Consider the following 110754-nt stretch of genomic DNA (forward strand, 5'->3'; position numbering starts at 1 on the left):
CCGGTCTACCGCGCCCAGCCGGAAGGCCAGACCAAGCTGCCGGTGATACTGGTGGTATCGGAAATCTTCGGCGTGCACGAGCACATCGCCGACGTCGCCCGCCGCTTCGCCAAGCTGGGCTACCTGGCGCTGGCGCCGGACCTGTTCGTGCGCCAGGGCGATCCGCAAAAGGCCGCCTCGATCGCCGAACTGCAACGCGACATCATCGCCAAGACGCCGGACGCGCAAGTGATGGCCGACCTCGACGCCACCGTGGCCTGGGCCAAGGCCAACGGCGGCAACGGCGACAAGATCGGCATCACCGGCTTCTGCTGGGGCGGCCGCATCACCTGGATGTACGCCGCGCACAATCCGAGCATCAAGGCCGGCGTGGCCTGGTACGGCCGCCTGATGGGCGACAGCACTCCGGTGACTCCCAGGCACCCAGTTGATATCGCTGGATCTCTGACGGTGCCGGTGCTGGGCCTGTACGGTCTGAAGGATACCGGCATCACCCAGGACGCGGTCGCGGCGATGAAGGCGGCACTGGCCAAGGGGCCGAACAAGGCGGTCTTGGTTGTCTATCCGAACTCCGGCCACGCCTTCCATGCCGACTACCGCGCCAGCTACGTCGAGGCCGACGCCAAGGACGGCTGGGCCCGTTTGCAGGCGTGGTTCAAGCAACACGGCGTGGTTTAAGAGCTGTTTTACCGGGTTTTTAGCCAAAGATGAGCATAAAACCGGGCCGGGCGGTAAAATGACGCCCCCGGCCCGCGCGCAGCGGTCCGGTCCCTGCTACAAGAGGCTATAACATCGATCCCGTACTCATCTCCATCCTACTGGCCACCACGGTTGCCGGCGTCGTCAGCATCACCGCTGCCGCGGTGTTCTCGTTTACGCTGCTGTCGAAGGTGGTGGAGCGCATGGTCAGCCTGTCGGTGGGCATCATGCTGTCGACCTCCTTGCTGCACGCCTTGCCGGAAGCGTTCGAATCGCAGGCCAGCGCGCGCAGCCTGTTCGCGACCTTGCTGGCTGGCTTGCTGGCCTTCTTCCTGCTGGAAAAGCTGGCCATCCTGCGCCATTCGCACCACCACGAGGGCGACGGCCACCACCACCATCACGGCCACGACAAGCGCGAGGCGGGCAAGGCCGGCTGGATGATCCTGGTCGGCGACGGCCTGCACAACTTCACCGACGGCATCCTGATCGCGGCGGCCTTCCTGGCCAATCCCGAGCTGGGCCTGGTGACCGGGCTGGCCATCATCGCCCACGAGATTCCGCAGGAGATCGGCGATTTCATCGTGCTGCTCAACGCCGGCTTCTCGCGCACGCGGGCCTATGTCTACAATTTGCTGTGCAGCCTGCTGGCCATCGCCGGCGGCTTGCTGGGCTACTACACGCTGGACCGCGCCAGCAGCATGATCCCGTATGTGCTGGTGTTCGCGTCGTCGGGCTTCATCTACATCGCCGTCAGCGACCTGATGCCGCAAATGCAGCGCCGCGCCACGCTGCGCGAAACCATCCCGCAAGTGCTGCTGATTGCGCTCGGCGTCGTCATCGTGCTGGTGCTGACCCACGGCCACTGAGGCTTGTGACCGCTCAATCCGGCGCGCTTGCACCAGGCGGCGCCGGGAGTATCATAGTGGGATGAACTCCAGACAAAAAAAGCAGGCTGAAGCGTTAGCGGCATTGTCCGCCGCCGACCGTGCACGCTTGGAACGGTTGGCGAACCTTGCAGACGTGACTCCGGAACATCTCTGGCCTGATGTCTGGCTCTACGGATTCGAGGATGTTGAGGACGGTGTACAGGCCGATCTAGAAGCTGAAGCAGATATTGCCGCTGGCCGGACCATTCCAAATGAAGAAGTCATGGCGGAAGCAAGACGCATAGTGGAGAGTTATGCCAAGCGGAAGCGGAACGCCGGCTAAGCTACCGGTGCGCTGGAATTCGCGCGCGCGAACATCGTTGAACAACTCGCTGCATCGCATCGGGGCGCAAGATCCAGGCACCAGCACTCTGATTCAGCAGCGATTATCGGCCGCGTTGGATGCTATCGCAATACAGCCGGGCATAGGCACGCCGACACGGCGTCGCAATACCCGGCGATTTCCAATTCCAAAAACCGGACATACTATTGAATACACCGTTGTTGGCGGTGAAATCACGGTTACGCGTTGGGTGCGGCAGGCACGCGTGCGAAAAATCTAGAGAGTGCCAGTCTCTACCGGCCGTGCCGGGTCGGCGCACCATTCGCTCCAGGAGCCGGGGTAGAGCGCGGCGCCGGTCAGGCCTGCCACTTCCAGTGCCAGCAGGTTGTGGCAGGCTGTCACGCCCGAGCCGCACTGCATGATCGCCTGCGGCGCGCTGGCGAATAGCGGCGCGAATTCCTCTTTCAATTGCGCCGCATCCTTGAAGCGGCCGTCGGCGTTCAGGTTGTCCTTGAAGAAGCGGTTCCTGGCGCCGGGAATATGGCCGCCGACCGGATCGATGGTCTCGTTCTCGCCGCGATAACGGTCGGCCGCGCGGGCGTCGACCACGGTGCGCGCCTGCGTCGCCAGGTTGGCCACCACATCCTCCACCGACACCGCCGGCGCCAGCGACGGCTGCTCATGGATCGTGCCGCGCGCGCGCGGCGCTTCCGGCGTCACCATCGGCAAGCCTTGCGACTGCCACGCGGCCAGGCCGCCGTCCAGCACCGCCACCGCCGGATGTCCCACCCAGCGCAGCAACCACCACAGGCGCGCCGCGAACATGCCGCCGTGCGCGTCATAGGCCACCACCTGCGTGTCGTCGTTGATGCCCCAGCTGCGCAAGGTCTCGATCAGCGCGGTGCGCTCCGGCAGCGGATGGCGGCCGCGGAACTTGCCGTCCACACCCTGCTTGGCGCCCGACAGATCGGTATCGATGTTGGCAAACTGCGCGTTCTGGATATGGCCGATGGCAAAGCCGTCGCGGCCCGCGTTCGGATTCATCAGGTCGTGGCGGCAATCGAGTATCACCCAATTGTCGTCGGTCAGGTGCTGGGACAGTTCGGCGGCGCCGATCAGAGTGGTGTGCATTCCGGGGTTCCTTAAACTTCGCTGGCTATCGGATCGGTAATGGCGATGGCCTTACCGCGCTCGGTGTTACGCGTATTGTAAAACGTTGTGGCCACACCGGACACCAGTATCACGACTATGCCCACCCAGCTATGCCAGCTGAACACATCGCCGAACACCAACACGCCCCACACGCTGGAAAACACGATGCCGGTGTATTGCAGATTGGCCACCACCAGCGTCTGGCCCAGGCGATAGGCGCGCGTCATGGCGATCTGCGCGCTGGTGGCGCAGACGCCGATGCCCAGCAACAGCAAGCCGCCGTGCACGCTGGTGACCGGATGCCACACCGCGCCCTGGTCGCCGGCAAACGCGAAATTGCCGGCGATGCCGGCCAGCAGGTTCATGATCGAGAAGTAGAACACCACGCGGTTCTCGGGCTCGCCCGCCAGCCCCAGCTTGCGCACCTGCATGTAAGCCATGGCCGACAGCACGCTGGAACTGAGCGCGATCAGCGCCGGCGTCAGTTGATTCGAATGGAAGGCCGGCTGCAGCAGCAAGGTGACGCCGACAAAGCTCATGCCGACCGCCGCCAGCAGCGGCCACTTGACCTGGTTCTTGGCATGCCACCAGCCCAGCGCGAACAGCCACACGGCGATCCAGATCGGCGCCATGTAGTTGAGCGTCATGGCGGTGGCCAGCGGCAGCTTGGCGATGGCGTAGAACCACAGCCACAGCGACACCACGCCGACCAGCCCGCGCCACAAGTGGGCGCCCGGCATGGTGGTGGTGAATTTGCCGCCTTGAAGTTTGATGATGGTGAACAGCACGGTCACGCCGACCACGCCACGGTACATCACGATTTCGGATGTGGAGAACTGCTCCGAGGCCAGCTTCACGCACACCCCCATGGCGGCGAACATGAAACTGGCAAACAACATCCAAAGTGACTGCATCGGTTTCCTATAGATCGATATTGGCCCGGTACCATTCGTGGAAGTGCTGCATGCCGTCTTCCATCGGCGACTGGTAAGGACCGGCGTCGCTGGTGCCGCGTTGCATCAGCACCTTGCGGCCGGCATCCATGCGCAGACCGATCTCGTCGTCCTCGGCGCAGGTTTCAAAGTAGGCCGCGCGTTCCGCTTCGATGAACTCGCGCTCGAACAGCACGATTTCCTCGGGGTAGTAGAACTCCACCACGTTCCTGGTGCGCTGCGGGCCGTCCGGCCACAGCGTCGAGACGATCAGCACATGCGGATACCACTCGACCATGATGTTCGGATACAACGTCAGCCAGATCGCGCCATATGGAGGCGGTTCGCCGCCGCGGAACTTGAGCACCTGCTCCTGCCAGCGCTTGTAGATCTCGGAGCCTGATTTCTGCAAGCCCTGGTTGACGCCGACCGTCTGCACGCTGTAGTCGCGGCCGAATTCCCAGCGCAGGTCTTCGCAGCTGACGAAGCCGCCAAGGCCCGGATGGAAAGGCTCGACGTGATAGTCTTCCAGGTAGACTTCAATGAAAGTCTTCCAGTTGTAGTTGCAGGTCTGTACCTCGACGTGGTCGAACATATAGCCGGAGAAATCCAGGTCCTTGGCGACCGAGAGTTCGGACAGCTTTTCCATGACGTTGTAGCCGTTCTGCTCGAACAGCAGGCCGTTCCAGCTTTGCAGCTGGGCCTTCGGCAGGTTCAGGCACGGCGTCTCCGGGAAGTGCGGCGCGCCGATCAGTTCCCCCTTGAGGTCGTAGGTCCAGCGGTGCAGCGGGCAGACGATGTTGTTGGCGTTGCCGCGGCCATTGAACATCAGCGCCTGGCGATGGCGGCAGACGTTGGACAGCAGCTCCAGCCCGTTTGCGTTGCGCACCAGCATACGCCCTTCGTTTTCGGAAACGAGGGTCGCGAAGTCGCCGACGTTCGGCACCATCAGCTCGTGCCCGATGTAGCGCGGGCCGGCCTGAAATAATTGCTGCATTTCCCGCTGCAGTAGCGCTTCGTCAAAGTAGACGTCAACCGGAAGTTGCGCGTGTGGACGCGCCAGCTTGGCGTGGGTACCCAGATCGGACATCCCAACCCCCCTTAATATGTGCACCAAAGAGAGACAGAATCCGTAAAGACCTGAATTCAAAGTTGTTGAAAATGGTATTTCGGACAGAACCGGAGATTATACCGCGTTTCTCCTTGATTCAGCGGACTGCCGTGCTCGTTTTGGTGCGTATCATTGTAATAAACGCATGCTTGTGCGGGATATCGGGACGATTGCGATAAAATCCATAGTTTACCCCCTCGGCTCGGCCGCTATAGTTCCACCGGATAAGGTGGTTTGTTCTAAAATAACGGGCTACACTGCGCTGGCACGTGTTTTTGCCTTGAAACCTGAGTGATTATGTCTAAGAAATTAACTGCCGACGCGACCACCGCCGCCCCCGTCTCGTTTGAAGAAGCGATGGCGGAACTGGCGCAGCTGGTTGCACAAATGGAGGCAGGCCAACTGCCGCTGGAAGCCTCGGTGGCCGCCTATGCGCGCGGCTCGGAGCTGGTGAAGTTCTGCGCCGCCCAGCTGGAAAAAGTGGAATCCCAGGTCAAGGTGCTGGAAGGCGACATGCTCAAGCCTTACGCGGAAGCCGGCGAGGCCGAACAATGAACGGTGCCTTCGACGATTGGATGAAGACCGTGCAGGCGGCGTCGGAAAACGATTTATCCGGTTTCCTCCCGGCCGTCACGGTGGTGCCGACCAAGCTGCACGCGGCGATGCGCTATGCGCTGCTGGGCGGCGGCAAGCGCGTGCGTCCGTTGCTGGTGTACGCGGCCGGCGCGCTGTTCGGCGCCGACGCGGCCATCCTGAGCCGCGCCGCCGCCGCAGTGGAAATGATCCACGCCTATTCGCTGGTGCACGACGACATGCCGTGCATGGACGACGATGCACTGCGCCGCGGCAAGCCGACGGTGCACGTGGCCTACGACGAAGCGACCGCGCTGCTGGTCGGCGACGCGCTGCAATCGCAGGCCTTCCTGGTGCTGTCCGAGGCGGACAGCATTCCAGCCGCGCGCCAGCTGGCGATGCTGCGGCTGCTGGCGCACGCCTCCGGCTCGGCCGGCATGTGCGGCGGCCAGGCAATCGATCTCGACAGCGTGGGCCTGAGCCTGACGCTGGAACAGCTGGAGCAGATGCACCAGCTCAAAACCGGCGCGCTGCTGCGCGCCGCCGTGGTACTGGGCGCGCTGGCCGGCAAGGATCTCGATCCGGCCGAGCTGAGCGCGCTGGACGACTATGCGCGCGCCATCGGCTTGGCATTCCAGGTGGTGGACGACGTGCTCGACGCCACGGCCGATTCGGCCACGCTGGGCAAGACCGCCGGCAAGGACGCCGCCGACAACAAACCGACCTATGTCTCGATCCTGGGTCTGGAACCGTCGCGCGCGCTGGCGCAAAAATTGCGGCTCGATGCGCACGCAGCGCTCGCGCCGTTTGGGGAAAAAGCTCTGCGGTTACGCGAACTCGCGGATTTGATCGTGCAGCGGAAGGCATAAATGAAATTGCTCGAAAACATAGACTCACCAGCGGACGTGCGCAAACTGGCGCGCACCCAGCTGACGCCGCTTGCGCATGAACTGCGCAGCTACCTGCTGGATTCGGTATCGAAGACCGGCGGCCACCTGTCGTCCAACCTGGGCACGGTCGAGCTGACCGTGGCGCTGCACTACGTGTTCAACACGCCGCACGACCGCATCGTGTGGGACGTCGGCCACCAGACCTATTCGCACAAAATCCTCACCGGCCGCCGCGAGCGCATGCACACGCTGCGCCAGCTGAACGGCATCTCCGGCTTCCCCAAACGCGACGAAAGCGAGTACGACACCTTCGGCACCGCGCACTCGTCGACCTCGATCTCGGCGGCGCTGGGCATGGCGCAGGCGGCCAAGATCAAGGGCGAGCAGCGCCACGCGATCGCCGTGATCGGCGACGGCTCGATGACCGCCGGCATGGCCTTCGAAGCGCTGAACAACGCCGGCGTGCAGGAAGACCTGAACCTGCTGGTGATCCTGAACGACAACGACATGTCGATCTCGCCGCCGGTGGGCGCGCTGAACCGCTACCTGGCGCGCCTGATGTCGGGGCAGTTCTACGCCGCCGCCAAGAACGTCGGCAAATCCGTGCTGCCCGGCCCCGTGCTGGAGCTGGCCAAGCGCCTGGAAGAGCACGCCAAGGGCATGGTGGTTCCGGCCACGATGTTCGAGGAGTTCGGCTTCAACTACATCGGCCCGATCGACGGCCACGACCTGGAATCGCTGGTGCCGACGCTGCAGAACATCAAGCAGCTCAAGGGCCCGCAGTTCCTGCACGTGGTCACCAAGAAGGGCCAGGGCTACAAGCTGGCCGAGGCGGAGCCGGTGCTGTACCACGGCACGCCGAAGTTCAACCCGGCCGAAGGCATCAAGCCGGCCGCCGCGCCGGGCAAGATGAGCTACACCGACGTGTTCGGCAACTGGCTGTGCGACATGGCGGCCGCCGACAAGAAGCTGGTCGCCATCACGCCGGCCATGCGTGAAGGTTCGGGCATGGTGCGCTTCGAGCAGGAATATCCGCAGCGCTACTTCGACGTCGGCATCGCCGAGCAGCACGCCGTGACCTTCGGCGCCGGCCTGGCCTGCGAAGGCCTGAAGCCGGTGGTGGCGATTTACTCCACCTTCCTGCAACGCGGCTACGACCAACTGATCCACGACGTCGCGCTGCAGAATCTGGACGTGACGTTCGCGCTGGACCGCGCGGGCCTGGTGGGCGCCGACGGCGCCACCCACGCCGGCAACTACGACATGGCGTATTTGCGCTGCATTCCGAACATGGTGGTCATGGCCGCCTCGGACGAAAACGAATGCCGCCAGATGCTGACCACCGGTTACCAGTACAAGGGACCGGCGGCGATCCGCTATCCGCGCGGCGCCGGCGCCGGCGCCGCGATCAAGCCGGAGCTGACCACGCTAGAAATCGGCAAGGGCGAAATCAAGCGCAAGGGCCAGAAGATTGCCATCCTGGCCTTCGGCTCGATGGTCGCGCCGGCGACGGCCGCCGGTGTGGCGCTGGACGCCACGGTCGCCAACATGCGGTTCGTCAAACCGCTGGACGTGGAACTGGTGAAGCAGCTGGCCGCCGAACACGACTACCTGGTGACGGTGGAAGAGGGTTCCATCATGGGTGGCGCCGGCTCCGCCGTAGCCGAAGCGATGGCCGCCGAAGGCATCGTCAAGCCGCTGCAGATGCTGGGCCTGCCGGACAAGTTCATCGACCACGGCGATCCGGCCAAGCTGCTGGCCAGCGTAGGCCTGGACGCCGCCGGCATCACCGCCTCGATCAAGCAACGCCACGCCGCCGCCGAGCCGCGCCTGGTGGTCAACAACGGCTAAACCCACCGGGGGTCAAGTCTGACATTCGGACACGGGCTGTTCCGTAGCATGCACTACGGAACAGCCCGTGTCCGAATGTCAGACTTGACCCCCGGGTTTTTCTTGCCTATCCCCAAAGTGCATCCTATATTGGTATAAACAGTTTATTCGGTTTATATCGCCATGAATGCCGCCGCCTCCCTGTTTGCCGGTTTGCTGTTCGCTTGCGGAATGGCGGGCGCGCAGGTGCCCGAGTCGGGCAGGGCGCAGGAATTGAGTTTCAGCGCCGAGGAAGTGGCTAGCACGGTGGAAGACCGTTATATCGACCGCGTGGTCGGACTGGCGGCGGCCGGGCGTCTGGATGATGACCGCGTCCTGCTGGCGCGGCTGCAATCCATCGGTGCGGGCCTGATACGCGCCGCCGTGGCACTGAAGCCGGAGGTGGCCGGGTGGGAGTGGGAGTTTCATACCACCAGCGACGCCGAAGTCGACGCCATCTGCATGGCCGGCGGAAAAATCCTGGTGGGCAGCGCCTTCGTGCGCCAGCTGGCCCTCAGCGACGGCGAACTGGCGGCCCTGCTGGGCCACGAAGTCGCGCACGCGGTGGCCGAGCATCACCGTGAAACCTTGTCGGAAGCGCTATTCCTGAACCGCTATCCGGCGGTGCCGCTGGAGGTCGTGATGGAGCGGCTGGAGAGCGACCTGTCGGTGCAGATCCGCCTGTCCAAACTATCCAGCATGCAGGAATCGGAGGCGGACCAACTGGGCATGGTGCTGACGCACCGCGCCGGCTGGCCGGCGGCCGACATGGTCAGCTTCTACCGCAAGCTGTCGACCGGCGACCAGGCGGCGCTGGTGTCCAGCGCCTATCCGGCCAGCGCCTCGCGCCTCAGCATGGCCAAGGGCATGGCGCTGCTGTTTCAGTCCAACCGTTAAACGTCTTAGCCGCGTTTGCGCTCGTGTTGCCACAGCACGTCGCTGCCGCCGCCGAAGCGGTTCAACACCCGCGACAGCACAAACATCAAGTCCGATAAACGGTTCACATACTGGCGCGGATGCTCGTGGATGGTCTCGGTCTTGCCCAGCGTGACGATGGCGCGTTCGGCGCGGCGGCACACGGTGCGGCACACGTGCGCCTGCGAGGCCGCGCGCGAGCCGGCCGGCAGGATGAATTCCGTCAGCGCCGGCAGGGTGGCGTTGTACTTGGCCAGCAGCGTGTCCAGGCGCTCGACGTGCGCTTCGGTGATCATCTGGTAGCCGGGGATGCACAACTCGCCGCCCAGGTCGAACAGGTCGTGCTGGATGGTGACCAGCTCTTCGCGCAGGTCGGCCGGCATGTCTTCGCACAGCAACAGGCCGATGTGGGAGTTCAGCTCGTCGACTTCGCCGATCGAGTGAATGCGCACGCTGTCCTTGTCGGTGCGGCTGCCGTCGCCAAGGCCGGTGGTGCCGCCGTCGCCCGTGCGGGTGGCGATTTTGGAAAGTCGATTGCCCATGCTGCTCCCTGAGTCGTGAAAAGTGTGAGGATGCGATTGTAGACTACGCGGCGGCCTTGTGCTCCACAAGCTGCTGCCCCCAGTCGTACAGCGTTTGCAGCACGGGCCACAGGCTGGCGCCGAGCCCGGTCAGCGAATATTCGATGTGCAGCGGCTTTTCCGCGATTACTGCGCGGTGGACGATGCCATCGGCCTCCAGTTCGCGCAGCTGCTGCGTCAGCATCTTTTGGCTGACCGGCGGAATGCCGCGCTGAAGTTCGCCAAAACGCATGGCGCGCGTTCCCAGCATGTGCAGGATGATCGGCTTCCATTTGCCGCCGACGATATTGATCGCCGCCACCAGCGGGCAGTCGACCGGGTTTTCGATATGCCATTGCCGCATGCTCATGGCGCTCCTTTGCAGATCCGTTTCAAAACACCGACAGGCACCAAAAAGTGCGTACTTGTGGCGGCCGCGTTCAGCCTTGAGAATGTGATCATAGACTGTTTTCATGGAGCTGTATCGATGGCTGCACCGCATATCGTCCGCATCGTCCGCATCGCCATTCTGCCTTTCGGCATGGTCAACTGCCACCTGATCATCGGCACCGGCGGTTGCGTGCTGGTCGACGCTGGCTTGCCCGGCTCGGAGGGCAAGATCGCCCGCGTGCTCAAGCGCCACGGCCTGGGCTTTGCCGACATCCGCCTGATCGTCGTCACCCATGCCCACGTCGACCACGCCGGCAGCGCGGCGCGCCTGCGCGAGCTGACCGGCGCACCGGTGCTGGCGCATCGCGGCGATCTTGCCTACTACCGCCAGCTGCTGCCGATGACCTTTTGCAGCACCGGGTGGTTCGGCCGCCTGTTTCTCAAGACCGGGCTGATACGCCAGCCCTATGTGCCGTTCACGCCGGATATCCTGATGGGCGACGACCAGCCTGTTCCGCTGTCGCAGTACGGCGTGGAAGGCGTGGCGCGCCATACGCCCGGCCATACCGCCGGATCGGTGTCGATCGAGCTGGCGGGCGGCGGAGTGCTGGTGGGCGACCTGATCGCGTCCGGCATCCTGCTGGGAGGCCTGGTGCGCACCGGGCACGCGATCCGTCCGCCGTTCGAGGATGATCCGCAGGCCACGGCGGCGGCCTTGCAGCAGCTGGTCGATGCCGGCATGCAGACCTTCTACATGGGGCACGGCGGCCCGTTGCCGGCCGCCGAAGTACGCGCGCACGCCGGCAGGTTGAGGAGCTTGGACTGCCATCATCCCGGCGATAGTTGCGTAAAGTAGTCAAACATTCCACAGCGGCGGGCGTTTGTGCTTACAATCGATATCTGATCTCGTGCTCCCAGGTGCCCGCCCCATGAACACTGCCACTCCCGATCCGGCCGTATTGGCCGTTATCGCCGCCCGCCGCGCGCAGGTCGCCGCGGCCTTGCTGCAGCTGCTGCCGGCGCGCGCCATCCTGTCCGAGCCGGAAGATACCCGGCCCTACGAATGCGACGGCCTGGCCGCCTACCGCCAACTGCCGATGATCGTCGTGCTGCCCGACAGCGAGGCGCAGATCGTCGCCGTGCTGCAGGTGTGCCGCGAGCTGAAGGTGCCGATCGTGCCGCGCGGCGCCGGCACCGGCCTGTCCGGCGGCGCCATGCCGATCGCCGACGGCGTGGTGCTGTCGACCGCGCGCCTGAACCGCATCGTGCGCATGGACGCCTATTCGCGGACCGCCGTGGTGCAGCCGGGCGTGCGCAACCTGGCGATCTCGGAGGCGGCGGCGCCGCATGGCCTGTACTACGCGCCAGATCCATCGTCGCAGATCGCCTGCACCATCGGCGGCAACGTGGCGGAGAATTCCGGCGGCGTGCACTGCCTCAAATACGGCCTGACCGTGCACAACGTGCTGCGCGTGCGCATGGTGACGATAGACGGCGACCTGGTGGAACTGGGCGGCGAGGCGCTCGATGCGCCGGGCCTGGACCTGCTGTCGGTGTTCATCGGCTCCGAGGGCATGCTGGGCATCGTCACCGAGGTGACGGTCAAGCTGGTGCCCAAGCCGGCCACCGCGCGCGTGATCATGGCGTCGTTCAACGAGGTGACGGCCGGCTGCAACGCGGTGGCGGCGCTGATCGCGGCCGGCATCATCCCGGCCGGGCTGGAGATGATGGACCAGACCTCGTCGCGCATGGTCGAACCGTTCGTCAAGGCCGGCTACGATACCGAGGCCGCCGCCATCCTGCTGTGCGAGGCCGACGGCACCATCGAGGAAGTGGAAGAGGAAATCGCCCGCATGTCGGCGGTGCTGAACACGGCCGGCGCCAGCGCCATCGCGGTGTCGCAGTCGGAGGCGGAGCGGCTGAAGTTCTGGTCCGGCCGCAAGAACGCGTTTCCGGCGGCGGGCCGCATCTCGCCGGACTACTACTGCATGGACGGCACCATCCCGCGCAAGCGCCTGGGCCAGGTGCTGGAAGGGATCGCGCAGATGGAAACCAAATACGGCCTGCGCTGCGCCAACGTGTTCCATGCCGGCGACGGCAACCTGCATCCGCTGATCCTGTTCAACGCCAACATCCCCGATGAATTCGAGCGTGCCGAAGCCTTCGGCGCCGAGATCCTGGCGCTGTGCGTGGAAGTGGGCGGCACCATCACCGGCGAGCATGGCGTCGGCATAGAGAAGATCAATTCGATGTGCGCGCAGTTTGCGCCGGCCGAGCTGGATGCCTTCTTCTCGGTCAAGCGCGCCTTCGACACGGCCGGCCTGCTCAATCCAGACAAGGCCATCCCCACGCTGAACCGCTGCGCCGAATTCGGCAAGATGCGCGTCAGCGGCGGCATGCTGCCGTTTTCCCATCTGCCGCGCTTTTAAACGGAGCGACATGACCACCGAATCGTATTCCCACATCGCCGCACAGTTCAGCGAGCGCATACGTGTCGCCACGGAGGCCGGCACGCCGCTGCGCCTGCGCGGCGGCGGCAGCAAGGACTGGTACGGCCAGGCGCCGCAGGGCGAGCTGCTCGACACGCGCGCCTACACCGGCATCGTCTCCTACGAGCCGACCGAATTGGTCATCACCGCGCGCTGCGGCACGCCGCTGGCGGAGATCGAAGCTTTGCTGGCGCAGCACCAGCAGATGCTGGCTTTCGAGCCGCCGCGCTACGGCGCCGCATCGACCGTCGGCGGCGTGGTGGCCAGCGCCTTGTCCGGCCCGCGCCGCGCCACTGCGGGTGCGGTGCGCGATTTCGTGCTCGGCGCGGTGCTGATGGACGGCCATGGCGAGGCGCTGCGCTTCGGCGGCCAGGTGATGAAGAACGTGGCGGGCTACGACGTATCGCGCCTGCTGGCCGGCTCCTTGGGCACGCTGGGCCTGATACTGGAGGTGTCGCTCAAGGTGCTGCCGGTGCCGCTGCGCGAAGCCAGCCTGCGCTTCGAGATGAGCGAGATCGACGCGCTGCGCCACCTGAACGAATGGGCTGGCCAGCCGCTGCCGATATCGGCCAGCTGCTGGCACCAGGGCGTGCTGTCGCTGCGGCTGTCCGGCGCCGAGGCGGCGGTGGAGGCGGCGCAGCGCAAGCTGGGCGGCGTTCCGCTGGACGACGACGCGGCATTCTGGACTGCGCTGCGCGACCAGACGCACGGCTACTTCGAGGACGGCGGCAGCTTGTGGCGGCTGTCGGTGCCGCCAGCGGCCAGCGCCATCATCCTGCGTGGCGAGCAGCTGACCGAGTGGGGCGGGGCGCAGCGCTGGCTCAAGGTGGATGCCACCGACGCCGAACAGGCGGCCGGCATACGCCGCACCGCGGCGGCGGCGGGCGGCCACGCGACGCTGTTCCGGGGCGCGGACAAGAGCGTCGGCGTGTTCCATCCGCTGGCGCCGGCCGTGGCGAAGATCCACGAGCGGTTGAAACAGTCCTTCGATCCGGCGGGGATCTTCAATCCCGGCCGCATGTACCAGTGAACTAGCGAACCCTATGCAAACCAACCTGGCTGACTTCATCAAGAACACCCGCGAAGGCGAAGAGGCCGAAGCCATCCTGCGCGCCTGCGTCCACTGCGGCTTCTGTACCGCCACCTGCCCGACCTACCAGCTGCTGGGCGACGAGCTCGATGGCCCGCGCGGCCGCATCTACCTGATCAAGCAGGTGCTGGAAGGCGCGCCGGTGACGGTCAAGACGCAGACCCACCTGGACCGCTGCCTGACCTGCCGCAACTGCGAGACCACCTGTCCATCCGGCGTCAAGTACGGCCGCCTGATCGACATCGGCCGCAAGGTGGTGGAGGAGCGCGTCGAGCGGCCCTTCATCGAGCGCATGAAGCGGCTGGTGCTGAAGGAAGCCTTGCCGCGCAAGGCGGTCTTCACTGCGGCATTACGCGCGGGGCAGCTGTTCCGGCCGTTGCTGTCGCCCGCCATGCAGGACAAGATCCCGGCGCTGCAAAGCGCCGGCGTGTGGCCGTCGCGCGCGCATGCGCGCAAGATGCTGGTGCTGGAAGGCTGCGCGCAGCCGGCGATGGCGCCCAACATCAACGCCGCCACAGCCCGTGTGCTCGATGCGCTGGGCGTGCAGTTGATCGTCGCGCCCAAGGCCGGCTGCTGCGGCGCGGTGCGCCATCACCTGAACGACCAGCAGGCGGCGCTGGACGACATGCGCCGCAACGTCGACGCCTGGTGGCCGCAGGTGCAGGACGGCGCAGTCGAGGCCATCGTGATGACCGCCTCCGGCTGCGGCGTCACCGTCAAGGAGTACGGCCACCTGCTGGCGCACGACAGCGCCTACGCCGCCAAGGCGCAGCGCATCTCGGCGCTGACGCGCGACCTGAGCGAAGTGATGCCGGAATTCGAGGAAGAACTGAAGCGCCGCGCCAGCGTCAGCGAGCGGGTGGCCTACCATCCGCCGTGCACGCTGCAGCACGGCCAGCAGATACGCGGCAAGGTGGAGGGTGTGCTGTGCGCGGCCGGCGTCGATGTCGTGCTGTGCGCGGACAGCCATCTGTGCTGCGGCTCGGCCGGCACCTACTCGCTGCTGCAGTCGGAGCTGTCGCTGCAACTGCGCGACCGCAAGCTGGCCAACCTGGCCGATACCGGCGCCACCACCATCGTCTCCGCCAACGTCGGCTGCACCGCCCACCTGCAGTCGGGCACGGATACGCCGGTCCGGCACTGGATCGAACTGATCGACTCAGCCCTGCACAAATAGCGGCATCTGCGCGGTGCCGCCGGCCGGCTCGGCGTGCAGGCTGAGGATGGGCGGCAGCTGCGCGGCCGCCTGCCACACGGCCGCCGTGTCGAAACTGGCGACCCAGGGCAGCACCTCGTCGGCCGGCATCGGCCGGGCGATGCCGTAGCCTTGCACCAGGTCGCAGCCCAGGCGCATCAGCACGGCGCCGTGTTCCATGGTTTCCACGCCCTCGGCGATCACGCCCAGGCCGAAGGACTTGGCCAGGCCGATGACGGCGCTGACCAGGTGCAGGTCGTCGCGGTCCACCAGCATATTGCGCACGAAGCTCTGGTCGATCTTCAGCATGTCCGCCGGCAGCCGCTTCAGGTAGGACATCGACGAATAACCGGTGCCGAAATCGTCCAGCGCGAAGCTGATGCCCAGCGCCTGGCAATCGAGCATGATGCTGCGCACGTGGGCGATGTCGCTCAAGGCCGACGACTCCAGTATCTCCAGCTCCAGCATATGCGGCGGCACGTCCGGGAACTCGGCCAGGATGGCGGTCAGCCGCTCGACGAAATCGGCGCGCTGGAAATGGCGGGCGGCGATGTTCACGCTGATGACCCAGCGCGCGTCGAAGGCGCGCCAGTCCTGCAACTGGCGCAAGGCCTCGCGCAGCACCCATTCGCCGATATCGACGATGACGTCGCTGTGTTCGACGATGGGCAGGAAGTCGCCCGGCCCGACCACGCCGCGCAGCGGATGCTCCCAGCGCAGCAGCGCTTCCATGCCGACGATGCGGGCCTTGCGCATGTCCAGCTTCGGTTGATAGTACAGCCGCAGTTCGCCGTCGAGCAGGGCGGCGCGCACTTCGGTGCGGCGGTTGTGGTGGGTGCGCACCTGCTCGTCCAGGTCGGCGTCGAAGAAGTGATAGCGGTTGCGGCCCGTGATCTTGGCCTGGTACAGCGCCTGGTCGGCGTGGCGCAACAGGCTGTCGGCGCTGATCTCGCTGCCGGTGTAGACCGCCACGCCGACGCTGGCCGACATGCCGACCGCTTCGCCGTCGCACAGGTATTCGCGCGACAGCGCCGCCATCAAGCGGTCCAGCGCCTGCTCGACGGCGGCGCGGTTGTCCATCTCCGGCAGCAGCAGCACGAATTCGTCGCCGCCCAGGCGCGCCACGTAATGGCGCTGGCCGGCAAAGTCGTGCAGGCGGCTGGCGGCCTGCTTGAGGATCTCGTCGCCGATGTCCTGGCCCAGCGTCTGGTTCACGTGCTGGAAGTGATCGAGGTCGAACAGGCAGACGGCCAGCAGGTAGTCCTGTTCGCGCGCGCGGATGACTTCCTGCTCGAAGCGGGTGGCCAGCGCCGAGCGGTTGGGCAGGCCGGTCAGGATGTCGTGGTTGCTCTGCCAGGAGATCTGCTGCATCAACTGGCGGCGCTCGGTCACGTCGCGGAACACCAGCACCGAGCCTTGGACTTCGTTGCGCGCGGAGCGGATCGCGTTGGCGGTGTATTCGACGGTAATGATATCGCCCATGCGGTTGCGCAGGCTCTGGTTGCCGACCTTGATGACTTCGCCGCCGGCGTAGATCGCCGCCATGGACTTGAGCAGCGAATGCTGGCCGAAATTATTCGCCAGCACGAACACCTGGTGCAGCTCCATGCCGCGCGCGCGCGCCTCGGGCCAGCCGGTGAGCTGCTGGGCGACGTCGTTGATGGTGGCGATCCTGCCGCTTAAATCGGTGGTGATGACGGCGTCGCCGATGGAGGCCAGCGTGACTTCGATGCGTTCCTTCTCCACTTGCAGCAGCGCCTGCGCTTCCAGCGTCTGCGCCAGTTGGTCGCTCAGTTCGTTCTGGCTTTGCTGCAGCTTGTGCACCAGCGCCTGCACGCGCTGCGCCATGTTGTTGAAGGTGACCGCCAGCATGCGCGCCTCCAGCGTGCCGCCGATGGGCAGGCGCACGCTGTGGTCGCCGTTCTGGAAACGGGTGGTGGTGTCGGTCACGCGTTTGAGCATGCGCTGGTTGGCGAAGATGATGATGCCCAGCAGCGTGTAGATGATGGTGATGTTGATCAGCGAGATCGCCGCCTGCTGGCGCAACGTGCGCCACACCTGCGCCAGCGGCAGCGTCGGCTCGAAGCCCAGCACCAGGCTGGCGCCGCCGATGTAGATGGTGCGGTTGATCGGTTCCAGCCCGTGCAGGCCGCGGAACCAGGCCGGGTAGTCCGCCGGCGGCGGCGTGCCGCGCAGCGCTTCCAGGTGGCCGCCGGCGTAGTCCAGCCGCGCCGAGACCAGGTCGGCCTCCAGCAACAGGGCGCTGGACAGCGTGTTGTCGAGGGCGGCGCGGTCCGGCGTGGACAGCGCGGGCAGCAGGGCTTTGTGCAGATAGACGCCCAGGTCGCCCGCGTCCTTCTGGTAGCGGGCGTTGGCATACGCGCTTTCCGACTGAAACAATAGGGTGTATCGCACGCCGATCACAATGGCGATGATGATGAAGATGGGGATGAACAGCCGGGAGTACATCCCCATCCGCATCCAGCGCGACAGTAGTTTTCCAAACAACGACATAGGCGGCGGATTCGATAATTGGAAATGACCAGAAGCCATTATTACCGAAAAGTTAACCGGAAGCACGTTTTTTGGAAAACGTTTTCACTCTTTTTACAATTTGTTGTGAAGCGTGGCTTGCGGGTGCTTATTCCGCCAGCAGTTTAGTGATATCGGCGACAAGATCTTCCGGCTTGGTGGCGGGAGCGTAGCGGTTGTAGACCGTGCCGTCCTTGCGGATCAGGAACTTGGTGAAGTTCCATTTGATGGCCTCGGTGCCGAGGATGCCGGGGGCGTCTTTCTTCAGTTTAGTAAACAGCGGGTGGGCGTGCTCGCCGTTGACGTCGATCTTGGCGAACAGCGGGAAGGTGACGCCGTAGTTCTTTTCGCAGAAGGCGCCGATCTCCTCGGCCTGGCCCGGCTCCTGCGCACCGAACTGGTTGCACGGGAAGCCCAGCACCACCACGCCCTGGTCCTTGAACTGCTGGTAGACGTGCTCCAGGCCCTTGTATTGTGGCGTGAAGCCGCACTTGCTGGCGGTGTTGACGATCAGCAGCACCTGGCCTTGGTATTGGTCCAGCTTGACGGGGGCGCCGGACAGCTTGTCGGCGCTGATGTCGTAAATTGTATTCAAAAGGTTTTCCTTAGACGAGGCCCAGATGTTCGGTTCCGGCCGACAGATCCCGGTTCTTGGCGGCCTTGCCTTCGAGCTTGATGGCCAGCCGCAGGTCGTTGACGGAGTCGGCGTTGCGCAGCGCGTCTTCGTAGCTAATGATATCCGCTTCGTGCAGATCGAACAGCGACTGGTCGAAGGTCTGCATGCCGAGCTCGCGCGACTTCTTCATCAGCTCCTTGATTTCGTGGACTTCGCCCTTGAAGATCAGGTCCGAGATCAGCGGCGAGTTGAGCATGATTTCGATCGCCACCGCGCGGCCCTTGGACTCCTTGCGCGGGATCAGGCGCTGCGAGATCATGCCCTTCAGGTTCAGCGACAGGTCCATCAGCAGCTGCTGGCGGCGTTCCTCGGGGAAGAAGTTGATGATGCGGTCGAGCGCCTGGTTGGCGCTGTTGGCGTGCAGGGTGGCCAGGCACAGGTGGCCAGTCTCGGCGAAGGCGATCGCGTGGTCCATGGTTTCGCGGTCGCGGATCTCGCCGATCTGGATCACGTCCGGCGCCTGGCGCAGCGTGTTCTTCAGCGCGATGGCCCAGTCCTCGGTGTCGACGCCCACCTCGCGCTGGGTCATGATGCAGTTCTTGTGCGGGTGGACGTACTCGACCGGGTCTTCGATGGTGATGATGTGGCCGTAGCTGTTCTCGTTGCGGTAGCCGACCATCGCCGCCAGCGTGGTCGACTTGCCGGAGCCGGTGGCGCCGACCATGATGACCAGGCCGCGCTTGGACATGACGACGTCCTTGAGCACCTCGGGCAGGCCGAGGTCTTCCAGTTTGGGGATTTCGCTGGTGATGGTCCGCAGCACCATGCCGACCGAGCTCATCTGCACAAACGCCGACACCCGGTAGCGGCCCAGGTCGCCAGGGCTGATGGCGAAGTTGGCTTCCTTGGTCAGTTCGAACGAGGCGGTCTGCTTGTCGTTCATGATGGAGCGCGCCAGGTCCATGGTGTGGGCGGACGTGAGCACCTGCGACGACACCGGCGTCATCTTGCCGTCGATCTTGATGGCGGGCGGGAAGCCGGCCGTGATAAACAGATCCGAGCCCTTCTTGCTGGTCATCAACCGCAGCAGGTCGAACATGAATTTGGAGGCCTGGTCGCGTTCCATGATGTTTCCTTTCGTTGGGGGTCAAGTCTGACATTCGGACACGGCCTCGGCCGTAGCTGCGCTTACGGCCGAGGCCGTGTCCGAATGTCAGACTTGACCCCCTGTTTTTAGCCGGGGAAGTTGTCCGGCGTCTTGGCGGCGCTGCGGGCGGCGGCGGCGCTGATGACGTTGCGCCGCACCAGGTCCGTCAGGTTCTGGTCCAGGGTCTGCATGCCGACGTTGCTGCCGGTCTGGATCGCCGAGTACATCTGCGCGATCTTGGCTTCGCGGATCAGGTTGCGGATCGCCGGCGTCGCCACCATGATCTCGTGCGCCGCCACGCGGCCGTTGCCGTCCTTGGTCTTCAACAGCGTCTGCGAGATCACCGCCTGCAGCGATTCGGACAGCATCGCCCGCACCATTTCCTTTTCATCGGCGGGGAATACGTCGACGATACGGTCGATGGTCTTGGCCGCCGACGAGGTGTGCAGGGTGCCGAACACCAGGTGGCCGGTCTCGGCCGCCGACAGCGCCAAACGGATGGTCTCCAGGTCGCGCAGCTCGCCGACCAGGATGCAGTCCGGATCCTCCCGCAGCGCCGAACGCAGCGCGTTGTTGAACGACAGCGTGTGCGGCCCCACTTCGCGCTGGTTGATCAGGCATTTCTTCGATTCGTGCACGAACTCGATCGGGTCTTCGATCGTCAGGATGTGGCCGTATTCGTTTTCGTTGAGGTGGTTGACCATCGCCGCCAGCGTGGTCGACTTGCCGGAACCGGTCGGCCCCGTTACCAGCACCAGCCCGCGCGGCTTGAGCGCGAACTCGGCGAAGATCTTCGGCGCGTTCAGCTCTTCCAGGCTGAGGATCTTGGACGGAATCGTCCGCAGCACCGCCGAGGCGCCCCGTTCCTGGTTGTAGGCGTTGACGCGGAAACGCGCCAGGCCGGGTATCGCGAACGAAAAGTCGCATTCCAGCATCTCTTCGTAGGCCTTGCGCTGGCCATCGTTCATGATGTCATAGATCATGCCGTGCACGTCCTTGTGCTCCAGCGGCGGCAGGTTGATGCGGCGCACGTCGCCGTGCACCCGTATCATCGGCGGCAGCCCGGCCGACAGGTGCAGGTCCGAGGCCTTGTTCTTGACGGAGAATGCGAGAAGTTCGGAGATGTCCATTTATAATCCCTGTGCCTGACGTTGGTGTGGTGCTGTTCCGGCCGGTTGCTTTCACCTTAACCGTTGTTTCTAACGATTTTTACTCGATGATTATGTCCCTGATCCCCCAGAACTTGCAAGCAATCACCTCGACAATTGTTGCCGCAGCCCAAGATGTTGGCCGTGCGCCGCAATCGGTGCAGCTGCTGGCCGTCTCCAAGACCTTCGGGCCGGACGCGGTGCTGGAGGCGGTGCAGGCCGGCCAGCGCGCCTTCGGCGAAAACTACCTGCAAGAGGCGCTGGACAAGATCGCCGCGCTGAAGACGGCCGGCGCGCCCACGCTGGAGTGGCATTTCATCGGCCCGATCCAGAGCAACAAGACCCGCCCCATCGCCGAGCACTTCGATTGGGTGCACACGGTCGAGCGCGAGAAGATCGCGCAGCGGCTGTCCGAGCAGCGGCCGGCCGGCATGGCGCCGCTGCAAATCTGTTTGCAGGTGAATATCAGCGGGGAAGCCAGCAAGAGCGGCGTGGCCCCGGCGGAATTGGCGCAGCTGGCCCACAAGGTCGCGGCGCTGCCGAATCTGACGTTGCGCGGCCTGATGGCGATCCCCGAGCCGGCCGAAGACTTTGCGCGGCAGCGGGCGGCGTTCGCCCAGCTGCGTGTGCTGTACCAGCAGCTGCGCGCCGACGGCCTGGCGCTCGACACGCTGTCGATGGGCATGTCGGCCGACCTGCGCGCCGCGATCGCCGAAGGCGCGACCATCGTGCGCGTCGGCAGCGCCATTTTTGGTTCACGAAACTACCACAAGGCTTGATGATGAAAATAGCATTTATCGGCGGCGGCAACATGGCCTCCGCCCTGATCGCGGGACTGGCCAACAAGCTCACCGCCGGCGCCAACATCCACGTGGCCGATCCCAACGCCGAGGCGCTGGCACGCCTGCGCGAGCAGTTCGGCGTGACCACGGCCGGCGGCGCCGATGCCGCCGTCTCGGCGGCGGACGTGATCGTGCTGGCGATCAAACCGCAAAGCATGCGCGAAGTGGCGGCCCAGCTGCTGCCGCTGATCGACCAAGGCAGGCAGCCGGTGATCGTCTCGATCGCCGCCGGCATCCGCATCGTCGACCTGTCGCGCTGGCTGGGCGGCTACGGCGCCATCGTGCGCTGCATGCCGAACACGCCGGCGCTGATCGGCATGGGCATCACCGGCATGGCGGCGACGGCCGGCGTGACGGCGGCGCAGAAGCAGGCGGCCGACGATATCCTGCGCGCCGTCGGCCCGACCGTGTGGCTGGACGACGAGTCGCAGATCGATGCGGTGACGGCGGTGTCGGGCAGCGGCCCGGCCTATGTGTTCTACTTCATCGAGGCGATGCAGCAGGCCGCCGTGGACATGGGCCTGAGCGCGGAGCAGGGCAAGCAGCTGGCGCTGGCCACCTTCGCCGGCGCTTCGCAGCTGGCGGTGCAGTCGAACGAGCCGGTGTCGCTGCTGCGCGAGCGCGTGACGTCGAAAGGCGGCACCACCTACGCGGCGCTGACCAGCATGGAAGACAACGGCGTGAAGGCGGCGATCGTCAAGGCGATGAAAGCGGCCCAGCAGCGCGGCAAGGAAATGGGCGACGAGCTGGGTTCTTCCAACTAGGACGAAAGGCTGCGTGATGACCAGCGCGTGGCACCCTGGATCAGGAGGTGGCGCCGCAGCCTTGCTTCATCGCGGCGATCCACGCGCGTATCAGGTCCACGCCCTCCTTGTGGACCGAGCCGCGCCCCAGTTCCGGCATCATGATGCCGGTCTGGTCGGAGCCCAGCCGGTAGACCATGATCGATTCATCCGGCTTGCCCGGCGCGATGCCGTAGCCATGGCCGCCGGTGCCGGCGCCCGCCGCCACCGGCGGCTTGCACAAACCCAGATGCAGATCGGCCGGCGCGCCCATGTTCAGGTGCAGCGCGGTGGTGTTGGCCGCGCCCTTGTCGTTGTGGCAGTGGGCGCAGTTGATGTCCAGGTAGGCGCGGGCGCGCGCATCCAGCGACTGGCCCTGGTCGCGCCAGTTGGCGTTGTGCGGCGCGGTGGCTGCAACGTTGGCCGGCACGCCGCTCAGGTAGCCGATGCGCGCCAGGTAATCGAGCTGGTTGACGGTCACGCCGTCGTAGCTGTAGCTGCGGTTCATATGCCGCGCCTTCGGGCCGATGGGCTGGAACTGGCGCGACTTCACGTCGGCCACGTGGCAGGATGCGCACTGGTTCACGTTCGGCACCACATAGGTCAGCGGCTTGCGGGTCTGGTCCGCATGCACCAGGTCCAGCGGTATCTGGTCGCCGGTGCGCGCCAGCACGGCTTCGGTCTGCTCGGCGTTCCACACGTAGGGCAGGGCGATCCAGCCGTCGGCGCGGCGCACCAGCAGGCGCGTTTCGACCAGGCGCACGTTGGCCAGATCGAGCTTGTCGCCGCCGGTCTTGCTGGTGTCGTAGGTGGCCAGCACCGCCTTGGCGGGGCCGTCGGCCTTCGGATAGTAGAAGGTCTTGCTGATGATGGTCCCGAGCGGGAACTCGAACGTCGTATCGGCGTTGTAGACGGCGCTCTGGCCCTTCGGCATCCAGACGGTGCGCAGCTTCTGCGCGTAGTCGGTGAACAGCGGCGTATTCAGGTCGTAGGGGACCACGCCGGTGTTCAGGTTAAGGCGGCCGCCGGAGACGGCCATCAAATGCCAGTCGCTCAACTTGGCCGGATTGCCTTCGGTGATGAAGCTCACCGGGGCCTGGGTTTGCGTGCACGCCGCGAGCATCAGCGTGCAGGTGATCGCTGCGAATCTCACCATCATGACTGGGCGGCGAGTTGGGCGATGGTCACCGGCGGCAGCTTGGCCAGCGCGCAGCGGAACTGCGCCGTTTCCTTGCTGGGGTTCTTGTACTTGTTCGGACCGTCGGCGTTCAACACTTCCACGCCGTCCTGGATGCAGATGCGCTGCTCGGCCGGCATCACGCCCTTGACCAGCAGCTTGGTGTCGACGTAGCCGTCCCACAGCACGTCGGGCAGGTGGCCGCCGATGCCGTACATGGCGATCTTCAGCGCTTTCAGATCGAAGCCATCGGGCGAATCGCCGCCGCCCTTGAAGCGGTTGCCGTAGACGTAGATCGCTTTCGGATACGGATCGTAGCCGGCGGCCACGCCTTTCTCGGTGAAGTAGCCGGTGGAGTGGTAGCTGGAGATGATGACGTTGGCGGTCTGGTTGTCGGTGACGTCGTTGTCGAAGATCTCCACTTTCGAATTGGAGTTGATGACGATGCCGGAACCGGCCGGCACGCTGGCCACCGCCGTGCCGCGCGCGGCGAAGTTGCCGAGGTTGTTCTTCTCGACCTTGTTCTTGTACACGCGGGTGCTATGGCCGGGCTGCGACAGGTTGGGCATGTTGAACACCAGGATGCCGCCGGTGTTGTTGGTGGCGACGTTGTCGTAGACGTCGGCGTTGATGGTGTTCTCGATTTCGATGCCGGCAACGTTCTGCTCGGCGCGGCAGCGGCGCACCACGACGCCGTTGGACTGGCCGACGTAGATGCCGGCGTCGGACGCGGCGATCGCCACGCTGTCTTCGATCAGCACGTTGCGGGTCTTGACCGGGTAGATGCCGTAGGCGCCGTTGGTCACCTTGGAACCGCCGGTCCATTGCACCTTGACCTTGCGGATGGTGATGTTGTCGCCGTCGTTGATCTTCAGGCCGTCGCCTTTGGAGTCCTGGATGGTCAGGCCTTCGATGGTGAAGTTGCTGGCGTAGACCAGCATGCCTTCCGGCCCGGTGACCTGGCCCTTGAACGAGAGGATGGTCTTGTCCATGCCGGCGCCGCGTATCGTGACGCCGTTGCCGCGCAGGGTGAGGCCGCTAGTGAAATGATAGGTACCGGCCGGGATCTCGACCACGCTGCCAGGTTTGGCGTCGAGCAGCTGCTCCTGCAGCTTCTTCTGGAACGCCGCGTCGGCGCTGGCCTGTTCGGCCGAGATGGGCGCCTCGGACTTGCCGCAAGCGCCCAGCAGGGCGCCTAAGGTACCGCAAAGAGCTAGAGTGCGTAAGGCCTTGTACATGTCGTCCCCTCATTCTATTTGTTAGAATTTGTTCGATGTAGAGTGCTTGGCAACATTGAGTATAGCAGTATGTTTTCGACATGAAGCGCGTATCATTGCCGGGTCGTGGCCATGTGGCGCGGCAGCGACGGAAGGGAAAAAAGATGACGAATCGCCGGGTATTTATTCTGCGCACGTGCGCCGGGCTGGCCGCTGCTACGCTGGGCTGCATGGCCTGGGCCGAGGACCGTGTGCCGCTGAAGGAAGACGAGCCGCTGGCCAAGGAGTTCAACTATGTGGTTGACGCCGCCAAGGTTGACGGGCACAAATTCCCCGACTTCAAACCCGGCGACCGCTGCAGCAAGTGCCAGATCTACGAGGACGGCCCGAACGACATGGGCGGCTGCGCCATCTTCCCCGGCAAACTGGTGACAGCCGCAGGCTGGTGCACCTCGTTCGGCTGACGTGGACTTTGAATTGATTGGCGGCGCTGTGGTGGTAGACTGATATTCCTCAGGGAGTACATCATGAAAAGCGATTTATTGCAGCAGGTAAGCGAGTTGACGGTGGAAGATCAACTTGCCTTGGTCGAGGCAATCTGGGATGGCATCAGTCGCAGCGATGAAGCGCTTCAGCCGACTGAGGCGCAAAAAATGGAACTGGACAAGCTTCTGGCCGAGCATGATTCAAACCCGAGTGATGTTTTGACGTGGGAAGAAGTTGAAGCCGCAGCCATTGCACGCATGCGCCAATGATGTTCCCCGTCACTTTCTCTCAAGCAGCGAGCGGACATGTCGCAGATGCTGCTCGTTGGTATGAGAAAAAGCGCCGGGGGTTAGGTGCGGAATTTTTGGCCGAGCTTAAGCAACGAGTTTCGCTTGCTGCTCAACATCCGCTTCAATATCCTTGCGTCCATCAGGACGTTCGAAAAATTCCATTGAAGCGTTTCCCTTACTTTGTCTATTTCCGTTTGGAGCCTGGCCGTCTGCTTGTGTTCGCTGTGCTGCATGCACGAAGAGACGCTGCGAAATTACTTACGGGCGATCAGTAGCCCGACAACCACGCCGAGTGCCGCACCCAGGCCAACCGATTTCCACGGATTGTCGCGTACATAGACGTTGGCCGATTCGGCCGCGTCGCGGCTGCGGGCGATCAGGCTGTCCTCCAGTTTGCGCAGGTCGGTCTTGGCGGTGCGCAGCGTGTCGTCGAAGCGGGCGCGGGTTTCGGGGTTGGGGGCGGGCTCTTTGGCGGCATCTTTCAGCCAGTCCTCGGCTTCGCCGATGGCGTGCTTCAATTCGTCCATCAGCTTGTCGCGCGCGGTGGCGCTGGCGGCCTGGTTGTCGGCGATGCCTTTGCCGTTCTGTTGTGTCTGATCCATGATGACCTCGTCGAATGTCTGGGTGGCAGGGGATAGCCATTGTAGGCAGCGCAGGCGTCGTTGCCTTGCGCTGCCTCAATCGTGTCACCGCAGCGCGTAGTCCAGCGCCACGCCCGCGAACACGGCCGCGCCCAGCCAGTTGTTGTGGCGGAAGGCGTAGAAGCAGGCGTCGCGCTCGCGGCCGCGGATCAGCGTGTAGTGATAGCAGGCGATGCCCGCCGCCAGCGCCACGCCGCCGGCGAACCATACGCCCATGCCGAGCTGCCAGCCGCAGGCCAGCAGCAAGCCCAGGTGCACGGCGTAGCACAGCATCACCGCCGCCACGTCGTAGCGGCCGAAGGTGATGGCCGAAGTCTTGATGCCGATCTTCAGGTCGTCGTCGCGGTCGACCATCGCGTACTCGGTGTCGTAGGCCACGGCCCAGAACACGTTACCGAGCAACAGCAGCCACGCCACCATCGGCACCGTGTTCTGGATCGCGGCAAACGCCATCGGGATGCCGAAGCCGAAGGCGATGCCCAGGTAGGCTTGCGGTATCGCGAAGAAGCGCTTGAAGTAGGGGTAGGTGCCGGCGATGACGACGGCCGCCACCGACAGCTGCCTGGTCAGCGCGTTCAGCGGCAGGATCAGGCAAAACGACAGCAGCGCCAGCGCGCCGGCGATGGCCAGCGCTTCCTTGCCGCTGATGCGGCCGCTGGTGATGGGGCGCTGCGCCGTGCGTTTGACGAACTTGTCGATGTCCTGGTCGGCGTAGTCGTTCATCGCGCAACCGGCCGAGCGCATCAACAGCGTGCCGAGCGAGAAGATGACCACCAGCGTCAGGCTGGGCTTGCCGTTGGACGCCAGCCACAGCGCGCACAGCGTCGGCCACAGCAGCAACAAGGTGCCGATCGGTTTGTCCAGCCTGACCAGGCGAAAATAGAGCTCCAGCTTGTTCATGGATATGCCGCTTGTAGGGAAAGATCAGGATTATCGCAAATCCTGGCGCTGCCAGCTCAATCGCCGGCGCAGAGGGGGGTGATGCCCGGCAGGTTGCAAGCGGCCACCACTTCGCACACGGCGTCGATGGCGGCCTTGCGGGTGAAGCTTTTACGCCACACGATGACCACGCGGCGCGACGGCTGCTGTCCCTCGAACGGGCGGAACTGCAACATGCCTTCCTTGGTGTCCATGTCCGGCACCGAGGCGCGCGGCAGCACGGTCAGGCCGATGCCGCTGGCCACCATGTGACGGATGGTTTCCAGCGACGAACCCTCGAAGGTGCGCTGCATGCCATTGCCCGGCGCGGAGAAACGGGCCATCTCGGGACATACTTCCAGTACCTGATCGCGGAAGCAGTGTCCGTTACCAAGCAGCAGCATGTTTTCGGTTTTCAGGTCTTCGGCAGGAATGCTGCGGCGCTTGGTCCACGGGTGCTGGGCCGGCATCGCCACCACGAACGGTTCGTCGTACAAGGCCTGCATCGCCATGCCGTGCTCGGGCAGCGGCAGCGCCATGATGGCGGCGTCCAGCTCGCCCTGGCGCAGCATCTCGATCAGGCGCACGGTGAAGTTTTCCTGCAGGATGAACGGCATCTGCGGAACTTTGTCTATCATGCCCTTGACCAGCGGCGGCAGCAGGTAGGGGCCGATGGTGTAGATCACGCCCAGGCGCAGCGGGCCGGCCAGCGGGTCCTTGTTCTGCTTGGCGAGTTCCTTGATGGCGGCGGTCTGTTCCAGCACGCGCTCGGCCTGGGCGACGATTTGCGCGCCCAGCGGGGTGACGGAGATTTCGGCGCCGCCCCGTTCAAACAGGACCACGCCCAGTTCATCTTCCAGTTTCTTGATGGCGACCGAAAGCGTCGGCTGCGCGACGTAACAGGCTTCGGCCGCATGTCCGAAGTGTTTCGCTCTTGCAACGGCGACGATGTATTTCAGTTCGGTCAGTGTCATAAATGTATTTGAACACAGGCGATGCTGGGATGCAATAATTAGAAAAGGTATTGTAGCGAATGCTGTCGATATAATGCAGTGTATGTTGGTACTACCCATCGAAAGGCAAGCATGTCCTCCACATTTGGTCCAGAAGAAGCGCAAGCCTATCTGCACAAGCTGCTCAAGGTGATGCACCACACCGGCGGTTCGGATCTGTTCATTTCCGCAGATTTCCCGCCGAGTATGAAGTCGCAGGGCGCGATGAAGCCCCTGAGCCAACAGAAACTGACCGGCAGCGTGACCCGCGCGCTGGCGCTGTCGATCATGAACGACAAGCAGAAGCGCGAGTTCGAGGCCGAGCTGGAATGCAACTTTGCGATCTCGCTGCCGGACGTCTGCCGTTTCCGCGTCAACGTTTTCGTGCAGCAGCAGAACGTGGCCATGGTGATACGGACCATCGCCTCGGAAATACCGAATTTCGAAAAGCTTGACCTGCCCGAGGTGCTGAAGGAAGTCATCATGACCAAGCGCGGGCTGGTGCTGGTGGTGGGCGGCACGGGATCGGGCAAGTCGACCACGCTGGCGGCGATGATCGACTACCGCAACGCCAATTCGGCCGGCCACATCATCACGGTGGAGGATCCGGTCGAGTATGTACACAAAAACAAGGGTTGCCTGATCACGCACCGCGAAGTGGGCGTCGACACGCTGTCGTGGCACAACGCGCTGAAGAACACGCTGCGCCAGGCGCCGGACGTGATCCTGATCGGCGAGATCCGCGACACCGAAACCATGGAGCACGCGATCGCCTTTGCCGAGACCGGCCACCTGTGTCTGGGCACGCTGCACGCGAACAACTCCAACCAGACCATGGACCGCATCATCAACTTCTTCCCGGAAGAGCGGCGCAACCAGCTGCTGATGGATCTGTCTTCCAACCTGCGCGCCATCGTCTCGCAGCGGCTGGTGCGCACCGAGGACGGCAAGGGTCGCAAGGCGGCGATTGAAATCCTGCTCAACACGCCGACCATCGCCGAGATGATCTTCAAGGGGAACTTCCAGGCGATCAAGGAAATCATGCACAAATCGCGCGAGCTCGGCATGTGCACTTTCGACCAGGCGCTGTACGAACTCTATAATAAGGGTTATATCGGCTATGAAGAGGCGATCCGCAACGCCGACTCGGCCAACGGCCTGCGCTTGCAGATCAAGCTGCGCGGCGACCGCAAGGAGCCGGGCGACAACAGTCCGAGCAGCGCCGATTCGCTCAGCATGCAGATCGACGAAGAGCCGGAAGACGAAGAAACCAAATAACAGAAAAACTTATGCCTCAATTTGAAACCAAGATCTGCACCCGTGAACAACTGGCCGCGCGTGTCGCCGCGCTGCCCAAGCCGGTGGTGCTGACCAATGGCGTGTTCGATATCCTGCACCGCGGCCACGTGACCTATCTGGCGCAAGCGCGCGCGCTGGGCGCCTCGCTGGTGGTGGCCGCCAATACCGACGCCTCCGTCAAACGCCTGGGCAAGGGCGACGACCGCCCGCTCAACAACTGCGCCGACCGCATGGCGGTGCTGGCCGCGCTGGAAGCGGTCAGCCTGGTGGTGGAGTTCGACGAAGACACCGCGCTGGAAGTGGTGCAGCAGGCGCGGCCGGAAATCTACGCCAAGGGCGGCGACTACCAGATGGACGCCATCCCCGAAGGCAAGGCCGTGCTGGCATACGGCGGCCAGGCCATCGCCATCGACTTCGAGCACGACCGCTCGACCACCAAGCTGCTGACCAAGGTGCGCGCCCAGCGTCCTTGATATGCGCATCCTGATTGCCGTGTTCGCGGCGCTGCTGTTCCTCGGCGTGTTGTGGGGACCCGCGTTCGCGATCGCGCTGCGCTCCTGGCGGCGCGGCGACGCGCGCGCCTTCCGCCAACTGCGCTTCCTCTATCCGGCGCAACTGATCGCCACGGTATCGCTGGCCTTCGCCGCCGACCTGCTGGGCCTGCGCAATCCGGCCGCGCTGGCGGTCGCCAGCACCGTCTGCGTCAGCGCGGCTGGGGCCGGCGTACTGGCGTTGCTGCTGTCGTTCTCCGGCCGTTCCAATCGCGCGCCGGCTGACAGGGCCTGAAAAAACTCCTAGACTGAATCTCCCAAAAATCTTTCGGGAGGACGTCATGGAACTGCATCTGCAATCGCATCGTTGGCAGGCGCGCCTGCCGGACTGGGCCGCCGCAGCGGTCGCTGGCTTCGGCGCCGGCGGCGTGCTGATGCTGCTGGAACTCAGCTGGTCCGCCATCACCAACGCCGCCGATCCCTGGCTGGCCACGCACATGATCGCCGCGCTCGTGATGAGCTGGGACGTGTTGCAAACCAGCGGCTACAGCCTGGGCGTGACGATCGCCGCATTGCTGGTGCACTACGCGCTGGGTGTGGCGTTCGGCGTCATGCTGGCCGCCATCATCGCGCCGTTCCGTCTTGATTCCAGCGTCGCCCTGGCGCTCGCGACCGGAGCGGTGTTCGGACTTCTGCTGTATGTGCTGAACTTTTACGGCATGGCCGGTGTCTATACATGGTTCGTAGCGCTGCGAGGGTGGCCGACAGCCATTGCCCACGTCATCTTCGGGATGACCGCAGCCTTCATTTATCTCAAGCTGGAAAGGCCGAGTCGGCCACGTTAGCTTTTGGAAGCCACCATGGCGTTAGCACTGATACTGATACTGATCGTAGTTGGCGCCCTGGAATTTCATTTTATGAGTCCGTGGTGGCTCACGCCCATCGCCTCCAACTGGCAGCAGATGGACGACGCCTTGCTGCTGACCTTTGTCATCACCGGCGTGGCCTTCGTTGTCATCAACCTGTTCGTGGCGTATGCGGTGGTGACGTTCCGGCATCAGGACGGCGTGCGCGCGGCGGCCACGCACGGCAGCGCCAGGCTGGAGTGGTGGCTGGTCGGCGCCACCACGGTGGCCATCGCCGCGCTGCTGGCGCCGGGCCTGTCGGTGTACGCCAAGCTGATCGATCCACCGCCCGACGCGATGGTGTTCGAGGTGCTGGGCCAGCAGTGGCAATGGCACTACCGCTTGCCGGGCAAGGACGGCAGGCTGGGCAGCACCGACATGCGCTTCATCAGCAACGCCAATCCCTACGGCATGAATCCCGCCGACCCCGGCGGCCAGGACGATCTGCTGGTCGAAGGGCAGGAGGTGCATATTCCCGTTGGACGGCCGGTGCGCGTGCTGCTGCGTGCGCAGGATGTGTTGCACGATTTTTATGTGCCGGAGTTCCGCACGCGGATGAACATGGTGCCGGGCATGGTGACGTCGTTCTGGTTCACGCCGTCGCGGGTCGGCCGGTTCGAGGTCATGTGCGCGCAGCTGTGCGGCATCGGCCATTTCAATATGCGCAGCTATGTCGTGGTGGACGATGGGCCGGCGTATCAAACGTGGCTGGCGGCGCAGCCGAGCTTTGCCGCCACGACGGCGGCCGTGGCCGGCGGCGAAGTGCCGGGCAAGCAGGGACGCCTGCTGGCGCAGTCGCGCGGTTGCGCAGCCTGCCACAGCGTCGACGGCAACGCCGGCGTGGGGCCGACGTGGAAAGGGCTGTTCGGCAAGAGCGAGACCATGAACGATGGCGCCGCCGTGCGCGTGGATGAGACCTATCTGCGCGAATCGATCACCCATCCCGCCGCGCGCATCGTCAAGGGCTATCAGCCCATCATGCCGACGCAGCAGCTGAGCCCGACCGAAGTGGCGCAGTTGGTCGACTACATCAAGACCATCAAATAGGGAGGCGGGCATGGGCTACGGCGGCGAGCATCCTCACAGCTTCTGGACGCGCTATGTGTGGAGCCAGGACCACAAAGTGATCGCGATCCAGTACACCATCACGGCGCTGGTGATCGGGCTGGTGGGGCTGGTGCTGTCGGACCTGATGCGCTTGCAATTGGGCTTTCCCGGCAAGTTCGCCTTTATCGACGCCAGCCGCTATTACCAGTTCATGACCATGCACGGCATGATCATGGTGGTGTATCTGCTGACGGCGCTGTTCCTGGGCGGCTTCGGCAACTACCTGATCCCGCTGATGGTGGGCGCGCGCGACATGGTGTTTCCTTTCCTGAACATGCTCAGCTTTTGGTTCTACCTGCTGGCGGTGCTGATACTGGCGGCCAGCTTCTTCGTGCCCGGCGGGCCGACCGGCGCCGGCTGGACGCTGTATCCGCCGCAGGCGATACTGCCCGGCACACCGGGCACGGAGTGGGGCATCGTCGTGATGCTGGTGTCGCTGCTGGTGTTCATCGCCGCCGCCACGATGGGCGGCTTGAACTACGTCACCACCGTGCTGCAGGCGCGCACCCAGGGCATGACGCTGATGCGCATGCCGCTGACGGTGTGGGGCATCTTCACCGCCACCATCCTGGCGCTGCTGGCGTTCCCGGCCTTGTTTGTCAGCGGCGTCATGATGCTGCTCGATAAAACCCTGGGCACCAGTTTCTTCATGCCGGCCATGGTGTCGATGGGGCAGCACTTGCCGCACCAGGGCGGCAGCCCGCTGCTGTTCCAGCACCTGTTCTGGTTCTTCGGCCACCCGGAGGTGTACATCGTGGCCTTGCCGGCGTTCGGCATCATCTCCGACCTGATCAGCGTGCATGCGCGCAAGCAGATCTTCGGCTACAAGATGATGGTGTGGGCCATCGTGGTGATCGGCGGGCTGAGCTTTGTCGTCTGGGCGCACCATATGTACGTCAGCGGCATGCATCCGTATTTCGGCTTCTTCTTCGCCACCACCACGCTGATCATCGCCGTGCCGACCGCGCTCAAGGTCTACAACTGGACGCTGACCTTGTGGCGCGGCGATATACACCTGACCGTGCCGATGCTGTTTGCCGTCGGCTTCATCAGCACCTTCGTCATCGGCGGGCTGACCGGGCTGTTCCTGGGGAATGTCAGCGTCGATATTCCGCTGTCGAACACCTATTTCGTGGTCGCGCATTTCCACATGGTGATGGGCGTGTCGCCGGTGCTGGCCGTGTTTGGCGGGCTCTATCATTGGTTCCCCAAGGTGAGCGGACGCATGTACGACGTCATGCTGGGGCGGCTGCATTTCTGGATCACCTTTGTCGGCACGTATCTGATTTTCTTCCCGATGCATTACCTGGGCTTGCTGGGCGTGCCGAGGCGCTACTACGCCTACGACCACTACGCCTTCATCCCCGAATCGGCGCAAACGCTGAACGCCTTCATCACCATCGTCGCCTTGTTTGTCGGCGTAGCGCAACTGCTGTTCGTGCTGAACCTGTGGTGGAGCACCTTCCGTGGCCGCGAGGCGGGCGGCAATCCCTGGCGCGCGGCCAGCCTGGAGTGGCATACGCCGCAGACGCCGCCGGTGCACGGCAACTGGGGCGAACAAACGCCGCTGGTGTATCGCGGCGCCTACGAGTACGGCCAGCAGGACGGCGACAGCGACTATGTGCCGCAGGATCTGGCGCCGGCCGATGTAATGGTCCGGCGGCCGGTACCAGTGCCGGAGACGCCATGAATCCCAGCCTCTACCTGGTGAGCAACCACGCCGATATGCTCAGGCGGCGCACCGGCCTGTGGGTGTTCATGGGCGTGATCGGCATGTTGTTCTTGCTGTTCAGCAGCGCCTACGTGATGCGGATGGCGGCGCCTGATTGGCGTCCGCTGCCCTTCGTTCCGATGCAGTTGTGGCTGAGCACCGCGCTGCTGGCCGCCGCCAGTGTGGCCTGGCAACGCGCCTGGCACGTCGCGCGCGGCCGTGGCGCGCTGGGGCTGCGGACGGCGTACGCGGCGGCATGCATCTGCTCGCTGGCCTTCCTGGCGTCGCAGCTGTGGACATGGCAGACGATGGACGCGGCCAATCTGACGCTGGACGCCAATCCAGCCAACAGCTTCTTTTACCTGATCACCGGCTTGCACGGCCTGCACGTGCTGGGCGGCCTGGTGGTGGCCGCCTGGGCGCAGCGCGACCTCGGGCGCGACAGCGTGGCCATCCAGCTGTGCGCGCGCTACTGGCATTTCCTGCTTGGCTTGTGGCTGGCCATGTTCGGCCTGCTGTTCGGCGTGACGCCGGAACTGGTGAATCAAATCTGCGGAGGCGGGCCATGAGCAAACAGACCGAGGCGGCAGGTTGGCAAGGCATGGTGGCGGACTGGTCGGGCGACCGCGCCGCCTTCCGCGTGCCGTGGGGCAAGGCGATGATGTGGATCTTCCTGCTCAGCGACACCTTCATCTTCGGCAGCTTCCTCACCGGCTACATGTCGGTGCGCATCTCGGCCACGGCGGCCTGGCCCAATCCCAGCGAGGTGTTTTCGCTGACGATAGGCGGCACCAAGCTGCCGCTGATACTGATCGCCATCATGACCTTCATCCTGATCACCAGCAGCGGCACGATGGCGATGGCGGTCAACTACGCTTACCGGCGCGAGCGTGCTCGCTGCGCGGCGCTGATGCTGTTGACCGCCGCGCTGGGCGCGACCTTCGTCAGCATGCAAGCCTTCGAGTGGAGCAAGCTGATCGCGGAAGGCGTGCGGCCGTGGATCAATCCCGAAGGCGCGGCGCAGTTCGGTGCCTGCTTCTTCATGATCACCGGTTTCCACGGCCTGCACGTGACGGCCGGCGTGATCTACCTGAGCATCGTCGCGCGCCGCGTGCGGCGCGGCCATTACGAGCGCGGCGGCAATTACGACATCGTCGAGATCGCCGGCCTGTATTGGCACTTTGTCGACCTGGTGTGGGTATTCATCTTCGCGCTGTTTTATCTTTGGTAGGAGCCGCCATGGAAGCCGCCACCCATCCGATCGGCTTGTACCTGAAGGTCTGGGTGCTGCTGTTCGTGCTCAGTACGTTTTCCTACCTGGTCGATTTCTTCCACGTCGAGAGCTATCTGCGCTGGACGCTGATCCTGCTGCTGATGATAGCCAAGGCCGGGTTGATCGTGGCGGTGTTCATGCACTTGCGTTGGGAGCGCGCGGCGCTGGTCTACGTGGTGCTGGCGCCGCCGCTGTGCCTGCTGGTGCTGGCCTTGCTGATGTGGATGGAATCGGACTACACCTTCCTCACCCGCATGCTGTATTTCCGCTGATGGTGGAGGCTGCTACACTGTAGCCACCATGCCGACCGAACTCGATCTCCGCAGCTACGTCGCCGAACCCTTGTCCGGCGTGCATACGTTCGCCCAGCTGGTGTTGCCGATCAAGGGCAGGGTGGTCATGGATATCAAGGGTTCCGGCGCCGTGGTCCATCCGCAGCGCGCCGCGTTCGTCGAACCGGGCTTGGTGCACGCGGCTTCCGCCACCGGGCCGAACCAGTCGCTGATCCTGGATTTCGACCTGGCCGCCGTGCCGGAGGCCACCGCCGCCAAGCTGTCCGAGCGGCCGTATGTCCCCATCAGCGCACCGGCCGCCAAGTTGATCGACTTCATCGGCCTGCTGCGCGCCCAGTCCGGCGCCAGCGAGGCGACGCTGGCCCACTGGATGCCGCTGCTGCTGGAGACGCTGGCGCAGCAGGAAATCCGTCCCGCCTCGCGGTTGCTGGCCGCGCTGGGCCAGATCGAAGCCCAGCCTGGACTACCGTGGAATACCGACACCATGGCCAAGGCCGCACACATGAGCGTGAGCAGCCTGCACCGCGCCTTCCGCGACGAGATGCGGGCCACACCGCTGGCCTGGCTGACCGACATGCGCCTGCGCTGGGCCTGCCGCCAGCTGGCGCAAACCGAGCTGCCCATCGCCCGGTTGGCGACGCAGGCCGGTTACGCCGACCAGAGCGCGCTGACGCACGCGATGCGCCGCGCGATGGATGTCACGCCGCTGGCCTACCGCAAGCGCGAACGGCAGAACCAAACAAAAATCTGACAGCCACACACAATCCCTGACCCCGGCCCGCGCCGACAATGACCGCTTCAATGACAGGAGGCGGTATGTGGTATGGCGTGTTGTGCGGCCTGGCGGCGGGCTCGATGTGGGGCATGGTGTTCGTGCTGCCGAAGTGGCTGGCGGACTTCTCCCCGTTCGAACTGATGTTCGGACGCTACGTGGCCTACGCGTTGATCTCGCTGGCGCTGCTGGCGCCGCGCCTCGGCGGCCTGTTGCGACGTCTGACGCGCGCCGACTATTGGGTGCTGCTGCGCTACGCCTTGGCCGGCAATGTCGTCTACTACCTGCTGCTGTCGTGTGGCGTGCAACTGGCCGGCGTGTCGGCCGCTTCCCTGATCATCGGCCTGCTGCCTTTGACGATCTCGATGCTGGGCCAGCGCGACCACGGCTCGGTGTCGCTGCGCGTGCTGGCGTGGCCGCTGGCGCTGGTGGCGGTGGGCATGGTGTGCATCAACGTCGAAGTGTTCGCCAGTCCGGCAGGACATTCCGCATGGCCGACCGTGGCGACCGGGATGTTGTGCGCCGTTGGCGCGCTGCTCAGCTGGACCTGGTATGCCGTCGACAACACGCGCTTCCTGAAGCGCAACCCGCGCTTCAGCAGCGGCGACTGGTCCGGCTTGTTCGGCATCGCCAGCGGACTGGTGGCGTTGGCGATGGGACTGGTGATGGTTTGCATCGGCGGCGCGGAGCAGGCCAGCGCGCCGCCACGCGACTGGCTACGCTTCTGGGGCCTGATCACGCTGGTCGCCGCAGGCGCCTCGGTGATCGGCAACCAGCTGTGGAACATGGCCTGCCGCCGCGTACCGGTGACCTTGTCCGGGCAACTGCTGCTGTTCGAGATCCTGTTCGGCATGTTGTACGGCTACCTCTACCAGCACCAAGCCCCGCGCCTGCTGGAGGTGATGGCCATCGTGTTGCTGATTGCCGGCGTGGCATGGTCGGTGTGGTTGCACGCGGAGCCGCGGCCTATCGCCGCATGCCCTACTGACGCCGCCAGCTCGGTCTAGAACTAATCAATGCGTCCACGCACCTTGCTGGTTTCCAGCAGCGTCTGGCGGAAGATTTCCACCAACGGCCGCAGGTTGACCTTGTGCCAAGCCAGCCACAGCGGCGTGCGGTAGCTGAACCATGGCAGCTCATGCAGCACCACGCCGCGCGGCGCCTGGTAGCGCAAGCTCTCCTGTATGACCGCCAGGCCCAGTCCTGCCGCCACCATGCCCAGCGCCGCCTGCGGCTCCGCGACGTCCATCGTGATGGTCGGCGTAAAGCCCGCCTTGGCGCAGGCCGCGATGAACTGGTCATGCCGCAGCGGATGATCGCGGTGTACCACGCCTATCCATTTTTGATCGGCCAGGTCGGCCGGTTTGATCTTTTTCGCGCGCGCCAACGGATGACCTTCCGGCACCGCCAACAGCATCGGGTCGTCCAACACCTGTATGCGATCCAGGTCGGGATCGTCGGCGGTAGGCGGCGCGCAGACCAACGCGATATCCAGGCTGCGCTGGCGCAGGCCTTCCAGCTGTTCAGGCGAGTGATAGTTGTACAGCGCCACGTGGACCGCCGGCCGGTGCGCGCGCAGTTCGCGCAGCGCGTCCGGCAGCACGCCGGAATGCACGGCGTTTTCCAGATAGCCGATGCACAGCCCACCTTCGTCACCCTTGCCGAGACGGCGCGCCAGCGATTCCAGCCGGTTGCCATGAGTGAGGAAGGCGCGCGCCTCGGCCAGGAACACCTTGCCGTCGGCGGTCAGGCGGATGCGCTGCTGCGAGCGCTCGAACAGCACCAGCCCCAGCTTGTCTTCCAGTTGCGCGATCTGCCGGCTCAGCGGCGATTGCGAGATGTGCAGCCGTTCCGCCGCCCGTCCCACATGCTCCTCTTCGGCGACCACGACGAAATAGTGGAGTTGTCGCAAGTCCAACATATCAGACCTTTCGAGACTTAAGTATGGCTAATTATGTCTTAGACAGACTGATTAAAGCAACCTAGACTTGCCTCATCGTTCAACTGAAAGGATCTACACCATGAGTCTCAAGGATAAATTGCCGCACAACGCGGTACTGGGTTTTGGCACCGCACCACTGGGCAATATGTTCCGCAATATTCCCGAGCAGGAGGCGGCCGCGACCGTCGATGCCGCCTGGGAACAGGGCATCCGCTTTTTCGACACGGCGCCGTTCTACGGTGCGGGCCTGTCCGAGATCCGTCTCGGCCAGGCGCTGGCCAAGCGTCCGCGCAATGAATACGTGCTGAGCACCAAGGTCGGCCGCCTGATCCTGGATGAAACCGAGGACACCAGCAAGCGCGACCTGGGCGAGAAGGGCGGCCTGTTCGAGTTCGGCCGTCCAAACAAAATCGTCAACGATTATTCGGCAGACGCCACGTTGCGCTCCATCGAAGACAGCCTGAAGCGGCTGGGCACCGACCGCCTGGACATCGTCTGGGTGCATGACGTGGCGCAGGATTTCTATGGCGATGGTTGGCTGGCCCAGTTCGAAATCGCACGCACCGGCGCCTTCCGCGTGTTGACCCGCTTGCGCGAGGAGGGCGTGATCAAGGCCTGGGGCCTGGGCGTCAACCGCGTCGAGCCCTTGGAATTGACGCTGGACCTGAGCGAAGCACAACCGGACGGCTTCCTGCTGGCGGGCCGCTACACGCTGCTCGATCACGAGCGCGCCTTGCAGCGCCTGATGCCTGCAGCGGCGGCGCGGCAGGTCGACATCGTCGTTGGCGGCCCGTACAGCTCCGGCATCCTGGCCGGCGGCACGCACTTCGAGTATCAGCAGGCATCGCCCGAAATCGTGGCCAAGGTGGCGCGCATCAAGGCGATTGCGGACCGTTACGGTATTCCGGTGAAGGCCGCGGCCTTGCAGTTTTCGCTGGCCAATCCCGCCGTCGCCGCAGTGATACCGGGCGCCAGCAGGCCGGAGCGCATTGCCGAGGATATGGCGGCGATGAAGGTCGAGATTCCGGCCGGCTTCTGGCGCGAACTGCGCGAACAGCAATTGGTGGCGGCTACCGCGCCGTTGCCGATCGATCGTTGAAGCTGAAGGCTACACGCTGCCGATGAAAGAACGGTAGGCGCTGAGCGTTTCCGGTTTGGTCATCGCGTTCATATGCCCGGCTTCGCGGACGGCTTCAAACCGCTTGTGCGGGTTGTCCAGGCTGTCGAACAATTTAGCGTCTTGCTCTTTTGGAAAATGCACGAATTGTCACGTCGGGTTATGACAACCTTTTTTCCTTCTGAGTGCGCTAACGCACAGAACTATGATGCCCAGGGCGTATTGTGGGCAGCTGCCGGATGGTGGCGGCGATGCGCCTGTCCTTATTGATGCATAACGCAGGAAATAACTGGCGAAGGCGTAGCCATGAGTGAAGCCGCACTACCAGTGAGTGACGACGATGGTCCACTTTCGCGCTGGTGGATACGCACGATACTGATCGTGATGGGGCTGGGTTTTGCCGGACTGATCACGATTACTCTGCTGTCTTATCAGAACGCCCCGCCTGTCCCGGCGCGGGTGGTGGATGCGCAAGGTGGCGTCGTGTTCACCGGCGAAGACATCGGCGACGGCCAGGCCATATTTCTCAAGTATGGTTTGATGGCCAACGGTAGTATTTGGGGACATGGTGCCTATCTCGGCCCGGACTTTTCGGCCTCGACCTTGCATAGCATGGGCGCGCAGACCTCGGAGTTCATCGCGCAGCAACGCTACCGGCAGTTGTTTGCCGCGTTATCACGCTCGCAGCAAGCAGCGGTGCAAGGCGAAACCGTGGTTGCGCTCAAAACCAATCGATATGATGCGGCCACCGCGACTTTACATTTTACCGCCCCTCAGACGGCGAGCTTTCACCAGCAGATCGCTTACTGGACGGAGTACTTCCGCGACCCGTCGCGCAATGGCGGACTCAAGGCGAACCTGATTACCGATGCAACCGAGCTGCGCCAGTTCACCGCCTTCGTCATGTGGACGGCCTGGGCTTCGGTGGCCGAGCGTCCGGGTGCGGACTATTCCTATACCAATAATTTTCCATATGACCCCAGCGTAGGCAACCTGCCGACGTCCAGCGCCCTGCTGTGGAGCGCCTTGAGCCTGATGGTGCTACTGGCCGGTATCGCGGCCGTGCTATTGGCGTTCGGGAAATTCGACTACCTCGGCTGGATCACGCGCGGCCATCAGGTGCGCCCGCAACTGCTGCCGGGGAAATCGAGCCGGGGGCAAAACGCCTTGGTGAAATTTTTCGTCGTCGTGGCCCTGCTGTTGCTGGCGCAATCGCTGGTGGGCGGCGCCGTCGCCCACTACCGCGCGGATCCCGGCAGTTTCTACGGCTTCCAGCTGGAGCGCGTCTTTCCTAGCAACCTGATGCGCACCTGGCATCTGCAGATGGCGATCTTCTGGATTGCCACGGCCTATGTCGCGGCGGCCCTGTTTCTCGGCCGTTCGCTGCGCGCCGAAGAGCCGCGCTGGCTGGCCGGCTGGATCCACGTATTGTTCGCTGCCTTCGCGCTGGTGATCGGCGGCAGCTTGCTCGGCGAATGGCTGGGCATTGCGCAGCTGCTTGGCCGCTGGTGGTTTTGGTTTGGCAACCAGGGTTGGGAGTACCTGGAACTCGGCCGTGTGTGGCAGTATTTGCTGGTCGCCGGCTTGCTCGGCTGGTTCGGCTTGCTATGGACCCTGGTGCGACCGCACATGCTGGCGCAACCTGCGGTCCGGCCCATCGTCCAGATGTTCATGATCGCCGCGCTGGCCATCCCCGTCTTTTATGTGCCGGCGCTGTTCTTTGGCGCCAAGACCAATTTCACCGTGGTCGACACCTGGCGCTTCTGGATCATCCATTTGTGGGTGGAAGGATTTTTCGAGTTCTTCGCCACGACGGTGGTGGCGCTGACCTTCTATCAACTGGGCCTGACGCGCCGCAATGTCGCGCTGCGGGTGATCTATCTGGACGCCATCCTGTATTTCCTCGGCGGGCTGATGGGCACTGGCCACCATTGGTATTTCAGCGGACAAACCAATTTCAACATGGCGCTGTCGGCGCTGTTCTCGGTGCTCGAGGTGGTTCCGCTCACCTTGTTGACGCTGGATGCGTGGGATTTTGTGCGGACCACACGCGGCGCGCGCGACGCCAGCGGCAAGGCGGTCGCCATACCGCACAAGTGGACCTTCTATTTCCTGATGGCGGTGGGCTTCTGGAACTTTGTCGGGGCCGGCATTTTCGGCTTCCTGATCAATCTGCCCATCGTCAGCTACTACGAGGTCGGCACCCAACTGACGCCGAGCCACGGGCACGCCGCGATGATGGGTGTGTTCGGCATGCTGGCGATCGCGCTGATGGTGTTCGTGCTGCGCCAGACCAGCGACGATACGCGCTGGCCGGGCATCGAGAAATACATCAAGGTCGCCTTCTGGGGCTGCAACGGCGGGTTGGCGATGATGGTGACCATGAGCTTGTTCCCCAGCGGCCTTCTGCAGGTCTGGGACGTGCTGCAGAACGGTTACTGGCACGCACGCAGCCTCGACTACATAGGCAGCGAGCGGTCGCACTTGATTGAATGGCTGCGTCTGCCTGGCGATCTGGTCTTCATCCTGTTTGGCGCGGTGCCGCTGGTGATCGCATCGATCAAGGGCTACCTGGGTGTACGTGCCGCGGAAAGCGCAGCCGATCGCTGACACGCCCGAGCGCTAGCGCGGCATTTCTTTCTCGTAGCCGTATTGCACGTAGATGCGGCGCATGGTGCCGTCGCGATACATGCCGCGCACGATGTCGTTGAGCCGCGCCACCTCGGCCTTGTCCATGTCCTTGTGGCAGGCCAGGTACATGTCGGCGTGCGCGAAGGACAGCACCTGTTCGAAGTCGTCGATGCCCAGTTCGCGTTGCAGGAACAGGCCCGACATCCGGCCCACCGACCACAGCTTGATGCGCTGCTTTTGCAGCTTGGGCGGATTCAGCCTGTCGTTGGGCACGATCGCCACCCGCAGCTTGTGCTCGCGCAGGAAGGTGACCGAGGCGTCGCCGATGAAGGTGCCGATCTGGTAGCCGGCCGCGTCGTCCAGGCTGTTGAGCTTGATGTGGTCGTCGCGCCGGGCGAACAGCACCCAGTTGTTCTGGCCGATCGGACCGACCCACTGGTAGCTGTCTTCGCGCTCGGGCACGCGGGCCGTGGTGTACAGGCAGGAATTGGCGGTGCTCATGGTCAGCACCATCGCCCGCGCCCACGGCGCGACGATGGGCTGCGTGGTCGGCACGCCGGCCCGCAGCATCAGCTCGGTGACGATATCGGCCGCCAGGCCGACCACCTTGCCGCTGCTTTTGTCGACCCAGCTGAAGGGCGGATAGTCTTCCGCGTACAAGGTCATCGGCTCCGCCGCGTGCGCGCTGGCCAGCAGCATCAGGCACGACAGGGCGGAGCGGATCAGCATGGCCTTATGCTCCGCCGGCGTAGCCGTTTTGGCGCCAGGCTTCGAACACCACCACGGCCACGGTGTTCGACAGGTTCAGGCTGCGGTTGTCGGGACGCATCGGCAGGCGGATGCGCTGGGCCGGCGGGAAGGTCTCGCGGAAGGCCGGATCGAGGCCGCGCGTTTCCGAGCCGAACACGAACACGTCGCCCGGCCGGAAGGCGGCGTCGGCGAAGGGCGAGGAGCCGTGCGTGGTCATGGCGAACATGCGGGCCGGGTCCGGCTGCACCTCGGCCAGGAAGGCTGACCAATCCTTATGCACTTTCATCCGCGCGTATTCGTGGTAGTCCAGGCCGGCGCGCTTGAGCTTGGAGTCTTCCAGCGGGAAGCCCAGCGGCTCGATCAGATGCAGCTGCGCGCCGGTGTTGGCGCACAAGCGGATCACGTTGCCGGTGTTCGGGGGAATTTCGGGTTGGACTAGTACGACGTGAAACAAAGTGGTTCTCCTCTATCAAATTCAGTGCGGCGGCGTGCGGGCAAACACCAGGTTGCTCACCTGCGCGGCGCCGTGGCGCTTCAGCGTTGCCGCCAGTTCGTTCAGCGTGCGCCCGCTGGTCATGACGTCGTCGACGACGCCGATGTGGCGGCCCCGCACCAGCGCGGCGTCCGGGATCGCAAACGCGCCGGCGATGTTGTGCCGCCGCTGCTCGGGGGCGACGCTGCTCTGCGCCGCGGTCTCATGTACGCGGCCGGCCAGCCGTGGATGCAGCGCCACGCCCAGGCTGCGCGCCAGCGGCCGCGCGATCTCCAGGGCTTGATTGTAGCCGCGTTCGGCCAGCCGGCGGGGCCCCAGCGGCACCGGACACAGCAGGGCGGGCAGGGTGAAGCCGGGTTGTTGCAGGACGGCGTCGCGCAACAGGCGGGCAAACAGTGTCGCCAGCGCGAGACGGTGGCCGAATTTCAGCTGCAATACCAGTTGGTCCAGCGGCATGGCGTAATCGGCGGCGACCAGCGTGACGTCGAAGGCCGGCGGCTCGACGCGGCAGCCGCCGCACAGTTGGCCCCGCGCCGTGTCCGGCAGCGGGTTGGCGCAGCGCGGACAGCGCACGACGGCGGCCTCGGCGCCGAAGAACTGGGCGGCGCAGGCGGCGCACAGCAACTCGCCGCTGGCGGCGCACAGTGCGCAGGAGGCCGGCAACAGACCGCGCAGCAAGCCCGAACCGCTGCGATGGAGCAGGGCGCCGATCGTGCCGATAGTGCCGATTCTCGGGGTGGCAAGCATCAAAGCTCCAGGACGCGTTTGCGTTCAACCATGTACACTGCCGACATTATCGCACTACACCGAACCACATCATGCAAGTCCCCGCAAATCCCCCGAAGCTGAGCGCCCCGATCGACCAGGAGCGCGTGCGCGCGCTATTCAACCGTCCCGAGCGCATCGCGCCGTCCGATTTCCTGCGCCGCGAAGTCGCGTCGCGCATGTTCGACCGGCTGGAACTGATCAAGGTCGGCCCGCAGCGCGTGCTGGACGCCGGCTGCGGCGCCGGTGCCGATCTGGCACTGTTGCAGAAATCCTATCCGGCCGCGCAAATACTCGGTATTGATGCGGCCGAAGCCATGGTGCGCGCCGCGCAAGGCCCGGCGGCGAAACAATCGTCGCTGAACCAGCTGCTGAGCAAGCTGCTGCCGGCCAAGACCGGGGTCGACCTGCTGTGCGGCGACTTCGCCGAACTGCCGCTGGGCCCGAACACGGTGGACCTGGTCTGGTCCAACCTGGCGCTGCACTGGCATCCGCAGCCGGACCGGGTGTTCGCCGAGTGGCGTCGCGTGCTGCGCGTGAACAGCCTGCTGATGTTTTCCTGCTTCGGCCCGGACACTTTCCGCGAACTGCGGGCCGCCTTCGCCGAGGCCGACCTGGCCCCGCACGCGCTGCCTTTCGTCGATATGCACGATTTTGGCGACCAGTTAGTGGAAGTTGGCTTTTCGACACCGGTGCTGGACATGGAAGTCATCACCGTCACCTACGACACGCCGCAGGCGTTGCTGGCCGACGTGCGCGCGCTGGGCGGCAATCCGCTGGGCACGCTGCGGCGCGGGTTGATGGGCAAACAGGCATGGCAGCGCATGCTGGCCACGCTGGACAAAAACCGCCGCGCGGATGGCAAGCTGGGCCTGACTTTTGAGGTGATTTACGGCCACGCCTTCCGTCCAGCGCCCAAAATGACCTCCAAGGGCGAGGCGATCATCCGATTTGATTTACCACGAAAGCCGCGCCAGTAGCGGCTTTGCTGGCACACTGTGGTGCCACGGGCTACGCCATAGTTGTGATTTGGATTATTTCTTGAGCGGGGCGTTGTTGTTATATATAATCATTGACTAATTTTGCCAGCATGTCACGACGCCAGCTATAAACCAGCGGCGCCAACCATGAGCAGGTAAAGACGAGCACGAACAAGCATTTGAATTAAGCAGAATCAGGCTTTTGCGTTGTCCCTGGGCAGTATCTGGGGATGAAGTAGAAGGCCTCAAGGTCCCGCCGGGGTCGCGTCATGAAGTTTTTTTTCGGACGAGACTGGCAAGGGGCCTGAAGTTGTTTAAGGAGCGGCGCCGGTTCAGTTCACCGAAATCCGGAGTCGTTAAAAAAATATTTTAATTTCTTGGGTGGTTGGGGAAAACATGAAACATGCGAAGCGACTTCAATCGTTGATGCTCGGGCTGTCGGTAACGGCGGCAAGTATCCCAGCGTGGGCGGCTGACAAGGCGGCAAGCGCGGTAGGCACCTCGGTGGGTACCTATACTGCCGCGACCGGCGGTACCGGCGGTCCCGTTGCCGGCGAGCTCAATCTGCAACCTCCTGCGACCCAGATCGCGACCGAAATCTACAATCTTCACACCTGGATGATGTTGGTCTGCCTGGTCATCTTCGTCGCCGTGTTCGGCGTGATGTTCTACTCCATCTTCAAGCACCGCAAGTCGCTGGGCCACAAGCCGGCCACCTTCCACGAATCGACCGCGGTTGAAATCGCCTGGACCGTGGTGCCGTTCCTGATCGTCATCGGCATGGCCTTGCCTGCGACCCGCACCGTGGTCGGCATGAAAGACACCTCCAACGCCGACATCACCATCAAAGTGACCGGCATGCAGTGGAAGTGGGGCTACGACTACCTGAAGGGCGAGGGCGAAGGCATTTCCTTCCTGTCCACCCTGTCGACCCCGCGCTCGCAAGTGGGCGCCCCGGGCTTCGAGCCGACCGAGAAGCGCGGCGACAACTACCTGATGGAAGTCGACAACGATGTCGTGGTTCCGGTCAACAAGAAGATCCGCATGGTCACCACCGCCAACGACGTGATCCACTCGTGGTCGATCCCGGCCTTCGGCGTCAAGCAGGATGCGATTCCCGGCTTCGTGCGCGACGCCTGGTTCAAGGCTGAGCACACCGGCACCTATCGCGGCTATTGCTCCGAGCTGTGCGGCAAAGAACACGCCTTCATGCCGATCGTGGTCAAGGTCGTCACCGACGAAGAGTACAAGGTCTGGGTCGACGGCAAGAAAAAAGAAATGGCCGCGCTGGCTGACGATCCAAGCAAGACCTGGACCATCGACGAACTGAAAACCAAGGGCGAAAAAGTCTACGCCGCCAACTGCGTGGTCTGCCACCAGGCCAACGGCAAGGGCGTGCCAGGCGCCTTCGCGCCGCTGGACGGTTCGGAATTGGTCAACGGTCCTAAAGCGGAGCAGATCAACGTTCTGCTGCACGGCAAGAAGAGCGGCAAGTACAGCGCTGAAATGCCGGGCTGGAAGCAACTGTCGGATACGGATATTGCGGCTGTCATCACCTACACCCGTAACAGCTGGTCGAACAAGGCCGCCGAAAACATCGTTCAACCAGCCGAAGTTGTGGCTGCACGTAAGTAATCAGGAGCGTTACAAATGAGCACTAGCACCTTGGATCACGCACACGATCACGATCACGCTCACGACCATCCCCATGGTCTGTCGCGCTGGTTGTTCGCCACCAATCACAAAGACATCGGTACCTTGTACCTGTGGTTCTCGTTCATCATGCTGCTGTCCGGCGGCGTGCTGGCACTGATGATCCGCTCCGAGCTGTTCGAGCCGGGCCTGCAATTCTTCCAGCCGGAGTTCTTCAACCAGCTGACCACCATGCACGGCCTGGTGATGGTGTTCGGCGCCATCATGCCGGCCTTCGTCGGCTTCGCCAACTGGATGATCCCGCTGCAAGTGGGCGCGTCGGACATGGCCTTCGCCCGCATGAACAACTTCTCGTTCTGGCTGCTGCCACCGGCCGCCATCCTGCTGGCGACCTCGTTCCTGGTCCCCGGCGGCGCCACCGCGGCCGGCTGGACGCTGTACGCGCCGCTGTCGACCCAGATGGGCCCGGGCATGGACATGGCGATTTTCGCGATGCACCTGATGGGCGCGTCGTCGATCATGGGTTCGATCAACATCATCGTCACCATCCTGAACATGCGCGCCCCTGGCATGACCCTGATGAAAATGCCGATGTTCTGCTGGACCTGGCTGATCACCGCCTACCTGCTGATCGCCGTGATGCCTGTGTTGGCCGGCGCGATCACCATGACCCTGACCGACCGTCACTTCGGCACCTCGTTCTTTAACGCCGCCGGCGGCGGCGACCCGGTGATGTACCAGCACATCTTCTGGTTCTTCGGCCACCCTGAGGTCTACATCATGATTCTGCCGGCGTTCGGCATCGTGTCGCAGATCCTGCCGGCCTTCGCCCGCAAGCAGCTGTTCGGCTATGCCTCGATGGTGTACGCCACCGCGTCGATCGCGATCCTGTCCTTCATCGTCTGGGCCCACCACATGTTCACCACCGGCATGCCGGTGACCTCGCAGCTGTTCTTCATGTACGCCACCATGCTGATCGCGGTGCCGACCGGCGTCAAAGTGTTCAACTGGATCGCCACCATGTGGAAGGGGTCGATGACCTTCGAAACCCCGATGCTGTTCGCGGTCGGCTTCATCTTCGTGTTCACCATCGGCGGCTTCACCGGCCTGATCCTGGCGGTGACCCCGATCGACATCCAGCTGCAGGACACCTACTACGTGGTGGCGCACTTCCACTACGTGCTGGTGGCGGGTTCGCTGTTCGCGCTGTTCGCCGGCTTCTACTACTGGTCGCCGAAGTGGACCGGCCACATGTACAACGAAGCGATGGGCAAGACCCACTTCTGGCTGTCGCTGATCACCTTCAACATCACCTTCTTCCCGATGCACTTCCTGGGCCTGGCAGGTATGCCGCGCCGCTACGCCGACTACTCGGCGCAGTTCACCGACTTCAACATGGTCGCCACCATCGGTGCTTTCGGTTTCGGTCTGTCGCAGGTGTTCTTCCTGTTCTTCGTGATCCTGCCGACCATCCGCGGCGGCAAGAAAGCGGAAGACAAGCCATGGGATGGCGCCGAGGGCCTGGAATGGACCGTGCCATCGCCGGCGCCGTTCCACACCTTTGAAACGCCACCGCAGTTCAAATGATCATGGGCGAACAGAAAAAGCCGAATAACGCCAGGACCGCGCTGCTGTTGGCGGGCATGGCCCTGTTCTTTTTCCTGTCCGTGTTTGTCAAGCGGATGTGGTTGAGCTGACGTGGGCGAAGAACGGCAAACAGGCGGCTTGAACCGCACGCTGCTGGGCAAGCTGATCGTGGTGGCGGTGGTGATGTTCGGGTTTGCGTACGCGCTCAACCCGTTCTACCGCCAGATCTGCGAGGCGCTGGGCATCAACGTGCTGACGCAGAAGGACGGCACGGTCAGCGCCGACACCAACACGCAAGTCGACCGGACGCGCGATGTGGTGATCGAGTTTGACGGCAATGCGCAAGGCCCGTGGCGTTTCCGCCCCGTGACGCGCAGCATGACGGTGCATCCGGGCGAGCTGGTGACGGTGATGTACGAGGTGGTCAACACCCAGAACCGCGAAGTCAGCGCGCAGGCGATACCGAGCTACGCACCGCAAAGCGCGATGCCGCATTTTAAGAAAGTCGAGTGTTTCTGCTTCAAGCAGCAGACCATGAAGCCGAACGAAGCACGGCAGATGCCGGTGGTGTTCTTCATCGATCCGGCGCTGCCGAAGGATGTGAAGACCATCACCTTGTCGTACACCTTCTTCGAGGTGGGCGGTCTGGACAAGACTGCATCCAAGTAAAGGTGGGTACCGTGGAAGAAAAGAAGAAACAAGCGTCCTTCATGTATTCGATGAAAGCGGTGTTCTGGTCGTTCTTCGGCCTGCGCCGCAAAAGCGATTTCGACACCGACTCGGTCAAGCTGAACCCGGTGCACATCATCATCGCGGCCTTGATCGGCGTGGCGTGTTTTATTGGACTGCTGATCACTATCGTTAAGGTTGTAGTTTCAAAATAAATTTAGGGAGATGAAGATGAGTTCACATAACGCCTCGGCACCGTACTACTTCGTGCCTGGTCCATCCAAATGGCCGCTGTTCGCAGGCATGTCCCTGCTGACCACCATGATCGGCGCTTCGGCCTGGGTCAATGATGTGTCGTGGGGCCCGGCCGTGAACTTCGTGGGCCTGGCCGCCGTCATTGCGGTGCTGTACTTCTGGTTCGGCGACGCCATCAAGGAATCCGAGGCCGGCCAGTACGGCCTGCGCGTCGACCATTCCTACCGCTGGTCGATGGCCTGGTTCATCTTCTCGGAGGTGATGTTCTTCGGCGCCTTCTTCGGCGCGCTGTTCTATGCCCGTTCGATCACGATGCCCTGGCTGGGCGACCTGGACCACAAGTTCATCTGGCCCGACTTCGCCGCGCACTGGGGCAATATCGGCCCGGCCGGCACGGTCGAGGAGTTCAAGACCATGGGTCCGTTCCCGATTCCGACCATTAACACCGCGCTGCTGCTGACTTCGGGCCTGACCCTGACCATCTCGCACCACGCGCTGCGCGCCGGCCATCGCGCGCAGACCGCGTTCTGGCTGTTCGCCACCGTGGCGCTGGGCGCGATCTTCATGGGCTTCCAGGCTTACGAATATCACCACGCTTATGCCGAACTGAACCTGAAACTGACCTCGGGCATCTACGGTTCGACCTTCTTCATGCTGACCGGTTTCCACGGTTTCCACGTGACGATGGGCGCGATCATGCTGTCGGTGGTGCTGTTCCGTGTGCTCAAGGGCCACTTCACGGCCGACAACCACTTCGCCTTCGAAGGCGCGGCGTGGTATTGGCACTTTGTCGACGTGGTCTGGCTGGGCCTGTACGTGGTCGTTTACTGGCTGTAACGAGGCTATAATGCCGCAGCGATGCTGCTGCGGCGCTGAAGAAAAGCCGCACCGGTCTACACCGGATGCGGCTTTTTTATTTTAGCTGCGGATGCCGGTGGGCTGGATGTAGCCGAGCTTGTACGCGACCAGCAGGGCGACGAACAGCGCGATCGACAGGCCGACCCGCACCGCCAGCGCGCGCACGGTGTTGTTGCTCTTGCCCTTGTCGCGCATCAGGAAGAAGAAGGCGGAAGCCAGGCTGCCGATGATCAGGATGAACGCGATGGCGACAGCAATTTTCATGGCGGGGCAGGGGAGTGAGTTGATGAAGGTTCCATTGTAATGGGTATTGCGTTCCGTTTTAAACTGATCCCCTTCGTGGCGACCGTGCTGGTGGTCGCGCTGGGCATCCAGCTGGGCAACTGGCAGCAGCGCCGCGCCGCGCAGAAAATCGTGTTGCAGGCCAAGCTGACGCAGGGCAACGCCAGCGCGCCGGTGCGGCTGGACGGTGCGCCGCTGGCGGCCGAGGCGGTGGCGTTCCGCCGCGTGGCGGTCAGCGGCGAGTTTGTCGCCAGCTGGCCGTTGTACCTGGATAATCGCCCGTCGGCGGGCCGCTCCGGTTTTTACCTGCTGATGCCGTTTAAAATCGCGGGCACGGGCATGCATGTGCTGGTGATGCGCGGCTGGCTGCCGCGCGATCCGGCCGATCGCGCCAGGCTGCCGGCCTACGCCACGCCGTCCGGCACGGTGACCTTGCAAGGCATGGCGCGGCTGGACGCCGGCCATGTGCTGGAACTGGCCAGGACGCCGGTCTTGACGCCCAAGGCCATCGTGCAGAACGCCGATCCGCTGCAGGTGGCCAGGGACAGCGGCCTGACCATGCAGCCGTTCGTGATCGAGCAAACCGCCGCGGCCCAGCCGGCCGGCGACGACGCGCAGATGGTGCGCGACTGGCCGGCGCCGGCGCTGGGCGTGGAAAAACATCAGGGCTATGCCTTCCAGTGGTACGCACTGTCGGCGATGGCTGTTATCTTCTTTGTGGTGAACGGATTCAGACGTGGAAAACAAAAGTAATCAAACCCGTGGTCGTTGGAAGCTGATGCTGGTGCTGGCCGTGTGCGCGGCGCCGCTGGTGGGGTCTTATCTCACCTATTACGTCATCAAGCCGCAAGGCGGCGTGACCAATTTCGGCGCGCTGATCGATCCGCGCGAGCATCCGATCCCGGCCATGGCCAGCACCACCCTGGACGGCAAGCCGGCCACGCTGGAGAGCTACAAGGGCAAGTGGATCATGCTCAAGGTCGGCCCGTCCGACTGCCGGCAGGATTGCCAGGACCAGCTGTTCGCCATGCGCCAGCTGCGCACCATGCAGGGCAAGGCGATGGATCGCATCGAGCGCGTGTGGATGATCACCGACGACCAGCCGCTCGATACGCTGCTGATGCGGGTCAACGACGGCACCCGCATGCTGCGCGCGCCGGCCGCCGTCATCGACCAGTGGCTGCCGCTGGAGCAGGCCGCCGGCGACCGCGTGTCCGACCACGTCTACCTGATCGACCCGCTGGGCCACCTGATGATGCGCTTCCCGAAAGGCGCCGTCTCCAGCGACACCGAGAAGGTGAAGAAAGTCCACAAGGACATCAGCAAGCTGCTGAAGGCTTCGGCGATAGGCTGATCATGCATTCCACCACTCTCGCTCAAATGGCCGTGACGGCGCTGCTGGTGGCGCTGCTGCCGCTGGCGCTGGTGTGGACCTCGTCCGACGCCAATAAATACCGCAAGTTGGTCTGGGTCTGCGTGTTCCTGACCTTCGACCTGATCGTGTTCGGCGCCTTCACGCGCCTGACCGATTCCGGCCTCGGCTGCCCGGACTGGCCGGGCTGCTATGGCGCCGCCAATCCCTTCCTCGCGCACGAGCAGATCACGGCGGCCGAAGCGCTGCTGCCGACCGGCCCGGTGACCGTGGTCAAGGCTTGGATCGAGATGATCCACCGCTATCTGGCGATGGCGATCGGCGTGCTGATCGTGGCGATGATGGCGCAGTCCTGGTATCAATGGCGCAGGTCGCAGGGCACGCGCGCGGAATACGCGCCGTGGCTGCCGACCGTGCTGTTGCTGTTCGTCTGCCTGCAAGGCGCGTTCGGCGCCTGGACCGTGACCCTGAAACTGCAGCCGGCGATCGTCACCACCCATCTGTTGCTGGGCATGGGCCTGCTGGCCATGCTGGCGTGGTATGGCGGCCGCCAGAACCAGCTGATCGCGCCGGTGCGCACGGTGACGGCCTCGCCGCCGGCGATGCGCAACATCCGCCTGCTGGCCGGCGCCTCGGCCATTTTGCTGCTGGTGCAACTGGCGCTGGGCGGCTGGACCAGCACCAACTACGCCACCCTGGCCTGCACCGATTTCCCGCTATGCGGCGGCAAGCTGGTGCCGGACATGGACTTCGAGCACGGCTTCACCCTGTGGCGCGAGCTGGGCAAGACCGCCGCCGGCCACTATCTGCCGTTCGCGGCGCTGACGGCGATCCACTGGGTGCACCGCAACTTCGGCATGCTGGTGGCGCTGGTGGCCGGCTACACGGCCTGGCGCGCCTGGGAACACCGGGCGCTGCACAAAACCGCCCGCTACCTGGCGCTGACCCTGGCGGCGCAGCTCGCCACCGGTGTCGCCACCATCTACCTCAGCTTCCCGCTGGCGATCGCGGTGCTGCACAACGCCGGGGCGGCGCTGCTGGTGCTGCTGCTGACCATGTTAAACTACAAGGCTAAGTACCAGTACGATATTGCAAAAAAGGCAGCCTCGGGCGCGGCTAACCCGCACGCTGCCGCTGCCCGGCAAAAGTAATCATGCAGCCAGTACAAGTCCGTATCACTAAGTCCCACTAATGACCACACACACCGCCACCTCCAAATCCGTCAGCCGCGCCTCCCAGTACTGGGCGCTGACCAAGCCCCGCGTCACCCAACTGGCCGTCTTCTGCGCCGTGATCGGCATGTTCCTCGCCAGCGACGGCATGCCGGACTGGCGCCTGCTGGTGGCGGCCACGGCCGGCATCTGGCTGCTGGCCGGCGCGGCCTTCGCCGTCAACTGCCTGGCCGAGCGCGAGATCGACGCCCGCATGGCGCGCACCGCCCGCCGGCCGATGGCGATGGGCGACATCAGCGTCACCCAGACCGTGATCTTCGCCACCGTCATCGGCGGCGCCGGCATGTGGATCCTGTACGCGCTGGTCAATCCGCTGACGATGTGGCTGACCTTCGTCACCTTCGTCGGCTACGCCATCATCTACACCATGATACTGAAGCCGGCCACGCCGCAGAACATCGTCATCGGCGGCCTGTCGGGCGCGATGCCGCCGGCGCTGGGCTGGGCCGCCGTCGCCAACGACGTGCCGATGCAAGCCTGGCTGCTGGTGCTGATCATCTTCGTCTGGACCCCGCCGCACTTCTGGGCGCTGGCCATGTACCGCCGCGACGACTACGCCAAGTCCGGCCTGCCGATGCTGCCGGTCACGCACGGCATGAAATTCACGCAATTCCACGTCTGGCTGTATTCGATCGCGCTGGCCGCCACCACCTTGCTGCCGTACGCGGTGCATATGAGCGGCCTGATCTACCTGGCCAGCGCCGTCGCGCTGAACGCCGTGTTCCTGCACCACGCGTGGAAAATCTACCGCCACTACACCGACCTGATCGCCCGCAAGGCCTTCACCTGGTCGATCATCTACCTGTCGCTGCTGTTCCTGGCGCTGCTGGTGGACCACTATTTTAAATACTGAGCAAATTCTGACCATGAAAAAACTGCTCGTCGTCGGCCTGATGGCCCTGTCCGCACTGCTGGCCGCCTGCGAGCGCCGCGCCGCCGCGCCGCGCGTGGAATTCACCAACACCGACCTGACCGGTCTGCCATACGCCAAGGATTTCGCGCTGACCGACCACAACGGCAAGCCGCGCACCCTGGCCGACTTCAAGGGCAAGGTCGTGCTGATGTTCTTCGGCTATACCCAGTGCCCGGACGTCTGCCCGACCACCTTGGCCGAGATGGCGGCCGCGATGAAGGAGCTGGGCCCGCAGGCCGACCAGGTGCAGGTGCTGTTCGTCACCGTCGACCCCGAGCGCGACACCCAACAATTGCTGGCCGAATACGTGCCGGCCTTCGACCAGCGCTTCCTCGGCCTGCACGGCACCGCCGAACAGACCGCCGCCGTCGGCAAGGAATTCAAGGTGTTCTACGCCAAGGTGCCGGGCAAGACGCCGGGCAGCTATACGATGGACCACACCGCCGCCAGCTATGTGTTCGACCGGCAGGGCAAGATCCGCCTGCTGGTGCGCTCCGGCCAGGGCCCGGCGCCCATCGTGCACGACCTGAAGCTGTTGCTGGCGCAACCCTGATGCACCCGCGCTTCCAGCCCTACACCCGCCTGGCGGCCATCGTCCTGCTGGTGATCGGTTGTTTGACCGTGCTGCGGCCGTTCCTGGCCGCGATCCTGTTCGCCGCCGCCATCACCATCTCCAGCTGGCCGTTGTACCTGGGTTTGCTGGCGCGCTGCCAGCAGCGCCGCTGGCTGGCGGCCGCCATCATGAGCGTCGGCCTGACCGTGCTGATCATCGTGCCGCTGGCGCTGGTGACCTGGAACGTGGCCGACAACGCCAGCGATTTCTACGACCAGCTCAAAGCCAGCCTCGAAAGCGGCACGCTGGCGCCGCCGGCCTGGCTGAAGGACCTGCCGCTGGTGGGCGAGGCGGTCGATACCTATCTGCGCAAGCTGCTGGGCAGCCGCGAGGAATTGCTCAACGTCGCCAAGAACCTGCTGGAGCCGGCGCGTCGCTTTGTGCTGGGCGGCGGCATGGTGCTGGGCAGCGGCGTGGCCCAGGTCAGCCTGGCGGTGTTCGTCGGTTTCTTCCTGTACCGCGACGGCCAGACGCTGCTGGCGGCGCTGGCCTCGTTGATGAACAAGCTGATCGGCGAACAAAGCACGGCCGTGGCCGACACCGTCAGCCGCACCGTGCGCGGCGTCATGTACGGCCTGCTGGGCACGGCGCTGGCGCAAGCCGGCGTGGCCGCCGTCGGCTTCCTGATCGCCGGCGTGCCGGCCGTGGCGCTGCTGTCGGTGGCGACCTTCCTGTTCTCGCTGATCCCGGTCGGCCCGCCCTTGATCTGGGGCGGCGCGGCGATCTGGCTGTTCAACCAGGGCCACACCGGCTGGGGCATCTTCATGCTGGTGTGGGGCATGTTCCTGATCAGCGGCGTCGACAATGTCGTCAAGCCCATGCTGATCAGCCGCGGCAGCAGCCTGCCGTTCATCCTGGTGCTGCTGGGCGTGATGGGCGGGGTGCTGGCGTTCGGCTTCGTCGGCCTGTTCATCGGCCCGACCTTGCTGGCGGTGGCGCTGGGCCTGCTGCGCAACTGGACCGGCGGCGACCCCGTCTAGAAATTGAGCATCTGCCCGGCGCGCTCGGCGTCGGTGTGGCGCTCGAAGATGCGGCGCAAGGTGCCGTCCTCGCGCATGGCGCGCACCGCCTGGCTGAAACGGGCCACGGTGGCGGCGTCGACGTTCTGGCGCGACAGCACCAGGCCCGACACCATATTCTCGCGCGGCGCCCAGTCCATCACGCTGTAGGTGCCGGCCAGCTGTTCCTGCTTGACCAGCGGATACCAGGTGGTCGGCGTGGCCATCACCGCGTCCACCCGGCCCAGCTTGAACAATCGCATCATCGCCAGATGGTCGGCCGTTTCGAACACCCGGCCCTGCGCGCGCAGTTTGGACAGCCAGACCTCGTAGGCGTGGCCGTGCTTGTAGCTCTTGACCACGGCAATCTTGTATTGGGGATCGGCCAGGAAGCTGTCCATGCTGTGCAGGCGCCCGCTGAGCTCCTTGTGCAGCAGGACGAAATTGCGGCCCGTCATATACGGCACGAAGCGGCCGATTTTCTCGCGCTCGGGCAGGGGAATCGCGGACACCGACATATCGATGCTGCCGCCGCCGAGACCGGCCCAGATGCGCACGCGGGAATCGACGCTGGGCTCGATGGTGCAACCGAGCCGGCGCACCAGCTCGTCGACCACATCCTTGTCGATGCCGGTCCAGCCGCCGCCGGCGGCGTGGTAGAACAGCGCGCCGTCCTCGTAGAAGGCGACGCGCAGATGCTGGCAGCCGCTGCGCGGCTCGGCCACGCCGGCGCCGGCGGCGCACAGCAGGGTACAACTTAGGACAAGGCGACTGAGCACGTCTCCTCCCATCGGGTTAGTCCAGGTCGGCGTTATCCTCGGTGTCATCCTTGGGGATGACCTTGACCAGCAGGATACGTGGACCGTTCATTTTCTTGGCGACGATGTCGAAACCGCGGAAACTGATGCGTTGGCCCTGTTTCGGGATATCGCCCAGTTTCAGCATGATCAGGCCGCCCACCGATTCTACCTCTTCCAGGCCCAGCTCTTCGTTTTCGATGTCTATGCCCAGTGTGCGCTCGAGCGAGAAGATAGGCAAGCTGGCCTTGCCGACCAGTGTGCCGTCGGGCTGCTTGAGCCAATCGTTCTCGTTGAGGCGGAATTCGTCGTGGATTTCGCCCACCATCGCGCCCAGCAGGTTGTCGAGCGTGATGAAGCCCAGCGGACGCTTGCCTTTCTCGCCGATCAGCGCGAAGTGGGGCGCGCCGTCGCGGAAGCGGCGGAACTGCTCCAGCGCCGGGGTGCGGGCGGAAATCGTCTCCACCGGGCGCAGGAAGGGCACCAGGTCGGTCACCGGCTTGCCGGACTGCTGGGCGAAGAACAGGTCCTTCAGGTGCACCACGCCCAGCACGGTCTCGCCGTCCTTGTCGTAGTAAGGATAGCGGCTGAAGCGGTTGCGCAACATGGTTTGCAGGTTGTCGTTCAGCGGACGGTTGGCGTACAGGCCGATCACCTCGTTAATCGGGCGCATCAGGTCGGACACCGCCAGGTCGCTGAAATCGAGGGTATGGGCCAGGATGTTGCGCTCGTCCTCGTTGAATTTCTCGCCAGGCTGGCTGGTGCGCAGGATCAGCTTGAGTTCGTCGACCGAGTAATGGCTGTCGTGGCTGCCCTTGCCGGACAGGCCGGCCAGGCCCAGCACCATGTTGGCGCTGGCGTTGAGCACCCAGATGAACGGGTACATGGCCCAGTAGAAGCCGTACAGCGGCAGCGCGCTCCACAGGCCGATCACTTCCGGCATGCGGATCGCCAGCGACTTCGGCGCCAGTTCGCCGACCACGATGTGCAGGAAGGAGATCACGCAGAAGGCGAACACGAAGGCGACGCCGTGGACGATTTCCGGCGAGCTGACGCCGATGGCGTGCAGCAGCGGCTCCAGCAGGCCGGCGAAGGCCGGCTCGCCGACCCAGCCCAGGCCCAGCGAGGCCAGCGTGATGCCCAGCTGGCAGGCGGACAGGTAGGCGTCCAGTTCGCCATGCACCTTGCCGAGGATGCGGCCCCTGAGCCCCTGCGTCTTGGCGATGGCGCGCACGCGCGTCTTGCGCAGCGTGACGATGCCGAATTCGGCCGCCACGAAGAATCCATTGAGCGCGACCAGGAACACGGCGAGCACGACAAGCATAAGGTTTTGCATAGGGTCCGAGCGGTAGCTCAGGTAGTCAAAACCAGCATCTTAGCCTATTCGGCGATGGCGAAGGGGCCGCTGTGGACCGCCGACAGGATGGCTTCGATCGCCGGATGGGTGATTTTGCGGACGTTGGAGATGGCGTAGAACTGTTCGCGCAGCTCGGGCGCGTCGCCCACCAGCACGGCGCCGAACTGTTCCTCGATGTCCTGCGCCAGCGCCGAAGGCGCGAAGAACAGGCCCAGGCCGTTGCGGCCGAAGGTGTTCAGCATGGCGTTGTCCTCGAACTCGCCGACGATGTCCGGCCGCACCTTGTGCTGCACCAGCCAGGCGTCGATGCGGCCGCGCAGCGCGTTGTTGCGGGTCGGTAGCAGCAGCGGCGCGCCGTGCAGGCTGTCCGGGAAGTTGCGCCGGTACTTGCGCGCCAGCCTGGGCACGCCGTACAGCTTCATGTCGCTTTCGCCCAGCAAGTGACTGAACACCTTCAGGCTGCCGCCGGCGCGCACGGCGCGGTCGGTCAGCACCACGTCCAGCTTGCCCAGCGCCAGGTCGGCCAGCAGCGATTCGAATTCATCCTCCATGCATACCAGCCGCACCTGCTGCTCCAGCTGCTGCGTCGATTGCAGCAGGCGGTAGGCGATCAGCTTGGGCAGCGAGTCGGAGATGCCGACCGTCAGCCGCATCTTGCTGGCCTCGGTTTCGTCCAGCGCGTCCTGCAACTGGTCGCCCAGCAGGAAGATCTGGTCGCAGTAGGTGAGCGCCAGCTTGCCCGCTTCGGTCGGCACCAGGCGCCGGCCCTGCGGCTCCAGCAGCTGCTTGCCGATCGACTGTTCCAGCGAAGCGAGTTGCATGCTGATGGTCTGCACGGCCAGCCCCATGCGCTCGGCCGCGCGCGTGACGCCGCCCTCCTTGGCCACCATCCAGAAGAAGTAAAGATGCCGGAAATTGAGTCCACTGGTTTTCATGATCTTCTGTTTTTGCGAAGTAATACTTCAATTATCTTCTATTTTTAAAAAAGCGTTTGTTCTCTACACTGCATCCCATCGATTTTTAATTATGAGAGAAAAGAATGAAACACTTCAAAGTGTCATTCCTCGTCACGTTCCTCTGCCTTGCCGCAGCGGGCTGGTGGGGCTACGAACTGACCGGATGGGGCGGCGCCTTGTCCGCCGTGGGCATTGCCGCGATCCTGGCGGCGATGGAAGTATCGCTGTCGTTCGACAACGCGGTGGTCAACGCTTCCGTGCTGAAGACCTGGGACGACTACTGGCAGAAGCTGTTCCTCGGCGTCGGCATCATCATCGCGGTGTTCGGCATGCGCTTGCTGTTCCCGCTGGTGATCGTGGCGGTGGCCGCGGACATCGGCATCATGGATGTGTGGACCCTGGCGCTGAACGACCCGAAAACCTATTCGATGCACCTGACCAATCACCACGCGGAAGTGGCGGCATTCGGCGGCATGTTCCTGCTGCTGGTGTTCCTGAACTTCCTGTTCGATGACGAGAAAGAAGTGCACTGGCTGGGCAACGTCGAGAAGAAACTCGGCTCGCTGGGCAAGATCTCGTCGATCTCGGTAATGATTGCGCTGGCTGTCCTGCTGGGCTCCATGGGCCTGGTAGGCGAAGCGCAGAAGCTGGTGGTGCTGGTGTCCGGCCTGTGGGGCATCCTGATCTACGTCGGTGTCGACGCGGTCAGCAACCTGCTGGAGAAGGAAGAAGAAGGCAGCAATGTCGGCGACCTGGTCAAGAAGGGCGGCATCGGCGGTTTCCTGTACCTGGAAGTGCTCGATGCTTCGTTCAGCTTCGACGGCGTGATCGGCGCGTTCGCCATCACCACCGACGTCGTGATCATCATGCTGGGCCTGGCCATCGGCGCGATGTTCGTGCGCTCGCTGACGGTGTACCTGGTGAAGAAGGGCACGCTCGACGAGTTCGTCTTCCTGGAGCACGGCGCGCACTATGCGATCGGTATCCTGGCCGCGATCATGTTGGCGAGTATGAAGTTCCACATTCCGGAACTGTTCACCGGTCTGATTGGCGTGGCCTTCATCGGCGCCTCGCTGTGGTCCTCGGTGCGTCATCGCCGCCACAAGGAAGCCGCAGTCGCCATCGCAGCTTAAAGAATTCGGCGGACCGTCAATGACGGACACGGTCCGCCGCCTGTAGTACCCAAAGTCCGGTTCTCTTTATTTAGGAGCATCACATCATGGCAATCAGTCTGCAAAAAGGCGGTAACGTTAATCTGAGCAAAGAAGCGCCAGGCCTGTCGAAAATCGTGGTTGGCCTGGGCTGGGATGTACGCAGCACCGACGGCAAGGACTTCGACCTGGACGGCTCGGCCTTCCTGTTGAAAGTGGACGGCAAAGTCCGCGCCGACAACGACTTCATCTTCTACAACAACCTGAAATCGTCGGACCAGTCGGTCACCCACTCCGGCGACAACCGCACCGGCGCCGGCGACGGCGACGACGAAACCGTCACCATCGACCTGACCCGTGTGCCGGCCGATGTGGAACGCATCGCCATCTGCGCCACCATCCACGACGGCGACGAGCGCCGCCAGAACTTCGGCATGGTGCAGAAAGCCTTCATCCGCTGCCTGAACGGCGCCGGCAACGGCGAGATCGCCCGCTACGACTTGTCCGAAGACGGTTCGACCGAATCGGCGATGATCTTCGGCGAGGTGTATCGCAACGGCGCCGATTGGAAGTTCAAGGCCGTCGGCCAGGGCTTCAAGGGCGGCCTCGGTCCGCTGGCATCGTCGTTCGGCGTAAGCGTTTAATTTTTTAACCTGAAGAAGAAAGGACTCCATCATGCCTAAGTTTTCGATCACCGGTGACATCGATCCCTTCCTGCACGTTTCGCTGGCTCACGGTGAAAAAATCTACTGCGAGTCGGATGCGATGGTGATGATGGAAGCGGCGCTCGATTTGAAGGGCAAGGTCACCGGCGGCATCGGCGCGGCCATCATGCGCCGCTTCGCCAACGGCGAGTCCTTCTTCCAGCAGCACATCGAGGCAGTGCGCGGCGAGGGCGATTGTCTGCTGGCGCCGCGCCTGCCGGGAGCGATGCAGGTGCTCGACGTCGGCCAGCAGCAGTACATGCTGAGCGACGGCGCCTTCGTCGCCGCCACCTCCGGCGTCGAGCTGAAGGTGCGTACCCAAAGCCTGGGCAATGCGCTGTTCGCGCAGAGCGGCGGCTTTTTCATCACCGAGACCGCGGGCGTCGGCCAGGTTGCGGTATCGGGCTTCGGCTCGATGTCGCAGCTGGACGTCACGCCGGGTCGCGATGTGATTATCGATAACTCGCATGTGGTGGCATGGGATAGCGCGCTGCGCTACGAAATCTCGGTCACCACCGGCGGCAACAGCGGCTTTCTGAGCAATCTGGTCAACAGCCAGACCAGCGGCGAAGGCATGGTGCTGCGCTTTTCCGGCCACGGAAAAATCCTGATCTGCTCGCGCAACGGCGCGGCGTTCCAGGCCTGGGCGCAGCGCGGCGTTGCGCAGTAAATTCAAAGGAGTAGCAAGATGACAGTCAGTTTGAGCAAGGGCCAGAAGATCTCTCTGGAAAAAGAAGCCGGCGGCGCACTGGGTCGCGTGACCATGGGCCTGGGCTGGGATGCGATCAAGACCAAGGGCTTCCTGGGCTTCGGCGCCAAGACCGAGGCGGTCGACCTGGACGCCTCGTGCGTGATGTTCAACGAGTCCGGCGCGCCGGTCGACGTGATCTGGTTCCGCCAGTTGAAGAGCAAGGATGGCAGCATCCAGCACACCGGCGACAACCGCACCGGCGCCGGCGACGGCGACGACGAGCAGATCAACGTCGACCTGAACGCCGTGCCGTCCACGATCAAGAGCCTGGTGTTCACGGTGAACAGCTTCACCGGCCAGACTTTCGAGCAAGTGGAAAACGGCTACTGCCGCCTGCTGGACGCCAGCAGCGGCAAGGAAGTGGCGCGTTTCAACCTGTCCGTGCAGGGACCGCACTCGGCGCAGATCATGGCCAAGTTGTATCGCCACAACGGCGAATGGAAGATGCACGCCATCGGTGAAAACGGCAAAGGCCGCACCTTCGACGAGCTGCTGCCGCAGATCGCCGCCCACCTGTAACAGCGTAACACCTGGGGTCAAGTCTGACATTCGGACACGACCTCTACCGTAGTGTCGCTGTACGGTAGAGTTTGTGTCCGAATGTCAGACTTGACCCCAATTTTCCACGGTATAATGTTTCCATGGAAAAACTAAAAGACTACGCCGAGATTGTTGCCCAAGCGTCAAAGGGGGAGCTGGTTTTTCCTACCAGCGTCAATGCCGCTTTGCGCCTGCAACTGGCGTTGGCCGATCCCGATTGCGATACCGACGATGTGATCCGCAAGGTGCTGGGCGAGCCGCTGCTGGCCGCGCGCACCGTGGCGCTGGCCAACGCGGTGGTGTTCAACCGCAGCGGCGCGCCGGTCACCAGCGTGCGCGCGGCGGTGCAGCGGGTCGGCTTCCGCAACCTGTACACGATGGCCGCCGCGATGGTGGTGCGCCAGTTCGGCAGCCGCATCCGCGACGCCGCCTTGCGCGCCCAGGCCGAACAATTGTGGCGCCACACGGCCCACGTGGCCGCACTGGCCCACGTGATCGCCCGCAAGCTGACCCGCACCGATGCCGATACCGCGCTGTTCGCCGGCATCGTGCACGAGGCAGGGGGCTTCTACCTGTTGTCGCGCGCCGACGACATTCCCGGCCTGCTGGACGACCCCGAAGACTGGATGGGCGCGGCGCAGGAAATCATCACCCGCGAAATCATGAAGAAGATGGCGATCCCGGAGCCGGTCGGCCAGGCCATCGTCTCGCTGCGCGGCGCCACCTTGACGCCGCCGCCGCTGGGCCTGCGCGATACCCTGCTGATCGCCAAGCACCTGGCTCCCGTGCCGTCGCCGCTGGCGCCGCAACGCGAACACGCCAGCCTGGCCGGCTTCTTCGACGACAACGCCGCGCTGGAACAAATCCTGTTCGAATCCGCCGACGAGGCCGCCTCCATGAGCGCCGCGCTGCTGGCCTGAGGCTTCCGAGTGTTGTTTAACGTTGGTTTCGAGCTAGTCCATATGCACTAATCGCGCCGAAAATAGTGTCTAAGGCACAATTGTTGCCAAAAGTCTGGCAATATGCGGATCGTGCGACACGCCATAAGCGTGTATGCTAACAGTCGTCATACAACAGTAAAAAGACCATGAACCAGACCGCCGCCGCTCCCTTGTCCGCTCCTACCGTCCTCGTGCCGAAGAAGAAGCATCGCAACCTCGCCCAGGGCGTGGTCGAGGCTTTCACCAACAGCATCCAGGCCGGCAACCTGAAGCCGGGCGAAAAGCTGCCGACCGAGTCGGTCATCATGGAGATACACGGCGTCAGCCGCACCGTGGTGCGCGAGGCCATCTCGCACCTGCAGGCGGCGGGGCTGGTGCAGACCCGCCACGGCATCGGTACCTTCGTGCTGGAGCCGCAGCCGGCCAACCTGCGCATCTCGGCCGACACCATCCGCACCATCGGCGACGTGCTGGCCATCCTGGAGCTGCGCATCAGCCTGGAGACCGAGGCGGCCTGGCTGGCCGCCACCCGCCGCACCGAAGAGCAGGTGCAGCAGATGGGCGCGGTGCTCAAGCGCATCCAGCATTCGCAGGGCCGTCCCGGCTCGGTCGAATCGGACGTCGCCTTCCACCTGCTGATCGCGCAAGCGACCGGCAACCGCTATTTCGTCGACATCCTCAGCGACCTGGGCAACGCCATCATTCCGCGCGCGCGCGTCAATTCGGCGCAGCTGGCGCATGACGATCCGGCCGTGTACCTGGAGCGCCTCAACCGCGAGCACGACGACATCTACAACGCCATCCTGCGCAAGGACGCCGAGGCGGCCCGCGCCGCCATGCGCACCCATCTGAGCAACAGCCGCGAGCGCCTGCGCCGCGCGCAAGAAGGCATAGCCGCCGGCCAGACTGCATAAAAAGCAACGAGAGCAGGGCGATTTGGCGGATTTCGCTAAATCGCTTGCCCGCTGACGAAGATAGTTGTACGATGTCATACAACAGCTGGCGCGCAGCCGCCGAATTCCCCGTCCTGAGATGAGCCGTCGATTATTGGAGACCTTATGCAAGCGAATGACCTTAAAAAAACTCTTTCCTCCGGCCTGCTGTCGTTCCCGGTCACCGACTTCGACGCTGAAGGCAACTTCCGCAAGTCGACCTATATCAAGCGCCTGGAATGGCTGGCCCCGTACGGCGCCACCGCGCTGTTCGCCGCCGGCGGCACCGGCGAGTTCTTCTCGCTGACGGCCAACGAATACACCGACATCATCAAGACCGCGGTCGACACCTGCGCCGGCCAAGTACCCATCCTGGCCGGCGTCGGCGGCCCGACCCGCGTGGCCGCGGCCTACGCCAAGGAAGCCGAGCGCGTAGGCGCGCAAGGCCTGCTGCTGCTGCCGCACTACCTGACCGAAGCGAGCCAGGACGGCCTGATCGAACACGTGGCCGAAGTCTGCAAGGCGACCAACCTGGGCGTGGTGGTCTACAACCGCGCCAACTGCCGCCTGACGCCGGACTCTCTGGCCAAGCTGGCCGACCGTTGCCCGAACCTGATCGGCTTCAAGGACGGCGTCGGCGATATCGAGCTGATGGTCTCGATCTGGCGCAAGATGGGCGACCGCTTCAGCTACCTGGGCGGCCTGCCGACCGCCGAAGTTTACGCGGCCGCGTACAAGGCTTTGGGTACTCCGGTATACTCGTCGGCGGTATTCAATTTCATGCCGAAACTGGCGATGGACTTCTACCATGCCGTCGCGTCGGATAACCATGCCGAACAAAACCGCATGCTGGACGAGTTCTTCCTGCCATACCTGGAGATACGTAACCGCAAGGCCGGCTACGCAGTGAGTATCGTGAAAGCGGGTGCACGCCTGGTGGGCCATGATGCAGGCCCGGTGCGCGCGCCATTGACCGATCTGACTACGGAAGAATGCGACATGCTGGACAAACTGATACGCAAACAAGGCGCTCAGTAATCCCTGCGGCGGCGACAAATATAAAACAAGCGCGGCTGGTCCGCGCTTTTCATACATTGAGGAGTCAATATGCAAGTTGCTGGTGAAATGGTTATCGGCCGCAGCGCGGTCCTGGGTAAAGAAGGTACGACGAAGGCGATCGATCCATCGCGTAACGTGGAAATCGAACCGGCCTTCGGCCTGGCCGGCGCCGCCGATCTGCAGCGCGCCTGCGAACTGGCCGACCAGGCTTTCGACATCTACCGCGCCACCGGCCTGGAAGCGCGCGCCAAGTTCCTGGAAACCATCGCCGACCGCATCATGGACATCGGCCCTGCGCTGATCGAACGCGCGATGCAGGAAAGCGGCCTGCCGCAGGCCCGCCTGGAAGGTGAACGTGGCCGTACCTGCAACCAGCTGCGTTTGTTCGCCAAGGTCGTGCGCGACGGCCGCTTCCAGTCCGCCACGCTGGACAGCGCGCTGCCGGAACGCACGCCGCCACGCAGCGATCTGCGCCTGCGCAAGATCGGCCTGGGCCCGGTCGCCGTGTTCGGCGCATCGAACTTCCCGCTGGCGTTCTCGGTGGCCGGCGGCGATACCGCATCGGCACTGGCGGCCGGCTGCCCGGTCGTGGTCAAGGCCCACTCGGCCCACCTGGGTACCTCGGAACTGGTCGGCAAGGCTGTCGCCAAGGCCGCCGAAGAATGCGGCATGCCGGAAGGCGTGTTCTCGATGCTGATCGGCTCCGGCCAGACCATCGGCCAGAACCTGGTCAGCCATCCGGCGATCAAGGCCGTGGGCTTCACCGGTTCGCGCTCCGGCGGCATGGCGCTGATGCGCACCGCCGCCGCGCGTAAAGAGCCGATCCCGGTCTACGCTGAAATGAGCTCGATCAATCCGGTGTTCCTGTTGCCGGGCGCGTTGGACAACGCCAAGCTGCCGCAGGCCTTCGCCGATTCGCTGACCTTGGGCTCCGGCCAGTTCTGCACCAACCCCGGCATGCTGGTCGGCCTGAAGAGCGACAAGCTGCAAGCCTTCGTCGCCGCCGTAGCGGGCACGCTGGGCGCGAAAAGTGCGACCACCATGCTGACCCCCGGCATCCACAAGGCTTATGTCTCCGGCGTCAGCGGCCTGGCCGCCATCGACGGCGTGCAGCAGGTCGCCGCAGGCCAGGGCACCGATGCACCGTGCGCTGCGCAAGCCTTCCTGTACCAGGTGGACGCGAAGTCCTTCCTGACCAACACCGCGCTGGAAGGCGAGATCTTCGGACCGACCTCGCTGCTGGTGGTCTGCGACGATGAAGCGCAGATGCTGGCCGTGGCCGAACACGTGGAAGGCCAGCTGACCGCTGCCGTTCACGCCACCGCCGACGACCGCGAACTGGCCGCGCGCCTGATGCCTACGCTGGAACGCAAAGTGGGCCGCATCCTGTTCAACGGCTTCGGCACCGGCGTGGAAGTCTCGCACGCGATGGTGCACGGCGGCCCGTTCCCGTCGACCTCGGACAGCCGCACGACTTCGGTCGGCGCTTCGGCCATCGATCGCTTCCTGCGTCCTGTTTGCTATCAGGACGTGCCTGCGTATCTGCTGCCGGAATCGCTGACTGACGCCAACCCGCAGAACCTTCCGCGCGTGGTCAACGGCGACCTGGCATGGAACGCATAAGCGACATTCGCTGCACGGTGGGCGAAAGCCCAACGTGGAGCGCGGCGGAATCGGCCTGGTACTGGGTCGATATTCCCGCCAAACGCGTCTGGCGCCTGGACGGCGCCAGCGGCGCGGCGCGCTTCTGGACCACCGCCGAAATGGCCGCCTGCGTGGCGGCCAGGGCGGGCGGTGGGCTGATCGCCGGCATGGAGACGGGCATCTTCAGCCTGGAGCTGGGCGAGGCGGAAGCCGCGGTCCAGACCAGGCTGGCGGCGCCCGTCGCCGGGCTGGGCGAAGGCATGCGCTTCAACGACGGCCGCTGCGACCGTCAGGGGCGCTTCTGGAGCGGCACCATGTTCATGGACATGTCGGCCGCGCGCGCGGTGGGCGAGCTATATCGCTATGATGCGGCGCGCGGCATTTCGGCGCCGCTGGTGTCGGAACTGATCACGCAAAACGGCCTGGCGTTCTCGCCGGACGGCCGCACCATGTACCTGTCGGATTCGCATCCGGCGCGGCGCATGGTCTGGGTGTTCGACTACGACATAGTCGACGGCGTGCCTTCCAACCGCCGCGTGTTCGCGGACATGTCGACGTATGTGGGCCGTCCCGACGGCGCCGCCATCGACAGCGACGGTTGCTACTGGATCTGCGGTAACGACGGCGGCTGCGTGCTGCGCTTCACGCCGGACGGCAAGCTGGATCGCCGCATCGACGTGCCGATGCTGAAACCGGCCATGTGCGCCTTCGGCGGCAAGGATCTGGATACGCTGATGGTGACGTCCATCGTCTCCGGCAAGCCGGAGGACGCGGAGTGGGGCGGCGCGGTGGTGCTGCTGCGGCCCGGCGTGCAGGGCGTGGCGGAAACGCCGTTCGGACAGTAAGGAAGGGGCAGATGCTGAACAGGCTTCTGCCCTTGTTGTTTGCGGCCTTGCTGGCCGCATGTGGCGCTGCACCGGTGGCGTCGCCGTGGATGCCCGACCTGGGCAACGGCCAGTATCAAAACCCGGTGCTGCACGCCGACTATTCCGATCCCGACGCGATCCGTGTCGGCGACATGTACTACCTGACTTCCTCCAGCTTCAACAACGCGCCCGGCCTGCCGCTGCTGCAATCGCCGGACATGGTGAACTGGACGCAGGTCGGCCACGCCTTGCCGCAGCAGGTGCCGCTGGATGTCTTCGCATCGCCGCAGCATGGCAAGGGCGTGTGGGCGCCGTCCCTGCGCCACCACGACGGCAAGTTCTGGATTTTCTATCCCGATCCCGATTTCGGTGTCTACGTGATGACGGCGATCGAGTTCGCCGGACCCTGGAGTGCGCCGCGTCTTCTGCTGGCCGGCAAAGGCATCATCGATCCGGCGCCGCTGTGGGACGACGACGGCCAGGCTTACCTGCTGCATGCATGGGCCAAGAGCCGCGCCGGCATCGCCAACCAGCTGACCTTGCGCCGCATGGCGCCGGACGCCAGCCGCATGCTGGATGGCGCGGGCAAGACTGTCATCGACGGTAACCGGCTGCCCAATTACACCACGCTGGAAGGGCCCAAGCTGTACAAGCATGACGGCTACTACTACGTCTTCGCGCCGGCGGGCGGGGTGGAATTCGGCTGGCAGTCGGTGTTCCGTTCGCGCAGCATCGACGGTCCTTACGAGGACAAGATCGTGATGGCGCAGGGACGCACGCCGGTCAACGGTCCGCATCAAGGCGCGTGGGTGCGCACGCAGGCGGGGGAGGATTGGTTCATCCACTTCCAGGACAAGCGCGCCTACGGCCGCGTGGTGCATTTGCAGCCGATGCGGTGGCGCGATGGCTGGCCGGTGATCGGCGAGGACGTGGATGGCAAAGGCACCGGGCAGCCGGTCCTGCAATATCGCAAGCCGGTGTCGGGCCACGCCGCCACTGCGCCTGCCATCAGCGATGAATTCGATGACGCCTCGCTTGGTTTGCAGTGGCAGTGGAATGCGAACTGGAAGTCTGAGTGGTATTCGTTGTCTGCGCGCTCGGGGTATCTGCGGCTGTACGGTCAACCAGTCGGGCGCAATCTGTGGGACACGCCGTCGCTGCTGCTGCAAAAACTGCCGGCTGAGTCGTTCACTGTCGCGACGCGGATCGACGTGAACGCGTTGGGCGAGGGCGGCAAGGCAGGCCTGATCATGTACGGCGCCGACTACGTGTGGCTGGGTGCGCGCCGTGAAGGCGGCAAGACCAGGCTGGCGCTGGTCAGCTGCTACAAAACCGAGACCGCGTGCAGCGAGCAGGAGGAAGCCGGAGCCGAGCTGGCGGGCCCGCAAGTCTGGTTGCGCATGCAGGTGCGGCCCGGCGGCGTAACGACCTTCTCATACAGCCGCGACGAGCAAAACTACACCGCCATCGGCAAGCCCTTCACCGCCCGCATGGGCCGCTGGGTAGGTGCGCAAATGGGCCTGTTCGCCACCAACAGCGGCCATGCCGACATCGACTATTTCCACGTCACACCCTAGTCCGCCCGTTTGGTTTTTCTCAAACAAACCGGCCGAAAAAGGCGCAGTATAATTTTTATCAAATGTGCTGCGATGGAGGTGCATCATGAGAAGCATGACTGTGGAAATGTCCCCTGAAATCGATGATACCCTTACCATGATTGCTTGCGCGCGAGGGATCAGCAAGGGCGAAGCCATGCGGCGTGCCTTTGCCTTGCTGAAAGTCGCTTACGAGGAGCGGCAGAAGTGCGACGGCTCATCCTTGGGCTTTGTTCGCCGACGACCCGACAACACGCTTGAAGCACTGGGGGTGGTGACGGGGATATGAATGGACAACCGGGGGAGCGCCAGTACGACGTTGCTGGGCCTACATATCAGACGCCAACAGCCGTCAGTATTAACGAAAGTGATCGGCTGAAGTTCGCCAAGCAGATACTGCTGGGATTGGCGCTGCTGTGTACGTGCGAGATGGCTGGCTATGCCTGCTACCCTGAGAACCCGGCGCTGGCGCAGATGTTTGAGCTGGTAAAGATAGGAGCGTTTCCATTGGTTACGCTCGTCATCTCGTTTTACTTCACCAACGGCTCCAAGAAGTGACCGCCGCCTACTGCTTCTTCAACACCAGCTTGAACTGCGTGACCCATTTGTCCTTGATGTTCATTTCGCTGAAGGCCTCGTAGGAGTCGGCGCCGGCGGGTGTCCAGCGGACGCGGTAGGTGAGGGATTGGTTGCCGGCGACGTATTGCGTGGCGGGGAATTCCAGGCCGGTGGCGGTCGGCGTCATCGTGCCGCGGCTGTAGCCGCCGCCGTTTTCAACGTACAGGAACGCCACCTGCCTGGCCGCCGAATCGTAGTAGTAGATCGTCTCGCCGACATAATCCGGCTTGCCCGGCGTGCGCACCGTGTGCACGTCGCGCAGGACATTGCCGTCGTATTGCCACTGGAAGCAATGTTCGTCGCTCTGCTTCCCCTCCGGGAAATCGCCCTTCCAGCAATGCCCTGCCAGGAAGGCCATCGGCTTGAGCGCCTCGGCGGGCGCCGCCTGTGCGGCGGCGGACGACAACAACAGCAGCAGGAACAATGGACGCATGGCGGACTCCGAACGTGTAAGTCACGCCAGTATATGCGAATCCATACCGTCGCTATCAAATGGCGCCAGCCCTCCCTGCTCAGGCAGACAGCGTCGTGTTATGGACCTTGCCGCCGATGGTGACGTTCTTCAGCGTCAGGCCTTGCACGTTGTAGAGGTACCAGGGCTGCGCCATGTTGGCGGGCAGGCCGAAGTCGCAGTCGGTGATGGTGACGTCGGTGACGGGAACGACGGCCGGCATCGGCAGCGGGCCGTTGTAGTCCGACGCCACCGGGCCGAGGATCACGATGGCCTGGTAGCACGACACCACTTTGCCATCCTTGGTCTTCACATTGCCGACCTTGACGTTGGAGATGTGGATGTTGCTGACCACCGGCGGCCGCGTGCGGACGTTGTCGCTCAGCGGCGTGTAGTCGCAATCGAAGGTGACGATGGCGCCGGCCGCTGTGGCGACGGTCTTCGATTGAATCGGCGATCCCGGCAGCGATGCGTAGAACGAAGGGCTGGTCTGCACACCGTTCGGTATCGAGACATCGCGCACGTGGAAGTTGCGCAGGTAGCCGCCGCGATTGAGGTTGGTCTTCAGGCGGATCGCCGTGTTCAAAGGATTGGTGGCCCAGTTGATGTTCTGGAAAACCAGCTTCTGCGCGAAGACGTTCTGGATGCCGCCTGCCATCTCGCTGCCCAGCGTGACGGCGCCGTGGCCGCTCTGCATGGTGCAGTTCTGGATCACGATGTTCTGCGACGGGCCATACTGCGTATCGAGATCCTTGCCGGCCTTGATGGCGATGCAGTCGTCGCCGGTGTCGAAGGTGCAGCCGTCGATCAGCACGTGGTCGCACGCTTCCGGATCGAAGCCGTCGCTGTTGGGGCCCAGGCTTTCGCAGTGCACCTTGCGGATGACGACGTTGCGGCAGTGGACAGGGTGGTGCTGCCAGAACGGCGTGTGCGTGACGTGGTAGCCCTCCAGCAGCACGTTGGTGCAGCCGATCAGCTGTATCATCGGCGGCCGCAGGAAGTGGCCCAGGCCGAACACGCGCCGGGACAGCGGCACGCCCGCTTCCGACAGCGCCGGCAGGTATTGCGCGTCGGCGCGCCAGCGGGCGCCTTCGCCTTGTATCAGCAGGCGCTCCGCTTCGGTCAGTCGTGGCGCGATGGTGGACAGCGACTCGGCGTTCAGCGGGTTCTCGGTATTCTCCGACATCTTCCCCTTGGTGAAATTGGGCGTCGAGCCTTGCGCCACCGCGTTCAGCGTTTTGAGCTTGCCCTTCCAGGTCCACCAGCAGTCGCCCTGTTCGTTGAACGGCACGCCACCCTGGCCGTTCAGGGTGCTGGTCCAGTCGTCGCCGGTCAGGGCGATGTTGTCTTGGCCGTAGGCGTAGATCATCGACGAGAAGTTCAGACAGTCGTTGCTCTGCCAGCGCGAGATCGACAGCTTGCCGTGTTTGCCGCAATCGATGTCGCCGTACTTGGCGTAGTCGGCCGGGTTGTTGCTGAAGTAGATCTGCGCGCCCGCGCTCAGGTGCAGGTTCACGTTCGACAGCAGCACGACAGGTCCGGCGCAGTACCAGTTCCCGGCCGGGACCAGCACGCGGCCGCCGCCCGCTTCGTGGCAGGCTTTGATGGCGGCCTTGATGGCGGCGTAGCAGTCGCTCGATCCGGCGGCCGGGGTATCGACGGTGTCCTGTTCCTCGAACGAGATCCAGGCTTTGACCTTGACCATCTTGCAGGTCTGCGCGCCGTAGGCGGTGACGATGAAGTCCTGTTTGCGGAAGGTGAGCGGCCGCGAGACGCGGTCGATGATGGCTTGCGCTTGCAGCCACGGATCGGGCGCGGTGGCGGCGCGCGCCGGCATGCCGAGTGACAGGCCGGCGGCGGCGGGCAGGGCTTTCATCAGGCTGCGGCGCTGGGTGTTGATAGTCATGCGGTATTCCTTATTCATCCGAATTGTTGAATTCACCGAGGAAGACTTCCGCCGGCGATGGCTTTGCGGTGTAGCCGAGATCCTTGACGGGATCGATGCCGGCTTTAATCAGGTTGTTCCAATGGTCGTCGGAGTTGTATTGGGCAGGGCGATAGGCCAGCGCGCCTTTCCTGTTCCAGTCCGACCATGGCGATGCGCGGTTGATGTGCGGGCCGATGCGAGAATTCATGACGACCATTTTTCCGACCGCCTCCAGCGAGTTCCTGGCGATGGTGCCTTTTGGTGCTTGGTAGCCGTTGGCGGGGCCGAAGGTGCAGGCATAGCCGTCGACGGCGACTTTGTCGTAGGGCGTGCAGCGCGAGTTGTGGAACCATTGGCGCAGCAGGTAGAACGTGCCCGCGCTGGCGTTGGACGAACCGTCATGCGTGAAGCGGCAGTTGTCGAAGACGAAGCCGTACCGGGTTTTGACGTGGGTATCCGGCGCGGCGGCGTAGGACAGGCCACGGTCGCCCAGCGATTTGATCTCGGTCTGGTGGAAGTAGGCGGTGCTGTCGCCGAAGATGAAATCGACGTCGCCTTCGATGTAGGATTTATTGAAGAAGCTGCGCGAGGTGTTGGCTACCTGCGGGGCCTTCAGGTACAGCGTATCCTGGAAGCCGATCAGACGGATGTTTTCGAATTGCGCCTTGTCGGCGCCATCCACTTGCAACGCCAGCGCTTGATGATGGATGTTGTTGACGTTGGGGAGCGCTTCGGCGCGGGCGTTGCCGGTGTCTTTGTTGTAGGCGTTCTCGAACGTCAGGTTGCGAGCCTGGAAGCCGTTGTCCTGCACCCAGACGGTGGCGGTGCCGAAGGTGCCGATCTGGGCGCGGTCCTTGATGGTCGCGTACATCGCTTGTACCGCGGGCGTAGCCTTGGCGAACTGCGCGCCATATTGTCTGGCGTAGTCGGCGCCGGTGTTGGATGCGTCCAGCTGGGCCGTGATTTTGGTGGCGCCTGCATCCTTGCCTTCGCCGTACATTGTGATCGGTGCGGCGGAGGCGGGGATGTAGACCAGCTCCTGGTAGGTGCCCGGTTTGAGCAGCAGGTAAAGGCGTTTGGCAGGATGGGCCTTGCTGTCGGCGACCGCGCGGCTGACGGCTTCGTGCACGGTGTTGAACAACCTGACGCCGTCAGCCTGCGCGGATTTGTCGACGATGTAGTCGGGCGTGAAAGCCGCGCCTTTTGCCAGCGGCTCGGACAGCGGGTCCCATGGATCGATGGTCTCGCTGCCGGCGGCGCCGACGTATTTCAACACTTCGCCGTAGGCATACTGCCTGGATTGTTCGATGCTCAGTTGCGGGCGCGTGGTGGCCGTCGTGGCGGAAAATTCGCCGGCGAGGCCGGCGAATTCAATCTTCCTGTCTGCCTTGCCGGCGATGCTGGCGTCGCGCATGCCCCATGCGGTGAAGCCGTCCACTTTGTTTAGCGTGACGTGGACGTTGGGATCCTGGGCGGCGCTGACGCCGGAGGCGGCCAGCAGAAAAGCGATGCCTGCTGGTGACAGCGTTTTCGTCATTGCTCGCTCTCGGGCTTGAACTGGCCGGCCGTCTCCGGCAAGGCGCGCTTCATCTCTTCCATCACCATGCGCGAGAAGTAGGCGGCGCCTTTGGCGCCAACGTGGGTGCGGTCGAAGGCGGATTTTGCGGCGCCTGCCACTTCCACCTTGCCGGCCGCCAGTGCGGCCTCGGTGAATTTTTCGGGACGCGGCGCAACGGCCAGCGTATCGGCTTCGTCTTCGCCCATCGCCTGCACCGCGGCGTAGCTGTCGGCGTTCAGGTCCAGCAACGCGACGTGCTGCGCGGCGGCGGTGGCGCGGATCACATCGGCCCACGGCAGCAGGTTGTTTTCCAGGATTTTGTTGGTGAAGCTGCGACGCGTCAACGGCGTGACCAGCACCGGGATGCCGCCCAGCGCCTTCACCTCCTGCACGTAGCGTGTCATGTTGACGGGGAATTCGGTTTTCAGGTCGGTGGAGCGGCCAGGCTTGCCCGGCTGGTCGTTGTGGCCGAACTGGATCAGCACATAGGTGGCGCGGTACGCTGCGGCACCGGGCAGCAGGCCTTCCACTTCGTCCCAGCGACCTTCGGCGCGGAAGCTGCCGGAGCTGCGCCCGCCCTTGGCCAGGTTGAGGCAGGTGTTGGCGCGGTTGATGCGCGCGCAGAATGCGTCACCATAGCCGCTGCTGTTGGCCATCGTCGAATCGCCGACCAGGATGACGCGGATTGGTTTGGTGGGCGTTTCGGCGGCGGTTGCGGCGCCGGCCAGCATCAGGGCGGCGGCAAGGGTGAGGCTGTGGAAGTTCATGACGATATCCGGAAATAAAAAAAAGGCGCCGGCCGCGTCTGCGGTCCGGCGCCTGGACTCAGGCGGAGAAGCTTTGATTGACGGCCTTGCCGCCGATCTTGACGTTCTTCAGTTTCAGTCCCTTGACGTTGTACAGATACATAGGCTTGTCGGCGTTGACCGGCGTGCCCAGATCGCAGTCGCTGACTTCGATATCGGACACCGGCAGCACCACCGGCTTGCCCGGACCGTTGTAGTCCGACGCCACCGGCCCCAGGATCACAATCGCCTGGTAGCAGGAGTAGCTGCCGGCCTTGGTCTCGACGTTGGCGCAGGTGACGTTCGAGATCCGCACATGGCTGACGCTCGGCGGACGGATACGCACGTTGTCGTTGATCGGATCGTAGCCGCAGTCGATGGTGATGATGCCGCCGGCCGACGTGGCCACCGATTTGGTCGGAATCAGCGAACCTGGCAGCGTCGAATAGAACGCCGGCGTGGTGCGGATGCCGTTCGGGATATGCACGTTACGCACGTGCATATTGCGCAGGTAGCCGCCGCGGCTCATATTGGTCTTGAGACGGATCGCAATGTTCAGCGGATCGGTTTTCCAGTAGCTGTTCTCGAACACCAGGTTCTGCGCATAGATGTTCTCGATCCCGCCGGACATGATGCTGCCCAGCGTCAGCGCGCCATGCCCGCTCTGCATCTTGCAGTTCTGGATCACGATGTTCTTGGCGGGGCCGAACTGAATGTCAGGACCCTTGCCCGAATCGATGGCGATGCAATCGTCGCCGGTGTTGAAGTGGCAGTCTTCGATCAGCACATTGGTGCACGACTCCGGATCGAAGCCGTCGCTGTTCGGACCCATGCTGTTGGCGTAGATCTTCTTAACATGCATGTCGTGGCAGTTGACCGGATTGTGCTGCCAGAACGGCGTGTTGGTGGTCTGGTAGCCTTCGAACAGCACGTTGGTGCAGCTGATGAATTGCACCATGTGCGGCCGCAGGTAGTGGCCGATGCCGAAGATACGCTTGGCCACCGGCACGCGGGCTTCCGCCAGCGAACGCAGATAGTAGGAGTCGGTGCGCCACTTGTCGTTCGGGCCCTGGATGAACAGGGCTTCCGCTTCGCTCAGGTGCGGCGCGATCTCGCGCAGCGAGGTCGGGTTGGCCGGATTGACGTGCACTTCGGTCTTGCCCTTGGTGTGCTTGACGTAGTTGCCCGCGCCGGCGGCGATGTCGCCGGCCCAATTCGGTTTCTCGCGGCCCTTCCACGACCACCAGCAATCCGGATCGCCGTCGAAGGTGACGCCGGCCTGGCCGTCCAGGATGCTGGTCCAGTCCTCACCGGTCAGGGCGATGTTGTCCTGGCCGTGCGCGTACACCATCGACGAGTAGTTCAGCAGGTCGTTGCCTTCCCAGCGCGTGATCGACAGCTTGCCGTTCTTGCCGCAATCGTAGGCGCCGTACTTGGCGTAGTCGGCCGGGTTGTTGCTGAAGTAGACGTGGGCGCCGGCCTTCAGGTGTACGTTCACGTTCGACAGCAGCACGATAGGTCCGGCGCACAGCCAGTTCCCGGCCGGGATCACCACGCGGCCGCCGCCGGCCTTGTGGCAGGCCGCGATGGCCGCAGCTATCGCCGGATAGCAGTCGTGCGAGCCGGCCACCGGGGTTTGCAGCGTGTCCGACTCGGTGAACGAAGTCCATGCCGTCACCGGCTTGGTTGCGCAGGTGGCGGCGCCGAAGGCCGTCACCACGAAGTCCTGGTCGCGGAATTTCAGCGGTTTCTTGAAGCGGTCGATGATGGCTTGCGCCTCCTTCCATGGATCGGCCGCCTTGGCGCTGGCCGCCAATGCTACCGGGCCGGCGCCGCCGGCCAGGCCGGCCGCCGACAAGGCTTGCAGGAAGCGGCGGCGGCCGAGGCCACCGCCTTGCTGTTCGTCTTTATGCATCTGTGCTCTCATCAGAAGGTGTAGGTGGCGCGGACGTTGTAGGCGCGGCCGATCGGGCTGGCGGCGCTGCTCAGGTAACCGAAGCTATACAGGCTGCTGTTGGTCACTGGCGGATTCACGTTGAACAGGTTGTTGACGCCGGCGGTAACCTGGATGTTCTTGAAGCCGTTGTAGGTCGTGGTGAAGTTCCAAACCTTGTACGAATTGATGTTGCGCCAGTACTGCTGCGCCACCAGGTTCTGGTCGGTGTACTTGGAATTGTAGTTCTGGGTCAGCTGGGTGTTCCAGTTGCCGGCGGCCCAGTTCAGCTTCAGCGTGTGCTTCCAGCGGAAGGTGATGATAGGCAGGCTGCTGGTGGTGCCGTTGCTGGCCAGTCCGAACTGGCCGATGTTCGACACGTAAGGGGTGCCGCTATCGAGCTGGTTGTCGAACTGGGTCAGGTAGGTGCCGTCGAGCGACACCTTGAAGTCGCCGTAAGGCGTACGCGGGAAGGCGTACGAACCCGATATGTCGATACCGGCCGCCTTCTGGCCGCCCAGGTTCATCGTGGTGTTCTTGATGTACTTGATGGTGTTGTCGGCGTTACGCACGAAGAACGATGCGTACTTGACCGGGTCGAGGAAGTAGACCTGTTCCGGCAAGTTGGCCAGCATATTGGTCATCTTGATGTTCCAGTAGTCGATCGACACCATCGCCGACTTGGTCGGCTCGAACACGGTACCCAGCGTGAAGCCGCGCGATTTTTCCGGCACCAGTTCCGGATTGGAGCCGGTCTGCTTGGGCAGCGTGGTGTTGCAGACGGCCGATGCGACCAGGCCAGGCAGCGCCGTGCCGGTACCGGCCACGCCAGGCTTGCCGCCGGGGCACAGGACCGGATCGTCCCATTTGGCCGAAGTCAGGCCGGTGGCGCCGGCCAGGCGGTAGCCGTAGCGGTCGAACAGCGTCGGCGCGCGGAAGCCGGTGTTGGCCGAGCCGCGGAACATCAACTGCTTGGTCGGCTCGTAGCGGAAGCTGATCTTCGGATTGATGGTGTTGCCGAAATCGCTGAAATGGTCGTCGCGCACGGCGAGGTTCAATTCCAGCTTTTTTGTGACCGGTACATTCAGCTCGGCGAACAGCGCGGCGACGTTGCGGGCGCCTTCGCCGTGCGATGGCGAGGCGCTGGCGTAGGTGACTTCGGCGCTGAGCGGCAGTTTGGTGTCTTCGGTGGTGTCGCGATGGAAGTCCGCGCCCAGCGCTAGCGCCATCGAGCCGCCTGGCAGTTCCATCAAGGTGCGGCTGGCGGTCAGGTCGACGCCGGTGAAGGTCGATTTGGAGGTGCGGTTCTTGGCGCCGTCGACCCTGATGGTGTCGAGGTAGGCCAGGCCGGCCGCGTCCTGCGCGCCGAATGGATTGAGTGCGCCGCTTTTCAGGCCGTCCAGCAGGCCCTGGCCCTTGGCGTAGCCGGATTGGTAGTAATTGTCGCGCTGCGAAACGCCGACCACCAGGCCGGCCTTGTAGTCCCAGCCCGCCAGCGTGCCTTCATCGACCACGGACAGGCGCTGGTTCAGCTGCACGTCCTTGGTGGTGGCCAGGCCCAGGTCGGCCACGGCCCAGGTCAGGATCAGCGGTGCGTTGTTCAAGCCTGCAACCGCAGGCACGCCGCCGCTTTTACCTGGATACCATTTGCTGGTCGATGGCAGCGTGGCGCTGACGCCGCCGACGGCCAGCGCGTTGGTCGGGTTCTTGGCGCCGAGGATGAACTCTTCGCCGCGGGAGTAGTCGATGGTGACGACGTGGTCTTCGCTCAGCTTCTTGGCGGCGCGGGCGTAGAACGTGACCTGCTGGTTGGCGTACAGCGCGGTGCCGTATTCGTTGGCGTCGAGGACGCAGGTGCCCTTCTGGCCGACGATGGAGTAGGGCGCCAGGCAGCCGCTTGCGGCGTACGGGTTCTGCGCGGTCTTGTTGGTGGCGGTGGTGAAGTTGGCTGGCGTGGCGTTGCCGCCGGTGCCCAGCGTTGGCGGGCGGCCGATGCTGGTCAACAGGGCGGCGGAGCTCAGGTCGGCGCGGTCGCGCGCGGCCAGGCGGGTGCGCTGGTGGGCGTCGATGGTGCCGTAAACGCTCCAGCCGTCGCGTTCCAGGTTGCCCTTGCCCCAGGTGATGCTGGCACGTTGCTCGTCGCCGCCGCCGTTTTTCTCCGGCTGGACTTCCTGGCCGGTCAGCGACAGACCTTCGAACGAAGTCTTGGTGATGAAGTTGACCACGCCGCCGATGGCGTCCGAGCCGTAGATCGACGAGGCGCCGTCGCGCAGGATCTCGACGCGCGCCAGTGCGCTCATCGGAATCACGTCCAGGTTGGCGTAGCCGTCGGCGATCGCCTCGTTGGCCATGCGGCGGCCGTTCAGCAGCACCAGGGTGCGGTTCACGCCCAGGCCGCGCAGGTTGATGTTGGTGCCGGAGCCGGCGTTGGACGGCGCCAGCGATGCGGACTGCGGCAGCGACATCATGACGTCGGCCAGCGTGGTGATGCCTTGCTTGATGAAGTCCTCGGCCTTGACGGTGCTGACCGGCAGCGATGCCTCGGTGGCCAGGCGCTTGATGCTGGAGCCGGTCACTTCGACGCGGGTCATTGCCGCTTCTCCGCTCTGTTGCGCGGCCGCCTGGTTGGCCAGCGTCAGCACGGCCACCGTGATGGCCGACAGCAGCAGGCGGGGTTGGGCGGAACGGTTTTGGACCGAGTGATCGGACTTGTTCATGCGTGTCTCCTTCGTCTTTTTGAATAAAGTTATGCGCCGTGCTGGGAAAAGCACTGGACGTGATTGGAGCACCTCGCGTACTCCGTGCCGTTGAGACGAGGGCCGTCGTGGTGGACACGGGCCGAGGTCGCAAGACGGTCGATAACTTATTGCTTTGTTCGCGGACCGGCATCGAGGCCGGTCCTGCGGTACTGCCTTACTGCACACTACAACTTCTTTATCCGCGCGAGAAAGTGCGGGTCACGCGTTCCAGGTGGGCACGCATGGCTTTGCGCGCCGCCGCCGGATCGTGGGCGGCGATCGCCTCCAGGATGCGGCGGTGATCCTTCAGCGTTTCCTGGCGCAGTTCCTCGGTCTGGAAGTGTTCTTTTAACTTGTGCCACAGGCGGCCGCGCTGGTCCCACAGGTAGTCCAGCGATCCGACCAGCGCGCTGTTGCCGGTGGCGCGCGCGATCGCCAGGTGGAAGTTGCGGTCGGCCTGCTCGTTGCTCGAATAATTGGCGTGGTTCTGTTCCATCTCGACCACCGCCTTGAGGATGGCGTCGATGGCGCCGTCGGTGGCGACGCGGGCGGCGATGGCGGCGATCTCGGATTCGATCAGGCGGCGCGCGGACAGCACTTCGAATGGACCCGGGCCGGCTTCCGGCAGGTCGGCGGCCGAGGGTTCCGGCACTTCGCTGACGTAGACGCCGGAGCCGCCGCGCACTTCGATCACGCCGCCCAGTTCCAGCGCGATCAGCGCTTCGCGCAGCGAGGCGCGGCTGACGCTCAACTTGGTGGCCAGGTCGCGCTCCGACGGCAGGCGTTCGCCGCCGGCGATCTTCTCTTCGCGTATCAGGTCCTGGATGCGGTCCGCCACGATGCGGTACAAGCGCGGTTCGTGGGCGTTGCTATCGGCAGGGGCGGTAGTCTTTTTCAGCATCTGTGTCTCATATTCGTAGGGTGGCGTGGTATTGCCATCTGGTCAGGCCATTCTAAGGTGGTCAGACCAAATATGCAATGTGGACTAGCCAAATTAATTTTTAGCTGTCATACTAAAATCGTCATGCAGCTGCGGGAAGGGGGAGTTTACAGGGCTGTAGCCCAGCAAACAAGCCATATTCGCCTGTGGTGCCAAGGCCACAAACAGCGCCGGTCCGGGCTCCGGGGAAGTGGCCTGACCACTTCTGCAACGCACCAAACAACGCGAAAAACAACGTTCGCCGGGACGCAGGACCCGGAACAGGAAGACAAGGAATACACATGCCGACACCGACGATCACAGGTACGCCGCGCTACATCCTCATGCACGACAACGATAACGTCGCCATTGTCGTCAACGATGGCGGCCTGCCCGCCGGCGCGGTCTTCGCCAGCGGCCTGGCGTTGCTGGAAGCCGTCCCGCAGGGCCACAAGGTCGCGCTAATCGATATCGCCAAGGGCGATCCGGTGCGGCGCTACAACGTCACCATCGGCTACGCCGCGCACGACATCGCCGCCGGCAGCTGGGTCGCCGAGCCGCAGGTGGAGATGCCGGCCGCGCGCGAACTGGTCAACCTGCCGATCTCCACCAACCTGCCGCCGCCGGCCGAGCCGCTGGAGGGCTATACGTTTGAAGGCTTCCGCAATCCCGACGGCAGCGTCGGCACGCGCAATATCCTGGCGATTACCACCACCGTGCAGTGCGTGGCGGGCGTGGTGGAGTTCGCGGTCAAGCGCATCAAGGAAGAACTGCTGCCCAAGTATCCCAACGTCGACGACGTGGTGGGGCTGGAGCACACCTACGGCTGCGGCGTGGCGATCGATGCGCCTGGCGCGATGGTGCCGATCCGCACGCTGCGCAATATCAGCCTGAATCCGAATTTCGGCGGGCAGGCAATGGTGGTCAGCCTCGGTTGCGAGAAGCTGCAACCGGCGCGCCTGTTCCCCAAGGGGTCGATACCGATCCAGAACGGCGGCGGCGCCGATCCGGCGCTGGTCTGCCTGCAGGATGCGGCCCATGTGGGTTTCATGTCGATGATAGATTCGATCATGAAGCAGGCCGAGATCAACCTGGCCGCGCTGGACCGGCGCCGCCGCGAGACCGTGCCCGCCTCCGAGCTGGTGGTCGGCGTGCAGTGCGGCGGCAGCGACGCCTTCTCCGGCGTGACCGCCAACCCGGCCGTGGGCTTTGCCACCGACCTGCTGGTGCGCGCCGGCGCCACGGTGATGTTCTCCGAAGTGACCGAGGTACGCGATGGCATCGACCAGTTGACCTCACGCGCGGCAACGCCGGAAGTGGCGCAGGCGATGATCCGCGAGATGGAGTGGTACGACAATTACCTCAAGCGCGGCGGCGTGGACCGCAGCGCCAACACCACGCCCGGCAACAAGAAGGGCGGCTTGTCGAACATCGTCGAGAAGGCGATGGGCTCGATCGTCAAATCCGGCAGCAGCCCGATTTCCGGCGTGCTGTCGCCCGGCGAGAAGCTGACGCAAAAAGGCCTGATCTACGCGGCCACGCCGGCCAGCGATTTCATTTGCGGCACGCTGCAAGTGGCGGCCGGCATGAACGTGCATATCTTCACCACCGGCCGTGGCACGCCGTATGGGCTGGCCGAAGTGCCGGTCATCAAAGTCGCCACCCGCAACGAACTGGCGGCGCGCTGGCATGACCTGATGGACATCAACGCCGGCAGCATCGCCAGCGGCGAGGCCACCATCGCGGACGTCGGCTGGGAGATGTTCCAGCTGCTGCTGGATGTCGCCAGCGGACGCCGCACGTGGGCGGAGAAATGGAAACTGCATAACGCACTGGTGCTGTTCAACCCGGCCCCGGTGACCTGATAACAAGAGACTGAATCATGACCAAACCATTCAAACGATTGCTGCTGACCGGCGCCGCCGGCGGCCTGGGTAAAATCCTGCGCGACCGCATCAAGCCCTGGGCCGATGTGGTGCGCCTGTCCGATATCGGCGACATGGGCGAGGCGCGCGAGGGCGAGGAGATCGTCCGGTGCGACCTGGCCGACAAGGCCGCCGTGTTCAATTTGCTGGAAGGCGTGGACGCGGTGCTGCACTTCGGCGGCATCTCGACCGAGAACACCTTCGAGAACATCATGGCGGCCAATATCGCCGGTACCTACAACCTGTACGAGGCGGTGCACAAGCACGGCGTCAAGCGGGTGGTGTTCGCCAGCTCCAACCACACCATCGGCTACTACAAGACCACCGACTACATCGACGCCGACAGCCCGATGCGGCCGGACAGCCTGTACGGCGTGAGCAAATGCTTCGGCGAGTCGCTGTCGCGCTATTACTATGACCGCGCCGGCATCGAGACGGTATGCCTGCGCATCGGTTCATCGTTCCCTGAGCCGGTCAATCCGCGCATGCTGGTGACGTGGTTCAGCTACGATGACCTGGTGGAGTCGCTGCGGGTGTCGCTGTTCACGCCACGTGTGGGCCATACGATATTGTTTGGCGCGTCGGCCAATCCGGGGAGCTGGTGGGATAACAGCAAGGCGGCGCATCTGGGCTTCAATCCCAAGGACAGCTCGACGCGGTTTGCGGCGAACTTCCCGGACACCGGCGCCTATCCGCCGAAGGATGACGTGGCCACCATCTACCAGGGCGGCGGCTTTCTGATGTCCGGGCCGCAGTACCAGGACTAGTTCACTGTCGCGCCGTGGCCGGAGAACCGGCTGCGGTACTGGCTTGGGCTCACGCCCAGCTGGCGCTGGAACACGCGCCGCAGGTTCTGCTCTTCCACATAGCCGGTGTTGGCCGCGATGGCTTTCAGCGGCAGCATGGTCTTCTCCAATGCGCGGCATGCGGCCTCCAGCCGCATCGCTTCCACCATCCTGGCCGGCGTGCGTCCCGATTGGCTGGCGTAGGTGCGGGCGAAGGTGCGCGGCGTCATGCCGGCTTGTTCCGCCAACCGGTCCACGGTCAGGTTTTCGTGCAGGTGGGCGGCGACCCAGGCGTGCAGGTCGTCGAAGCGTCCGCCTTCGTGCGCCTGCGCCGCCAGCGGCACGCTGAATTGCGACTGGCCGCCGGTGCGCTTGATGAACATCACCAACTGGCGCGCCGTTTCGATGGCGACATGATGGCCGTAGTCCTCTTCGATCAGCGCCAGCGTCAGGTCGATGCCGGCGCTGACGCCGGCCGAACTCCACACCGAACCGTCCTGTATGAAGATTTTGTCGGCGTCGATGTTGATGCCGGGGTGCTGGCTTTGAAGCCGGTCGACCCACTCCCAGTGCGTGGTGGCGCGCTTGCCGTCCAGCTGCCCGGCGGCCGCCAGCAGGAAGGCGCCGGTGCAGACGGAACACAGGCGGCGCACCAGCGGCGCCTGGCGCACGATCCAGTTCACCAGCGCCGGCGGTGCGTAGTATTCCTGTCCCTTGCAACCGCCCGGTGCGATCAGCGTGTCGATGGCCAGGCCGTCCAGGCTGGCGATGGAGACCGTCATGACCGGCAGGCCGGCGCTGGTGGTAATCATGCCGCCGTCGGCCGAGGCGACGATGGTTTCGTACAGCGCCGGACCCTTGCCTGTGTGGCGCTTGCTGGCCGTGGCGAGCGCCTGCAACGGCCCGCACAGGTCCAGCAGGTTCATGTCGTCGTAGGCGAGCAGTACGACGCGCAGGGTTTTCTTTGACGGCATGGCGGAACTGGTTTGGTTGGCCTCAATGGTAGGAAGGATACTCGAATTCCAGTGCGACCAGCAGGGCGGTGCGGCGGCCGTAGCGTTGTTCCAGTCCTTCCAGCGCGCGGTCCAGGGCCTTGCCGGGCAGGGTGATGCCGGCGCTGGCCGGCAGCAGGCCCGGCGCGTCGGCGGCGCCTTGCACGCGGTCCGGCACGATGGTCAGGCCGGAGAGCGATTGCAGCGGCTCGGCGCTGGCGGCGACGGTGTAGACCTTGCTGCGCTTGGAGCGCGACCAGGCGTCGGCGGTGAAGGCCAGCGAGATTTCGTCCACGCCGGCGGCCACCGGTACGCCGATGCTGTCGCGGGAATGGAACCATTGATTGGTGTAGCCGGTGATGTAGGCGGTGAGGTTGGTGCCCAGGCGCGGACGGAAGATGTCGCTGTCGTGGGTGGTGCTCCAGTCGGCGACGCCCAGCTGTTGCGCCACCTCGTTGGCGCGCGCGCCGCCGGCGATGGCTTCCACCAGTGCCAGCGCGGTCGGCATGGCGGCGCTGACGCCGGCGCTGGAGATCATCTTGCCGTCGGCGACGTAGCGGATATTGCTGATCCATTGCGTGTCGGGGTAGTGCTCCTTGCGATAGGATTCGGTGGCCCAGTGCGCGGTGGCGCGCTTTCCCTTGAACAGGCCGGTGTTGGCGACCACCAGCGCACCGTCGCAGATGCTGACGACGGTGGCGCCTTTCGCGCCTTGCGCCGCAACCCAGGCGACCAACGCTGCGTCGTCCGGTTTGACGACGGCCGGCACGATGACGTAGTCGGCGCCTTGCGGGTAGCGCTGGTCGAATTCGGCGGTGGTGGCGTCGGGCTGGAGCTTCAGCGCCGGACGCATGGACAGCGGGCCGGCTTGCGTGGCGACGCTCAATAGCTGCACCGCGCCGGAGCGGGCCAGCACGCCGTAGGGGATGACGAAATCGGTCAATTCGGTGCCGCTGTTTTCGCCGACCACGGCGACCAACGGTTGGGCGCGGCCGAAGCGGTCCTGGTAGGCGGGAATTTCGCCTGCGGTGGCCAGTTGGCCGATCAGCAGGAAGAGGTAGATCAGTTTGCGCATTGGGAGGGTCCTGTGTGTGGTTCTGCAGGGATTATCCGGGGCGCGGGCCGTGGCAGGATGACATAAAACAGTCAATTCCTGCCACGGCGGTTTTTGATAGTTACATCCAGAACTGCCAGGACAGGATGACGGCGTTGTACACGGCGTGCACCAGCATCGGGCCGAGCAGGGTCTTGCTGCGCTCATAGGTCCAGGCGGCGCACAGGCCAAGCACGAAGACCGGCAGCATCGACACCGGCGGGTGGACGACGGCGAAGACTGCAGCGCTCATCAGCATGGCCGGCGCCGCGGGCATCGAGCGGCGCAAGCCGCCGTAGATCAGGCCACGGAAGATGAACTCCTCGAACAGCGGCGCCGCCAGCACGGCCAGCAACAGCAGCCAGCCGCGCGGGCCGGTCGATGCGGACACCTGCCTGGCGATCTCTGGCCACAGCGACGAGTGCTGCAGGCCGGCCATGTAGGCCAGGCCGACGGCGCAGGCCACGGCGGCTGCCGCCGCGCCGCAACCCAGCGTCAGCGCCATGTCGCCGCCGCGCAGGATGGCCGGCACGCCGGTGGTCTTGCTGCGCCAGTAGACGAAGCGCATCAGCACATAGACCAGCAGGCCGGATGCGGCGAAAGCCATGGTCACGGCTTTCAGCGTGGGCGTTGTCGTGTCCTGCATGATCAACAGCGTGGCCAGGCCCTGCATGATGAAAAACGCGGTGGCGGCGATCAGGCCGTCGGAGGTGGAGACGCGCGGCGGCGGCGCTGCGGCCGGGTCCAGCAGGTAGGGCAGGGCGTCGCGCGCCTTCTGCCACAGCGCCAGCGCCATCGATGCGATCAGCACCATCACCACCAGCTTCTGCGACCACACGCTGCTGTAGATCGACCAGGTGTAGAAGCTGGCCAGCAGCATGTAGAGGTAGATGTAGGTCGGTCGCACGCGGGCGCGCGCGTCGACCGCCTGCGGATCGCAGGCGAACACGCCCAGCGAGACGGCGATCAGCGAGTAGATCGGAATGCCGGCGAAGACCGTCAGCAGCAGCACCAGCATCGACCATTCGAAGTGCGTGGTGTACCAGGCGCTGATGCCGATGACCACCAGCGGGTAGAGCATCGTCAGCGTGCCCCACAGCTGGGCCTTTTCCTTCAACACGCTTTCGATCGAACGCGGCACGGTGTACAGCAGCCACAGGACCTGGCCTTCGTTGTTCAGCGTCTGGAAGGCCGACAGCATCAGCACGTAGACGCCGATGCCGAAGGCGATGGCGGCGGCGGTGGTGTGGTGCTGGCCCAGTTCCTCGAAGCTGTTCAATTTGCCGTTGAAGACCATCTGGCTGACCACGATCACCACCGGCAGCAGCAGCGTTTGCACGAGAAAATTGCGGTCGCGGCTCAGCAGTCGCAGCTCGCGACGTTTGATCGGCGACAGGGCGGTGGATAGCCAGGCGCGCAGGCCGCCGCGTGCCGGTGCGCCGGCGCCGGCCGGCTGCTTGCGCCGCACGCTTTCCCGCGAGCCGGCGTTGACGACGCCGTTGCGCAGCTGGTAGCGCATCAGCGCCACGCCTGCCCATATCAGCACGGCGGTTTGCGCCAGCAGCAGGGCGATGGCCTGCGCTGCCTGCGCCAGGCCGGCCGCCTGCATCGCTTGCAGCACCAGTCCCGGCGGCGTCCAGCCGGTCCATGCGGGGAAGGCGCGCGCCCAGTCCATCACGAAGCCGCTGGCGCCGGGCATGCCGAGCGCCATGACGAAATAGATCAGGGGCATGCTGAACAAGCCGGTGACGGCTTGCAGGTTGCGCAGCTGCGATGCCGGGAGCCACATGCGCAAGCCGGTGTCGGCCAGCGTATGCAGCAGCGCGGCCAGCGGCAGCAGCACCAGCAGCGCCGCCAACGCCGCCAATGGCGCGAACCAGCCCAGGCCCGAGTACCACGCGATGATGCCGAGCGGCGGCAGCAGCGCGAACATGCCGCTGAAGTTGGCCGCGCTGCGTTCCAGCAGACGTCCCCATAACAGCGTGGAGCGTTCGACCGGCATGGTGACCAGCCACTCCATGTCCCAGTCGGGTTGCGCCAGTTCCTTGCTGCCGAGAGGGAGCAGCACGGCGAGGCCGAACAGCAGCGTGACCACCATCGTCAGGCCGTGCGCCAGCTCGGGTTGGAACGGTGCCTGATGCAGCTCGGCCGCGGTCAGTTCCAGGTTATCGTGGCGCGCGCCGTGTTTGTCGACCACGTGGCAGGCGCTGTCGGCGACCAGGTGGCAGCCCATGTTGAGCACCACGTTGCGCGACAGGCTGACGAAGGAGAAGGCCATAAACAACACCATCACCAGCGTCAGCACCCACAGGCTGCTCTTCTTGCCGGAGATGCCGTCGCGCGCTTTCTTTTTGCGGAATTTTCGAAACAGGTTGTTGGCCACCATGTTGCGCTGGCGGGTCAGGCGCATTTTGGTCATCAGCCAGATGGCGCGCGCCTGCGACAGCGGCTGTGCCGCCTGCCGCGTCATTCGGTGTGCTCCTCGGCGGCTTCGTCGGTGATCTTCAGGAACACGTCTTCCAGCGAGCCGCTGGCCGAGGCTTCGGCGCGGATCTCGTCGAGCGTGCCGGTGGCCACCAGCTGGCCGTGGTGGATGATGCCGACGCGATCGCACAGCTTTTCCGCCATGTCCAGCAAATGGGTGGAGACGAAGATGGTGACGCCGCGCGCGGCCGCCGCCAGCAGGCGCTCCTGCACGTCGCGCGAGGCGCGCGGATCGAGGCCGTTGATCGGTTCGTCGAGGATCAGCACCGCCGGATCGTGGATCAGCGCGCAGGCCAGGCCGAGGCGCTTTTTCATGCCCAGCGAGTAGTTGACGGCGTAGTCTTCGGCCGCTTCTTCCAGGCCGAATTCGGCCAGCAGGCGCGCGCCGCGCTCGCTCGCTTCGGCGCGCGAGTAGCCGTGCATCTCGCCGACGAATTGCAGGATCTCGCGGCCTCGCAGGTAGTCGTAGAAGATGGGGCTGTCGGGCAGGTAGCCGACGCGCCGTTTGACTTCGGCCGGCTCGGCGTGGCAATCGAGGCCGTCGATCAGCACGTGGCCGGCGCTGGGCACCAGGATGCCCATCATCATGCGGATGGTGGTGGTCTTGCCGGCGCCGTTGGGGCCGAGGAAGCCGAACACCTCGCCTCGCCGCACGGCCAGGTTCAGGGGTTTGACGGCATTGAAGCCGCCGTAGACTTTGGACAGTCCCTGGAATTCGATCATAAAGTTCCCGACAATGTTATGAGATTTTCTACTGATCATAGCATTGCCGGGAACCGGCGGGGAGGCGTGACCCTGCGTTAAGGGCTGGTGCGGCGCAGCACCACCACCGCGCCGCCGGACGGCGCCAACTTCAAGGGCAGGCTTTGCTTGGCCAGCACCTTGCGCTCGGCGACGTTCAGGTGGCTGGCGTCGGCGCCGTCCTGCATGACGTGGGCGCTGTAGTTTCCTTTGCCGAGGAAGTCGAGCGACACCTTGACGCTGCGCGCCTGTTCATTGGTCATGGCGCCGATATACCAGCTGTCGCCCTTGCGGCGGGCCGTGACGATGAATTGGCCGATGTCGCCGGCCAGCACGCGCGTTTCATCCCACGAGGTTGGCACCGTCTGGATAAATTCGGCGCCGTCGGCCCAGCCCTTGCCATCGGCGGTCTTGTAGGCGGCGGGGCCGTCCGAGACCATCTGGAACGGGCTGTCATAGACCACGTACATGGCGATCGCCTGGCCGCGGGTGTGTTGCACCATCGGCGAGTGGTTGCGCGGCTTGAACTGGGCTGCGGAGACGTGCTGGAAACCGCCCGGCGTGTAATCCATCGGCCCCAGTATCATGCGGGTGAAGGGCAGGGTGACGTTGTGGGTGGCGGTGACGCGCGCGCTCCACTTGCTGCTTTCCGCGCCCAGCACGCCTTCCTGGGTCATGAGGTTGGGCCAGGTGCGGTTCATGCCGTTCGGCGGCATGGCGCCGTGCAGATCGACCATGATGTGGTGCTCTGCGGCTTTCGCCAGCAGCTTGTGATACCACTCGACCATCTCCTGGTCGTTGCGGTTCATGAAGTCGACCTTGATGCCCTTGATGCCCCAGGCCTGGTACTGCGCCAGGGCGGCATCCATCTGCTTGTCCAGTTGCTGCCACTGCAGCCACAGCCACACGCCCACGCCCTGCGACTTGGCATAGCTGAGCAGTTCCGGCATGTCGATGACCGGTTTGGCGCGCGTCACGTCCGAGCCCGGCCGCGGTTCGATATCGCTGCCGATCGACCAGCCCTCATCGATCAGGATATCGTCCAGCTTCATTTCCTTCGAAAAATCGACGAAGGCCTTGTAGGTGGCCGTGTTGATGCCGGCATTCGGCACGTCGATCGCCCAGTCGTTCCACCAGTCCCAGGAGGTCTTGGCCGGTTTGATCCAGCTGGTGTCGGCGATCTGCGACGGCGTCGCCAGCGTCGGGATCAGCGAGGAGGCGGTCAGCGCACCCGGCGTGTCGCCCAGCATGACGACGCGCCAAGGCGTCTTGAAACCCTTGCCGGATAGTTTGACATCGGCGGAAACGATGCTCTTGAAGCGCGTGTACGGGTCGCTGTCGAAGCGCGGCGGCAGGGTGATCCCCACACCCACGCCGCCATCGCCGCGGCCGGACAGGTAGAAGCCCGGGTAGCCATTGACGTCGGACTCTGCGATGGCGAAGGTGGTCTGGCCCTGGCCGGTCTTGCACACCAGCGGCGCCATGAAGTTGTGGGAGTTGCGGATCTTCGATGCCTTGACCTGGTCGTACTCGGCCTCGAAGCTGGAATCGAAGCGGCCGATATTGGAGCCCCAGCAGTCGAAATCCTTGGCGAATCTGAATTCGGTCGTTTCGGTCCTCACCTTGAAGCCGCTCACACCGGTCTGCTCCGGCACCGCATAGCGGAACGCCACGCCGTTGTCGTAGGCGCGCACCACGATGTTGAACTTGAATGCCTGGTCACCGGCGGTGAACGCGAGGTCGGACTGGTTGTAGTGATCCGGCGCGCTGGCGGCCTTGCCCACCACGATGTGATAGGTGTCGTTGACGCTGCTTGCGGCCTGCCCGGCCAACCTGGCGCCGGCGCCGAGCTGGATCGAATCGAGCACCAGGCCGAGCGGCGAGGCGGTGATGATCGGCTTGCCGTCGCGGCTGACGGAGTACGTGAGTTTGTCGCTGTCGAGCGTGACGACGTTGCGGCCGTCGGGCGACGCGACCTTGACGGTTTGCGCCGCGGCCGATGTTGAAAATGCCGCGGACAGCGCAAGCACGCTGACGGCGAGAGGATGGGGTGACATAGACGACTCCTTAGTTATTAGTTGTTTGTTCGAAACACGCATTCGGGCCTGATATTGCGAGGTGAATACTAAATGCAAAACAGTTATATTGCAAACGATTGCAATTCAAATATACGGATCGATGAGTTAATGCGTTGTTAATCGTGTATAGCTGGCGCGGGCAAAAACACGAAAAATTTCATACATCTATACGTTTTTTGTTATTGCTAAGTTTGATTAACAACAAATCAAATCAATGCCAGATAGATATTTAAATACATTCAATGCAAACGATTGCAATCGAGGTATTTCAGATCTAGTATTCAAATCCCGGCCTGAACGCGGATGTTCGCGCCGCTCATGGCGTCTGCCGGCAACAGGTCTATCCATGCAGGCGCTTGGAAATTTCCAAAATTCATAAAAAAGATGCACAGGGAGATAAGTAACATGCATAAAAATACTTTGCGTAAAACCATATTGGCCGGGCTCATCGCTGAAATGTTGATGTCGGTTGGCGCCTCCGCGCAGACCACGGCGCAGCCGACGCCGGTTGAGACCCCGGAGCGAGTGGTGGTGTCCGGTATTCGCGCCTCGCTCGCCTCGTCGTTGTCGACCAAGCGTATGCAAGACGGTGTGGTTGACGCGGTCTCGGCGGAAGATGCCGGGAAATTTCCAGACACAAACATCGCGGAATCGTTGCAGCGGGTTACCGGCATACAGATCCAGCGCAATGGCGGGGAAGGGCGCTACATCTCCGTGCGCGGCTTGGGGCCTGAGTTTAACAACGTCCTGGTCAACGGCCGGACGATCACCAGCGACACCGGTGGCCGCGAATTTTCCTTCGATCTGCTGTCGTCCGACTTGATTTCGAAAGTCCTGGTCTACAAGACTTCCCAAGCCTTCTTGCCGGAGGGCGGGATAGGATCGACGGTGGACATTCAAACGGCGCGGCCGCTCTCGGGGAAGGCGGGCTACTCCGCCGTGGTCAATGCTTCCGATTCCTACGATACGAATTCGAAGAAGAACACGCCCAACCTGAGCGGAATGTGGTCGTTCGCCAATGAGACGCGGACGTTCGGCGTGGTCGGGTCGCTGTCGTACACCGATCGTGCTTCCAAGCAGAAAAAAGCCATCAACGACGGCTGGACCTTCCGGGATGTGACGATGATCGACGGCGATCTCAATTCCAAAGGGTTGACGATGGCCAACGTGTCGAATAAGAAGCTCTACATGCCTTCGAGTTTCGGTTATCAGCAGGAAGATGAAAGCCGCAAGCGCCTGGTCGCCAATGTCACGCTTCAATACAACCCATCGCCGACCTGGAAAATCACCGCCGACGCCCTGTATTCCCGTCTCGATCAGAAAAATAATGTGTTTGCCTTCAGCGACTGGAATAATCCGGCCCAACTCGCTGTTAAATATGACGGCGGCAACCAGGTGACCAGTTTCATTCGTCCCGGGTCGATCTTTTACGCGAACAATCCCGCGCTGGTGGGGAATGGCAATCCTTTATCCGACGTTAATGCCAACGACATGATCGTCAAGGGCGGCGATCGCCTGTCGATCACCCAGGCTTTTGGATTGAACTCGAAATGGAAGCTGTCGCAAGAGTGGAAAGCGGAAGGCGATGTGTCGAGTTCACGCTCGACCTCCAAGTCGCCCGATATGTTCATGGTGGCCGGCATCGTGCCCAAACATGGCGACCTGCTGACCTTTGGCAGCACTCCCGTGCTGACTTTGGGCGACGGCATCACCGATCCCGCATCGGTGCGTGCCCATGCGGTATCCAATGGCGACGTCAACAACCTCGATGCCCTGCATGAAGGGCGCTTGAGCTTGTCCTGGGATCACGAGGCCGGCTATTTCAAAGGGATTGATGCCGGCGTGGCGTATTCGCAGCGCGGGGTTGAACGTACCGAGTGGAAGAATGACGCCTGGAATTCCTTCAGCGGGTATCACCTTGCGTTGCCGGCCTCCCTGTTCACGGTGACGCCGATGGATAACTTTTTTGGCGCCGCCGGACAAACGCCTGCCGCCTATCTCAGTTACGATCCGTACGCCTACATGAATTATTTGAATCAGCCCGCGTTGTTGGGGCAATCCAATGATCCGGCCACGTATTCCAATCTGGCCAAGTATCCGAACGGCCCCATGGCGATCGACTATACGACGCCGTCGATGTGGGGCGTCAAGGAAAAAGTCTCCAGCGTCTTCATGGACAGCAAATGGGAAGGCGCCGGCTGGTCCATGAACGCGGGTCTGCGCATGGTGCACGTCAACTCCACTTCCACCGGCATCAGCCGGGTCTTGCTGTCGGCGGTGAAAAGCCCCAACGATACGACGTTCATTTCCAACTGGGGGCCGAGCACCACGACCACGGTCAGCAATAGCTACAACAGCTTCCTGCCGTCGGCCAATTTGAAATTCGACCTGAGCAGCACAATGCTGTTGCGTTTGGCGGCCTCCAAAACGGAGACGCGGCCGACCTTGAGTCAGATGGGTGTCGATAACACCTACGGTGGGCGCTTCGGCGATGTGCAAACCGGCGGCGGCAATCCATACTTGAAGCCCATGCAGTCAAAAAACCTGGACCTGTCGTATGAATGGTATCTGTCGAAGACCAATTTCATCGGTGGCGCCATTTTTATGAAGAAGGTCTCCAACTTTCTTGAGAAAAAATTGGTGGACATGAAGATTCCTCAGTTCAATGAGGTCGTTCACGACACCCGCGTGCGGAATGGGCAGGAAGGAAAAATCAAGGGTGTGGAGGTCGCAGGTCAATACGCCTTCGATGCCGCTATTCCGTTGCTGCAAGGGTTTGGTGTGGCCGCGAACTATACCTATGTCGATGCGAACGCGACCCGCGACAGCGACAGCGGCGCGGCCGCTTGCGGCTATCCCGGGTTGTCGCCGCAATCCTATAACGGCTCGGTGTTTTTTGAAAATGGCGATTTCCAGGCGCGGATGAGCTACAACTGGCGCAACCGTTTCTCCGTCGATTGTGGCGGCGGCAGCACGCTGCCGCGCACCCGCGCCGCCTATGGACAGACCGATGCCAGCCTGCGCTACAACGTGTCGCGCTCGGTGGCGGTCTATGTGGACGCCATTAACTTGAGCAATTCCAAAATGCATGAATATGCCAATAACGAGAGCCAGTTCCTGACCTTCGAGGATGTTGGACGACGGTTCAGCGTTGGCGTCAGGGTGGCGTTCTAAGGCCCGGCATTTGCGGGCTAGACCGAGTGTCCAGTAGTTGCTCGGGCGTTGCCGATGCAACTTTTATATCGTGGACGGCGCAAGCCGCTCCACGATTTTTTTTACGGCGTCGGGTAGAGGCTCATGCCGAAGCGTTCGGTGCGGGGATGCCAGTTGCCGGTGATGTCGGCCGAGGCCAGCACGCGTTCGGCGCGGCCGATCAGCAGGGCGCGCGGCACCAGGCCGATGTAGCGCGAGTCTTCGCTGTTGTCGCGGTTATCGCCCAACATCATGTACTGGCCGGCGGGCACGCTGACGGGCGCGAAATCGCGGCGGGCCTGCACTTGCGGCATCAGCTGGATGGAGTGGGCGCGGGCGTCGGCGATGGCTTCGCCGACGTGCAGCGCTGCCATGTCGCCCAGGCCTTTGACCGATTCGGTGGCGTGGCCGAGCGCCGAGTAGCCGGCCTGTTGGCCGTTGATGATCAGCTGCTCGTTGCGCATCTCGACGCGGTCGCCCGGCAGCGCGATCACGCGCTTGATCAGGCGGGTGCCGTCCTTGGGCGAGGAGAAGGTGACGATGTCGCCGCGCTGCGGTTCGCCGGTGGTGCCGATGACGACGTCGGTCAGCGGGACCTTGACGTTGTAGGCCAGGCGGTTGACAAACACCACGTCGCCTTCCAGCAGGTTGGGGTGCATCGAGGCGGAGGGAATCGGATTCCAGTCGGCGACGGCGGTGCGGAAGATCCCGAACAGCATCAGGAAGAGTAAGAAGCCTTTGTTGGCGCGTGCCCAGTTTTTCATCGTGGTCCCCAGAGTGGTGTCGGTGGCCTAGTTTGTTGGCCGATTCTTAAACACGCCTTAGCGGCTGGCTTACTTCGGCGCAGGCCTAACTATCGCGGTGAAAATGGTGGCATGCTGGCCTCATGAATACCAACTATCCCCAACACGCGCTGGCTGCGGTGACGCATGCAGATCCTTATCCATACTACGACGAATTGGCGGCACTGCAAGGCTTGCGTTTCGACGCGGACCTTGGGCTGTGGATCGCCGCCAGCGCCGCCGACGTGACGGCGGTGATGCGGCATCCCGATTGTCGCGTGCGGCCGCTGGCCGAGCCGGTGCCGGCCGCCATCGCGGGCGGCGCGGCGGGGCAGGTGTTCGGTGCGTTGGTGCGCATGAACGATGGTGAGCGGCATGCCGTGCCCAAGCTGGCATTGCAGCGGGCGCTGGCCGGCGTGAGCGTGCAGGCCGCGCAGCAGCGGGCGGCGCTGATCGGCCGGCGCTTGTGGCGCGACGATGGACTGGCATCGTGGATGTTCGAGGTGCCGGTGTCGGCGCTGGCCAGTCTGCTGGGATTCTCGGACCAGCAGTTGCCGGCGGTGGCGGCGTGGATGGGCGAGTTCGTGGCCTGCCTGTCGCCGCACAGCGACGCTTCGCAGATCGGGCGCGCGCATGCGGCGGCGCTGGCGCTGCTGGGCAGCTTCGAGGAATTGCTGCGCGATGCGGCGTCGTCGGCGGCGGCGGACAGCCTGCTGGCGCAGGTGATTGCGGAGGCGCAGGCGGTGGGGTGGAGCGAGTCGCATGGCTTGCTGGCCAACCTGGTCGGCTTGCTGTCGCAGACTTACGAAGCCACGGCTGGGTTGGTCGGCAACAGCGTGCTGGCGCTGGCGCGCCAGCCGGATGAGGAGCGCAGCGGCGTGGTGGATGCCGCCGCCTTGGTGCGGGTGGTCAGCCGGCTCGATCCGGCCATCCAGAACACGCGCCGTTTCGTGGCGCGCGATTGCGAGATCGGCGGCGTGCCTTTGCTGGCGGGGCAAACGGTATTGCTGGTGCTGGCCGCCGCCGGCCGCGATCGGCGAGGGGAGGGCCGCGAGTTCGGCTTCGGCCATGGTGTGCATGCGTGCCCGGGGCAAGCGCTGGCCTGCGCGCTGGCCACCGGCGCGATGGAGGTGTTGATGTCAGCGCTGGATGCGCAAGCTGAATCGACCTTGTTGCGGACGCTGAGCTGGACTTATCGCCGTTCGCTCAACGCCCGGATGCCGGTCTTCAAATAAAGGTTTAGTGCGCCGCCTTCTGCACCAGCGCGCTGCCGGCGCCGTGGCGGCGGCCTTCGCTGACGGCGGTGATGGTGCCGTCCGGGTTGAACACCAGCGCGTTGGCGGCGCCGATTTCTTCCGGCGTGTTCCAGTGCTGGCCGGTCTTCTCCAGCGCCTTGGCTTGCGCGCTGCCGGCGAAGCCCGGCTCGACGTCGGTCGCCATGCCGTTGCGCTCGGACAGGCGCGGCGCGTTCAACGCGTCCGGCATGCTCATGCCCAGGTCGACGTAGTTGAAGATGGTCTGCAGCACGGTGGTGATGATGGTGGCGCCGCCCGGACTGCCGATCGAAAACGCCGGCTTGCCGTTCTTGAAGGCCAGCGTCGGCGACATGCTGCTGCGTGGACGCTTGCCCGCTTCCGGCACGTTGGGCGCCGGGCCGGAGAAGTTGAAGTCGGTCATCTCGTTGTTCAGCAGGAAGCCGTAGCCGGGCACCACGATGCCGCTGCCGCCCCACGATTCGATGGTGTAGGTGTAGGAGACGATGTTGCCGTCCTTGTCCGACACGGTCAGGTGGGTGGTGTGCGCGCTTTCGGCCAGCAGCTTGTTGGCGTTGGGGCGCAGCGGCACGCTGACGTCGTTCTGGAACGGATACGGATCGCCGGCCGGCGCCTGCACGCTGGCCTGGTTCGGGTTGATCAGCTCGCGGCGGCGGGCGGCGTAGTCCTTGCTCAGCAGGCCGGCCACCGGCGCTTCGACGAATTCGGGATCGGCCAGGTAGGCGTTGCGGTCGGCGAAGGCCAGGCGGCTCGCTTCCAGGTACAAGTGTTCGGCCTTCTCCTTGGGCATGGCCTTGAGGTCGTAGCCTTCCAGGATGTTCAGCGCTTCGGCGATGGCGATGCCGCCGCTGCTCGGCAAGGGCATGCCGTACAAGTCGTAGCCGCGATAGGTGCTGTGCACCGGCTGGCGCAGGCGCGCTTCGTAGTTGGCCAGGTCGGCCATGGTCATCTGGCCGGCGCGCACTTGCACGCCGCTGGCGACCTTGGGTTGGTTCACGGCATCGACCACGGCGCGGCCGATCTTGCCTTCATAGAAAACCTTGACGCCGCCGGCCGCCAGTTCGCGGTAGGCCTTGGCCAGGCCCGGGTTGCGCAGCAGGCTGCCGGGCTGGATCGCCTTGCCGTTCTTCAGGTAGAGCGCGGCGGTGTCGGGGAACATGCGGAACTTGGCGTCGCTGTCTTCGACCAGGTGGGTGAAGTTGGCGTTGACGGTGAAGCCGTCGCTGGCGACGGCGATGGCCGGCGCCAGCACCTGCTTGAACGACATCGAGCCGTAGCGGTCCAGCGCTTCGTGCCAGCCGCGCACGGCGCCGGGTACGCCGACCGCCATGCCGCTGGCGAGCACAGTGTCGAAGTCCATGATCTTGCCGTCCTGCTGGAACACGGTGGGCGTGAAGTTGGCCGGCGCGGTTTCGCGGTGGTCGATGGTGATCACGCGCTTGTCCCTGGCCAGGTAGATGACCATGAAGCCGCCGCCGCCGATGCCGCAGCTGAACGGATCGGTCACGCCCAGGGTGGCGGCCGCGGCGACGGCGGCGTCGATGGCGTTGCCGCCTTTGTTGAGGATGGCCAGCGCCGCCTTGGACGCCGGCTCGCTGATGGTGGCGACGGCGCCGCCGCTGCCGCTGGCGACCGGGGTCTTGGCCCAGGCCGCCGGCGGCAGGATCAACGTCAGGATGATGGAGGAAACGAGAACGGTGCGGGCGGGGCGGCGGGGCTGGGTCATGGGTGCGCTGGGTCCGGGTTAGGATGAAGGTGCGTTGCTCACCCTCAAGCTTACCCGATAATCCGGCGCCGCTTCATTCTTGGCAGGGACCGCCTGCGGCTCGACGCCGGTCAGCGTGAAGGTCAGGCCGCCCTGCGTGACGCTGGCGCTGGCGTTCGGCATGCTGTCGGACAGCACGAAGTTGCTGGTGCTGCCGTCGGCGGCGGTCAGCGCGAAGCTGTAGCTGATGTAGCCGGCCCAGACGCAGACGGCGCCGACCCGGCAGCGGCTGTCGTTGACGCGTTCCAGCTTGAGGCTGGGCGCGCCGGCGCTGGCGCCGTTGACGCCGGGCGTGGCGGCCGGCGTGATGGTCACGCTGGCGCCCTGGGTCAGCACATAGGTCTGAGAGAACGCCTGCGGCGCGGCGGCGGCGCGGTTGATGGCGGACGCCGAACCGCAGGCATGCAGCAGCGCCAGCATGGCGACCAGCAGCGGCAGGATAATCAACTGCCTTGATAATGTGGATTTCATTGGTATCTCTTCCTTCGAAGTAGACGACAAGCTTAGCAAAAAGATCACGCCGGGGTCGCACGAACCGCAGCTTTACAGCGCTGGGTCAAACTATGTGCCGTAGAATAGGGGCCCTGAATCACATTGACTGAACAAAATGAAAAAGACCGGCATGGCGAAAAGCGACGCTAAAAAATTAATGGGCCAGATGTCCGCCCCTGGCGGCGCCAGCTTCGGCAAGGTGGCCGAGGTGGTCGACAAGCGCGAGCAGCGCAAGCGCGATCAGGCATTGGGGCTGGTGCCGTTCGCGATCAAGCTGAACGGCGACCTGGTGCAGCAGCTGCATGCCAGGGCGAAAGAACGCGATGTCGACCTGAACCAGCTGGTCGGCGAGCTGCTGGCGCAAGGCCTGGCAGCGTAAATCGAAAGAAAAGCCCCGTGTGCGCAGGCGACGCTGAAGACCGTCGCACCGCCACACGGGGCTTTTTTTATGGCCGGGCCCGGGACGCTTACACGTAGGCGGCCAGCGAGCCCTTCATTTTCTTCAGCGCGGCCACTTCGATCTGGCGGATGCGCTCGGCCGAGACGCCGAATTCTTCCGCCAGCGTGTGCAGCGTGGCGCCGGAGCCGTCGTCGTTGGCCAGCCAGCGGCTTTCGACGATGCGGCGCGAACGGGCGTCCAGCTTGCCCAGCGCTTCTTCCAGCCCTTCCGATTGCAGACGGGTCACCTGTTCGGCTTCCAGCACGCGGGTCGGCTCGCTCGCTTCCGACGACAGGTAGGCGATCGGCGCGAACTTGTCGTCCTCGTCGTCGTTCGGCGATTCCAGCGCGATGTCGCGGCCGCTCAGGCGGGTTTCCATCTCGATCACTTCTTCGCGCTTGACGTCCAGCAGCTTGGCCAGGCTGTCGATCTGGGTCGGCGTCATCGCGTCCAGGCCGGTCTTGTGGCTGCGCAGGTTGAAGAACAGCTTGCGCTGCGCCTTGGTGGTCGCCACCTTGACCAGGCGCCAGTTTTTCAGGATGTACTCGTGCATCTCGGCCTTGATCCAGTGCATCGCGTACGACACCAGGCGCACGCCCTGGTCCGGGTCGAAGCGCTTGACCGCCTTCATCAGGCCGATATTGCCTTCCTGGATCAGGTCGGCGTGCGGCAGGCCGTAGCCCAGGTAGCCGCGGGCGATCGACACCACCAGGCGCAGGTGCGACAGCACCAGCTCCTGGGCGGCGCCGAGGTCGTTCTTTTCCTTGAGCCGCCTGGCCAGCGAAATTTCATCGTCGTGCGTCAGCATCGGCAGGCGATTGACGGCCGAAATGTAGGCGTCCAGGTTGCCCAGGTTGCCAGTGAACCCGAGTCCCAGGGCGCTATTGGTCGCGGGTACCAATGCAGTCGGTGCGGACATCATAGTCATATTCATTCCTTCGCTCGATGATAGTGCTTGTTCTTAATATTGCTTAATGCTGTAGAGAATTATTTTGCTCTTCAGTCCACATATATTAGCACTCTCCTTCGTTGAGTGCCAATCACCAGATATTAATTGCTTCGATAGCAAAAGGCTATGAGGTTTTTCGGCATCATGGTGGGATTTGATCTAGCATGCGCGCCGCAGCTTAGGCGGGACTTAATGCTAAGCGGGCAGCGAGGGCGCTTCCGTGCGCGGACGCACGGAAGGCTGGGGGATCAGTTCAGGCGGGACAGGTGGCGTTGCACCGACAGCAGCGCACCGACCAGGCCGAGGCCGGCCGACAGCGCCAGCAGGCCGGCCATGGCCAGCGGCGGCAGCGGTGCCAGCTGGAATTCGGACGCGTACAATCTTGCGAATTCGGCAATCGCGAGGTTCAGCGGCTGCAGCGCCAGCGACACCGCGCCCAGCGCCACGCCGCCGGCGCACAGGCCCAGCAGCGCACCGGTGTAATAGAAGGGGCGGTGGATGAAGCTGTCGGTGGCGCCGATCAGCTTGGAGACCAGGATTTCCTCGCGCTGGGTCATCACTTGCAGGCGGATGGTGTTGAAGATGACCGCGATCACCACCGTGCCCAGCGTGGCCGCCAGCAGCAGCAGCGCCAGCCGCAGCACGTTGAGCAGCGCCGCCAGCCGCTTGACCCAGGCCGAATCGACCTGCACGGTGTCGACGCCGGGCAGGGCGCGGATCTGCCCGGCCAGCTGGTCGACGTCGCCGCCGGCCTGGGCGTTGCGGAAGGCGTCCAGCTTCAGCACATAGCTGTCCGGCAGCGGGTTGTCGCCCAGGGTGGTCAGCACGTCGGCCAGGCCGCTCTTTTCCTTCAGCTGGTCGAGCGCCTTTTCGCGCGGGGTGAAGATGATCTTGGCCTGCTTGTCCCTGACGGTCTGGCGCAGCGACACGGCCAGCGCCTCGGCCTGCTCGCGCGGGGTGTCCTGCTTGAGGAAGACGCTGATCTCGGGATCGACCGACAACTGCTCGGACATGGGGCGCACGTTGTCGAGCAGGGTGACGCCGGTGAACGGCAGCGCCAGCGCGATCGCCACCACCAAGATGTTGAACAAAAAGCCGCCGGGCGAGCGGCGCAGATGGACCAGCGCCGCGGCCAGCGCGTAGCGGTGTTGTCGGAACCACAGCGTCATGCCGGCACCTCCAGTTGACCTTGCTTGAGATGGATGACGCGCGCGGCCGCGTCCAGCATCTGCTCGTCGTGGCTGGAAATGACGCAGGTGACGCCGACCGAATGGAAGGCCTTGAGCGCGTCCAGCACCTGGTTGGCGCTGGCGCGGTCCAGGTTGGCGGTCGGTTCGTCGGCCAGGATCACTTGCGGCCGGTTGACGATGGCGCGCGCGATCGACACCCGCTGCTGCTCGCCGCCGGACAGGGCCAGCGGCTGGGCGTGGGCCCGTTCCAGCAGGCCGACCTTGTCGAGCGCGGCGCGCGCGCGCTGCTCGGCCTGGGCGCGCGAGGCACCGGTGACCAGCAGCGGCAGCATGACGTTGGCCAGGATGGAGCGGTCGGTCAGCAGCCGTTGCTGCTGGAAGATCAGGCCCAGGTTGCGGCGCAGGAAGGGCACGGCGCTCGGCTTGATGCGGGCGATGTCCTGGCCGTTGACGATCACCTGGCCGGCGCTGGGGCGCTCGACGGCGGCGATCATCTTCAGCAGGGTGGACTTGCCGGCGCCCGACGGGCCGGCCAGGAACACCAGCTCGCCCTTGGCCACCGTGAACGAGACGTCGCGCAGCGCCGTGGCGTCGGGGGTGTATTGTTTCGAGACGTTGCGAAATTCGATCATGGCGGCTTATCGGTGGGGTTAGCCCAGCAGGGCTTCGACAAATTCGGCGGCGACGAACGGCTGCAGGTCTTCGATCTTTTCGCCGATGCCGATGAAGTACACCGGCACCGGGCGCACGCGGGCGATGGCGGCCAGCACGCCGCCCTTGGCGGTGCCGTCCAGCTTGGTGATCACCAGGCCGGTCAGCTTGAGGGCGTCGTCGAAGGCCTTGACCTGGGCCAGCGCGTTCTGGCCGGTGTTGCCGTCGATCACCAGCAAGGTTTCGTGCGGCGCGCCCTCCATGCCCTTGGCGATGACGCGCTGGACTTTCTTCAGCTCTTCCATCAGGTGCAACTGGGTCGGCAGGCGGCCGGCGGTGTCGATCATCACCACGTCCAGGCCCTTGGCCTTGCCGGACTGCACGGCGTCGAAGGAGACGGCGGCCGGGTCGCCCGACGCTTGCGAGATCACGGTGATGTTGTTGCGCTGGCCCCAGACCATCAGCTGTTCGCGGGCGGCGGCGCGGAAGGTGTCGCCGGCGGCCAGCAGCACCGACTGGCCGTGGGTCTGCATGTGCTTGGCCAGCTTGCCGATGGTGGTGGTCTTGCCGGCGCCGTTGACGCCGGAAATCATCATCACGGTCGGCTGGTGGCGGCCCAGCTCGAACGGACGCTGCAGCGGCGTCAGCAGCTCGATCAGCAACTGCTTGAGCGCGGCCTTGACGGCGGCGGCGTCGAGCAGCTTGTCGTCCTTGACCTTTTGCTTGAGCGCGTCGAGCAGGTAGTGGGTGGCGTCGACGCCGGCGTCGGACATCAGCAGCGCCGCCTCCAGCTCTTCGTACAGCGCGTCGTCGATCTTGGCGCCGACGAACAGGATGGACAGGTTGTTCGAGGTCTTGGACAGGCCGGCCTTCAGGCGCGAGATCCACGACAGTTTCGGCGCCGGCTCCTCGATCGGCAGCAGCTCGGGCAAGCTTGCTGGCGGGGTTGCTGCGCTGGGGGTGGGGGCCGGTGCCGGGGTTTTCACCTCAGGCACTTCCGGGACGACGGGTTTTTTCTTGAAGAAACTAAACATGGACATGTGGTTGGGGGGCGCTTCAAGCTGATGGCCGGCAGCGCCGGACACGGGGAAATGCGGCTATTTTACCAGAGCGCGGCGCGCCCGCCCGCCGGCGCTACCGGAATGACAACGTTTCAGCCGGCGGTGGGGACGTTGCGCTGGCGCCATTCGGCGATGGCGGTGCTGATGTCGGACAGCGCGTAGACCCGCACGTAAGGCGGGCGGCGCCGCTTGAAGGCGGCATTGCCGCCGCCGGCCCACAGTTCGACGCCGCCGCCCAGGCGGGTGTGCAGCTCGGCCAGCGCATCGAGCGCCTGGCGCGCGTTCATCGCGACCGAGAACGACAGGGCGATGATGTCGACCCGCTGCACGCGCGCCGCCTCGACGATGTCGAGCAGCGGCGTCTGCACGCCCAGCGAGATGCAGTGCGCGCCTTCGGCCACGCACATCGCTTCGGCCATCAGCAGGCCGAGGCCGTGGCGCTCCTGCGGCAGCGTGGTCAGCATGATGCGCGGCGCGCCCAGGTTGCTGGCGTTGGCCTGCGGCATGGCGAAGATCGCGCTGCGCATGACCACCGTCAGGGACTCGGTATACAAGTGTTCCTCGAAGGTGGCGAGGGCGCCGCTGGCCCAGGCTTCGCCGATCAGCGCGGTCAGCGGCGCCACCAGCTCGATCACAAAGCTTTTCAGGCCCATCATCAGCAGCGCCTGCGACAGCTTGCGGCGCAGCGCCTCCATCTGGTGGCTCAGACACAGGTCCAGATAGCCTTGCAGCGCCGGCGGCGTGGCCGTGGCGCCATGCTGGCCGCCGCTGGCCTGGCCGCTCAGCGCCTGCAGTTCGGGGGTGGTGTACTGGATCACCTTGCCCGGGCGGTAGCCCAGGTCGATCAGGCGCTTGACCAGGCGCAGCTTGTGGACTTGCTCGATCGGGTAGACCCGTTCGCCGTTCGGATCGCGCAGCGGCTGCGGGAAGTCGTAGCGCCGTTCCCACACGCGCAGGGTTTCCTTGGCGACGCCGGTGTCGCGCTCGACGTCGCTGATCGTGCTGGGAACTGTTTGTGAGGAAACTTTAATAGTCATCAGGCATAAGCGCCCGCCATTTATTTGACAGTCGCGAGGGTTGGCACGGGGTCCGGGTGCACAGTGCGCGCACAGGCCAGGCCGGGATCGCGCGACCTGCATTTTACATTCGATTCGCGCCCGAAAGTATGGCGCGCGCTAGCGGGATTTGCTTGGTTTTCTCTATGGAAAAGTGCTTGTCCACGACACACAGTTGACATACGGAACTAATGAACTGTTTAACGGCTTTCCCCCTGATTTGTCATGGACAAGATATTTTGCAACGATGTGAAAAATATCCCGATAACTGTTGCGGTGAGCGTCATTTTGGCGCCGGGCGGTGGCAGCGGCGGGTATTTTGTGCGCCAGGTCAAGGCGGCGCTGCATGCATGGGATTCATGCAGATGCTGCGCGATTCCCACAGCATTCCATCGTATTTTGCAAGACTTGTCGCTCAAAGTGTCTCTAAAGCGCAACACGTAGCAATTTCTTACAAATTGCTGATGCAGTGCAACACCTTGCGCGGGCGACAAAATTTCCTACACAAATAAAGGGCTAACACTATGAACAAAGTTGGCCGCCAGGCTATTTTGCCGGCATAAACTGCCAAACAAAGTCCTGAGTTGTAAGCTTATTACCATTGAGTTGGGACGAACGGCGGGGTGCTTCAGTATAAAATGGCGTCAGAAATAGCAAAGTGGCTATTTTTACTTGGTCCGACAACGATGTAGTCACGCATGCCTAGCGCTTGCATTTGTCACTCGGGCAGCCTGTACAACGGGATGCTGCAATGGATGCATCGAACGGAATTACCGGGCTAGTTAGGCTTACTCGGCAGGAAATATTGCGATGCGGTAAAATGCTGCTGTTTTGAAAACGGGCAGGGGTAAAGGCAGGCAACATGAACGCTTTTACACTTGATCGACAAGCAAAGCATCAGTATAGTGCCGCCTCTGGCGCATTTTGCGCTGCGATAAAGCCGGCGTCGATACAATCGGCCGCAACTTAAGTGAACGCGACCCGCAAGCCGGGACCGCATAGTGGCAGCTGGGGAGTTTGCCCTCACGCATAGACGGCGCCGCAACAGGCGCCGATAAGCACCGAACACGCCGTAATACTAGCTTTACCTTTTTACAGCAACACAACTGAAGGAAACACGTAATGAAAAAATCCCTTATCGCCATCTCCGTCCTGGGCGCAATGAGCTCGGCAGCCTTCGCACAATCGAACGTAACGATCTACGGTATCGTCGATGCCGGTATCGTCAGCGAGCGCGGCGGCGCTGCCAACACCACCAAAGTCAGCAGCGGCGTAGGCTCGGCCTCCCGTCTGGGTTTCAAAGGTACGGAAGATCTGGGCGGTGGTCTGAGCGCTGTCTTCGTGCTGGAATCGGGCGTTAAAGCTGACACCGGCGAGTCCGATGTTGCTGGTTCGATCGCTAACCGTCAGTCGTACGTTGGTCTGAAGTCGACCACCGCCGGCCAGCTGACCCTGGGCCGTCAGTACACCCCTTACTACGAAACCGTGCGTGACGTGGCTGACCCGTTCGCAATGGGCTACGCTGGTACCGCCAAGAACCTGTTCGGCGTGGCTGGCAACAACACCCGCAACAGCAACGCTATCGTGTACCTGTCGCCATCGATCGAAGGCTTCCAGGGCGAAGTGTCCTACTCGGTGGGCGAGCAAGCTGGCGACGCATCGGCACAACGCCAAATCGGCGCATGGGCTGGCTACTCGAACGGTCCTCTGAACGTTCGCGTTGCTTACAATGCACGCAACAACGACACCGCTGCTCCTAAGCTGAGCACCGACATCGGCCGCAACACCCTGATCGCCGCCAACTACGACTTCGTCGTGGTGAAGGCTTTCGCTGCTTACAGCAAAGACAAGGGCACCAACAGCTCGGCTCTGGCTAACGGCAACAACCCATTCGGCTACGTTACCGCTCCTGTCGCTTCGAAAGACAGCAGCGTTGCTCTGATCGGCGCTACCGCTCCTATCGGTCCTAACGGCACCCTGATGGCGTCGTACACCCGCAAGAACGACAAGGAACTGGCTAACCACGATGCAGACCAGTGGGCAGTTGGCTACTCGTACGCTCTGTCGAAGCGCACCAGCACCTATGTTGCTTACGCTAAGATCAAGAACAAGAACGGCGCTAGCTACACCGTTGGTAACAACTCGGAAGCCGGCACGGGCGACAAAGCCTTCAACATCGGCATGCGTCACTCGTTCTAATCTGATCTGATCAGTTAGAATCCACAACGGCTGCCTGGTGCAGCCGTTGTTCATTTCTGAAAGCCGTTACCATGACGATCTCCCGACGCGCCGTGCTGGCCGGCGCCATTTTGCTGGCTTCCTGCGCCGTGTTCGCCGCGCCCGGCGGCCGCTTGCCGCGCTATGGCATGGTGGTGTATTCGGACTTGTGCATCCATGCGGACAGCGGCGAGTTCGGCGGGCAGCGCATCACGCTGCAACGGTTTTCAGAAGTGGATACGGTGCTGTATGAATACACGGCTGGCGGCCTGAGCTGGCCGGTGGTGGCCAGCGAGGTCACCATCGACCCGCGCGGCAAGCAGCTGTACTTCACGGTGCAGCCGCCGGACGAGGACGAGCGCACCATCAGCGGCAAGCTGGCCGACGGCGGCAAGACCTTGGTGCTGGACGGCGGCTATTGCGGCGACGCGGCGGTGCCGATGCGGCTGTCGCGGGTGACCGATTTCGGCCGCAAGGCCGGCGCCTGCCGCGCCTGCCCGGCGCCCAGGAAAAAGAAAGAATTGGAAGAGGAAGCGCCGGCGCCCGTGATCGAGGCCGGCCAGACCACCACCGCCGGCCTCTGAGCCGGCGGTTTTCATTGAGGGTCAAGTCTGACATTCGGACACGGACCCGGCCGTACAGGCGTGTACGGTAGAGGTCGTGTCCGAATGTCAGACTTGACCCCCGGTGGTGTTACTTGGCCGCTAGCGCGTTCTTGCGGATGGTGTCCAGCGTGGCGCCCGGCGTGATCAGGTTGCCGTCGTAGCGCAGCTCGATCACGGCCGGCAGCCGCTCGCGGTTGGCGTAGGCCAGCGCGCGTTCCAGCGCCGGCGCGAAGTCGGCCGTCGCTTCGACCACCTCGCCGTGGCCGCCGTAGGCCACCGCCAGCGCGGCGAAGTCCGGGTTGTGCAGCCCGGTGCCGGACACGCGGCCGGGATAATGCAGCTCCTGGTGCATGCGGATGGTGCCGAACATGCCGTTGTTGAACACGATGATGACCACGCCCGCGCGGTACTGCACCGCGGTGGCCAGCTCCTGGCCGTTCATCATGTATTCGCCGTCGCCGGCGAAGGTGATCACGGTGCGCGCCGGAGCGATGATCTTGGCGGCGACGCCGGCCGGCACGCTGTAGCCCATGGCGCCGCTGGTCGGCGCCAGCTGGGTGCGCATGCCGCCGTAGCTGTGGAAGCGGTGCGCCCAGGTGGCGTAGTTGCCGGCGCCGTTGGTGATGATGGTGTCGTGCGGGGCGATCCGGTCGATCTGCTGCACCACCTGCCACAGGTCCAGCGGCGCGCTGCCGTCCTGGAAGATGGGCGGCTGGCGCTGCCATGCGGCCAGCTCGGCGCGCGCTGCGGCCACCGTGCCTTGCCAGGCGGAGGAATCGACCGGCGCCATCGCCGCCAGCATCGCCGTGATCTGCGGCATGCCGCTGTTGATCATCAGTTCAGCCTGGTAGACGCTGCCCAGTTCCTCGGCGTCGGCGTGCACGTGGATCAGGCGCTGGGCCGGCACCGGGGCGGCGATCAGCGCGTAGCCGCCGGTGGTCATCTCGCCCAGGCGCGGGCCGATGGCCAGGATCAGGTCGGCTTCGCGCACGCGCGCGGCCAGCTTGGGATTGATGCCGATGCCGACGTCGCCGACATAGTTCGGGTGGGCGTTGTCGAGCAGGTCCTGGAAGCGGAACGCGCACGCCACCGGCAGGTGGTTGGCTTCGGCGAAGGCTTGCAGGTCGGCGCAGGCTTGCGCGTTCCAGCCGCCGCCGCCCAGCAGCAGCAGCGGCTTGCTGGCGCCGGCCAGCAGCGCGCGCACCTGTGCGATCTGCGCGGCCGACGGCGACGCCTGCACCGGCTGGTAGCAACGGGTGTCGGCCACGGCCGCGACGGCGGTCAGCATGTCTTCCGGCAGCGCCAGCACCACCGGGCCGGGCCGGCCGCTGGTGGCGATCTGGAAGGCGCGCGCGAGGTATTCCGGCACCCGGTCGGCGCGGTCGATCTGCGCCACCCACTTGGCCATCTGGCCGTACATGCGGCGGTAGTCGATTTCCTGGAAAGCTTCGCGGTCGACGAAGTCGTTGCCGACCTGGCCGATGAACAAAATCATCGGGGTCGAATCCTGGAACGCCGTGTGCACGCCGATCGAGGCGTTGGTGGCGCCCGGGCCGCGGGTGACGAAGCAGATGCCGGGCTTGCCGGTCATCTTGCCGTAGGCGTCGGCCATGAAGGCGGCGCCGCCTTCCTGGCGGTTGATGATGAAGCGGATGTCGGAGTCGTGCAGCGCGTCGAGCACGTCCAGATAGCTTTCGCCGGGTACGCCGAAAGCGGTGTCGACGCCGTGGATCTTCAGGGCGTCGACCAGGATCTGGCCGCCGGTGCGGGATGGTTGCGTCATGTCTGGCCTTATCGGGGTCTGGGTAGAGGTTCGGTATCCTGCATTCTACGGCCGGGAAAAGGCGGCGGCTTTTCAAATGGCGACACCAAATTTCAGATTTGCAGGGCCGGACTGGTACAATAGCGCTTGAAGCAAGCCAGACAGCCGCTGGCCAGCGCGTAATGCCTGGCGGGAGGAAGGTCCGGACTCCATAGAGCGGGGTGACGGTTAACGGCCGTCCGCTGAAAGCCGCAAGCGCAAGCCCAAGGTATAAGGCGAGGAATAGGGCCACAGAGACGAGCGTATTAAGTTACGGTGAAACGCGGTAACCTCCACCTGGTGCAATTCCAAATAGGCACGCGATGATGCTGCTCGCGGAGCGTGCGGGTAGGAAGCTTGAGCGCTGGAGTAATCCAGCGCCTAGAGGAATGGCTGTCATAGCGCAGGTTCGCCTGCGCCGTAACAAAATCCGGCCTATCGGCTTGCTTCAACTAATAACGATGTTCGCGGCTGCCGCGGGACCGACGCGCACGCCGCGGCGCTCCCGGGGACTTTGCCGATGAAAAAATACATACTGGCCTTGGATCAAGGCACCACCAGCTCGCGCGCCATCCTGTTCGACCATCAGGGCCATATCTGCGGCAGCGCGGCGCAGGAATTCCCACAGCATTTCCCGCAGCCGGGCTGGGTCGAGCACGATCCCAACGAGATCTGGAACAGCCAGCTCACCGTGGCGCGCAAGGTCTTGCACGACAACCAGGTCGACGGCGGCCAGGTGCTGGCGATCGGCATCGCCAACCAGCGCGAGACCACCGTGGTGTGGGACCGCAAGAGCGGCGAGCCGATCGCGCCGGCCATCGTCTGGCAGGACCGCCGCACGGCCGATGACTGCGAAGCGCTGCGCGCCGACGGCAAGGCCGGGAAGATCACCGCCATCACCGGCCTCGAGTTGGACGCCTATTTTTCCGCCACCAAGCTCAAATGGCTGCTCGACCACGTGCCGGGCGCGCGCGAACGGGCGCGCCACGGCGCGCTGGCCTTCGGCACCATCGACAGTTGGCTGGTCTACAAGCTGACCGGGCGCCACGTGACGGACGTCAGCAACGCCTCGCGCACCATGCTGTTCAATATACACCTGATGCGCTGGGACCACGACCTGCTGCAGCTGTTCGATATTCCCGAGCAGATGCTGCCGCAGGTGGTGTCGTCCAGCGAGGAGGTCGGCCACACCAGGGCGGCGCTGTTCGGCGCCGAGATCCCGGTGGCCGGCATCGCCGGCGACCAGCAGGCCGCCACCTTCGGCCAGGCTTGCCACCAGCCGGGCATGGTCAAGAACACTTACGGCACCGGCTGCTTCATGCTGATGCATCTGGGGCGGCATGCGGTGGCCTCGCACAACCGCCTGCTGACCACGGTCGGCTGGCGGGTCGACGGCGCCACCGATTATCTGCTGGAGGGCAGTGTGTTCATGGGCGGCGCCACGGTGCAGTGGTTGCGCGACGGGCTGGGCATCATCCAGCAGTCCGGCGAGGTCGAGGCCCTGGCCGCCAGCGTGCCCGATAGCGGCGGCGTGTTCATGGTGCCGGCCTTTGTCGGCTTGGGGGCGCCGCATTGGGATCCGTACGCGCGCGGCGCGCTGGTCGGCCTGAGCCGGGGCAGCAACCGTGGCCACATCGCCCGCGCGGCGCTGGAGGCGATCGCCTATCAAAGCGCGGAGTTGATGGCGGCCATGCAGAAGGATGCCGCGATACCGCTGACCGAGGTGCGCGCCGACGGCGGCGCGGCCCGCAACGATCTGCTGATGCAGTTCCAGGCCGACCTGCTGGGCGTGCCGGTGGTGCGGCCTCGGGTGACCGAGACCACGGCGCTGGGCGCGGCTTATCTGGCCGGGCTGGCGGTGGGCTTCTGGGATACGCAGGAAGAAATCGCCGCGCAGTGGTCGTGCGAACGCCGCTTCGAGCCGGCCATGTCGGCCGAACGCCGCGCCGAGTTGCTGGCGCAATGGGGGCGCGCGGTCGAGCGCTCGCGCGGCTGGGAAGCGGCGCGGTAGCAGGCTGGCCAGGGGAGGGGAGCCACGCTCCTTCTAGCAAGCCTGCTGCTCTGCTTACTGAAATCTACTGAATTCTGCTTGCGCTTACTGAGTTGGACAGCGGCAGCCCGTGGAAGCTCAATTCAGTAGAATTCAGTAAAAAATTCAGCAGGTTTGCTAGAAGGGGATGGCGGGTACACCCAGTGTGTGTATTCGCACAGCAAGGTTCCAGTGCGCGCAAGGATAAGGTAATATTGTTTGTCTTGTCACCTAAGCAACTGGAGTAGCGATGCAAAACGTCGAGCTGAATGCGATCGAAATCCTGTTCGATGAACTGAGCGATGTCGCTTTTTTCGTCAAGGACCGCGACGGCCGCTATCTGGCCGCCAACCGCACGCTGGTGCGCCGCTGCGGCTTGCGCACCAAGCAGGAAATCGTCGGCAAGACCGTGCTGGAAGTGCATCCGCGCCACCTGGCGCAGAACTACATGGCGCAGGACCGCGAAGTGATCGAGGCCGGCCACACCATCAGCAAGCACCTGGAACTGCACCTCTACCCCAACCGCCGCCACGGCTGGTGCCTGACCCACAAGACCCCGCTGCGCGACGATGCCGGCGCCATCGTCGGCCTGGTCGGCACCTCGCACGACCTCGGGCTGGCCGACGACCACCACCCGGTGTACCGCCAGATCGCCAGCATCGCCCAGCACATCCGCGACAACTACAAGGAGCCGCTGTGCCTGAACCAGCTGGCGCAGGAAGCCGGCCTGCCGCTGGCGCGCGTGGAGCGGCTGTTCCAGCGGGTGTTCCACTACAGCCCGCGCCAGCTGCTGCTGCAATCGCGGCTGAACGGCGCGCTGGCGCTGATCGAGGCCGACCAGACCCGCAGCATCGCCGACATCGCCAACGATTGCGGCTATTCCGACCACAGCGCCTTCAGCCGCCAGTTCAAGGCGCTGACCGGCATGACGCCGGTGCAGTACCGCGCCCAGCACCACGGCGCGCGCGCGCAGGCGGCGCCGGCCGTTTCCCTGTGGCAGGAATTGGGCGCCTGAAGCCGGCCCGCGCGCGCGGAGTGTGGTTTTTCGGCGGCAGCGCTGTGCCGTTCCCGCACCCCCGGCTGTTTAAATAGACCGAACCGCCCGCACGCCTGCGCCGCGCGCAATGAGCTGCAATCTTGTCAAGCTAGTATTTCCTTGCCGCCAAACCAATGCGGCACAGACCAATAACTATTCTTGAAGAAAAGAGGCAGACATGTCGTTATCGAGGAATATCCTGTATCTGGGCGGCCTATGCGTGGCCAGCCTGACCATTGCCGCCCATGCCGATCAAGGCGGCGATCCGGCCGCCGACCAGCACGGCCGCCTGAAGCAGGCGCCGATGCCGCACCAAAGACTGAGCTTGCCGCCATCGGTGGAGCAGTCGAAGTACCAGCTGGCGCCGACCACCAAGCCGCGCCACGACCTGTTGCCGCGCCAGCAGCGCAACAGCCTGACGCCGCTGAGCACCACGCCGGAATGCCGCGACATGAACAAGCTGGCCGGCTACAGCGGCGCCGCGCTGGCCGACTACCTGGTCAGCCTGCCGGACTTCGAATGCACCTACGGCCTGTTCTCGCTGACGCCGGCGCAGGGCGCGACGGTCTACTCGGCCGCCAACTTCAACGCCATCGCCAGCCGCCTGGCGCAGGAGGCGGGCAGCTACAACGCCAGCAATATGGCGCTGGTCAACCTGACGCTGTACCTGCGCGCCGGCTACTACCTGGCCGAAGGCGGCACCATCGCCCAGCCGGCCCAGTCGGTGAAGACCGCGCTGCGCACCCCGATCAAGCAGCTGGCCGACGGCACGGCGCTGTATGTGCCCAACCCGGTGGCCAGCAGCACCGCCGGCGAGGTGCTGCGCCTGATCACCAATATGCATGACGAGCCGTACTACCTGCCCAGCATGAAGGCGCTGGTGCAGCGCTACACCAACAGCGCGGCCAATCCGAACGCGGTCGCCGCGCTGCGCAACGCCAGCACCAGCGGCGGCTTCACGTCGGCGCTGACGGTGATGTTCTACGCCCACTTCCGTCCGGAGGGCACGCCGCTGCTGCAAAACGACCTGTCGTACGCGACCGCGCTGAACGCCTTCGTCACCGCCAACAAGG

The 110754-nt window shown here is 64.1% G+C and carries 110 protein-coding genes and 1 other RNA gene (2 of these 111 running past the window's edge); 67 read left to right on the plus strand and 44 right to left on the minus strand.

Translation table 11 applies throughout. The features are described from left to right. The 4 genes from AC1RMD_RS11165 to AC1RMD_RS11180 all read left to right on the plus strand — a co-directional run. Positions 1–678 carry the 3' portion of a dienelactone hydrolase family protein gene (locus tag AC1RMD_RS11165; RefSeq protein ID WP_492926588.1) on the plus strand. The gene continues 207 nt to the left of window position 1, outside the view, so only the last 678 of its 885 coding nucleotides appear in the window; its start codon lies off the left edge, out of view; it ends in the stop codon at positions 676–678. A gap of 185 nt (positions 679–863) precedes the next feature. Continuing rightward, positions 864–1565, plus strand: a complete 702-nt coding sequence (locus AC1RMD_RS11170; RefSeq protein WP_492926590.1) for a ZIP family metal transporter — start codon at positions 864–866, stop codon at positions 1563–1565. Positions 1566–1626: 61 nt separating this feature from the next. Beyond that, positions 1627–1908: a hypothetical protein gene (locus AC1RMD_RS11175; RefSeq protein WP_492926592.1), complete on the plus strand. Its 282-nt coding sequence runs from the start codon at positions 1627–1629 to the stop codon at positions 1906–1908. Then, positions 1880–2188, plus strand: a complete 309-nt coding sequence (locus AC1RMD_RS11180) for a type II toxin-antitoxin system RelE/ParE family toxin (protein WP_492926594.1) — start codon at positions 1880–1882, stop codon at positions 2186–2188. Before AC1RMD_RS11175 ends, AC1RMD_RS11180 begins: the two co-directional genes overlap by 29 nt. On the opposite strand, the gene AC1RMD_RS11185 is transcribed toward AC1RMD_RS11180, so the two are convergent. The 3 genes from AC1RMD_RS11185 to AC1RMD_RS11195 are packed head-to-tail and all read right to left on the minus strand — an operon-like array spanning position 2185 to position 5082. Then, positions 2185–3039, minus strand: a complete 855-nt coding sequence (locus AC1RMD_RS11185; RefSeq protein WP_492926596.1) for a sulfurtransferase — start codon at positions 3037–3039, stop codon at positions 2185–2187. The genes AC1RMD_RS11180 and AC1RMD_RS11185 overlap by 4 nt on opposite strands. A gap of 11 nt (positions 3040–3050) precedes the next feature. Next, positions 3051–3974 carry a DMT family transporter gene (locus AC1RMD_RS11190; RefSeq protein ID WP_492926598.1) on the minus strand — a complete coding sequence of 308 codons (924 nt, stop codon included), beginning with the start codon at positions 3972–3974 and terminating at the stop codon, positions 3051–3053. 7 nt (positions 3975–3981) lie between these two features. Continuing rightward, positions 3982–5082 (minus strand): aromatic ring-hydroxylating oxygenase subunit alpha, encoded by a 1101-nt coding sequence (locus AC1RMD_RS11195; RefSeq protein ID WP_492926600.1) that lies wholly within the window; start codon positions 5080–5082, stop codon positions 3982–3984. A 318-nt stretch (positions 5083–5400) separates the two neighbouring features. On the opposite strand from AC1RMD_RS11195, the gene AC1RMD_RS11200 reads away from it, so the two are divergent. The 4 genes from AC1RMD_RS11200 (at position 5401) to AC1RMD_RS11215 (ending at position 9332) form a co-directional block, all read left to right on the plus strand. Continuing rightward, on the plus strand, positions 5401–5658 hold the full coding sequence (locus AC1RMD_RS11200) for an exodeoxyribonuclease VII small subunit (RefSeq protein ID WP_492926602.1): 258 nt from the start codon (positions 5401–5403) through the stop codon (positions 5656–5658). After that, positions 5655–6545 (plus strand): polyprenyl synthetase family protein, encoded by an 891-nt coding sequence (locus AC1RMD_RS11205; protein WP_492926604.1) that lies wholly within the window; start codon positions 5655–5657, stop codon positions 6543–6545. The genes AC1RMD_RS11200 and AC1RMD_RS11205 overlap by 4 nt, the downstream gene beginning before the upstream one ends. Further along, positions 6546–8417, plus strand: a complete 1872-nt coding sequence (gene dxs, locus AC1RMD_RS11210) for a 1-deoxy-D-xylulose-5-phosphate synthase (protein ID WP_492926606.1) — start codon at positions 6546–6548, stop codon at positions 8415–8417. It begins immediately after the preceding gene. Between the two features lie 162 nt (positions 8418–8579). Beyond that, on the plus strand, positions 8580–9332 hold the full coding sequence (locus AC1RMD_RS11215) for a M48 family metalloprotease (protein WP_492926608.1): 753 nt from the start codon (positions 8580–8582) through the stop codon (positions 9330–9332). Positions 9333–9337: 5 nt separating this feature from the next. Here AC1RMD_RS11215 and AC1RMD_RS11220 read toward each other — a convergent pair whose 3' ends face one another. Both AC1RMD_RS11220 and AC1RMD_RS11225 read right to left on the minus strand, forming a co-directional pair. Then, positions 9338–9892 (minus strand): cob(I)yrinic acid a,c-diamide adenosyltransferase, encoded by a 555-nt coding sequence (locus tag AC1RMD_RS11220; RefSeq protein WP_020704961.1) that lies wholly within the window; start codon positions 9890–9892, stop codon positions 9338–9340. Positions 9893–9935: 43 nt separating this feature from the next. Then, positions 9936–10385 (minus strand): winged helix-turn-helix transcriptional regulator, encoded by a 450-nt coding sequence (locus tag AC1RMD_RS11225; protein WP_492926610.1) that lies wholly within the window; start codon positions 10383–10385, stop codon positions 9936–9938. Between the two features lie 12 nt (positions 10386–10397). Between AC1RMD_RS11225 and AC1RMD_RS11230 the strand changes: the two genes are divergently transcribed. The 4 genes from AC1RMD_RS11230 to glcF all read left to right on the plus strand — a co-directional run bounded on the left by AC1RMD_RS11230 (position 10398) and on the right by glcF (position 15056). Next, positions 10398–11156 carry an MBL fold metallo-hydrolase gene (locus AC1RMD_RS11230; protein ID WP_492926612.1) on the plus strand — a complete coding sequence of 253 codons (759 nt, stop codon included), beginning with the start codon at positions 10398–10400 and terminating at the stop codon, positions 11154–11156. A 73-nt stretch (positions 11157–11229) separates the two neighbouring features. Further along, positions 11230–12729: an FAD-linked oxidase C-terminal domain-containing protein gene (locus AC1RMD_RS11235; RefSeq protein ID WP_492926614.1), complete on the plus strand. Its 1500-nt coding sequence runs from the start codon at positions 11230–11232 to the stop codon at positions 12727–12729. Between the two features lie 10 nt (positions 12730–12739). Continuing rightward, a complete protein-coding gene (gene glcE / locus AC1RMD_RS11240) occupies positions 12740–13819 on the plus strand; it encodes a glycolate oxidase subunit GlcE (protein ID WP_492926616.1) in 1080 nt (359 codons plus the stop codon). 13 nt (positions 13820–13832) lie between these two features. After that, complete coding sequence (gene glcF / locus AC1RMD_RS11245) at positions 13833–15056, plus strand: glycolate oxidase subunit GlcF (RefSeq protein WP_492926618.1); 1224 nt, start codon at positions 13833–13835, stop codon at positions 15054–15056. On the opposite strand, the gene AC1RMD_RS11250 is transcribed toward glcF, so the two are convergent. The 4 genes from AC1RMD_RS11250 to AC1RMD_RS11265 form a co-directional block, all read right to left on the minus strand. Further along, complete coding sequence (locus AC1RMD_RS11250) at positions 15039–17588, minus strand: EAL domain-containing protein (protein WP_492926620.1); 2550 nt, start codon at positions 17586–17588, stop codon at positions 15039–15041. The two genes, glcF and AC1RMD_RS11250, sit on opposite strands and share 18 nt — an antisense overlap. A 127-nt stretch (positions 17589–17715) precedes the next feature. Next, a complete protein-coding gene (locus AC1RMD_RS11255; protein WP_492926622.1) occupies positions 17716–18201 on the minus strand; it encodes a glutathione peroxidase in 486 nt (161 codons plus the stop codon). Positions 18202–18211: 10 nt separating this feature from the next. Next, on the minus strand, positions 18212–19348 hold the full coding sequence (locus AC1RMD_RS11260) for a PilT/PilU family type 4a pilus ATPase (RefSeq protein WP_492926624.1): 1137 nt from the start codon (positions 19346–19348) through the stop codon (positions 18212–18214). Between the two features lie 107 nt (positions 19349–19455). Then, positions 19456–20499 carry a type IV pilus twitching motility protein PilT gene (locus tag AC1RMD_RS11265; protein ID WP_020704971.1) on the minus strand — a complete coding sequence of 348 codons (1044 nt, stop codon included), beginning with the start codon at positions 20497–20499 and terminating at the stop codon, positions 19456–19458. A 92-nt stretch (positions 20500–20591) separates the two neighbouring features. Between AC1RMD_RS11265 and AC1RMD_RS11270 the strand changes: the two genes are divergently transcribed. Continuing rightward, positions 20592–21296: a YggS family pyridoxal phosphate-dependent enzyme gene (locus tag AC1RMD_RS11270; protein WP_492926626.1), complete on the plus strand. Its 705-nt coding sequence runs from the start codon at positions 20592–20594 to the stop codon at positions 21294–21296. Positions 21297–21298: 2 nt separating this feature from the next. After that, entirely contained in the window at positions 21299–22123 is an 825-nt protein-coding gene (gene proC / locus AC1RMD_RS11275) for a pyrroline-5-carboxylate reductase (protein ID WP_492926959.1), read from the plus strand. A 40-nt stretch (positions 22124–22163) separates the two neighbouring features. Here proC and AC1RMD_RS11280 read toward each other — a convergent pair whose 3' ends face one another. Then, on the minus strand, positions 22164–23300 hold the full coding sequence (locus AC1RMD_RS11280; protein WP_492926628.1) for an SO2930 family diheme c-type cytochrome: 1137 nt from the start codon (positions 23298–23300) through the stop codon (positions 22164–22166). Further along, entirely contained in the window at positions 23297–24556 is a 1260-nt protein-coding gene (locus AC1RMD_RS11285) for a parallel beta-helix domain-containing protein (protein ID WP_492926630.1), read from the minus strand. The genes AC1RMD_RS11280 and AC1RMD_RS11285 overlap by 4 nt, the downstream gene beginning before the upstream one ends. A 143-nt stretch (positions 24557–24699) precedes the next feature. Between AC1RMD_RS11285 and AC1RMD_RS11290 the strand changes: the two genes are divergently transcribed. The 3 genes from AC1RMD_RS11290 (at position 24700) to AC1RMD_RS11300 (ending at position 25586) form a co-directional block, all read left to right on the plus strand. Then, positions 24700–24999, plus strand: a complete 300-nt coding sequence (locus AC1RMD_RS11290; RefSeq protein ID WP_492926632.1) for a high-potential iron-sulfur protein — start codon at positions 24700–24702, stop codon at positions 24997–24999. Positions 25000–25062: 63 nt separating this feature from the next. Then, positions 25063–25290 carry an addiction module protein gene (locus tag AC1RMD_RS11295; RefSeq protein ID WP_492926634.1) on the plus strand — a complete coding sequence of 76 codons (228 nt, stop codon included), beginning with the start codon at positions 25063–25065 and terminating at the stop codon, positions 25288–25290. Further along, positions 25287–25586 carry a type II toxin-antitoxin system RelE/ParE family toxin gene (locus AC1RMD_RS11300; protein WP_492926636.1) on the plus strand — a complete coding sequence of 100 codons (300 nt, stop codon included), beginning with the start codon at positions 25287–25289 and terminating at the stop codon, positions 25584–25586. Before AC1RMD_RS11295 ends, AC1RMD_RS11300 begins: the two co-directional genes overlap by 4 nt. Here AC1RMD_RS11300 and AC1RMD_RS11305 read toward each other — a convergent pair. From AC1RMD_RS11305 to AC1RMD_RS11315, 3 genes are all read right to left on the minus strand, one after another. After that, positions 25566–25913 (minus strand): ElaB/YgaM/YqjD family protein, encoded by a 348-nt coding sequence (locus AC1RMD_RS11305; protein ID WP_492926638.1) that lies wholly within the window; start codon positions 25911–25913, stop codon positions 25566–25568. The two genes, AC1RMD_RS11300 and AC1RMD_RS11305, sit on opposite strands and share 21 nt — an antisense overlap. A gap of 84 nt (positions 25914–25997) precedes the next feature. After that, positions 25998–26852 carry a 4-hydroxybenzoate octaprenyltransferase gene (ubiA, locus tag AC1RMD_RS11310; protein WP_492926640.1) on the minus strand — a complete coding sequence of 285 codons (855 nt, stop codon included), beginning with the start codon at positions 26850–26852 and terminating at the stop codon, positions 25998–26000. Between the two features lie 56 nt (positions 26853–26908). Then, positions 26909–27844 (minus strand): hydrogen peroxide-inducible genes activator, encoded by a 936-nt coding sequence (locus tag AC1RMD_RS11315; protein WP_492926642.1) that lies wholly within the window; start codon positions 27842–27844, stop codon positions 26909–26911. Positions 27845–27955: 111 nt separating this feature from the next. On the opposite strand from AC1RMD_RS11315, the gene AC1RMD_RS11320 reads away from it, so the two are divergent. The 11 genes from AC1RMD_RS11320 to AC1RMD_RS11370 all read left to right on the plus strand — a co-directional run bounded on the left by AC1RMD_RS11320 (position 27956) and on the right by AC1RMD_RS11370 (position 36720). Further along, a complete protein-coding gene (locus AC1RMD_RS11320; protein ID WP_492926644.1) occupies positions 27956–29140 on the plus strand; it encodes a PilT/PilU family type 4a pilus ATPase in 1185 nt (394 codons plus the stop codon). Between the two features lie 11 nt (positions 29141–29151). Further along, positions 29152–29634: a D-glycero-beta-D-manno-heptose 1-phosphate adenylyltransferase gene (gene rfaE2, locus AC1RMD_RS11325; RefSeq protein WP_492926646.1), complete on the plus strand. Its 483-nt coding sequence runs from the start codon at positions 29152–29154 to the stop codon at positions 29632–29634. Between the two features lies 1 nt (position 29635). Then, on the plus strand, positions 29636–29947 hold the full coding sequence (locus AC1RMD_RS11330; RefSeq protein WP_492926648.1) for a hypothetical protein: 312 nt from the start codon (positions 29636–29638) through the stop codon (positions 29945–29947). 46 nt (positions 29948–29993) lie between these two features. Continuing rightward, the gene (locus AC1RMD_RS11335) at positions 29994–30497 is read left to right on the plus strand and encodes a hypothetical protein (RefSeq protein WP_492926650.1); all 504 of its coding nucleotides are present in this window, start codon (positions 29994–29996) and stop codon (positions 30495–30497) included. A gap of 15 nt (positions 30498–30512) precedes the next feature. Next, positions 30513–31604 (plus strand): cytochrome c oxidase subunit II, encoded by a 1092-nt coding sequence (locus AC1RMD_RS11340; protein ID WP_492926652.1) that lies wholly within the window; start codon positions 30513–30515, stop codon positions 31602–31604. A 10-nt stretch (positions 31605–31614) separates the two neighbouring features. Further along, positions 31615–33354 carry a cytochrome c oxidase subunit I gene (ctaD, locus tag AC1RMD_RS11345; RefSeq protein ID WP_492926654.1) on the plus strand — a complete coding sequence of 580 codons (1740 nt, stop codon included), beginning with the start codon at positions 31615–31617 and terminating at the stop codon, positions 33352–33354. Continuing rightward, complete coding sequence (locus tag AC1RMD_RS11350; protein ID WP_492926656.1) at positions 33351–33944, plus strand: cytochrome c oxidase subunit 3; 594 nt, start codon at positions 33351–33353, stop codon at positions 33942–33944. The genes ctaD (AC1RMD_RS11345) and AC1RMD_RS11350 overlap by 4 nt, the downstream gene beginning before the upstream one ends. Next, positions 33941–34606, plus strand: a complete 666-nt coding sequence (locus AC1RMD_RS11355; protein WP_492926658.1) for a heme-copper oxidase subunit III family protein — start codon at positions 33941–33943, stop codon at positions 34604–34606. Before AC1RMD_RS11350 ends, AC1RMD_RS11355 begins: the two co-directional genes overlap by 4 nt. An 8-nt stretch (positions 34607–34614) precedes the next feature. Continuing rightward, positions 34615–34920, plus strand: coding sequence for a cytochrome C oxidase subunit IV family protein (locus AC1RMD_RS11360; RefSeq protein WP_492926660.1), 306 nt, complete (start codon positions 34615–34617; stop codon positions 34918–34920). 28 nt (positions 34921–34948) lie between these two features. Then, entirely contained in the window at positions 34949–35692 is a 744-nt protein-coding gene (locus AC1RMD_RS11365) for an AraC family transcriptional regulator (RefSeq protein ID WP_492926662.1), read from the plus strand. 65 nt (positions 35693–35757) lie between these two features. Next, positions 35758–36720 (plus strand): DMT family transporter, encoded by a 963-nt coding sequence (locus tag AC1RMD_RS11370; protein ID WP_492926960.1) that lies wholly within the window; start codon positions 35758–35760, stop codon positions 36718–36720. A gap of 2 nt (positions 36721–36722) precedes the next feature. On the opposite strand, the gene AC1RMD_RS11375 is transcribed toward AC1RMD_RS11370, so the two are convergent. Beyond that, positions 36723–37634 carry a LysR family transcriptional regulator gene (locus AC1RMD_RS11375; RefSeq protein WP_492926664.1) on the minus strand — a complete coding sequence of 304 codons (912 nt, stop codon included), beginning with the start codon at positions 37632–37634 and terminating at the stop codon, positions 36723–36725. A gap of 100 nt (positions 37635–37734) precedes the next feature. Between AC1RMD_RS11375 and AC1RMD_RS11380 the strand changes: the two genes are divergently transcribed. After that, complete coding sequence (locus tag AC1RMD_RS11380) at positions 37735–38754, plus strand: aldo/keto reductase (protein ID WP_492926666.1); 1020 nt, start codon at positions 37735–37737, stop codon at positions 38752–38754. A gap of 9 nt (positions 38755–38763) precedes the next feature. Here AC1RMD_RS11380 and AC1RMD_RS11385 read toward each other — a convergent pair whose 3' ends face one another. Then, positions 38764–38886 carry a hypothetical protein gene (locus AC1RMD_RS11385; protein WP_492926668.1) on the minus strand — a complete coding sequence of 41 codons (123 nt, stop codon included), beginning with the start codon at positions 38884–38886 and terminating at the stop codon, positions 38764–38766. 192 nt (positions 38887–39078) lie between these two features. Here AC1RMD_RS11385 and AC1RMD_RS11390 point away from each other — a divergent pair, with 192 nt between their 5' ends. Next, positions 39079–41382, plus strand: a complete 2304-nt coding sequence (locus AC1RMD_RS11390) for a nitric-oxide reductase large subunit (RefSeq protein WP_492926670.1) — start codon at positions 39079–39081, stop codon at positions 41380–41382. 12 nt (positions 41383–41394) lie between these two features. On the opposite strand, the gene AC1RMD_RS11395 is transcribed toward AC1RMD_RS11390, so the two are convergent. From AC1RMD_RS11395 to AC1RMD_RS11405, 3 genes are read right to left on the minus strand one after another with little or no spacing between them, the layout of a single operon-like run. Further along, positions 41395–42132, minus strand: coding sequence for a substrate-binding periplasmic protein (locus AC1RMD_RS11395; protein WP_492926672.1), 738 nt, complete (start codon positions 42130–42132; stop codon positions 41395–41397). A 4-nt stretch (positions 42133–42136) separates the two neighbouring features. Continuing rightward, positions 42137–42607, minus strand: a complete 471-nt coding sequence (gene trmL, locus AC1RMD_RS11400; RefSeq protein WP_492926674.1) for a tRNA (uridine(34)/cytosine(34)/5-carboxymethylaminomethyluridine(34)-2'-O)-methyltransferase TrmL — start codon at positions 42605–42607, stop codon at positions 42137–42139. 21 nt (positions 42608–42628) lie between these two features. Then, positions 42629–43393 (minus strand): phosphoribosyltransferase family protein, encoded by a 765-nt coding sequence (locus AC1RMD_RS11405; RefSeq protein WP_492926676.1) that lies wholly within the window; start codon positions 43391–43393, stop codon positions 42629–42631. A gap of 71 nt (positions 43394–43464) precedes the next feature. On the opposite strand from AC1RMD_RS11405, the gene AC1RMD_RS11410 reads away from it, so the two are divergent. From AC1RMD_RS11410 to AC1RMD_RS11440, 7 genes are all read left to right on the plus strand, one after another. Beyond that, on the plus strand, positions 43465–44391 hold the full coding sequence (locus AC1RMD_RS11410) for a methyltransferase domain-containing protein (protein ID WP_492926678.1): 927 nt from the start codon (positions 43465–43467) through the stop codon (positions 44389–44391). Between the two features lie 396 nt (positions 44392–44787). Beyond that, a complete protein-coding gene (coxB, locus tag AC1RMD_RS11415) occupies positions 44788–46026 on the plus strand; it encodes a cytochrome c oxidase subunit II (RefSeq protein ID WP_492926680.1) in 1239 nt (412 codons plus the stop codon). 15 nt (positions 46027–46041) lie between these two features. Beyond that, positions 46042–47631 (plus strand): cytochrome c oxidase subunit I, encoded by a 1590-nt coding sequence (gene ctaD, locus AC1RMD_RS11420; protein ID WP_492926682.1) that lies wholly within the window; start codon positions 46042–46044, stop codon positions 47629–47631. Then, entirely contained in the window at positions 47628–47741 is a 114-nt protein-coding gene (locus AC1RMD_RS11425) for a cytochrome oxidase small assembly protein (protein ID WP_492926684.1), read from the plus strand. Before ctaD (AC1RMD_RS11420) ends, AC1RMD_RS11425 begins: the two co-directional genes overlap by 4 nt. 1 nt (position 47742) lies before the next feature. Beyond that, positions 47743–48300 carry a cytochrome c oxidase assembly protein gene (locus AC1RMD_RS11430; protein WP_492926686.1) on the plus strand — a complete coding sequence of 186 codons (558 nt, stop codon included), beginning with the start codon at positions 47743–47745 and terminating at the stop codon, positions 48298–48300. Positions 48301–48341: 41 nt separating this feature from the next. After that, a complete protein-coding gene (locus AC1RMD_RS11435) occupies positions 48342–48515 on the plus strand; it encodes a DUF2970 domain-containing protein (protein ID WP_492926961.1) in 174 nt (57 codons plus the stop codon). A gap of 16 nt (positions 48516–48531) precedes the next feature. After that, entirely contained in the window at positions 48532–49392 is an 861-nt protein-coding gene (locus AC1RMD_RS11440) for a cytochrome c oxidase subunit 3 (protein WP_492926688.1), read from the plus strand. 81 nt (positions 49393–49473) lie between these two features. Here the strand turns inward: AC1RMD_RS11440 and AC1RMD_RS11445 are convergent, their stop codons facing one another. Then, a complete protein-coding gene (locus tag AC1RMD_RS11445) occupies positions 49474–49677 on the minus strand; it encodes a twin transmembrane helix small protein (protein ID WP_492926690.1) in 204 nt (67 codons plus the stop codon). Positions 49678–49716: 39 nt separating this feature from the next. Here AC1RMD_RS11445 and AC1RMD_RS11450 point away from each other — a divergent pair, with 39 nt between their 5' ends. The 6 genes from AC1RMD_RS11450 to AC1RMD_RS11475 are packed head-to-tail and all read left to right on the plus strand — an operon-like array spanning position 49717 to position 54805. Next, positions 49717–50448 (plus strand): SURF1 family protein, encoded by a 732-nt coding sequence (locus tag AC1RMD_RS11450; protein ID WP_492926692.1) that lies wholly within the window; start codon positions 49717–49719, stop codon positions 50446–50448. Further along, complete coding sequence (locus tag AC1RMD_RS11455; protein ID WP_492926694.1) at positions 50432–51049, plus strand: SCO family protein; 618 nt, start codon at positions 50432–50434, stop codon at positions 51047–51049. Before AC1RMD_RS11450 ends, AC1RMD_RS11455 begins: the two co-directional genes overlap by 17 nt. 2 nt (positions 51050–51051) lie before the next feature. Continuing rightward, positions 51052–52218, plus strand: a complete 1167-nt coding sequence (locus AC1RMD_RS11460) for a COX15/CtaA family protein (protein WP_492926696.1) — start codon at positions 51052–51054, stop codon at positions 52216–52218. 40 nt (positions 52219–52258) lie between these two features. Further along, positions 52259–53152 carry a heme o synthase gene (cyoE, locus tag AC1RMD_RS11465; protein ID WP_492926698.1) on the plus strand — a complete coding sequence of 298 codons (894 nt, stop codon included), beginning with the start codon at positions 52259–52261 and terminating at the stop codon, positions 53150–53152. A gap of 13 nt (positions 53153–53165) precedes the next feature. Beyond that, a complete protein-coding gene (locus AC1RMD_RS11470; RefSeq protein WP_492926700.1) occupies positions 53166–53765 on the plus strand; it encodes an SCO family protein in 600 nt (199 codons plus the stop codon). Then, positions 53765–54805, plus strand: coding sequence for an AI-2E family transporter (locus AC1RMD_RS11475; RefSeq protein ID WP_492926702.1), 1041 nt, complete (start codon positions 53765–53767; stop codon positions 54803–54805). Before AC1RMD_RS11470 ends, AC1RMD_RS11475 begins: the two co-directional genes overlap by 1 nt. On the opposite strand, the gene AC1RMD_RS11480 is transcribed toward AC1RMD_RS11475, so the two are convergent. From AC1RMD_RS11480 to nhaR, 3 genes are read right to left on the minus strand one after another with little or no spacing between them, the layout of a single operon-like run. Continuing rightward, on the minus strand, positions 54802–55602 hold the full coding sequence (locus AC1RMD_RS11480) for a substrate-binding periplasmic protein (protein ID WP_492926704.1): 801 nt from the start codon (positions 55600–55602) through the stop codon (positions 54802–54804). The genes AC1RMD_RS11475 and AC1RMD_RS11480 overlap by 4 nt on opposite strands. Positions 55603–55618: 16 nt before the next feature. Then, positions 55619–56956, minus strand: a complete 1338-nt coding sequence (locus AC1RMD_RS11485) for a hemolysin family protein (RefSeq protein ID WP_492926706.1) — start codon at positions 56954–56956, stop codon at positions 55619–55621. Between the two features lie 44 nt (positions 56957–57000). After that, positions 57001–57912, minus strand: a complete 912-nt coding sequence (nhaR, locus tag AC1RMD_RS11490) for a transcriptional activator NhaR (RefSeq protein ID WP_492926708.1) — start codon at positions 57910–57912, stop codon at positions 57001–57003. 104 nt (positions 57913–58016) lie between these two features. Between nhaR and AC1RMD_RS11495 the strand changes: the two genes are divergently transcribed. The 12 genes from AC1RMD_RS11495 (at position 58017) to AC1RMD_RS11550 (ending at position 68674) form a co-directional block, all read left to right on the plus strand. Continuing rightward, positions 58017–59066 carry a DUF475 domain-containing protein gene (locus AC1RMD_RS11495; protein WP_492926710.1) on the plus strand — a complete coding sequence of 350 codons (1050 nt, stop codon included), beginning with the start codon at positions 58017–58019 and terminating at the stop codon, positions 59064–59066. An 86-nt stretch (positions 59067–59152) separates the two neighbouring features. Further along, entirely contained in the window at positions 59153–59728 is a 576-nt protein-coding gene (locus AC1RMD_RS11500) for a TerD family protein (RefSeq protein WP_492926712.1), read from the plus strand. 31 nt (positions 59729–59759) lie between these two features. Further along, positions 59760–60458, plus strand: a complete 699-nt coding sequence (locus tag AC1RMD_RS11505) for a TIGR00266 family protein (RefSeq protein WP_020705015.1) — start codon at positions 59760–59762, stop codon at positions 60456–60458. A gap of 18 nt (positions 60459–60476) precedes the next feature. Continuing rightward, positions 60477–61058, plus strand: a complete 582-nt coding sequence (locus AC1RMD_RS11510; protein ID WP_492926714.1) for a TerD family protein — start codon at positions 60477–60479, stop codon at positions 61056–61058. A 122-nt stretch (positions 61059–61180) separates the two neighbouring features. Further along, positions 61181–61999 (plus strand): HDOD domain-containing protein, encoded by an 819-nt coding sequence (locus AC1RMD_RS11515; RefSeq protein ID WP_492926716.1) that lies wholly within the window; start codon positions 61181–61183, stop codon positions 61997–61999. A gap of 167 nt (positions 62000–62166) precedes the next feature. Beyond that, positions 62167–62934, plus strand: coding sequence for a FadR/GntR family transcriptional regulator (locus AC1RMD_RS11520; protein ID WP_492926718.1), 768 nt, complete (start codon positions 62167–62169; stop codon positions 62932–62934). Positions 62935–63078: 144 nt separating this feature from the next. Next, positions 63079–63990, plus strand: a complete 912-nt coding sequence (gene kdgD / locus AC1RMD_RS11525; protein WP_492926720.1) for a 5-dehydro-4-deoxyglucarate dehydratase — start codon at positions 63079–63081, stop codon at positions 63988–63990. Between the two features lie 69 nt (positions 63991–64059). Beyond that, complete coding sequence (locus tag AC1RMD_RS11530) at positions 64060–65634, plus strand: aldehyde dehydrogenase (NADP(+)) (protein ID WP_492926722.1); 1575 nt, start codon at positions 64060–64062, stop codon at positions 65632–65634. Then, positions 65622–66500 (plus strand): SMP-30/gluconolactonase/LRE family protein, encoded by an 879-nt coding sequence (locus tag AC1RMD_RS11535; RefSeq protein WP_492926724.1) that lies wholly within the window; start codon positions 65622–65624, stop codon positions 66498–66500. The genes AC1RMD_RS11530 and AC1RMD_RS11535 overlap by 13 nt, the downstream gene beginning before the upstream one ends. An 11-nt stretch (positions 66501–66511) precedes the next feature. After that, the gene (locus tag AC1RMD_RS11540) at positions 66512–68098 is read left to right on the plus strand and encodes a glycoside hydrolase family 43 protein (RefSeq protein WP_492926726.1); all 1587 of its coding nucleotides are present in this window, start codon (positions 66512–66514) and stop codon (positions 68096–68098) included. Between the two features lie 85 nt (positions 68099–68183). Beyond that, positions 68184–68405 carry a ribbon-helix-helix protein, CopG family gene (locus AC1RMD_RS11545; protein WP_117012993.1) on the plus strand — a complete coding sequence of 74 codons (222 nt, stop codon included), beginning with the start codon at positions 68184–68186 and terminating at the stop codon, positions 68403–68405. Next, positions 68402–68674: a hypothetical protein gene (locus AC1RMD_RS11550; protein ID WP_492926728.1), complete on the plus strand. Its 273-nt coding sequence runs from the start codon at positions 68402–68404 to the stop codon at positions 68672–68674. The genes AC1RMD_RS11545 and AC1RMD_RS11550 overlap by 4 nt, the downstream gene beginning before the upstream one ends. A gap of 7 nt (positions 68675–68681) precedes the next feature. On the opposite strand, the gene AC1RMD_RS11555 is transcribed toward AC1RMD_RS11550, so the two are convergent. The 7 genes from AC1RMD_RS11555 to AC1RMD_RS11585 form a co-directional block, all read right to left on the minus strand. Continuing rightward, the gene (locus AC1RMD_RS11555) at positions 68682–69167 is read right to left on the minus strand and encodes a hypothetical protein (protein ID WP_492926729.1); all 486 of its coding nucleotides are present in this window, start codon (positions 69165–69167) and stop codon (positions 68682–68684) included. Between the two features lie 79 nt (positions 69168–69246). Beyond that, the gene (locus tag AC1RMD_RS11560) at positions 69247–71109 is read right to left on the minus strand and encodes a glycoside hydrolase family 28 protein (protein ID WP_492926731.1); all 1863 of its coding nucleotides are present in this window, start codon (positions 71107–71109) and stop codon (positions 69247–69249) included. After that, positions 71102–72649, minus strand: coding sequence for a pectinesterase family protein (locus AC1RMD_RS11565; RefSeq protein ID WP_492926734.1), 1548 nt, complete (start codon positions 72647–72649; stop codon positions 71102–71104). Before AC1RMD_RS11565 ends, AC1RMD_RS11560 begins: the two co-directional genes overlap by 8 nt. Then, positions 72646–73437, minus strand: a complete 792-nt coding sequence (locus AC1RMD_RS11570) for a rhamnogalacturonan acetylesterase (RefSeq protein ID WP_492926736.1) — start codon at positions 73435–73437, stop codon at positions 72646–72648. The genes AC1RMD_RS11565 and AC1RMD_RS11570 overlap by 4 nt, the downstream gene beginning before the upstream one ends. 58 nt (positions 73438–73495) lie before the next feature. Beyond that, positions 73496–75370, minus strand: a complete 1875-nt coding sequence (locus AC1RMD_RS11575; protein WP_492926738.1) for a glycoside hydrolase family 28 protein — start codon at positions 75368–75370, stop codon at positions 73496–73498. An 11-nt stretch (positions 75371–75381) separates the two neighbouring features. Continuing rightward, positions 75382–78105 carry a TonB-dependent receptor gene (locus tag AC1RMD_RS11580; protein WP_492926740.1) on the minus strand — a complete coding sequence of 908 codons (2724 nt, stop codon included), beginning with the start codon at positions 78103–78105 and terminating at the stop codon, positions 75382–75384. A 217-nt stretch (positions 78106–78322) separates the two neighbouring features. Then, positions 78323–79027 (minus strand): FadR/GntR family transcriptional regulator, encoded by a 705-nt coding sequence (locus AC1RMD_RS11585; RefSeq protein ID WP_492926742.1) that lies wholly within the window; start codon positions 79025–79027, stop codon positions 78323–78325. Between the two features lie 320 nt (positions 79028–79347). Between AC1RMD_RS11585 and garD the strand changes: the two genes are divergently transcribed. Together garD and AC1RMD_RS11595 are read left to right on the plus strand one after the other, a co-directional pair. Further along, on the plus strand, positions 79348–80910 hold the full coding sequence (garD, locus tag AC1RMD_RS11590; protein WP_492926744.1) for a galactarate dehydratase: 1563 nt from the start codon (positions 79348–79350) through the stop codon (positions 80908–80910). A 17-nt stretch (positions 80911–80927) separates the two neighbouring features. After that, positions 80928–81737 (plus strand): NAD-dependent epimerase/dehydratase family protein, encoded by an 810-nt coding sequence (locus tag AC1RMD_RS11595; RefSeq protein WP_492926746.1) that lies wholly within the window; start codon positions 80928–80930, stop codon positions 81735–81737. On the opposite strand, the gene AC1RMD_RS11600 is transcribed toward AC1RMD_RS11595, so the two are convergent. The 5 genes from AC1RMD_RS11600 to AC1RMD_RS11620 all read right to left on the minus strand — a co-directional run bounded on the left by AC1RMD_RS11600 (position 81734) and on the right by AC1RMD_RS11620 (position 89122). Then, positions 81734–82729 (minus strand): GlxA family transcriptional regulator, encoded by a 996-nt coding sequence (locus AC1RMD_RS11600; RefSeq protein WP_492926748.1) that lies wholly within the window; start codon positions 82727–82729, stop codon positions 81734–81736. The two genes, AC1RMD_RS11595 and AC1RMD_RS11600, sit on opposite strands and share 4 nt — an antisense overlap. A 22-nt stretch (positions 82730–82751) precedes the next feature. Next, entirely contained in the window at positions 82752–83822 is a 1071-nt protein-coding gene (locus AC1RMD_RS11605; protein ID WP_492926750.1) for a DJ-1/PfpI family protein, read from the minus strand. Between the two features lie 100 nt (positions 83823–83922). Next, positions 83923–86310 (minus strand): CPBP family intramembrane glutamic endopeptidase, encoded by a 2388-nt coding sequence (locus tag AC1RMD_RS11610; RefSeq protein ID WP_492926752.1) that lies wholly within the window; start codon positions 86308–86310, stop codon positions 83923–83925. Beyond that, complete coding sequence (locus AC1RMD_RS11615; RefSeq protein WP_492926754.1) at positions 86307–87047, minus strand: ABC transporter ATP-binding protein; 741 nt, start codon at positions 87045–87047, stop codon at positions 86307–86309. Before AC1RMD_RS11615 ends, AC1RMD_RS11610 begins: the two co-directional genes overlap by 4 nt. Before the next feature lie 77 nt (positions 87048–87124). After that, positions 87125–89122 carry a glycoside hydrolase family 97 protein gene (locus AC1RMD_RS11620; RefSeq protein WP_492926756.1) on the minus strand — a complete coding sequence of 666 codons (1998 nt, stop codon included), beginning with the start codon at positions 89120–89122 and terminating at the stop codon, positions 87125–87127. 426 nt (positions 89123–89548) lie between these two features. On the opposite strand from AC1RMD_RS11620, the gene AC1RMD_RS11625 reads away from it, so the two are divergent. Then, positions 89549–92317 (plus strand): TonB-dependent receptor, encoded by a 2769-nt coding sequence (locus AC1RMD_RS11625; RefSeq protein WP_492926758.1) that lies wholly within the window; start codon positions 89549–89551, stop codon positions 92315–92317. A gap of 101 nt (positions 92318–92418) precedes the next feature. Here the strand turns inward: AC1RMD_RS11625 and lepB are convergent, their stop codons facing one another. After that, a complete protein-coding gene (gene lepB, locus AC1RMD_RS11630) occupies positions 92419–93099 on the minus strand; it encodes a signal peptidase I (RefSeq protein WP_492926760.1) in 681 nt (226 codons plus the stop codon). Between the two features lie 122 nt (positions 93100–93221). Here lepB and AC1RMD_RS11635 point away from each other — a divergent pair, with 122 nt between their 5' ends. Further along, complete coding sequence (locus AC1RMD_RS11635; protein WP_492926762.1) at positions 93222–94352, plus strand: cytochrome P450; 1131 nt, start codon at positions 93222–93224, stop codon at positions 94350–94352. Between the two features lie 4 nt (positions 94353–94356). Here AC1RMD_RS11635 and ggt read toward each other — a convergent pair whose 3' ends face one another. After that, the gene (gene ggt / locus AC1RMD_RS11640) at positions 94357–96117 is read right to left on the minus strand and encodes a gamma-glutamyltransferase (RefSeq protein WP_492926764.1); all 1761 of its coding nucleotides are present in this window, start codon (positions 96115–96117) and stop codon (positions 94357–94359) included. An 18-nt stretch (positions 96118–96135) separates the two neighbouring features. Beyond that, the gene (locus AC1RMD_RS11645) at positions 96136–96627 is read right to left on the minus strand and encodes a hypothetical protein (RefSeq protein WP_492926766.1); all 492 of its coding nucleotides are present in this window, start codon (positions 96625–96627) and stop codon (positions 96136–96138) included. A 136-nt stretch (positions 96628–96763) separates the two neighbouring features. Here AC1RMD_RS11645 and AC1RMD_RS11650 point away from each other — a divergent pair, with 136 nt between their 5' ends. Next, positions 96764–97027 carry a hypothetical protein gene (locus AC1RMD_RS11650; protein ID WP_492926768.1) on the plus strand — a complete coding sequence of 88 codons (264 nt, stop codon included), beginning with the start codon at positions 96764–96766 and terminating at the stop codon, positions 97025–97027. An 88-nt stretch (positions 97028–97115) separates the two neighbouring features. Here the strand turns inward: AC1RMD_RS11650 and rpoH are convergent, their stop codons facing one another. The 5 genes from rpoH to AC1RMD_RS11675 form a co-directional block, all read right to left on the minus strand. Next, a complete protein-coding gene (gene rpoH / locus AC1RMD_RS11655) occupies positions 97116–98015 on the minus strand; it encodes an RNA polymerase sigma factor RpoH (protein WP_492926770.1) in 900 nt (299 codons plus the stop codon). Positions 98016–98284: 269 nt separating this feature from the next. Beyond that, positions 98285–99205, minus strand: a complete 921-nt coding sequence (gene ftsX, locus AC1RMD_RS11660) for a permease-like cell division protein FtsX (protein WP_492926772.1) — start codon at positions 99203–99205, stop codon at positions 98285–98287. Beyond that, positions 99202–99858, minus strand: a complete 657-nt coding sequence (locus AC1RMD_RS11665) for a cell division ATP-binding protein FtsE (RefSeq protein WP_492926774.1) — start codon at positions 99856–99858, stop codon at positions 99202–99204. The genes ftsX and AC1RMD_RS11665 overlap by 4 nt, the downstream gene beginning before the upstream one ends. A gap of 18 nt (positions 99859–99876) precedes the next feature. After that, the gene (gene ftsY, locus AC1RMD_RS11670; protein WP_492926962.1) at positions 99877–100911 is read right to left on the minus strand and encodes a signal recognition particle-docking protein FtsY; all 1035 of its coding nucleotides are present in this window, start codon (positions 100909–100911) and stop codon (positions 99877–99879) included. A 119-nt stretch (positions 100912–101030) separates the two neighbouring features. Beyond that, positions 101031–101975: a MerR family transcriptional regulator gene (locus tag AC1RMD_RS11675; RefSeq protein WP_492926776.1), complete on the minus strand. Its 945-nt coding sequence runs from the start codon at positions 101973–101975 to the stop codon at positions 101031–101033. A gap of 243 nt (positions 101976–102218) precedes the next feature. Here AC1RMD_RS11675 and AC1RMD_RS11680 point away from each other — a divergent pair, with 243 nt between their 5' ends. The 3 genes from AC1RMD_RS11680 (at position 102219) to AC1RMD_RS11690 (ending at position 104794) form a co-directional block, all read left to right on the plus strand. Continuing rightward, complete coding sequence (locus tag AC1RMD_RS11680) at positions 102219–102437, plus strand: hypothetical protein (protein ID WP_492926778.1); 219 nt, start codon at positions 102219–102221, stop codon at positions 102435–102437. 678 nt (positions 102438–103115) lie between these two features. Continuing rightward, positions 103116–104192 carry a porin gene (locus tag AC1RMD_RS11685; RefSeq protein ID WP_492926780.1) on the plus strand — a complete coding sequence of 359 codons (1077 nt, stop codon included), beginning with the start codon at positions 103116–103118 and terminating at the stop codon, positions 104190–104192. Positions 104193–104263: 71 nt separating this feature from the next. Beyond that, the gene (locus AC1RMD_RS11690) at positions 104264–104794 is read left to right on the plus strand and encodes a hypothetical protein (RefSeq protein ID WP_492926782.1); all 531 of its coding nucleotides are present in this window, start codon (positions 104264–104266) and stop codon (positions 104792–104794) included. Between the two features lie 109 nt (positions 104795–104903). Here the strand turns inward: AC1RMD_RS11690 and AC1RMD_RS11695 are convergent, their stop codons facing one another. Beyond that, positions 104904–106598 carry a thiamine pyrophosphate-binding protein gene (locus AC1RMD_RS11695; protein WP_492926784.1) on the minus strand — a complete coding sequence of 565 codons (1695 nt, stop codon included), beginning with the start codon at positions 106596–106598 and terminating at the stop codon, positions 104904–104906. Positions 106599–106726: 128 nt separating this feature from the next. Here AC1RMD_RS11695 and rnpB point away from each other — a divergent pair. The 4 genes from rnpB to AC1RMD_RS11715 all read left to right on the plus strand — a co-directional run. After that, an RNA gene (gene rnpB, locus AC1RMD_RS11700) (RNase P RNA component class A) lies at positions 106727–107070 on the plus strand. A gap of 66 nt (positions 107071–107136) precedes the next feature. Next, entirely contained in the window at positions 107137–108627 is a 1491-nt protein-coding gene (gene glpK, locus AC1RMD_RS11705; protein WP_492926786.1) for a glycerol kinase GlpK, read from the plus strand. 268 nt (positions 108628–108895) lie between these two features. After that, positions 108896–109660, plus strand: a complete 765-nt coding sequence (locus AC1RMD_RS11710; protein ID WP_492926788.1) for a PAS domain-containing protein — start codon at positions 108896–108898, stop codon at positions 109658–109660. Between the two features lie 199 nt (positions 109661–109859). Beyond that, a protein-coding gene (locus tag AC1RMD_RS11715; protein WP_492926790.1) for a M9 family metallopeptidase crosses the window boundary here: on the plus strand, positions 109860–110754 show its beginning. 1352 nt of this gene lie beyond the right edge of the window; 895 of the gene's 2247 nt are visible here — the first part of the coding sequence; its start codon is at positions 109860–109862; its stop codon lies off the right edge, out of view.

This window comes from Duganella sp. GW822-FHT06D06 (genome assembly GCF_058799615.1).

What these genes read in the sequence shown, in the direction of transcription:
- AC1RMD_RS11175 (WP_492926592.1), top strand. Translation starts at nt 1,627, where the DNA reads ATGAACTCCAGACAAAAAAAGCAGGCTGAAGCGTTAGCGGCATTGTCC.
- AC1RMD_RS11180 (WP_492926594.1), top strand. Translation starts at nt 1,880, where the DNA reads ATGCCAAGCGGAAGCGGAACGCCGGCTAAGCTACCGGTGCGCTGGAAT.
- AC1RMD_RS11185 (WP_492926596.1), bottom strand. Translation starts at nt 3,039, where the DNA reads ATGCACACCACTCTGATCGGCGCCGCCGAACTGTCCCAGCACCTGACC.
- AC1RMD_RS11190 (WP_492926598.1), bottom strand. Translation starts at nt 3,974, where the DNA reads ATGCAGTCACTTTGGATGTTGTTTGCCAGTTTCATGTTCGCCGCCATG.
- AC1RMD_RS11195 (WP_492926600.1), bottom strand. Translation starts at nt 5,082, where the DNA reads ATGTCCGATCTGGGTACCCACGCCAAGCTGGCGCGTCCACACGCGCAA.
- AC1RMD_RS11200 (WP_492926602.1), top strand. Translation starts at nt 5,401, where the DNA reads ATGTCTAAGAAATTAACTGCCGACGCGACCACCGCCGCCCCCGTCTCG.
- AC1RMD_RS11205 (WP_492926604.1), top strand. Translation starts at nt 5,655, where the DNA reads ATGAACGGTGCCTTCGACGATTGGATGAAGACCGTGCAGGCGGCGTCG.
- dxs (WP_492926606.1), top strand. Translation starts at nt 6,546, where the DNA reads ATGAAATTGCTCGAAAACATAGACTCACCAGCGGACGTGCGCAAACTG.
- AC1RMD_RS11215 (WP_492926608.1), top strand. Translation starts at nt 8,580, where the DNA reads ATGAATGCCGCCGCCTCCCTGTTTGCCGGTTTGCTGTTCGCTTGCGGA.
- AC1RMD_RS11220 (WP_020704961.1), bottom strand. Translation starts at nt 9,892, where the DNA reads ATGGGCAATCGACTTTCCAAAATCGCCACCCGCACGGGCGACGGCGGC.
- AC1RMD_RS11225 (WP_492926610.1), bottom strand. Translation starts at nt 10,385, where the DNA reads ATGAAAACAGTCTATGATCACATTCTCAAGGCTGAACGCGGCCGCCAC.
- AC1RMD_RS11230 (WP_492926612.1), top strand. Translation starts at nt 10,398, where the DNA reads ATGGCTGCACCGCATATCGTCCGCATCGTCCGCATCGCCATTCTGCCT.
- AC1RMD_RS11235 (WP_492926614.1), top strand. Translation starts at nt 11,230, where the DNA reads ATGAACACTGCCACTCCCGATCCGGCCGTATTGGCCGTTATCGCCGCC.
- glcE (WP_492926616.1), top strand. Translation starts at nt 12,740, where the DNA reads ATGACCACCGAATCGTATTCCCACATCGCCGCACAGTTCAGCGAGCGC.
- glcF (WP_492926618.1), top strand. Translation starts at nt 13,833, where the DNA reads ATGCAAACCAACCTGGCTGACTTCATCAAGAACACCCGCGAAGGCGAA.
- AC1RMD_RS11250 (WP_492926620.1), bottom strand. Translation starts at nt 17,588, where the DNA reads ATGTCGTTGTTTGGAAAACTACTGTCGCGCTGGATGCGGATGGGGATG.
- AC1RMD_RS11260 (WP_492926624.1), bottom strand. Translation starts at nt 19,348, where the DNA reads ATGGAACGCGACCAGGCCTCCAAATTCATGTTCGACCTGCTGCGGTTG.
- AC1RMD_RS11265 (WP_020704971.1), bottom strand. Translation starts at nt 20,499, where the DNA reads ATGGACATCTCCGAACTTCTCGCATTCTCCGTCAAGAACAAGGCCTCG.
- AC1RMD_RS11270 (WP_492926626.1), top strand. Translation starts at nt 20,592, where the DNA reads ATGTCCCTGATCCCCCAGAACTTGCAAGCAATCACCTCGACAATTGTT.
- proC (WP_492926959.1), top strand. Translation starts at nt 21,299, where the DNA reads ATGAAAATAGCATTTATCGGCGGCGGCAACATGGCCTCCGCCCTGATC.
- AC1RMD_RS11280 (WP_492926628.1), bottom strand. Translation starts at nt 23,300, where the DNA reads ATGATGGTGAGATTCGCAGCGATCACCTGCACGCTGATGCTCGCGGCG.
- AC1RMD_RS11285 (WP_492926630.1), bottom strand. Translation starts at nt 24,556, where the DNA reads ATGTACAAGGCCTTACGCACTCTAGCTCTTTGCGGTACCTTAGGCGCC.
- AC1RMD_RS11290 (WP_492926632.1), top strand. Translation starts at nt 24,700, where the DNA reads ATGACGAATCGCCGGGTATTTATTCTGCGCACGTGCGCCGGGCTGGCC.
- AC1RMD_RS11295 (WP_492926634.1), top strand. Translation starts at nt 25,063, where the DNA reads ATGAAAAGCGATTTATTGCAGCAGGTAAGCGAGTTGACGGTGGAAGAT.
- AC1RMD_RS11300 (WP_492926636.1), top strand. Translation starts at nt 25,287, where the DNA reads ATGATGTTCCCCGTCACTTTCTCTCAAGCAGCGAGCGGACATGTCGCA.
- AC1RMD_RS11305 (WP_492926638.1), bottom strand. Translation starts at nt 25,913, where the DNA reads ATGGATCAGACACAACAGAACGGCAAAGGCATCGCCGACAACCAGGCC.
- ubiA (WP_492926640.1), bottom strand. Translation starts at nt 26,852, where the DNA reads ATGAACAAGCTGGAGCTCTATTTTCGCCTGGTCAGGCTGGACAAACCG.
- AC1RMD_RS11315 (WP_492926642.1), bottom strand. Translation starts at nt 27,844, where the DNA reads ATGACACTGACCGAACTGAAATACATCGTCGCCGTTGCAAGAGCGAAA.
- AC1RMD_RS11320 (WP_492926644.1), top strand. Translation starts at nt 27,956, where the DNA reads ATGTCCTCCACATTTGGTCCAGAAGAAGCGCAAGCCTATCTGCACAAG.
- rfaE2 (WP_492926646.1), top strand. Translation starts at nt 29,152, where the DNA reads ATGCCTCAATTTGAAACCAAGATCTGCACCCGTGAACAACTGGCCGCG.
- AC1RMD_RS11330 (WP_492926648.1), top strand. Translation starts at nt 29,636, where the DNA reads ATGCGCATCCTGATTGCCGTGTTCGCGGCGCTGCTGTTCCTCGGCGTG.
- AC1RMD_RS11335 (WP_492926650.1), top strand. Translation starts at nt 29,994, where the DNA reads ATGGAACTGCATCTGCAATCGCATCGTTGGCAGGCGCGCCTGCCGGAC.
- AC1RMD_RS11340 (WP_492926652.1), top strand. Translation starts at nt 30,513, where the DNA reads ATGGCGTTAGCACTGATACTGATACTGATCGTAGTTGGCGCCCTGGAA.
- ctaD (WP_492926654.1), top strand. Translation starts at nt 31,615, where the DNA reads ATGGGCTACGGCGGCGAGCATCCTCACAGCTTCTGGACGCGCTATGTG.
- AC1RMD_RS11350 (WP_492926656.1), top strand. Translation starts at nt 33,351, where the DNA reads ATGAATCCCAGCCTCTACCTGGTGAGCAACCACGCCGATATGCTCAGG.
- AC1RMD_RS11355 (WP_492926658.1), top strand. Translation starts at nt 33,941, where the DNA reads ATGAGCAAACAGACCGAGGCGGCAGGTTGGCAAGGCATGGTGGCGGAC.
- AC1RMD_RS11360 (WP_492926660.1), top strand. Translation starts at nt 34,615, where the DNA reads ATGGAAGCCGCCACCCATCCGATCGGCTTGTACCTGAAGGTCTGGGTG.
- AC1RMD_RS11365 (WP_492926662.1), top strand. Translation starts at nt 34,949, where the DNA reads ATGCCGACCGAACTCGATCTCCGCAGCTACGTCGCCGAACCCTTGTCC.
- AC1RMD_RS11370 (WP_492926960.1), top strand. Translation starts at nt 35,758, where the DNA reads ATGTGGTATGGCGTGTTGTGCGGCCTGGCGGCGGGCTCGATGTGGGGC.
- AC1RMD_RS11375 (WP_492926664.1), bottom strand. Translation starts at nt 37,634, where the DNA reads ATGTTGGACTTGCGACAACTCCACTATTTCGTCGTGGTCGCCGAAGAG.
- AC1RMD_RS11380 (WP_492926666.1), top strand. Translation starts at nt 37,735, where the DNA reads ATGAGTCTCAAGGATAAATTGCCGCACAACGCGGTACTGGGTTTTGGC.
- AC1RMD_RS11390 (WP_492926670.1), top strand. Translation starts at nt 39,079, where the DNA reads ATGAGTGAAGCCGCACTACCAGTGAGTGACGACGATGGTCCACTTTCG.
- AC1RMD_RS11395 (WP_492926672.1), bottom strand. Translation starts at nt 42,132, where the DNA reads ATGCTGATCCGCTCCGCCCTGTCGTGCCTGATGCTGCTGGCCAGCGCG.
- AC1RMD_RS11405 (WP_492926676.1), bottom strand. Translation starts at nt 43,393, where the DNA reads ATGCTTGCCACCCCGAGAATCGGCACTATCGGCACGATCGGCGCCCTG.
- AC1RMD_RS11410 (WP_492926678.1), top strand. Translation starts at nt 43,465, where the DNA reads ATGCAAGTCCCCGCAAATCCCCCGAAGCTGAGCGCCCCGATCGACCAG.
- coxB (WP_492926680.1), top strand. Translation starts at nt 44,788, where the DNA reads ATGAAACATGCGAAGCGACTTCAATCGTTGATGCTCGGGCTGTCGGTA.
- ctaD (WP_492926682.1), top strand. Translation starts at nt 46,042, where the DNA reads ATGAGCACTAGCACCTTGGATCACGCACACGATCACGATCACGCTCAC.
- AC1RMD_RS11425 (WP_492926684.1), top strand. Translation starts at nt 47,628, where the DNA reads ATGATCATGGGCGAACAGAAAAAGCCGAATAACGCCAGGACCGCGCTG.
- AC1RMD_RS11435 (WP_492926961.1), top strand. Translation starts at nt 48,342, where the DNA reads ATGTATTCGATGAAAGCGGTGTTCTGGTCGTTCTTCGGCCTGCGCCGC.
- AC1RMD_RS11440 (WP_492926688.1), top strand. Translation starts at nt 48,532, where the DNA reads ATGAGTTCACATAACGCCTCGGCACCGTACTACTTCGTGCCTGGTCCA.
- AC1RMD_RS11445 (WP_492926690.1), bottom strand. Translation starts at nt 49,677, where the DNA reads ATGAAAATTGCTGTCGCCATCGCGTTCATCCTGATCATCGGCAGCCTG.
- AC1RMD_RS11450 (WP_492926692.1), top strand. Translation starts at nt 49,717, where the DNA reads ATGGGTATTGCGTTCCGTTTTAAACTGATCCCCTTCGTGGCGACCGTG.
- AC1RMD_RS11460 (WP_492926696.1), top strand. Translation starts at nt 51,052, where the DNA reads ATGCATTCCACCACTCTCGCTCAAATGGCCGTGACGGCGCTGCTGGTG.
- cyoE (WP_492926698.1), top strand. Translation starts at nt 52,259, where the DNA reads ATGACCACACACACCGCCACCTCCAAATCCGTCAGCCGCGCCTCCCAG.
- AC1RMD_RS11470 (WP_492926700.1), top strand. Translation starts at nt 53,166, where the DNA reads ATGAAAAAACTGCTCGTCGTCGGCCTGATGGCCCTGTCCGCACTGCTG.
- AC1RMD_RS11475 (WP_492926702.1), top strand. Translation starts at nt 53,765, where the DNA reads ATGCACCCGCGCTTCCAGCCCTACACCCGCCTGGCGGCCATCGTCCTG.
- AC1RMD_RS11485 (WP_492926706.1), bottom strand. Translation starts at nt 56,956, where the DNA reads ATGCAAAACCTTATGCTTGTCGTGCTCGCCGTGTTCCTGGTCGCGCTC.
- nhaR (WP_492926708.1), bottom strand. Translation starts at nt 57,912, where the DNA reads ATGAAAACCAGTGGACTCAATTTCCGGCATCTTTACTTCTTCTGGATG.
- AC1RMD_RS11495 (WP_492926710.1), top strand. Translation starts at nt 58,017, where the DNA reads ATGAAACACTTCAAAGTGTCATTCCTCGTCACGTTCCTCTGCCTTGCC.
- AC1RMD_RS11500 (WP_492926712.1), top strand. Translation starts at nt 59,153, where the DNA reads ATGGCAATCAGTCTGCAAAAAGGCGGTAACGTTAATCTGAGCAAAGAA.
- AC1RMD_RS11505 (WP_020705015.1), top strand. Translation starts at nt 59,760, where the DNA reads ATGCCTAAGTTTTCGATCACCGGTGACATCGATCCCTTCCTGCACGTT.
- AC1RMD_RS11510 (WP_492926714.1), top strand. Translation starts at nt 60,477, where the DNA reads ATGACAGTCAGTTTGAGCAAGGGCCAGAAGATCTCTCTGGAAAAAGAA.
- AC1RMD_RS11515 (WP_492926716.1), top strand. Translation starts at nt 61,181, where the DNA reads ATGGAAAAACTAAAAGACTACGCCGAGATTGTTGCCCAAGCGTCAAAG.
- AC1RMD_RS11520 (WP_492926718.1), top strand. Translation starts at nt 62,167, where the DNA reads ATGAACCAGACCGCCGCCGCTCCCTTGTCCGCTCCTACCGTCCTCGTG.
- kdgD (WP_492926720.1), top strand. Translation starts at nt 63,079, where the DNA reads ATGCAAGCGAATGACCTTAAAAAAACTCTTTCCTCCGGCCTGCTGTCG.
- AC1RMD_RS11530 (WP_492926722.1), top strand. Translation starts at nt 64,060, where the DNA reads ATGCAAGTTGCTGGTGAAATGGTTATCGGCCGCAGCGCGGTCCTGGGT.
- AC1RMD_RS11535 (WP_492926724.1), top strand. Translation starts at nt 65,622, where the DNA reads ATGGAACGCATAAGCGACATTCGCTGCACGGTGGGCGAAAGCCCAACG.
- AC1RMD_RS11540 (WP_492926726.1), top strand. Translation starts at nt 66,512, where the DNA reads ATGCTGAACAGGCTTCTGCCCTTGTTGTTTGCGGCCTTGCTGGCCGCA.
- AC1RMD_RS11545 (WP_117012993.1), top strand. Translation starts at nt 68,184, where the DNA reads ATGAGAAGCATGACTGTGGAAATGTCCCCTGAAATCGATGATACCCTT.
- AC1RMD_RS11550 (WP_492926728.1), top strand. Translation starts at nt 68,402, where the DNA reads ATGAATGGACAACCGGGGGAGCGCCAGTACGACGTTGCTGGGCCTACA.
- AC1RMD_RS11555 (WP_492926729.1), bottom strand. Translation starts at nt 69,167, where the DNA reads ATGCGTCCATTGTTCCTGCTGCTGTTGTTGTCGTCCGCCGCCGCACAG.
- AC1RMD_RS11560 (WP_492926731.1), bottom strand. Translation starts at nt 71,109, where the DNA reads ATGAATAAGGAATACCGCATGACTATCAACACCCAGCGCCGCAGCCTG.
- AC1RMD_RS11565 (WP_492926734.1), bottom strand. Translation starts at nt 72,649, where the DNA reads ATGACGAAAACGCTGTCACCAGCAGGCATCGCTTTTCTGCTGGCCGCC.
- AC1RMD_RS11570 (WP_492926736.1), bottom strand. Translation starts at nt 73,437, where the DNA reads ATGAACTTCCACAGCCTCACCCTTGCCGCCGCCCTGATGCTGGCCGGC.
- AC1RMD_RS11575 (WP_492926738.1), bottom strand. Translation starts at nt 75,370, where the DNA reads ATGCATAAAGACGAACAGCAAGGCGGTGGCCTCGGCCGCCGCCGCTTC.
- AC1RMD_RS11580 (WP_492926740.1), bottom strand. Translation starts at nt 78,105, where the DNA reads ATGAACAAGTCCGATCACTCGGTCCAAAACCGTTCCGCCCAACCCCGC.
- AC1RMD_RS11585 (WP_492926742.1), bottom strand. Translation starts at nt 79,027, where the DNA reads ATGCTGAAAAAGACTACCGCCCCTGCCGATAGCAACGCCCACGAACCG.
- garD (WP_492926744.1), top strand. Translation starts at nt 79,348, where the DNA reads ATGCCGACACCGACGATCACAGGTACGCCGCGCTACATCCTCATGCAC.
- AC1RMD_RS11595 (WP_492926746.1), top strand. Translation starts at nt 80,928, where the DNA reads ATGACCAAACCATTCAAACGATTGCTGCTGACCGGCGCCGCCGGCGGC.
- AC1RMD_RS11600 (WP_492926748.1), bottom strand. Translation starts at nt 82,729, where the DNA reads ATGCCGTCAAAGAAAACCCTGCGCGTCGTACTGCTCGCCTACGACGAC.
- AC1RMD_RS11605 (WP_492926750.1), bottom strand. Translation starts at nt 83,822, where the DNA reads ATGCGCAAACTGATCTACCTCTTCCTGCTGATCGGCCAACTGGCCACC.
- AC1RMD_RS11610 (WP_492926752.1), bottom strand. Translation starts at nt 86,310, where the DNA reads ATGACGCGGCAGGCGGCACAGCCGCTGTCGCAGGCGCGCGCCATCTGG.
- AC1RMD_RS11615 (WP_492926754.1), bottom strand. Translation starts at nt 87,047, where the DNA reads ATGATCGAATTCCAGGGACTGTCCAAAGTCTACGGCGGCTTCAATGCC.
- AC1RMD_RS11620 (WP_492926756.1), bottom strand. Translation starts at nt 89,122, where the DNA reads ATGTCACCCCATCCTCTCGCCGTCAGCGTGCTTGCGCTGTCCGCGGCA.
- AC1RMD_RS11625 (WP_492926758.1), top strand. Translation starts at nt 89,549, where the DNA reads ATGCATAAAAATACTTTGCGTAAAACCATATTGGCCGGGCTCATCGCT.
- lepB (WP_492926760.1), bottom strand. Translation starts at nt 93,099, where the DNA reads ATGAAAAACTGGGCACGCGCCAACAAAGGCTTCTTACTCTTCCTGATG.
- AC1RMD_RS11635 (WP_492926762.1), top strand. Translation starts at nt 93,222, where the DNA reads ATGAATACCAACTATCCCCAACACGCGCTGGCTGCGGTGACGCATGCA.
- ggt (WP_492926764.1), bottom strand. Translation starts at nt 96,117, where the DNA reads ATGACCCAGCCCCGCCGCCCCGCCCGCACCGTTCTCGTTTCCTCCATC.
- AC1RMD_RS11645 (WP_492926766.1), bottom strand. Translation starts at nt 96,627, where the DNA reads ATGAAATCCACATTATCAAGGCAGTTGATTATCCTGCCGCTGCTGGTC.
- AC1RMD_RS11650 (WP_492926768.1), top strand. Translation starts at nt 96,764, where the DNA reads ATGAAAAAGACCGGCATGGCGAAAAGCGACGCTAAAAAATTAATGGGC.
- rpoH (WP_492926770.1), bottom strand. Translation starts at nt 98,015, where the DNA reads ATGACTATGATGTCCGCACCGACTGCATTGGTACCCGCGACCAATAGC.
- ftsX (WP_492926772.1), bottom strand. Translation starts at nt 99,205, where the DNA reads ATGACGCTGTGGTTCCGACAACACCGCTACGCGCTGGCCGCGGCGCTG.
- AC1RMD_RS11665 (WP_492926774.1), bottom strand. Translation starts at nt 99,858, where the DNA reads ATGATCGAATTTCGCAACGTCTCGAAACAATACACCCCCGACGCCACG.
- ftsY (WP_492926962.1), bottom strand. Translation starts at nt 100,911, where the DNA reads ATGTTTAGTTTCTTCAAGAAAAAACCCGTCGTCCCGGAAGTGCCTGAG.
- AC1RMD_RS11675 (WP_492926776.1), bottom strand. Translation starts at nt 101,975, where the DNA reads ATGACTATTAAAGTTTCCTCACAAACAGTTCCCAGCACGATCAGCGAC.
- AC1RMD_RS11680 (WP_492926778.1), top strand. Translation starts at nt 102,219, where the DNA reads ATGGACAAGATATTTTGCAACGATGTGAAAAATATCCCGATAACTGTT.
- AC1RMD_RS11685 (WP_492926780.1), top strand. Translation starts at nt 103,116, where the DNA reads ATGAAAAAATCCCTTATCGCCATCTCCGTCCTGGGCGCAATGAGCTCG.
- AC1RMD_RS11690 (WP_492926782.1), top strand. Translation starts at nt 104,264, where the DNA reads ATGACGATCTCCCGACGCGCCGTGCTGGCCGGCGCCATTTTGCTGGCT.
- AC1RMD_RS11695 (WP_492926784.1), bottom strand. Translation starts at nt 106,598, where the DNA reads ATGACGCAACCATCCCGCACCGGCGGCCAGATCCTGGTCGACGCCCTG.
- glpK (WP_492926786.1), top strand. Translation starts at nt 107,137, where the DNA reads ATGAAAAAATACATACTGGCCTTGGATCAAGGCACCACCAGCTCGCGC.
- AC1RMD_RS11710 (WP_492926788.1), top strand. Translation starts at nt 108,896, where the DNA reads ATGCAAAACGTCGAGCTGAATGCGATCGAAATCCTGTTCGATGAACTG.